Below are 112,069 nucleotides of genomic sequence, written 5' to 3'. Positions count from 1 at the left end.
CGAGCGCAAACAGCTGGCCTGGCAGGCGCTGCTTCGCCATCTTCCCGCCGAAGTCAAAATCCACCACAGCGATAGCGGCTATTTTCTCTGGCTCGAACTGCCCGCCGGGGCCGATGCCGGGGAACTCAGCGCGCGTGCGCTGGCGTATAACATCAGCATCGCCCCGGGAAAAATGTTTTCCACCACCGCCAGCTGGACCTCGTTTTTCCGTTTTAATACCGCATGGGGCTGGGGTGAAAGAGAGGAGCAGGGTGTGAAGCGGCTGGGTGAACTGATCCGCGAGATGCTGAAGTAGCTTGAGGCGGATAACAAACCTGTTTTAACCATGGTTCTCGTATTTCTGCCGAGTGGCGGCTAGCGCCTTACACGGCCTACAAAACCTTTATATTTCGGTAGGCCCGTGCAAGCGAAGCGCCGCCGGACAATTCCAGAGGTTCGCACTTGGTTAGTCGTCTGGAGCAACTGAAGTCACTTTTGTTTATTTCCAGTCGATTATCCCGGCCCGTAAAATAAGCCGGGCATTATGCTGGTTATTATTTTACCGCGACTAACCATAGGAAATTCGCATAGTCGTATTACCCCGCTAACTCCTTGTCTATAATCCACAAAGTTATATCATGTTAATTAATTGTTGCGTAATGTGCCCTTTGTCACAACCTGAATAAATTTCCCCGGGGGGGCCTAAGCGCGCCGTCTACTGTTATTAAGGGAGATATTTTTACGGCACGGCTGCCGCTAATTTTCTTGTGACAGGAGTAAGACCCGATGAGCAAAAAAATTGCCCGTGGCAGCCTTTGTGTGCTGGGTATGGCCTTCCTGACGGCGCAGGCCGCCGAGCCGCCGACGTCTCTGGATAAAGGAGAAGGGCGTCTCGATATTATTGCCTGGCCGGGATATATCGAACGCGGCCAGACGGATAAAAGCTACGACTGGGTAACCCAGTTTGAAAAAGAGTCCGGCTGCCAGGTGAATGTGAAAACCGCCGCCACCTCCGATGAAATGGTCAGCCTGATGGCTAAAGGCGGATACGATCTGGTGACCGCTTCCGGCGATGCGTCCCTGCGCTTGATTATGGGCAAGCGCGTGCAACCGATTAACACCGCGCTGATTGCCAACTGGAAAACCCTCGACCCGCGCGTTGAAAAAGGCGCGTGGTTTAACGTCGGCGGGAAGGTATACGGTACCCCGTATCAGTGGGGGCCCAATCTGCTGATGTACAACAGCAAAACCTTCCCGACGCCGCCGGATAGCTGGGACGTGGTATTTGTAAAACAAAACCTGCCGGACGGCAAAACCAATCAGGGGCGCGTGCAGGCCTATGACGGGCCGATTTATATTGCCGATGCCGCGTTGTTCGTCAAAGCGACCCAGCCGCAATTAGGGATTGATGACCCCTATCAGCTTACCGAAGCGCAGTATCAGGCGGTGCTGAAGGTCCTTCGCGATCAGCATGGGCTGATTCACCGTTACTGGCACGACACTACCGTACAAATGAGCGATTTTAAAAACGAAGGCGTCGTCGCTTCCAGCGCCTGGCCCTATCAGGCCAACGGTCTGAAGGCGGAAGGCCAGCCGATCGCCACCGTCTTCCCGAAAGAGGGCGTCACCGGCTGGGCGGATACCACCATGCTGCATAGCGACGCCAAACATCCGGTTTGTGCCTATAAGTGGATGAACTGGTCGCTGACGCCGAAAGTTCAGGGCGACGTCGCTGCGTGGTTTGGTTCGCTGCCGGTCGTCCCGCAGGGCTGTAAAGCCAGTCCGTTGCTCGGGGAAAAAGGCTGCGAGACCAATGGCTACAATGAGTTTGCCAAAATTGCGTTCTGGAAAACACCGGTCGCTGAAGGCGGAAAATTCGTTCCTTACAGCCGCTGGACCCAGGATTACATCGCGATTATGGGCGGTCGTTAAGTCGCCGGAGGCGAAGAACATGTACGCGGTTGAGTTTGATAATGTCTCGCGCCTGTATGGCGACGTGCGGGCGGTGGATGGCGTCAGTATCGCCATTCGCGACGGTGAGTTTTTCTCGATGCTGGGGCCGTCCGGCTCCGGCAAAACCACCTGCCTGCGGTTAATCGCCGGGTTTGAACAGCTTTCCGGCGGGGCGATCCGTATTTTTGGCAAACCGGCCAGCGAACTACCGCCGTGGCAGCGCGATGTGAATACCGTTTTTCAGGATTATGCGCTGTTTCCCCATATGTCGGTGCTCGACAACGTTGCCTACGGGCTGATGGTCAAAGGGATCGGCAAAAAGGAGCGGCATGTTCGCGCGCAGGAGGCGTTGGAAAAGGTTGCACTCGGTTTTGTCCAGGCACGCAGACCTTCTCAGCTTTCTGGCGGTCAGCGCCAGCGGGTGGCGATTGCCCGGGCGCTGGTCAATCAGCCGCGCGTCCTGCTGCTGGATGAACCGCTCGGCGCGCTGGATTTAAAACTGCGCGAACAGATGCAGGTTGAGCTGAAAAAACTGCAACAGGCGCTGGGCATCACCTTTATTTTTGTCACCCACGATCAGGGCGAGGCGCTGTCGATGTCCGATCGCGTTGCGGTGTTTAATAACGGGCGAATTGAACAGGTTGATGCGCCGCAGGACCTCTATTTGCGGCCCAAAACAGCGTTTGTTGCCGGATTTGTCGGGACCGCCAACGTCTTTAGCAGCGAACGTGCACAAAAACTGTGTGCGATGGCCGGGGCATGGTCGCTGCGCCCGGAACACATTCACCTGAACGCGGCGGGGGAAATTCAGACGCAGGGCGTGGTGCAGGCGGTGCAGTATCAGGGGGCGGCGACGCGCGTCGAACTGAAGCTGACCGATGGCGAAAAGCTGCTGGTGAGCCAGGCAAATATTGATGGTCACGCCGCGTTAAACGCACCGCCGGTGGGGCAAACGGTAATGGCTTCGTGGTCGCGAGCAGCGATGGTGCCTCTGGAAAGCGGAGGCTGACATGACCATGGTGATTCCGCCTGCTTCAACCGGTCGCTTGTCGGCATTATTTTGGCGTAAACCCTCTTTGGGCCTGTTTCTGTTGCTACTTGGCCCGCTGATGTGGTTTGGCATTGTCTATTTGGGTTCGCTGCTGACCCTGTTATGGCAAAGCTTTTACACCTTTGATGACTTTACTATGTCGGTGACCAGCGACCTGACGCTGGCCAATCTGCGGGCGCTGTTTAACCCGGCGAATTACGACATTATTGTGCGTACGCTGGTGATGGCGCTATCGGTGACGGTTGCCAGCGCGATTCTGGCGCTGCCAATGGCGTGGTACATGGCGCGCTATACCCGCGGCAAAATGAAAGCCTTCTTTTACATCGCCGTGATGCTGCCGATGTGGGCGAGCTATATCGTCAAGGCCTATGCGTGGACGCTGCTGTTGGCGAAAGATGGCGTAGCGCAGTGGTTTTTGCGCCATCTCGGGCTGGAAAGCGTGCTGAGCCTTGTACTGACCATTCCGGCCGTGGGAGGCAATACGCTTTCAACCTCGGGGCTGGGCCGTTTTCTGGTGTTCGTCTATATCTGGCTGCCGTTTATGATCCTGCCGGTGCAGGCTGCGCTGGAGCGACTGCCGCCGTCGCTGCTTCAGGCTTCCGCCGATCTTGGCGCGCGTCCGCGTCAGACTTTCCGCTACGTGGTGCTGCCGCTGGCGATCCCTGGCATTGCGGCAGGGTCGATATTTACCTTCTCGCTGACGCTGGGCGATTTTATCGTGCCGCAGTTGGTGGGGCCTCCGGGGTTCTTTATCGGCAATATGGTCTATTCCCAGCAGGGGGCGATTGGCAATATGCCGATGGCGGCTGCTTTTACCCTGGTGCCTATCGTGTTGATTGCCCTTTATCTGGCGTTCGTGAAACGTCTGGGAGCGTTTGATGCACTCTGAACGCGCACCGCTGTTCCTGAAAGTAGCAACCTGGGGAGGGGTGATATTCCTGCATTTCCCGCTACTGATCATCGCCCTCTATGCGTTTAATACCGAAGATGCCGCCTTTAGCTTTCCGCCGCAGGGCCTGACCCTGCGCTGGTTTAGCGAAGCGGCAGGGCGTGCCGATATTATTGAATCCGTGACGTTGTCACTAAAAATAGCTGCGCTGTCCACGGCTATCGCGTTGGTACTTGGCACGCTGGCTGCAGGAGCATTATGGCGCAGCACTTTCTTTGGCAAAAACGCGGTGTCGTTGCTGCTACTGTTGCCGATTGCGCTGCCCGGTATTATTACCGGGCTTGCGCTGCTCACCGCGTTTAAGGCGGTCAACCTTGAGCCGGGTTTGCTGACCATCGTCGTGGGTCATGCGACTTTCTGCGTGGTGGTGGTGTTTAACAACGTGATTGCCCGCTTTCGCCGGACCTCGTGGAGCCTGGTGGAAGCATCAATGGATTTAGGCGCGACGGGCTGGCAAACCTTTCGTTACGTCGTGTTGCCCAATCTGGGATCGGCGCTACTGGCGGGCGGGATGCTGGCGTTCGCCCTGTCGTTTGATGAAATTATCGTCACCACCTTTACTGCGGGACATGAACGCACGTTGCCGCTCTGGCTACTCAATCAGCTTGGTCGCCCGCGCGATGTTCCTGTGACCAATGTGGTGGCGCTGTTGGTGATGCTGGTGACGACGATACCGATTTTGGGGGCCTGGTGGCTCACCCGTGACGGCGATATGAGTGCTGAAAACGGAAAATAAAACACCGATACAGGATACGACTATGCAACATAACCTTTTAATTAACGGTAAGTTAGTGGCTGGGGAAGGCGAAATGGTGCCGGTGTTTAATCCTGCCACCGGTGAAGAGATTTTGTCGATTGCCGAAGCCACGGCGGCGCAGGTTGATGCCGCGGTTGAAGCCGCCGATGAGGCGTTTGTCAACTGGAGCCAGACCACACCGAAAACCCGTGCTGAGTATCTGCTCAAGCTGGCAGATACCATCACGGAACATGCGCAGGCGCTGGCTGAGCTGGAGTCGTTAAACTGCGGTAAGCCGTTACACTGCGTGGTGAACGATGAACTCCCGGCGGTCGCCGACGTGTTCCGCTTCTTTGCCGGGGCGGCCCGCTGCCTGCCGGGGATGGCGGCGGGTGAATATCTTGAAGGACATACCTCCATGATCCGCCGGGACCCGGTGGGCGTGGTTGCCTCTATTGCACCGTGGAACTATCCGTTGATGATGGCGGCATGGAAGCTGGCGCCCGCGCTGGCGGCAGGCAACTGCGTGGTGATCAAACCTTCAGAAATTACCCCGTTAACTGCGCTGAAGTTGGGCGAACTGGTAAAAGATATTTTTCCCGCCGGGGTACTTAACGTGCTTTTTGGTCGCGGGGCAACCGTCGGCGATCCGCTGACGGCCCACGCTAAAGTACGAATGGTGTCATTAACTGGTTCAATTGCCACCGGGGCGCATATCATCGGCCATACTGCCTCGTCGATTAAACGTACCCACATGGAGCTGGGCGGCAAAGCGCCGGTTATCGTGTTTGATGATGCGGATATTGAGGCGGTGGTGGAGGGCGTGCGGACCTTTGGTTTCTACAACGCCGGGCAGGATTGTACCGCCGCCTGTCGTCTCTACGCGCAGGCCGGGATTTACGATCAACTGGTGGAAAGACTGGGCGCTGCGGTCGCCAGCCTGAAGATGGGGCCCCCGGATGATGAAACAACCGAACTGGGGCCGCTAAGCTCACAGGCGCATCTTGAAAGAGTCAGCGCCGCCGTCGATGCTGCTCGCGCGCTGCCGCATATTCAGGTGGTGACCGGCGGCAGCAAAGCATCGGGTCATGGCTACTACTATCAGCCCACGCTATTGGTGGGCGCTAAGCAGGAGGATGCGATCGTGCAGCGCGAGGTCTTTGGCCCGGTGGTGAGCGTCACGTCGTTTGAGGATGAAGAACAGGTGCTTAACTGGGCTAACGATTCGCAGTATGGCCTGGCGTCGTCGGTGTGGACTAAAGATGTTGGCAGGGCGCATCGCCTCAGCGCGCGTTTACAGTATGGCTGCACCTGGGTTAATACTCATTTTATGCTGGTCAGCGAGATGCCGCACGGCGGACAGAAACTCTCCGGCTATGGCAAAGATATGTCGATGTATGGCCTGGAAGATTACACAGTAGTCAGACACGTGATGATTAAACACGGATAGAACGAACATGCGATATAGTTACGCGGCTTCTAAATTAGCTTGCTAATAGTTGCGATAGCAGCAAATGTTAAAACAGAGCGGTTTTTTTATGAGAATATTCTCAAACCCCTTCAAGAGCTAAGCCATCATGAGTGCCGGAGATAAGCGCCGGATGGGGTCTGTTAACCACCCTGGGTGCAGGATGTACCCCGGGCGGGTAGTGCGATATAACACCCGTCGGGAATGGCAACGACTATCAAGCCCCTGCATTGTTTGCAGGGGCTTTTTGTATGGGTTATTGCGAATGATTGAGAGCAGCGTGCAGGTGTGATTTTGGCAAATGTTGCTGCCAGGTTAAAGCGATCTTACCCAGAAGAATAAATGACGGAGTATCATCAATAATCAATAACACGAAGGCATAATTTATTTTTATAAAATAATTATCATGCTAACGTTTTGTTTTTTTGCTCGGTAAACTCGACTGCCTACGATCGCGAAAGTAAGACACGAGATTATAAATCGCAGCGACCAGTAAAATTAACGCCACAATAAGAACGGCGATTCCCGACATGTACCACCTCAAAAAATTGAATGAGTGAAAAACAAGCATTGCATAACTTTCGTTTATGAATGTATGGTTTTATGCCAGATAACGCAAATGATATTTCCTATCATTTAAATGACAAAATCATGCAAAATACTCACGTGGATGATGGTAATTGTATGTTTATTAATTGATTTTTTGAAATTTTCATCTTGGTTCAATTCGCGAACAATCAGGAGTAATCGCATTTCGTGCTAATAGTGAGATTGTCTCATCAATGCTTTAATCTTGAATACTGATGGATGTGAAGCGCTCATCTGGCTGAGAGACATGATAACCGTATTGCGTTCTCAGGTAGCAATTTCAATGTTGTGTTTAATGTGCATTTATATTTATCAATAACTCTATAGATTAAACCACATTAATATTGGTGTTATTAATTATCGGGTGCGATCGTTGTTTTTGGGGGTTATAGAAATAACGTGAGCGGTGCTTGTTATTTATCTCTGGTATTTTGAATACGCATAAATGTAACTTGTTTGTTAATTTCATGTGGAGCGACGACTTCAGGAAGGACTGGGGGGCTGGGTTTGACTTTCCATAGCCGCTCATGCGAACATTCCGCGCAATTTGTTACTTCGAAGTTGATATTGTTTTGAAAAAAATAGCATGTTTTCTATTTGTGGTCTGCGCCACGGCAACTCTTTACGGCAATTTCCCGGCTAAACATATTATTGGATGTGAAAAGCAGGGGGTACCGGAAGCTATCTGCATCGCTGCCGAGTGGGATAGTGAAAAAGTCGATCTGTTACCGGCATACAATCCTGAAAGTCTGAAGGTGCTTGCCTTACAAAATAGCGGATCTGCTGCCGATGCGGGCGCTTTCAAATCGTAAAAAAGCAGCCCTTGAAGGCTGCTTTTTTAGGTTTCATCGCTGAGTAAAATCAGTAAAACCAACCAAAACGAACGGACAACAGGCTGATGAGCGCAAGTGCTGCGCCGACATTAATCAGAATGACGGTTTTGCTGGAAACATCCATAACGCCACCTTTTTGAGTAAGCCTCTACAGGTATAGTACGAGGTCAAAGATTGCGCTATCGGACAAAGCCGAATCGATCGACTTTCTGAAAATTATGCTTGCCTTTGTTTTAAGATTTCATCATCTCTGATGCACGCTGGGGTGCGAAAGAGCATTGTCTTTAGTGAAAATGCTTATCAGGGAAGGAAGAAGAAAAAATGACCGTATACCAGAAAATGCTGGTTTTTTATGCCGTTATGGGATGTATCTGTGCCGTGATAAGCTGGTTCTTAACCAAAGAGAGCCGTTGGATACGTCTGCTTGCCGCGTTGTTGATCGGCGCGACCTGGCCGTTCAGCTTCCCGATGGCGCTGCTGGTCTCGTTGTTCTGATTTAAAAATCGATAACCCGCGTTATATGATGGCTGTTTAAAAAAACAGTGATAACTAACGGATGGTCATCGATGAACAGTTTCTTTTCCTCTCAGGCTGGCGCCACCGTGCGCTGGCTCGATCTGCCCGGTCGCGGCGAACCTATTGTTTTTATTCACGGCCTGGGCTGCGCCTCTACGTATGATTATCCTCGCGTTGCCGCCGATCCCGCGCTGGCAGGTCGGCGGATGCTCCTTGTTGATTTACCCGGTTATGGCTATAGCGATAAACCGGCCTCTTTTGGCTATCGCACCGGCGATCAGGCAAAGGTGGTGGTCGAACTACTGGAACACTTAGCGCTTACACGCTGCTATTTATATGGACACAGCATGGGGGGCAGCATTGCGATTGAAGCGGCAGAACTGCTTGCTGAGCGAGTAATGGCGCTGCTGGTGGCCGAGCCGAATCTGTATCCCGGCGGAGGGATGTACAGCAGACGCATTGCTGAACAAACTGAGGAGCGCTTTATTGCTCAGGGCTACGGCGACATGCTATCGGCTGAAACATCACCCTGGGCAGGTTGCCTGCAAAACAGCGCTCCCCGGGCCGTCTGGCGCGGGGCAAGCAGCCTGGTGAAAGGTGTTACGCCTTCCTGGTTTACCCGCTTTAGCGCTTTAGCCTGCCGTAAGGCCCTGGTCTACGGCGAACTTTCTCTCCCCGCGCAGGAAGCCATTGACGTTAAAGCCGTCGGAATCCCGCTGTTTATTGTGCCCCAGGCAGGGCACTCAATGGCATGGGAAAATCCATCAGCGCTGGCCCAAACGCTGGCCGATTTTTACTTTAGCGCTGAGGCAGAACGTCAGCTTAACGATGCGGTCTCCAATAAGTCGTGACGCTTAAAATGGCAGTTCGCGCGGGCGGGTTTGCAGCGTTATCCAGCGCAGTTCGGTAAATTCGGCTATCCCCGCGCGTCCGCCAAAGCGGCCATACCCGGAAGATTTGCAGCCGCCGAACGGCATTTGCGCTTCATCATGCACGGTAGGGCCGTTGATGTGGCAAATGCCGGTTTGCAGGTTTTGCGCCAGGTTCCATGCCCGGGCGCTGTCCCGGCTGTAAACCGCCGACGAGAGGCCATATTCGCTTTCGTTGGCAACGGCCAGCGCTTGCGTTTCATCTTCAACCCGGATAATCGCTTTCACCGGGCCGAAAGACTCTTCACGCCAGATGCGCATTTCCCGGGTGACCCCATCAAGCAGTGTGGGGCGCATTTGCGTCGAACTGGCTTTGCCGCCGGTTAGCAGACGTGCGCCTTTCGCCAGCGCATCGTCTATCAGCGTATTGCAGCGGGTGATGGTTTTCATATCCACTACCGGCCCGAGAAGGCTGGCGGGGAGAGCTGCCGCTCGTTTGGCCAGCAGCAAAACAAACTCATCTGCGACGGCATTATCAATGATGATTCGCTCGGTCGACATGCAAATTTGCCCGGCATTGGCGAACGCGCCAAAAATCGCGCCTGCCGCCGCTTGTTCGAGGTCGGCGTCATCCAGCACCAGCAGCGGGGCTTTGCCACCAAGCTCAAGCACCGCCGGTTTCAGATGTTCGCCGCAGGTGCGGGCGATGATTCTCCCCACCGGCGTGGAACCGGTGAAGTTAACGCGGCGCACGGCGGGATGCGCGATCAGCGACTCCACCAGTTCAGGTGCGTCGGCGGGCGCACAGGTCAGATAGTTGATGACCCCAGCGGGAAAACCTGCTGCTGCCAGCGCATCAATAATCAGCCCTTGCGTGGCAGGCGACAGTTCTGCGCCTTTGAGGATAACCGTATTGCCGCAGGCCAACGGTGTAGCGATAGCGCGGGTCGCGAGGATTAACGGCGCGTTCCACGGTGCCATGCCGAGCACAACCCCCGCGCCCTGGCGGATCCCCATCGCCAGATTTCCCGGTACGTTAGATGGGATAACCTGCCCCTCGATCTGCGTCGTCAACGCGGCGGCTTCGCGTAGAATGTCGGCGGCGAGATGGACGTTAAACCCGGCCCAGTGCGCGGTAGCACCGGTTTCCGCCGCCATAGCGGCAATAAATTTAGCCTCACGGCGCAGCATTTCCTCGGCGGCTTCCAGAAGAAGACGACGCCTCTCTACGGGGGGCGTTTCTCGCCATTGTGGAAAAGCGGCGGCAGCGGCCTCCACGCAGCGACGAGCGTCGGTCAACGTTGCAGCACTGGCGACAGAAACGATCTCTTCCGTCACCGGGCTATGGCGGCTAAACGTGGCATGACCTTCGGCATCGTGCCATTGGCCGTTGGTGTACAGATTGCAGGTTATTGTCATTGTTAGCGTCTCCTGGTATAGCGATTTTGCCGAGTGTATCGGTTTGCACCGCGTCCTGGGGCGAGCGGGGCGGTAATCGCCCCCTTTTTTCCCAACCTTTCGGAGACTTCACAATTTATTGATGATGCCAATGGTGAAAAAACAGGCTTGTGTTGAATTAATCGGCGAAAACGACGTTTTCAGCATAACCTGATACCGATTGATTATTTGCCGGGGGAATATTCCTGTGCTGTTATTGGAGGACTTATAACAAATTCATAAGGCTTATAACCATGTCTACAGGGAAAACACTGCTTGCGCTGGCGCTAAGCGCGTTACTGCCAGCCGGTACTGCATTGGCGGCGGGGAGCGATACGCTGGTCTACTGTTCCGAAGCCTCGCCGGAATCTTTCAACCCGCAGATTGCCAGCTCAGGGCCGTCTTTTGTCGCCAGTTCGCAGGTGCTCTATAACCGCCTGATCAACTTTGACCCGGTAAAAAATACGCCAATCCCTTCGCTGGCGACCGAGTGGACCGTCTCCCCGGACGGCAAAACCTGGACCTTCACCCTGCGCAAGGGCGTGCAGTTCAACAGCAACAAATACTTCAAACCGACCCGCGATTTTAACGCCGATGATGTGTTGTTCTCGGTGCTGCGTCAAAAAGACGATAAACACCCGTACCATAATGTTTCACAGGGAAATTATGAATATTTCCACGACGTCGGGCTGGATAAGCTGATCAAAGAGGTTAAAAAGATTGATGACTATCACGTTCAGTTCGTTCTGAACGAGCCGAATGCGGCGTTCCTCGCCGATTGGGGGATGGATTTTGCGTCGATTCTTTCCGCCGAATACGGCGATGCAATGCTGAAAAAAGGCACGCTGGAGTACGTCGATACCTGGCCTATCGGCACGGGACCTTACGCGCTGCAACAATATAAAGTGGACTCGCTGATTCGCTATATCGCTAACCCGCATTACTGGGATGGTGAAGTGCCGACCAAACATCTGATCTTCTCGATCACCCCGAACGTCGAGACGCGTCTGGCGAAGCTGCAAACCAACGAATGCCAGATTATTCCTGCGCCGTCGCCGGTACAGTTCCCGGTGATTAAAGGTAATAAAGACCTGGCCCTGCATTCGGTTGAAGCGCTTAACGTCGGCTATCTGGCGTTCAATACCGAGAAAAAACCGTTTGATAACGTGCTGGTGCGTCAGGCTTTAAACTACGCGACGGATAAACAAGCGATTGTTAAAGCGGTCTTCCTGGACTCCGGTAGCGTTGCGAAATCACCGATTCCGGCCAATATGCTCGGCTACAAGAGAGATCTACCGGATTATGGCTATGACCCTGAGAAGGCGAAAGAACTGCTCAAGCAGGCTGGCCTGGAAAAGGGCGCGGAAGTGACCCTGTGGTCGATGCCGGTACAGCGCCCGTATAACCCTAATTCGCGGCGTATCGCGGAAATGATCCAGAACGACTGGAGCAAGGTTGGGATCAAAGCCAAAATTGTCACCTATGAATGGGGTGAATATCTCGCCGGAATGCGTAAAGGCGAGCACGACAGCGCGCTGTTTGGCTGGATGTCTGATAACGGCGATCCGGATAACTTCGCCGGAACCTTGCTAAGCTGCGACAACATTAAAACCGGCTCTAACGTCGCCCGCTGGTGCGATAAATCCTACGATGCGCTGGTGAAAAAGGCTATCCTGGTGAGTGACCCGCAGGAGCGCGCGAAGCTGTATGGTCAGGCGCAGGAGATTTTTTATCAGCAGGCCCCGTGGATAACCCTGGCGACCGGGAAAACCTTCTACGCGACGCGCAGCAACGTCAGCGGCTATAGCGTGAGCCTGATGGGCAGCGATTTTTCCAAAGTAAAACTGAATTAAGCCGCAAGGAGAAAAGAATGCGACATCTGGATGAAGTGATCGCCCGCGTGGATGCCACGATTGCGGAAGGCGTCATTACCCATATGAATGAACTGCTGATCGCGCTGAGCGATGACGCTGAACTGGGACGCGAAGAGCGCTATGCCCAGCAGCAGCGCTTGCGTAACGCCATCGCTCATCATGGTCGTCAGCAGCATGAAGAGCAGGAAGCGCGCCGCGAGCAGTTGACCCGCGGCGGCGAAATTCATTAAATCGCTGTTAAAACTGGTGCCTGGCCACCAGTTATGTAGGCCGGGTAAGGCGCTAGCCGCCACCCGGCGAAAATGCGAGCACGGTGCTATCTATCAGCGCTTAAAACTGGCGTCTGGCTACCAGCCAAGCACCTATCACCAGCATCACCGCCCCGCACAGCGGGCCAATCAGGGCGCGAACCGGCACGTCGTGCGCACGGATCAGATCAATCACCAGCCCGCCGACCAGTTGACTGGCAATCAGCACCGCAATCGTGGTCGCCGCTCCGACGTTCTGGTAGCCGCTAATGCTGGCAAAAACAAAGAACGACCCCAGCAGGCCGGGAATTAACGTCCACCATTTCACGCTAACCGCCAGCTCCTGAAACCCCGCCGCGCCGTGGCGTAGCATCAGTATCGTCACGAAAATCACAATACCCACCAGCGAGTTAAGCAGCATCGCGATAAGAATAGTGGACGAGGACTGGGTAATGCGCACCATCAGCGTGTTTTGCAGCACCAGCCCAACCCCTGCGGCAATTAAACAGGCCAGGGTCAGCGTCTGGTTCATGCGCTGCCGTCCGGATCGCGACGATCGTCGAGCTGTAATTGCATAAACGTCAGATCCAGCCAACGACCAAATTTCGTGCCCACCTGCGGCATGTGTCCGGTGGTGACAAACCCCAGTGTTTCATGCAGATGCAAAGAAGCCTCATTTTGCGCTTCGATACCGGCAACCATCACGTGTTTATTCAACCGCCTGGCCTCGGCGATTAACGCAACTAGCAGGCGGCGACCCAACCCTTTGCCCTGGTGATCCGGGTGAACATAGACGGAATGCTCGACGGTATGGCGAAAGCCGTCGAAGGCGCGCCAGTCGCCAAAGGAAGAGTAGCCGGTAATAACGCCGTTTTCTTCACTGACCAGCACCGGATATCCGGCAAACTGCCGGGCTTCAAACCAGGCAATGCGGTTGTCGGTATCGACGGTTTTGTCGTTCCAGATAGCGGCGGTATGAACGACCGCATGGTTGTAGATTTCAGCGATTGCGGCGCAATCGTCTTTGCTGGCATAGCGGATGGTCATGGCAAACCTCAACGGTTGTACACTATAGTAGTACGATATTATTACAATAATGTACGAAAAGCTGCATCTGCTTTGGTCATAATATTTTATTATGTCGCGTCATACCGCTCGCTGCGACCGCTTGTTGCTGCCAGACGCATACACTATAGTGTCACGTTATGAATACTTTAGAAGACAACCTTAATCAGCGCATCAGCGCGCGCATCCGTATCGAACGGGAATCCCGTGGCTGGTCGCTGAGTGAACTGGCAGAGCGGGCGGGGGCGTCACGGGCGATGATCCACAAGATCGAACGCGGTGAAAGCAGCCCCACGGCGTCAATGCTTGGGCGACTCTCCGGTGCATTTGGCATCAGCATGTCAACGCTGATCGCCCGTGCGGAGATGAAGGAAGGAAAGCTGTTGCGTTTGGCGAACCAGCCAGTGTGGCGCGACCCACAGAGCCACTATCTGCGCCGCCACGTATCCCCGCGCAGTGACCTGCCCATCGATCTGGTGCAGATAGAACTCCCGGCAGGCAGCGATGTGCCGATGCCTGCGGCCTCTTATGCGCTGGCTCGCCAGCTTATCTGGCTGCAGCAGGGCGAACTGGTGTTTGTCGAAGGCAACACGCGTCACGAGATGCAGGCGGGAGACTGCCTTGAGCTTGGGCCGCCTAACGATTGCCGCTTTATTAATGAATCTGCGCAACCTTGCGTTTATCTGGTCATTCGACTCAATCAATCTGCCTCTTAATGTCAATGCGTATTGCCGGGAAAGCAGCTAGCCTCAGTACAGACTTGTCAAAAGAGGAGTTTGTTATGGTTTTTAATCCACAACGTCATCGCCGCTGGCTACTGGCGTCTCGTCCACATGGCGAGCCGACCGGGGAAAACTTCCGCCTGGAAGAGGGCGACGCCGCGTCTCCTGGGCCGGGGCAGCTACTTCTGCGAACCGTTTATTTATCATTAGACCCTTATATGCGCGGGCGTATGAGCGATGCCCCGTCCTATTCGCCGCCGGTAGCAATTGGCGCGGTGATGGTGGGCGGTACCGTGAGTCGCGTCGTGACATCGAATCATGGCGATTTCCAGCCCGGAGACTGGGTGCTCAGCTACGGCGGCTGGCAGGATTATGAACTGTCAGACGGTAGCGGGCTGGTGAAGTTAGGCGATAATCCTGAGCATCCCTCCTGGGCGCTGGGGATTCTGGGGATGCCGGGCTTTACCGCCTATATGGGGCTGCTGGATATTGGTCAGCCGAAAGCGGGCGAAACGCTGGTGGTCGCCGCCGCAACCGGGCCCGTTGGCGCAACGGTCGGGCAAATCGCGAAGCTAAAAGGTTGCCGTACGGTGGGGATAGCTGGCGGTAGCGAGAAATGCCGCTATGCGGTCGAAACCTTAGGGTTCGACGTGTGTATCGACCACCGGGCGCCTGATTTTGCCGTCAAGCTGCTCGAAGCCTGCCCGCAGGGAATCGATATCTATTATGAGAACGTCGGTGGCAAAGTGTTCGATGAAGTTCTGCCGCTGTTAAACACCTCGGCCCGCGTCCCGGTTTGCGGTCTGGTCAGCGGCTACAACGCCACCGCTCTGCCGGACGGCCCGGATCGTCTGCCGCTGCTGATGGCAACAATCCTGAAAAAGCGCATTCGGATGCAGGGCTTTATTATCGGCCAGGATTACGGCCACCGCATTGCGGAGTTCCAGCAGGAGATGGGGCGCTGGGTGCAGGAAGGAAAAATCAAATACCGCGAACATGTGGTAGAAGGCCTGGAGAACGCGCCGCAGGCGCTAATCGGTCTGCTGAAGGGCGAGAACTTCGGTAAAGTGGTGGTTCGCGTCTCTCCAGATGAGTGACGTATTTCCCGGCAGGCAGTAGCGCCTGCCGGGGTTTATGACGTGAGTTACGCGTAAAACGCCAGCCGCTCGGCCAGCAGGTCAACAAACGCCTGACGGTCGACGTCGAGCATCACCGTGGCGTTCGGCTCTTTCCCGGTCAGGTTGTAGAAATCAACCACCGTCATCCCTTGAGTGTATTTCCCCTGGGTTTCCACGCCGACCCAGCGTTCAATGGTGGTGAACATCTCCGGTTTCAGCAGCCAGGCAATGGTGCAAGGATCGTGCAGCGGCGCGCCGACGAAGCCCCATTTTTCATCCTTATGGTACTCAAGGAAGAAATCGAGTAGTTCGGCGACAATCGTCGAAATCGGGTTGCCAATACGGCGGAAGCGTTCGATATCTTCGGCGTGAATTTGCGCTTTATGGGTGACGTCCAGACCGGCCATCACCACCGGGATACCGGACTGAAAAACGATCTCCGCCGCTTCCGGGTCGACGTAGATGTTAAATTCGACCGCCGGTTGCCAGTTACCCAACACCATTGCGCCGCCCATAATAACAATGCGGGCGATTTTGCTATGCAGTTCAGGATGGCTGTTGAGCAACAGCGCGACGTTGGTTTGCGGCCCGGTTGCCACGATTGTCACCGGCTCGGCGCTTTCACGCAGTGTTTTTGCCATCAGTTCAACGGCAGTACAGCTTTGCGCGGCAAAATCGGGTTCCGGCAGCGCCGGACCATCCAGCCCGCTTTCGCCGTGTACGTTGTCGGCGATAATCAGCTCGCGCATCAGCGGCTTGAGCGCGCCGCCGGCCACCGGGATATCCTGGCGTTTCAGCAGGGTGAGCATCCGCAGCACGTTGCGCAGAGTTTTGTCCGGCGTTTGGTTTCCAGCGGACGAGGTGACGGCTTTAACATCAAGCTCCGGCGAGGCGAGGGCAAGAACGAGAGCAATCGCGTCATCATGACCCGGATCGCAATCGATAATTACTGGCAGTGCCATGGTGGCTCCTTATTGGCGTTGTTTTGTGACAAGGGTAACGCTGTAAAACGGGATAGACGAGGCACAACGCAGGATAGTGTGATGGCGTGCACGATTGATCGCAGTTGAGTGCGGGTTGATACGATGCATGAGCTGTGGTGTTTTATCGATGTGCAATCACAATACCGCCATGCGATGGCGCAAGAAGTTGACTCTTCCAGTGACATATACTGATCAAAGACTAATCCATACGAATTTTAATGGTTTGCTTTTCTGCTGACGGATTCTTATCCTGATCAAAACTCAAGAGGTTACCACGATGAAAGATGTTGTAGATAAATGCAGTACTAAAGGTTGCGCCATCGATGTTGGGTCGATTATTGATAATGAGGATTGCGTCTGGCAGGTTGCGAAAACTTTCCCATCACGCGAGGAGGCGGAATCTACACTGGCAGCCGTTCGTGAACGTGCTGTAGCCGCAGCGCCCGCCAGCGAGCCGCCGCAGGTTGACTATACCATTGTGGCCGCAGGTGATGAGGTGAAGCTCGACGTTTCTATCGCTTTCTCCTGCCAGGCGGAAAAGATTATTTTTGAATTGTCCTTAAGAAACATTATTTAAGGCAAAGCGCAGGTTTTGGAAATTGCCCGGTGGCGGCTAGCGCCTTACCGGGCCTACGAAAAGTACGCAACCTGATGAGAGAAGCGACCGTTATTCAAACCGCCATGCCAGATTCAGCCCGACACCATAATTGCGACCCGGTGCCGGTTCGTAGTAGCGACCGTTGGATTCGTTAACGATAACCGATCCCGCGTAGCTGCGGTCGAACAGGTTATCGACGCGGCCAAACAAATCCATATCCACCTTGCCGTAGCTCCATTTATAGCCGGTCGTCAGGCCGACCACCGTCCAGGACGGCGCTTTGGCGGTGTTTTCATCATTAGCCATAATATCGCTCATATAGCGAATATCGCTGCCCGCGTACCAGCCTTTTTCGGGCTGATAGCCGAAGGACGCATAGCCCATATTGCGGGCGATCCCCGGAATACGATTGCCTTTACAGCTCGAGTCGTCGCAGACGTTGGTGCGATAGGTCGCATCCAGCCAGGTCCACGCTGCTTTCAAACGCCAGCTGTCGCCGAACTGCTGATCCAGCCCCAGCTCCATCCCCTGACGACGGGTCTTACCGGCATTTTTATAGCTGGTACGCCCGCCGCTGCTGGCGTCGACAACAATCTCATTATCGGTATCAGTCTGGAATAGCGCAGCGGTTAACAAGCCATTGCCGATACGCGCCTTGCTGCCAATTTCGACGGTTTCGTTGGTTGACGGCTGGAGACCAAAGTTCAGGCCGCCCTGGTTGCCGGAACGATACGAAAGCTCGTTAATCGTTGGCGTTTCGAAGCCGCGACCGGCGGAAACGTACAGATTCCACGCGTCGGTTACTGCATATTTTAGCGAGCCCGCTGGCAGCCACTTGTGATAGCTGGCATCGCCGCTATCATCGCCGTTGCCTGGGGTAATGTAGTAGTCATTAGAATCGAACCACACCGAGCTGTAGCGCACCCCGGCGTCCAGCGAAAGTTTCTCGGTAAGCTGCCACTGAGTTTGCAGATACGGGTCGATATTCCACATCAGATTACGTTCATTGCGGCGCAGGTCGCCCTTTTCGCCGTACTGCGGCGCGCCGTTGCTCATGACAAAGTTTTCGAAGCCTTTGCGGCGCTCGCTCATGGTTTCGTAATCGAGACCGGTGGTAAAGGTGACCGGTACCAGCAGCTCGCCGCGGTGGGTCCAGCGGGTATCAATCCCCTGATAGTGTCGGGTCAGGTCGATAACGCCGCCCGCATGGGTCGGGTTAAGCTGCGGCGCGCGCGGAATCGACTGATATTGCGTGGTTTCGCGCTCACCGGCGTACATCATTACGCTCAGATCGTCCTGCTCGCTCAGCTGGCGCTCATAGCGCAAACCGGCCTGGGTCTGCTTAATGGTTTTGCGCGTATTGTACTGATCGCCGCGGGGAGACTGGCGCGGGTTACTCTGCCATTCGTCATAACTCAGGCCGCCCGCATCGTTAGCTTTGATATCGACGCTGTTGAACAACAGGGTCAGCTTGCTGACGTCGTCGATACGCACGCCCAGTTTGGCGTTAGCGAGATTCTTGCGCGCGCCGCTATGGTCGCGGGAGCCGTGGGTGGTGAAGCGGTTGGTGGAAACCACATAGTCGACGTCGCCCGCGTGCGTACCGTCACCAACAGCGCCGGTTGCTTTCATGCCGTAGTGCCAGGTACCGAAGCTACCGTAGTAGCTGCTGGCTTCGATGGTTGGCGGCTGGCTGCCGGTCTGGCTAGTGGCATTAATTACTCCGCCGGAAGAGTTGCCGTACAGCGAGGAAAAGGGGCCGCGCAGCACCTCAAGCGAGTCGAGGCTGCCAATGTCAATATTCGAGGTTTGCCCCTGACCATCGGGCATGGTGGCCGGAATACCGTCGACGTATATGCGCAGCCCGCGCACGCCGTAGGTCGAGCGGGAGCCGAAGCCGCGAATAGAAAGCTGCAGATCCTGGGCGTAGTTTTGTCGGTTTTGTACCTGGAGGCCGGGAACCGCGCCCAGCGACTCGGAGAGGTTAACGCGCGGCGCGGCCTGGCGCATTTCATCGCCGTTAACCACGCTCACGGCGGCTGGGGTATCGAGTTCAGAAACCGTAGATGGCGCAGCGGTGACGACCATGGTTTGTTCAGCGGCGCTGGCGGTTGGCGCGCTGGCAACCAGCGGCAGAAGCAGGGCGGGGAGCGCGGCGGCGCGCACGGAAAGGATTTTCATCAGAGTTACTCGCAAAACGAACCAAATGGAACATATGTATATATGTTAACTCTATTGTAAATTATTTGAAAAGACTTAACGATATTTGAGTTAACAAATAGCAGGAATTGCGTGATCTCAAGGCCACTATACGTAATTAATGCTCCACATTGAGATAAATAATGATTACTATTCGCATTCCGTAAATGGCGTAAAACAATGATTTTGCGCCCGGAAGCACTGTCGAGCAGGCACATATTTGTTTTATCAAAGGGAGTCGTTATGTCATTACGTCATCTGTCCGCGCCGCGTCTGCGCCGTTCACTGTTATTAACATCATTGCTGCTGGCGGGGAGCTTCAGCGCTCACGCGGCGGAAGAAATGCTGCGCAAGGCCGTCGGCAAGGGCGCATACGAAATGGCTTATAGCCAGCAAGAAAATGCGCTGTGGGTGGCCACGTCTCAGAGCCGTTCGCTGGATAAAGGCGGTATCGTTTATCGTCTTGACCCGACGACCCTTGAGGTGACTCAGGTTATTCATAACGACCTGAAACCGTTCGGCGCGACCATCAACAACGCCACCCAAACCCTGTGGTTTGGCAACACCACCGACAGCACCGTGACGGCGATTGATGCCAAAACCGGCAAGGTGAAAGGGCGTCTGGTACTCGACTCCCGCGAACGTAGCGAAACCGTACGCCCGCTGGCCCCGCGTGAACTGGCGGTCAACGAGAAAACCAATACTGTCTACATCACGGGTCTCGGTAAAGAGAGCGTGATCTGGGTGGTTGATGGTGACAAGCTGACGCTGAAAGATACCATTGCTAATACTGGCGCAATGGCAACGGGCCTGGCGGTGGATGCCCAGGCCAATCGTATCTACACCACCAACGCTGATGGCGAGCTGGTGACTATCGACAGCACCAGCAACAAGATCCTGTCGCGCAAAAAGCTGCAGGATGACGGCAAAGAGCACTTCTACCTGAACCTGAGCCTCGATACTGCTGGTCACCGCGCCTTTATTACCGACGGCAAACAGCCGGAAGTGCTGGTGGTTGATATTCGCGATGGCAAAGTGCTGGAGAAAATCGCCGCGCCGGAGTCTCTGGCCGTGCTGTTTAACCCGATCCGCAATGAAGCCTACGTGACGCATCGTAAAGCTGGTGAAGTGAGCGTGATTGATGGCAAGAGCTATAAAGTGGTCAAGACCTTCAAAACCCCGACTCACCCGAACAGCCTGACGCTCTCCGCCGATGGTAAAACGCTGTACGTCAGCGTGAAGCAGGAATCAACTCGTCAGAAAGAAGCGACCCAGCCGGATGACGTTATCCGCATCGCGCTGTAATCTTCTCAGGAGGGGGCAACCCCTCCTGTCCCCCCCATATCACCCTCTGTTACAAACCCTTGTTAGCCTGATAAATTTAATGGTTATACACTTACCTCTTCCCTGCGAAAGCGGGACGGTGGCATTAATCCTGGAGAAAAGATGAAAAAATCATTAATGGTTGTGTGCGCTGGCGCGATGCTGGCTCTTCTGGCGGGCTGTAGCTCAAACTACGTGATGACAACAAAAAGCGGGCAGACGATTGTGACTCAGGGTAAGCCGAAGCTGGATAAAGATACCGGCATGACCAGCTATACCGATGAGTCCGGCAACCAACGCCAGATCAACAGCAGTGATGTCGCTCAACTGGTGGAAGACAACTAAGGGTTGTCATCGCGGTTTGCCCCTGCGGGCAAACCGCAAAAGTGATTTACTGCTGTTTTTCGATCCCCGGCGCGGTGCTATGAATGGCCTGCACGCGTTTACGCACGCCAAACCATCCCGCAACCAGCAACACGGCAATCAGCGGAATCGAGCCGATAGTATAAGTACCGTTCGGATAGTCGAAAGCCATTAATACCAGCACGCTCAGCAGGAACAGCAGAGTCAGCCAGGAAGTGAAGGGCGCGCCCGGCATTTTGAAGCTGACGTCCGCCGCTTTGCCTTCCTTAATCGCTTTACGCAGGCGCATCTGACACACCACGATAAAGCCCCACGAAGCGATTATCCCCAGCGAAGCGACGTTAAGGACAATCTCGAATACCTGCGAAGGCACCAGATAGTTGAGGAATACCCCGACCACGTAGACCGCCAGCGTCGCCAGAATCCCGGCGTAAGGCACATGATGGCGGCTCATTTTCGACATAAACTGCGGCGCGGAACCGCCCATCGACATGGAACGCAGAATGCGCCCGGTGCAGTAGAGACCGGAGTTCAGGCTGGAGAGCGCAGCGGTTAACACCACGATATTCATCACGCTGCCGATATACGGCACGCCCAGCTTCGAGAAAAAGGTGACGAACGGACTTTGCCCGGCCTGATAAGCATTCCACGGCAGCAGCAAAACCAGCAACAGCACCGAACCCACGTAGAACAGGCCGATACGCCAGATAACGCTGTTAATCGCACGTGGCACCATGGTTTGCGGGTCTTTACACTCGCCAGCAGCGGTGCCTACTAGCTCGATAGAGGCGAAGGCGAAAACCACGCCCTGCACCAGCACCAGCGCGGGTAGCAGACCGTGTGGGAACAGGCCGCCGTTATCGGTAATCAGATGGAAGCCGGTGGCGTTGCCGTCCAGCGGCTTGCCGCTGCCGAGGAAAATAGTCCCAACCACCAGAAACGCCACGATCGCCAGCACTTTTATCAACGCGAACCAGAACTCCATCTCGGCGAACCATTTCACCCCGATCATGTTCATGGTGCCGACAATCGCCAGCGCGCCAAGGGCGAAAACCCACTGCGGAACATCACCAAATGCGCCCCAGTAGTGCATATACAGCGCAACGGCGGTGATATCGACAATGCCGGTCATCGCCCAGTTGATAAAGTACATCCAGCCCGCAACGTAAGCGGCTTTTTCGCCAAGGAACTCACGGGCGTAGGAGACGAAGCTGCCGCTGGAAGGGCGGTGAAGCACCAGTTCGCCCAGCGCGCGTAAAATAAAGAACGAGAACAGGCCGCAGACCAGATAAACCAGCGCCAGCGCGGGACCTGCCATCTGTAAGCGCGCGCCCGCGCCGAGGAATAAACCGGTACCGATGGCACCGCCGATGGCGATCATCTGCACCTGACGGTTGCCCATTGCCTTGTGATAACCGGACTCTTGCGAGTTCAGCCAGTGGCGTTTTGCAGCATGCTGCTCCGCCACAGTAGTGTGTTTCGTATTCATTGATATTGCTATTTTCCTGTCAATGTCCATGAGCGGTTCGTGATGCTGGCCCCCCCATCATTCTGGTGAATGAGATAAGCCAACATGGCGGAGAATCCTACACGCATCACAAAATGGACGCACGCAAAACATTAGCGGGCAGCACTTGCTTAAATATCAAGGAGATCGGTTATTTTCTGCCGGCAGGAGAATGGTCAGAGAATTTTGCTCATCGCTTGCGACGTTATTGCGCTATTATTCTCAGCCCGCATTTTGCCCGAGAGACAACGATGAAAATCAACGTAGTAGGGACCAGCGGCGTCGGCAAATCTACCCTCGCGCGTCGGCTGGCTCAGGAACTGTCACTACCTTATATCGAAATGGATGTGCTTTACTGGCGGCCGGAGTGGCAAGGGACGCCGGATGATGAGTTTTACGCCAAACTTGCCGCTGCTCTCGACGCGCCAGGCTGGGTGTTGGACGGCAACTACAACCGCAGCCGTTCGGTGAAATGGCGTGAGGTTGATTTGGTGGTATGGGTGGATTACAGCTTCTGGCGCACCTTCCGCCAGGCGGTATGGCGGGCGGCCTCCCGTGCAAGCCGCCGACAGGAGCTGTGGCCCGGCACCGGCAATTGCGAAACCTTCCGCCGCTCCTTCTTTAGTCGGGAATCCATTATTCTCTGGACGCTAAAAACCTGGCGTAATAATCGCCAGCGCTATCTGGCGGATATGCAGGACCCACAATATCAACATATTCGCTTTGTGCGTTTGCGCAACCAGCAGCAGACCGAGGCGTTGGTCCGCGAGCTTCAACAGCAATGCCGAACGTGAACCAGGAGGCGCGCCGCGCCGCCTCCGGGATTGTCTTATCACTCAATAAACTTCGCGGGCACCGCCGCCGTTAACCAAACGCCATTCTCCGCCTGATAAAACTCAATGTTCTGCTTATACATCGATAAGGCATTAATTTTCAGCACCACGGGCTTACCGTAACGTTTTCCCACCTCAGCCGCGGTTGTTTCGTTGTCGGACAGATGCACATATTGTCTGGCACCGGGAATCAACCCCTGCTCACGGATCGCATCAACAAATCGCGTTGCGGTCCCATGAAATAAAAACTCAGGCGGCGTTGTTGCAATAAACGTGATATCAACCTGTCGGGAAGAGTGCCCCTGAACCGCGCGGATGCGTTGGCCATCGGCTGAAATGGCAAAACGCTTTTTATCGTTGTTTTCAACAACTGATTGAATGAGTTGCCTGTCGAGCTGCACGCGTTCTCTGGCCGCGCAGGCAATCAATGTGTCGATATCCGCCCAGCCTTCGTTATCCAGTATCAGTCCGATGGCTTCGGGCTGATGGCGTAAGACATAACTTAAAAATTTACTCACTTCTGTATGTGATTTGCTCATTAAATTTAACCCTTGCTTCCTTGTTGAGGGGGAATGATTAGCGTGTTTTTATATTACTCATAACATTGACCAATGGTTTTTTTATCCGCGATGAGCCATAACGTACGGCCGGAAGAGGCAGAAAGAGGCTGTTTCTTCGCTCCCTGTGCGCCTATAATTGCAGCCCGAATTTTGATGTTGGCAAGGAGCCGCGTGTGGCGACAATAATCAATAACGCAATGCTCGATGCCATTTTGGCTGAAGTCAGGCCGCTGATTGGGCGCGGCAAGGTGGCGGATTATATTCCGGCGCTGGCCAGCGTCAGCGGCGATAAGCTTGGCGTTGCTATCTGTACGGTGGATGGTCAACACTACAGCGCTGGTGATGCTCACGAGCGTTTCTCTATCCAATCTATCTCGAAAGTGCTGAGCCTGGTAGTAGCAATGAACCACTATCAGGAAGAGGAGATCTGGCAGCGAGTGGGCAAAGACCCTTCCGGGCAGCCATTTAACTCGCTGTTGCAGCTGGAAATCGAACAGGGTAAACCGCGCAATCCGTTTATTAATGCCGGGGCGCTGGTGGTCTGCGATATGCTGCAAAGCCGTCTTAGCGCACCGCGTCAGAGAATGCTGGAAATCGTCCGTCGCCTGAGCGGCGTGAGCGATATTGCCTATGATCCGGTGGTGGCCCGTTCCGAATTTGACCACTCGGCGCGTAACGCCGCCATCGCGTGGCTGATGAAATCGTTCGGCAACTTTCATAACGATGTTGCGACGGTGTTGCAAAATTACTTCCATTACTGCTCGCTGGAGATGAGCTGTGTCGAACTGGCGCGCACGTTCTTGTTTCTTGCCGATAGCGGCATTGCTCCGCACCTTACGTCGCCGGTTATTGCACCGATTCAATCACGCCAGGTTAATGCGCTGATGATGACCAGCGGCATGTACCAGAACGCCGGTGAATTCGCCTGGCGGGTTGGTTTACCGGCGAAATCCGGCGTTGGCGGGGGGATTGTGGCTATCGTCCCGCAGGAGATGGCGATTGCGGTGTGGAGCCCGGAGCTTGACGAAGCCGGGAACTCGCTGGCCGGTATCGCTTTACTGGAAAAACTCACCCAAAAACTGGGGAGGTCGGTGTTCTGATGGTGCCAATCGACACTCTATTTTCTCGCCTTCAGCGTTCCACTTTTCGCTCCCGATTTCGCCTTGGCGTTAAGGAGCGGCAGTATTGCTATGATAAAGGGGCGGACGTTATTGACCAGCACGCCGCCGATTTTATCGGCAAGCGGTTGGCTCCTGCTGAAATACCTAACGATGGTAAACAAACCCCAATGCGCGGGCATCCGGTGTTTATTGCGCAACACGCCACCGCTACCTGCTGTCGCGGGTGTCTGGAAAAGTGGCATGCCATCCCGCAAGGACGGAGACTTAGCGAGCAAGAGCAGCGCTATGTGGTGCAGGTTATTCACCACTGGCTGGTCATCCAGATGAATTCTCCCGACCAACGCTCGCTTTAATTCATCAGGCGTCGGTGTATGCCTGATAATTATTCTCATGATATGATGCCGTGCTAACTAATTATTAACATAATAATTGCCTGAAACAATTAGACGGATAATCATGAATGTCTCCACTGTCGATTCGGTCATTCACGCTGTTTCGTGAGGAACAACCCGTGCGCGATGCGCTGGTCTTGTTCACGTTAACGCTACTGCTGCATTTCTTTGGCGCGATGCTGCGTCTGGTTCAGGAACTGTCATTCTTTTGGCCGCTGAATGCGGTAATGGCGGGTATTTTCGCACGTTATATTTGGCTAAATCGCAGTTATTTTTACGCCGTCTGTTTTGCCGCCATGCTGGTTTATGACGGTTTAACTTCGCGCTGGGGAATGGGCTTTGCTTCCTTCCTGATTAATTTCTCCAATATTGTTTTTATTGTCACCCTTGCTCAGTTGATCCTGTGGGATAAACGGCGAACGGATTCAATGCCTGGCCCGATTAACGCGCTGAGTCTGTTTTGCTATTGTTTGCTGGCGGCGTTGTTGTGTGCCGCCGTGGGTGCGCTGGGGTCGGTGGATGTTGAACGCGCCACCTTTATTCCCCAACTGGCGGACTGGTTTAGCGAACAGTTTTCAACAGCTGTGCTGATTCTGCCGTTTATTTTGACACTGACGCTGCCCTCGGCATTTGGCCGTTTTCGCTTGCGTCAGCTGCTGCCGGCTATTGCCCTGGTGTTGTCGATTATTCTCGGCGTCGCCGTTGGCGGGGCGGGAAGCATTACTTTTCCGCTACCGGCGCTGATTTGGTGTGCCATTCGGTATCCCTTGCCGCTAACCTGCCTGCTGACATTTATTACCGGAATTAGCGAAATTTTGCTGGTGGCCAACTCGCTTATCCATCTCTCGCACGATGCGCGGATGCAGCCGTGGCAGCTCTTCTCGACCCGGCTTGGCATAGCGGCAATGCTGATTAGCCCGATTATTGTTGCCTCCAGCGTCGAAGCGATTAATAACTTGATGAAACAGCTGGCGCTGCGTGCTGATTTTGATTTCCAGACGCGCGTTTATTCCCGTTCCGGTTTAAGCGAGGCGCTGAAGCGTCGGCCATTATCATCCGAAAATCTATTAACGGTCATGGTGCTGGATATCGACGGCTTTAAACAGGTCAACGATCGTTGGGGGCATGAGTGCGGTGATTGCGTGCTGGCCCAGTTTGCACAACAGGTGCGGCTGCTGGCGGGTGAACAGGGCATGGTGGCGCGTATTGGTGGCGAAGAGTTCGTGGTCGCGGCGTTAACGGCCTCAGAGCAGGAAGGACAACTACTGGCGGAGAAAATTCGCCAGGGCATCGAATCGCAAACCTTTACCTGGGGTCAAAGCCAGATCAAACTGACTATCAGTATGGGAATGGAGAGCCGACAGCTCGGCGCTGCGCGGGTGAACGATCTATTTAATCAGCTATTAATGGATGCTGATGATTATATGATTCGGGCGAAAAAAGCTGGGCGTAACCGGATCTGTACGGAAAAGCTGGCTGAAAGCACGCTATAAGAAAACGCGATGATAAATATTGTTGTGTTAAATATACGTTAAAAACATAGTGGTGTGGTCGATTTCAAGGAGTTACTTATGACCACATCCTTTTCTCTGCGCACGCTGTCGCGTGACGATATTCACGAACACCTTTCTCAATTAACCGACATCCTCGTCAGTTGCGTCAACGGCGGGGCGTCGGTGAGCTTTATGCAGCCCTTTAATCCGCAAACCGCGACGGCATTCTGGCAGAGAATGGCGCAGAGCGTTGCCGCCGGGGAGCGTACCATCCTCGCGGCGGTAGATGCGCAGCAGCGGTTGGTCGGTACAGTACAGCTAATCACCGACCAACCGGAAAACCAACCGCACCGTGCCGACGTCGCCAAACTTCTGGTTCACCAAAATGCACGTCGACAGGGGCTGGCTAACGCACTGATGAACCGGCTGGAAGAGATTGCGCGTGAGCAGGGTAAGAGCGTTCTGGTGCTGGATACGGCGACGGGCAGTGGCGCAGAAAACTTTTATCTTCAATGCGGTTGGGAAAAAGCTGGGGAAATTCCGCGGTATGCGCTGATGCCGGACGGAGAGCTGACCGCGACGTCTCTGTTCTATAAATTTCTATAATAAATTTGATATTGCATACAGCTTTGATCAAAACAGGGTTTCACTCATGTAAAAACCTGATAACTTATTGGACCAATTACTCAGGTTGTATGACTACTCTATGAGGGAACCCTTGTGAAAACATTAAACCGTCGCGATTTCCCGGGCGCGCAGTACCCTGAACGTATCATCCAGTTTGGCGAAGGCAACTTTCTGCGCGCGTTTATCGACTGGCAGATCGATCTGCTGAACGAGCATACCGACCTGAATTCTGGGGTGGTGATCGTGCGTCCGATTGAGAGTTCATTCCCACCGTCGCTCAGTACTCAGGATGGTCTCTATACCACGATCATTCGTGGCCTGAATGAGAAGGGCGAAGCGGTCAGCGATGCAAGGCTGATTCGTTCTGTAAACCGGGAAATCAGCGCCTATGCGGATTACGATGAGTTGCTGCGCCTGGCGCATAACCCTGATATGCGGTTTGTGTTTTCCAATACCACTGAAGCGGGCATCAGCTACCACGCAGGCGACCGTTTCGATGATGCGCCTGCGGTCAGCTATCCGGCGAAGTTGACCCGCCTGCTGTTTGAGCGCTACAGCTATTTCTCCGGTGCGGCGGATAAGGGCTGGGTCATCATCCCTTGCGAACTGATTGATTATAACGGCGAAGCGCTGCGTGAACTGGTGCTGCGCTACGCGCAGGAGTGGGCGTTGCCGCAAGCGTTCCTGACCTGGCTGGATGAGGCTAACGCCTTCTGTTCCACGCTGGTGGACCGCATTGTTACCGGCTATCCGCGTGATGAAGCGGCGCAGATTGAAGAGCAACTGGGCTATAAAGATGGTTTCCTTGACACCGCAGAGCACTTCTACCTGTTTGTGATTCAGGGACCAAAATCCCTGGCCGCGGAGCTACGCCTCGACAAGTTGGCGCTTAACGTACTGATCGTTGACGATATTAAGCCGTATAAAGAGCGCAAAGTCGCCATTCTTAACGGTGCGCACACTGCGCTGGTGCCGGTCGCTTTCCAGGCTGGCCTGGATACCGTTGGTGAGGCGATGAATGACACTGAAATCTGTTCTTTCGTCGAGAAGGCGATTTATGAAGAGATCATTCCGGTTCTCGACCTGCCGCGTGATGAGCTGGAATCTTTCGCCAGCGCGGTAACCGGGCGCTTCCGTAACCCGTACATCAAGCACCAGCTCCTGTCTATCGCCCTTAACGGGATGACTAAATATCGCACCCGTATTTTGCCACAGCTGTTGGCGGGGCAGACGAAGGGCGGCAAGCTCCCGGCACGTCTGACTTTTGCACTGGCGGCGCTGATCGCGTTTTACCGCGGTGAGCGTAACGGCGAGAGCTATCCGGTGCAGGATGACGCTGAATGGATGGAAAGCTATCAGGCGCTGTGGGCCCAGCATCGTGATGCGCAAATCAGCACCGGTGAACTGGTGAAAGCGGTGCTGTCCGTTGAATCCCACTGGGAGCAGGATCTGACTAAAGTTTCTGGCCTGGTAGAGCAGGTTACGCAGGATCTGGATGCTATTCTGCGCGATGGCATGCGTGCGGCGGTTAAACCGCTGTGCTGATGTTCTTAAAGACCGCACGCTGGATTTTGCAGGCCGGGTAAGGTGGCAGCCGCCACCCGGCGATTATCCAGGCACAATGCCTGAAGCTGATTTGTTATCGATCTCAACCCGGCTATCGCCGGGTTAGTTTTGTGCTTAAATTAGTTACAACATACTGAATGCTTTATTTAATATCACCGGTCTGAAAGACCCTGCTCGTAAAGCTTGGCAGAGCACTGAAGGAAAACAGGGAGATGAATCCTGACGTCAGGAGAGACAACGCTCTTCAATATATGTAAAAATCCGCATTACTTTCTGTTCTGGAATGACTCGTATGGTTTCTGTACCGTTTCCCGTGGTGACCTTGCTCGCACTGTTTATCCTACTTGCCATGGCTCTTTTCTCAGGCAAACCTCATCACCGCGGTACGGTACAATTTCTTAGCGCATGCATATTGCTTCTTTCTGTCAGCATGTTGCGCTGGGAGTATGATTCAGTCGCGCTGAGAAATCTTCAGGCTATGATGGCAGTCTTGTTACCACCTATCGCCTGGCACAGTTTTATGTCGTTGACAGAAATGAAACGACCGCGCTATTTATCATGGCTGGTCGGCCCGGTCATCATCACCTTACTTATCGAGGGAATTTGGCCCACAGCGACCGATATGGTGCTGTTCCTGTTGTTTTTCAGCTACGGATGCGGCCTGATGTGGGTCGCATGGCGAGGGGACGATATCTTTATCTTCAGCCGACTCAGTGAATCCTTGCAGACAACGCGGATGGCTTTTTTTGCCGGTTGCTTTCTGTGTATATCCGCATTGACCGATCTCACTATCGCTTTTGACTTCAGTATGACCGGCGGCAGACAAGCTCCCGCTATTGTGGCGTTGTTTCAGGCCATGCTACTGCCGTTAATTGGTTTTGCCATTATCAGTGCGGGAAGAACCACCGCCGTATCCAATGCACCTCTCAACAAAGAAGTCACTCCCGAACCGCCCACACAACCCGCGGGCGAGCAGAATGAGATTTATGTGATACTTGAGGAAAAGGTTCGCGCAACGCAAATCTATCTTAATCCCGACCTCACATTAAATTTGTTGGCCAGAAAAACGGGAATTCCTGCACGTCAGCTTTCAGCTGCGGTCAACGCATTATGTCAGTGCAACGTATCGCAGTGGATTAACTGTTTCAGGATTGAACGGGCGCAGGCGTTGCTACTCAGCAGCCCGCAGCCCGTGACTGAAATCATGCTGGATTCGGGATTTACCACCAAATCCAATTTTAACCGCGAGTTTCAGCGTATTTGCGGTATGTCGCCTACCGCTTTTCGTCAACAGGCGCGCGATAATCAAGCGACGAGTTCAGAAATACCATGACCTTTTGGGCCACTATTTGATGGATGGAGGCCCGATTTGCCCCTTCACCGTCCTGGCAGACGATACCGTCGCCGGGAGAATCCTCTTCAATAAGCGCCACGGCTCCTGGCTTACACAATTGCATAAAACTGAAATGTGTCGCGCCATTAACCAACTCAAACTTTGCCCATCGATCGGGGATTTCGCTAGCAAGATACCCTGACTCCTGTTTGGCAGGGAGTGCGGCCAGTGCATCACTCTGGGCTGCCAGGAGCAGGACCGGAATGTTGATAGTGTGCAGGCTCTGTGGGGTAAATCCAGGCACCATTCCGAGATCGAGAGAAACGATCGCTTTAATTCGCTTATCTTGCAAGTTCGCAGCAAGTTTCTCCGGAGACTGTGGTTCATTTATGCCGAGTTTTTGCGCGATTTTGCAATCACCGCGCAACGGATGCTGTTGGCAGTCTTGCTTAAAACGAGCTGTGTCGAAGCGAGCACCGGCCAGTTCCATGACCGTCCAGCCCCCCAGCGAGTGACCAGCGGCGGCAATGCGTCTCTTATCTGTTTCACCAACCAAATTGGGCGAGCTCATCACGAAGTTAATCACCCGCGTGATGTCCTGTGGACGCCGCCACAACTTTTTTGCCTCAATGGGGTTTTGGTTAAAGGTGGTGGTCCCTGGATGATCCGGTGCCGCAACGATATATCCTTGGGCGGCCATAGCGGTAGCGAGCCAGGACAGATTTCGCCAATTTCCGTTATAGCCGTGCGACAGCACTAACAGAGGATGTGCACCAGGTACTGGCTGCGCGTTGCGAATAACGGAAATGCCAACAAAAGCAGGATTGTCTGCCACATGCTCCATTTTTCCAGGCATCACAGTGGGATACCACAGCGTCACTTTCACGGTGTCAGGCCCTGAACCGGGGAGCGTTATCTGACGAAAGCCGGTGCTGGCATGCGCCTGGAGACAAAAGAATAAGGTCGATAATAAAAAAATCCACGTTCTGAACATGATGTAACCCCGATTGCGATGAATGTGTCACCTTGATACCTGAAGCGTCTTGTTTCGGCGTCCTGGAACACGATCGAGGTCGTCAAAAGCGTGATTTCATCATTCTGAGCGTATTCCTCGTTGAGCGAAAAGGATGAATTGTGTCCCAGGCGCTTGAAGAAATTATCTGTCCGGAAAATAATGGCTTATCCGTTTAAGGGGAAATGCGATGGTCATTGAGATTCGCGAAGCAGGTCCGCAGGACAAAGCGCAGTGGTTACAGCTGTGGGAAGGTTACACAAAATTTTACGGCAGCCCGCAGCCGCAGGACGTCACTGAATACACCTGGCAACGCCTGCTTGATACCGCTTCGCCGCTGTTGGGCCGCGTTGCCGTGGTGGACGGGAAAGTGGTTGGGTTTGCGATTTGCGTGCTCCACGAAGGAACATGGGTAAAAACCCCCATCTGTTATCTGGAAGATCTGTATGTTGACCCGCAGGTGCGCGGGCGCGGTATCGCCAGGACGCTAATGCAATCGCTGCAAGTGGAAGGCATAGAGAAAGGATGGTCGCGTCTTTACTGGCACACCCGCACTGACAATCCGGCCCGGCGTCTTTATGATGAATTTACGCCAGCTGATGACTATGTTCGCTACCGTATAACGCTCTAAAAGTCTGAGATTAAGAAGTTGTTAAGATTTTATCTGTAAAACAGGTGAAAACGGCTCAGGAGAAGCAAAAATGGAAAAACGCATAGAGACAGTCGTCAATTTAATCATGTTTCTTTCGCTGTTGGCCACCGCATGGGACCTCTCCCTGGTACATCACCTTTCCTGGTAAATCAGATGATACGGCGCTCGTTCCGGCGCCGTAGCCCCATTCTTATCGTTCAAGACGAGCGTCGCGCCACTATAAACAGCCGAGGAAATAACAATAAAACCTTTCCGTTACACTGTAACGGATAATGCTCTCTGAGCAGTTCCAGATAGCGCTCAAGAAACACCTCGCGCTGCTGTTCATCCAGCGGTTGCAGAAACGGTCTAAGCCCTGTGGACTGCAACCAGTCAATAATGGCCTGATGTGACTCCAGAGGGTGGTAATAGGTCGTGCGCCAGATATCTACCTCGCAGCCGCTAGCGGTCAGAATATCGTAATACTCCTGCACGCTCGGCAGCGGATGACGTCCGCTAGCCGGATGCCCCAACTCGTTTGCTACCTGGCGCATCAGGGTATGCGACGGCTCCTGCCAGTTATCAGGCATCTGCACCGCCAGCACGCCATTCGCCGCAAGATTCCCCACCAGATGAGGAAACAGCAGCTGATGATCGGTTAGCCACTGCAGAGAAGCATTGGCGTAGATCACGTCCGCTGGGCGCTCGGGGCGAAACTCACCGATATCTGCGGCGACAAACCGGCAATCGGCCAGCGTCCGGGCGGCTTCTTCCAGCATCGCTGGTGAATTATCGACGCCAATAATCGTTGCCTCCGGCCAGGCGTCGCGCAACAGGGCGGTACTGTTGCCCGGTCCACAGCCTAAATCGATGGCCAGCGCTGCGGGGTGATGGGCGATACGAGCGAGAAGTTCAGCGGCGGGGCGCGTACGTTCCGCGCCAAATTTCAAATACAGTGAAGGGTTCCAGTCTGCCATAGTGCGCTCCGGTTGTGAGAAACTTGCCATCAGCATAGACGGCAATGACGCTCTGGCAACAAAATCGTTGACGCTTTTCAGTGACACCGTCACTTTTTTATGCACCGTGCTGAGCGATGCATCACGGTACTTTCAGTGGTTGCCAGGTAGACTACGCGCCGTGAAATAGTGGCTATCGGAAGGACAATGGCTCTAATAATTAAGGTGTTACTTGAAAATCGACTCGGTGAGGGAAAGGACAAAACGCTGCGGGCGAAACCGGGTTTGAGCCTGCTTTTGCAAGATGAAACCAGCCGCGTCCTGTTTGATACCGGGCCTGACGGCAGTTTTTTACACAATGCCCAGCGTATGGGCGTTTCTTTAAAAGATTTAACTGCGACGGTGCTGTCGCATGGGCACTACGATCACTGCGGCGGCGTGCCGTGGCTACCGGATAACAGTCGTATTATCTGCCATCCGCAGATTGCGAAGCGGCGTTACTCGGCGCTATCGCTGGTCGGGCACCGCTGGAAAATTAAGAAACTATCGCGGGAAATCGACTATTCCCGCCACCGGATGGAGTATAGCCGCGAGCCGTTGCGGATTAGTGAGCGGTTAACGTGGTCCGGTGAAATTGCCGTCGCCAGGCCAAAAGCTTACGGCGTACTTGATGGTCAGACACAGGATTATATTGCCGATGAAGGCGTGCTGATCTACCGCTCGACCCGAGGGCTGGTCATTATCTGCGGCTGCGGACATCGCGGATTAATCAATACCATCAGGCACTGCCAGAAGATAATGGGCGAACAGAAAATCCACGCTGTCATCGGCGGTCTTCATCTGCGCAGCGCTTCCCCCTGGCTCATACGCCAGCTGAAACTGTTTTTGCAGCAGCAAAAGGTGGAAAAAATTATGGCGTGCCACTGCACCGGCTCATGGGGGCGATGGTGGCTTTCAGCGGACGCGGCCCCGGCAACGGGCGATACGCTAGTGCTGGAGTAGCGGCTTAATTTATTATTGAATCACATATAAATAACATTTTTGTCATTTATTAAGTACATTATTTCCAGGCCCATACACCTTCCCCCTGGGGGAAGGTCAAATCGTTATTTCACTATTTTGTGTAAAGGTACATAGAGAAACTTCATTCTGTTTAATGCCTGTTTTTCCTTCTGAAATATTATTTAATTCTGCCGGTGAGTGTGATTTAATTCAGCGGTCATCTCATTGTGAATATCAATATGATCCCGTTACTTCAGGCATTATTTAAACAAGCAACCCGGCGCAGGCTACGTATCCGCGCTGGGCTTGTTATTGCCTGTTGGTTACTGCTCAATCTTCAGCTCGCGGTCGCGGCGCATCATGGCGGCGGCCAACCACCGGTCACGCCGGAAGTGCAGGTTCACCATATTGTTGATGGCATGATGAGTATGCCCGGTATGGAAAGCGCTGGTCAGAAGGTTATTTGCGAGAAACACTGTGACCCGGACACGGCTCAGCCTAATTCTTCAACTGCGCTACAGCTGAATGCTCTTCCCTCAGAGACCGCGCTGTTAGTGGTTTCCCCGCAGCAGGAAAGTTGCGCTGAACGTATGGACTGGCATACGCCGCCGGTCACTGGCCCTCCGGCTGAAATACGCTTCTGCCGCTTCAGAGAATAAATCTCCGTTAAAAACATCCACCAGATCTGCCCGGTCTGCGGGCGACTTTATGTTTTTTTTGGAGATATTATGATGCGTTCTACTTCTATTTTTCTGCTTATTACCAGCGTTCTGACCTTTACCGCCGTCTCATTTACTGCCAGCGCCGAAGACAGCGCTATGCATCACCACAATATGTCCACAATGACGGACATGTCGGATATGAATAAGCAGGATGATTCCGTTACGACTTATTCGGCAAATGGGCTGATTAAAGCCTGGCGCGATAATTCGGTATCCATTGCCCATTCTCCCGTTGCGCAACTGAACTGGCCCGCGATGACCATGAGCTTTGCGCTCGGCGAGTATCAGGGTGAAAAGTTAGCAGTGGGGCAGCGGGTTAATTTTACCTTCCGTCAGACTGACTCCGGCTACGCGCTCGTTTCCATTACCGCGCAATAACTCCGGAGTCACTATGCACATCTTAAATAAGGCGGCCTTTGGGCTGCCGCTTCTGCTGTCGCTGATTTCAACCAACGGCTGGGCGACGACGCTGGCGGAGGCCCTATCGGCTGCGCAGAGCTACTCCGCCGAGCTTTCCGCTAACGATCATCAGGTTAACGCATTAGAAAACATGGCGGACTCCGCCATGCAGCTCCCCGACCCAAAGCTGAAATTTGGCATTGAGAACGTCCCGTTGGGCGGCAATAACGGCAGCCGTCTGACCCGTGAGGGTATGACCATGCAAAAGGTCGGCGTGATGCAGGACTACGTCAGCAGTACCAAGCGCGAGCGCAAAGCCGACTCGATAACTGCCGAGGCGCGACGAACCGCCGCCAACGCGGATGTGATTCGCGCCCGGCTCCAACGGGAAACCGCTCAGGCATGGCTGGCGCTGGCGGTGGCGCAGAAATCGCTACGCTCAGTACAGACATTGATCAGCGAAACTTCCCGGCAAATTGGCGTCCAGAAAGCGGGCGTCAGTAGCGATAGCGCCAGTCCCAGCAGCGTGCTGGACGTTCAACTGGCATTGAATGCGATGAAAAATGAGCAGGATAACGCGCGTCGCGATGTACAGGTCGCTCAGGCGCGCTTGATGCAGCTCACCGGCAAGGATGTGCGCGATATCTCCGGCCCGCTGCCGCGCATCGAACGACTTCCGGCGGATGAAACTACCTTAATCGAGGGGGTTAAACTCCATCCGGAGCTGATTCAGGCCGCGCGCGAAGCCGATCTGGCAAAAGCGAAATCAGGGCAATCGGAGGTGGCGGCGATCCCCGACGTCGGCGTTGAAGTCTATTACGCCAGACGTGGGGATGATTACGACGACATGGTTGGAGTGATGTTCACTGTCGATATGCCTATTTTTCAGGGCAAACGTCAGGACAAAGACCACGCCGCCGATGTTTCGCGCGCCTTTGAGGCCAACGACCAGCTAACGCTACTCCTGCGCGAACACCAGGCGCAGCAGTATCAGCTGATCTCGCAATATAACGCGGCGAAAGCAATATACGACCGCCAGCAAAGCGAGGTGCTGCCGCTGCTGCGCAAAAAAGTCAGCCTCGTAAATGCCCAATATCGGGCGGGCAGCTCTGCGCTTAGCGAGCTGTTATCCGTGCGTCGCGATCTGCTGAGCGGCGAAATCGCCAGCAACAATGCCGAGAAAGCGCTCGCTGACGCGTGGGCTGCCATTCGCTACCTGATTCCGCAGGATGTTAAAAAATGAAGCTTAAATCTGTTATTACCCTGGCGGCGCTGGCCGTCGCCCTTGCCGCTGCGGGCGGATACTGGCTGGGCGCACGAAAAGCCCCGACAATGGTCAACGGTGGGGAGGAAGCGGCAGCAGGCCGCACAGTGCTGTACTGGTACGATCCGATGACCCCCGGCACGCGTTTTGATAAGCCGGGCAAATCGCCATTTATGGATATGGACCTGGTTCCGCGCTATGCCGATGAAGGCGAGGGCGATAATGCGGGCGGCGTGCTGATTAGCGCTCGCCAGCAGCAAAATCTCGGCGTGCGTACGGCAAAGGTTTCCCGTCAGGCGCTGGCGCTCAAACTCAACGCGTTTGGTACCGTTGCTATTGACGAACGCAGCGTTGAAACGGTTCCAGCGCTGGCTAATGGCCTGATTGAGAAGCTTTACGTCAACGCCTCGCAGCAATTTGTGAAAAAGAATCAAGCGCTGGCCGAACTGTGGATCCCGCAGTGGGCGGCAGCGCAGCAGGAGTATCTGGCGGTGAGGCAGCTTGGCGATAGCGGGCTCACCGCCGCCGCGCGCGGGCGCTTGCAGTTGCAGTTTATGCCGGAAGCGATTATTCGCAGCGTTGAGCGCAGCGGCAAACCGCAAACCCGCATGACCGTTCGCGCGCCAAACGCGGGTTACGTCAATAAACTCGATGTGCGAACCGGTGCGCAGGTGACGGCCACTCAGGCGCTGTTCGAACTGGCGAGCCTCGACCCGGTATGGATAGTGATTGATTACCCGGAAAACCAGGCCAGCCTGCTGCGTCTCGGTAGCCAGGTGACGGCGACCACCAGCAGCTGGCCCGGGCTGACCTTCCAGGGCAAAGTCAGTGAATTGCTGCCCGACCTCGAAGCCACCACCCGCACCCTGAAAGCGCGCGTGGTGCTGGAGAATCCGCAGCATCAACTGAAGCCGGGAATGTACTTAAACGTCCAGTTGGCTGAGGCGAATCAGAGCCGCGCCGTTCTGATCATCCCGGAAGAGGCGCTGATCGCCACCGGCACCAGCAACCGCGTGCTGATCGCTGATGGCGAAGGGCATTTCCGTCCGGTTGAGGTCACCGCCGGACGCGCGCAGAACGGGCTGGTCGAGATCAAATCCGGCCTCGAAGAGGGCCAGCAGGTGGTCACCTCCGGCCAGTTCCTGATCGACTCCGAAGCCAGCCTGCGCAGCGCGCTGCCGCAAATCGCCGGGCAGGAGGGCGAGGAGGCTAAAACGTACTCGACGCACGGCGTTATCAAAGTGCTGAACGATGAATCGGTCACCATTGAGCATCAGCCGGTCCCGGAACTGAAGTGGCCAGCGATGACCATGGATTTTGCCATTACGCTGCAGCAGCGTCAGCAAATCCGCCCCGGCGAGTCGGTGATGTTTAGCTTTTCCCTGACCGACGACGGGGCGCAAGTCACCTCAATCATGCCGATGACCGGCGCTAAGGAGCAGCCATGATTGCCGCCGTTATCCGCTGGTCATTGCGCAACCGGCTGCTGGTGCTGCTGGCGACGCTCATTATGGCGGCCTGGGGCGTCTGGTCGGTACAGCAGGCACCGCTGGATGCGTTACCGGATCTCTCCGATACTCAAGTGATCATCCGCGTCAGCTATCCCGGCAAAGCGCCGCAAATTGTTGAAGACCAGGTCACTTATCCGCTGACCACCACCATGCTATCGGTACCGGGTGCGAAAACCGTACGTGGCTTTTCGATGTTCGGCGATTCCTACGTTTACGTGCTGTTTGATGACGGCACCGACCCGTACTGGGCGCGCTCCCGCGTGCTGGAGTATCTGAGCCAAATCCAGAGCAGCCTGCCGCCGGAAGCGAAAGCCTCGTTAGGGCCGGACGCCACCGGCGTCGGCTGGGTGTTTGAATATGTGCTCACCGATAAAAGCGGTAAGCACAGCCTCGGCGATTTGCGGGCGATTCAGGACTGGATCCTCAAATATGAGCTGAAAACCGTGCCGGATGTCTCAGAGGTCGCCAGCGTCGGCGGGATGGTGAAAGAGTACCAGGTGATCCTCAACCCTGACCGGCTGCGGGCACTGAACGTGACTCACGAGCAGGTGATTAGCGCCGTTCAGAGCGCCAACCAGGAGGGAGGCGGCTCGGTGCTGGAGCTGGGCGAAGCCGAATATATGGTACGCACTACCGGCTACCTGAAATCCATCGACGACTTTAATCAGGTGGTGATTGCCTCGCGCAACGGCGTGCCGGTGCTGCTTTCCGACGTTGCCAGCGTGCGCCGCGGCCCGGCGATTCGTCGCGGTGTCGCCGAACTCAACGGTGAAGGGGAAGTGGCGGGCGGGATTATCATTATGCGTTCGGGCAAAAATGCGCTGACCACCATTAACGCGGTGAAGGCCAAACTGGCGGAAGTCAAAAAAAGCCTGCCCGCTGGCGTGGAGATTGTCCCGGTGTACGACCGCTCGCAGCTGATTAAAAACTCGGTTGAGACTCTGACCCATAAGCTTATCGAAGAGTTTATCGTCGTGGCGGTGGTCTGCTCGCTGTTCCTGTTCCACTTTCGCAGCGCCCTGGTGGCGATGATCACGCTGCCACTGGGGATCCTCGGCGCGTTTATCGTCATGCACTATCAGGGCGTCAGCGCTAATATGATGTCGCTCGGCGGGATTGCGATTGCCATCGGGGCGATGGTGGATGCGGCAATCGTGATGATTGAAAATATGCATAAGGTGCTGGAGCAGTGGCGGCACGATCATCCCGAGCGCCAGCCATCTTCAGATGATTACTGGAAAATTGCCCAGCAGGCGGCGTCGGAAGTGGGGCCTGCGCTGTTTTGCAGCCTGCTGATCATCACCCTGTCGTTTATTCCGGTATTCACCCTCGAGGCGCAGGAAGGCAAGATGTTCTCGCCGCTGGCCTTCACTAAAACATACTCGATGGCGGTAGCCGCCGGACTGGGGATCACCCTGGTTCCGGTGCTGATGGGTTATTTTATTCGCGGCAAAATCCCCGATGAGACCGCTAATCCGCTCAACCGCTGGCTGATTCGCGCCTATGAACCGCTGCTGGATAAAGTGTTGCAGTGGCCAAAAGCGACGCTGGCCGCCGCCGGTGTGCTGCTGGTTGCCACGCTATGGCCGCTGGCTCAGCTTGGCAGCGAATTCCTGCCGCAGATTGATGAGGGCGATCTGCTGTATATGCCGTCCACGTTGCCGGGGATCTCCAGCCGCGAAGCCGGACGCCTGCTACAACAAACCGATCGCCTGATTAAAACCATTCCTGAGGTGCAAAGCGTGTTTGGCAAAGCCGGTCGTGCCGATAGCGCCACCGACCCGGCGCCGCTGACGATGCTGGAAACCACCATTCAGTTCAAGCCAAAAAGCGAATGGCGGCCCGGTATGACCATGGATAAGCTGATTAGCGAGCTGGATAACACGGTGAAAGTGCCGGGGATTGCCAACGTCTGGGTGCCACCGATCCGTAACCGCCTTGATATGCTGGCAACCGGCATTAAAAGCCCGGTCGGCATCAAAGTGAACGGCAACAATCTGGTGGAAATTGAAAAAACCGCCGAGGAGATCGAGCGCATCGTGCGCAACGTACCGGGAGTGACGTCGGCGCTGGCTGAGCGTCTCGACGGTGGACGCTATATTGATATCAAGATCGACCGGGTAAAAGCGGCCCGCTATGGCGTGTCGGTGAAAGAGCTGCAATCGGTGGTCGCCAGCGTAGTGGGCGGCGATAACATTGGCGAGACCATCGAAGGGCGTGAACGTTACCCGATAAGCGTGCGCTATCCGCGTGAAATGCGCGACTCGCTGCAAAAGCTGCGCGATCTGCCGGTGGTCACCAGCGGCGGGGCGCAGGTGGCACTGTCCGAGCTGGCGGATATCGCCATCACCGACGGCCCACCGATGCTAAAAAGCGAAAACGCCCGCCTGTCGGACTGGATCTACGTCGATATTCGCGGCCGCGATCTGAAATCCGCTGTTGACGAAATGCAGAGTGAGGTCAGCAAACAGGTTAAATTGCCGGAAGGGATCTCGCTGACCTGGTCCGGGCAGTATGAATATCTGGAGCGGGCCACTGAAAAGCTGAAAATCGTGCTGCCGTTTACCCTGATGATCATCTTCGTGCTGCTTTACGTTACCTTCAGCAAGGTTAAAGACGCGCTGTTGATAATGGGTACCTTGCCGTTTTCGCTGATTGGCGGCGTCTGGTTGCTGTGGCTGCTGGGCTATAACCTGTCGGTGGCGGCCGCCGTTGGCTTTATTGCGCTAGCGGGCGTCGCGGCGGAGTTTGGGGTGATTATGGTGCTCTATTTAAATCAGGCGATCGCCAAAAGGCGTGAGCAACTGGATGATCGGACCCTCAATGAAGCGATTCATGAAGGGGCGGTGCTGCGCGTGCGCCCGAAAGTGATGACCGTCGCGACGATTATGGCCGGGTTGCTGCCGATTATGTGGGGGGGAGGGACCGGCTCAGAGGTGATGCAGCGTATTGCCGCACCGATGATCGGTGGGATGATCACCGCGCCGCTGCTGTCGATGCTGGTGATCCCAGCGGTGTATCTGCTCACGCACCGCAAAAAGCGCTAACGTTATCAATTCCCCCGGGCCAGGCGGTCCGGGGAAGCATTAGATACTGTGCTCGTATTTCTGCCGGGCGGCGGCTGGCGCCTTGCACGGCCTACAAAACCCGCCATATCATCAGGTGACTCATTTTCCGCAGGCCCGGGCCCGAGAGGCGCACTTTATCAGTAATCTCAGTCAGCGTTTTTAAGGTCTTCCGCACGTTTGGCGGTGGCGTAGACAAAATCCAGCATCGGTTCGAGGTCAGTGTCATAGCCAGCCTGAATGATTTTGCCGCGAAGCCATTCGATCTCGCTGGCAATATCCGAGTGGAATATATTGTTGTCCTGGGCTTTGCGTAGCCATTTCAGCAGGAAGTTATTCTTCCCGCGAACGCCGCCCGATTTCTTTGAATTTGCGTGTATTTTCAGCGCAACCAGAATGCAGTAATAGAAATGAACGCGCTGATTAAAACTTTGGTGCATGTCTTTTATTTCCCGCCAGAATCAGGTTGAGGACGGGCATGGACCTTAATCATGCGGTCTCTGATATCCACCCGTGCCACCATTGCGCCGCCAGCCGGACGCTGAGGCGATGGTGGCACGGAAGCCGAATAGCAGTCAAATATTGATTAGTTTTTTACCAGACAATGCGAGAAACGCCGTCCGAAGAGTATTCCTCAGGCCCGCTGCAAATCAGCGCGTTGTCGTAGATAAATTCGCAAAATCAATATAAATGCCAGCGCGACCACCACCGCGGCGAGCAAATAAATAGTGTCCAGACCGTAATAACCCGCCACCCATCCGGCAACCGGGCCGGTTAACCCCAGCGCCAGATCGAGAAATGCCGAATAGGTACCCAGGGCAGTTCCCTGATTTTGCTCTTCGACCTGCTTCACCGCTTCAACCCCAAGCGCCGGGAAGACCAGCGAAAAACCTGAACCAGTGAGGAATGCGCCGATTCCGGCAATCCACGCAGAAGAGGCATACCAGATGATCAGCAGGCCCAGACACTCCACCATAAAACAGGCTAACGATACCGGCACGCCGCCGTAGCGGGTAATCATGTTGCCCAACACCAGGCGGATGCAGATAAAGCCGACGCTGAACAGGGAAAGTGTAAACGCCGCGCCTTGCCAGCTATGGGCGGAAAAGTAGAGCGTAATAAAGGTGGCGATAACCCCGAAACCCACGGTGCTCAGCGCCAGCCCCATCCCGTAAGGCCAAATTTTGCGCACCACCACATGAAACGGTGCCCGGATACCCGCCGTCACGCTGACGTCCTGACGGGTACGGGCAAACAGTAGCCCCACGATGGCCACCAGCACCACGACAATGGCAAATCCGCTAATGCCAAAATAGCTATTGAGCAGCACCCCCAGCGGGGCGCCGACCGCCATCGCCACATAGGTCGCCACGCCGTTCCATGAAATAACTCGCGAAGTGTGGATCGCGCCAACGGTTTTAATCCCCCACAAGGTTGCGCCGGTGGCGGTAAAACTTTCCCCGACGCCGAGGAAAATACGGCCGACCAGTAAAGCGGTCACCGCCAGCGGCGGCACGGCCTGCAAAAGGACGGCGAGCAGGGTAAACAGCCCGCTCAACATGCAGCAAATAATCCCCAGACTGACAACTTTTTTTGGCCCCCAGATATCGGTATAGCGGCCTGCATGGGGGCGGCTGACCAGCGTGGCGATGTACTGAAGGCTGATGACCACCCCGGCGATAAAGGTGCTGTATCCCAGTTGGTAATGGATATAGCCGGGCAACACGGCGAGCGGCAGGCCAATCGAGAGATAACAAATACAGGTAAAGACAACGATCGAAATAATGCGCAGATTAAGCTGAGTGGTGCTGACGGAAGTGGTCATAACGCTAAGTATTTAAAACAAAAGGGAAGCTAAGCATAGCGCAGTGCTGCCGGGCGCGACGAGCAGACCATGCGCTTTCTCAATGATTCAGCCAAACCTACTAAAAATTCTAATGTGTGAAGAGGAATCTGGGCAAGCGGCACGCAACAGAGTATAAAATTTGTTAAATCATCACGGACAATGACCAGGAGAAAGAGTATGGAAGACGATTTAGCGGGTATGGATGTGTTGTTTGTTGCGGGCTTTGGGCCGATAACGCAATCAACCTCAGACAGTAGCGCATTTTATACCGATGCGCTGGGCCTGCCGTTAAAACCGATGCCCAATAATGAAGATTACGTGCTCACCGATCATGACGCGTTGGGTGGGGTAAAACATTTTGCCCTTTGGCCGCTGGCACAGGCCGCTCGCTCCTGTTTTGGCGCCGACTGTTGGCCTGACGATCTCCCCATTCCCCAGGCGTGGATCGAGTTTGAAGTGCGCGATATTGACTCCGCGACCGACGTGTTGAAAGCCAGAGGCTATCGTCTGCTGGTCGATAACCGCATGGAACCCTGGGGCCAGACCGTGACGCGACTGCTTAGCCCGGAAGGACTGCTGGCCGGGGTTACCGTCACCCCGTGGCTGCGCGAGGACATCTCCAGATAAAATGTCGGGATGGTTTTCTCCCTCTCCCTGTGGGAGAGGGCCGGGGTGAGGGCATCTGTGCGAATATCCTCCTCACTCTAATCTCTAACCGAAGGGGAGAAGGAACCGCTTCTCAGATCTTCGGGGGAAGGAGAAGTCATTACGGCCAGCTTCTGTTTTGCAGCACGACCCGATAGCCGTCGTGGTCGACAAAGGTTTTGCCGTTTACATTCCAGTACGGATTAAACGCGCTGGCCTGCACAAAACCGGCGGCCAGCATTTTCTCGCATTGCGCATGCCACTGTGCAATTTGCGGATAATACAGCACCTGCAAATCTTCCTCGCTGGGTGAGGGCGTTACCGGATGGTGGTGGCAGAGAGTGAATTCAAGGTGCCAGCCGAGATCCCGACGTCCGACCATAATCCCACTAAAACCATCATGAGCGTTGAACTCACCGATTTTCTCCAGCCCCAGCCCTTCGCAGTACATTTTGCTACTGGTGGCAAGATTGGTGACTGGCCTGGCGATACGCATTTGAATAAGTGTCATAAGTACCTGTCTTGATGAGCGTTTGGTCGAATGACTGTACCTGCTTTTGCGTCCGGCATTTGTCGCGAAGAGCTTTTGTACCGTGCAAGTTGTCAGCACTCGATTGCGATAATATGAAATTTATTTGATTGCTTCAGTAGGGGCGTTTGCCTAAAATCCTCGCTTTCGGAGAGACAAAATGTCCGTCGCAGATTCCCTTCTTGCTTACTCTTTTGCAGCACTCCTGCTGACTCTTACCCCAGGCCTCGATACGGCCCTGATCTTACGAACGTCCACCGTTGAAGGCGGTAAAAAAGCCTTCCAGGCAGCGTTAGGTATTGATGTGGGATGTTTTATCTGGGGCGCGGTGGTCGCTTTTGGTCTTGGGGCGTTACTGGCGGCATCGGCGCTGGCGTATGACCTGCTAAAGTGGTGTGGTGCCGTTTATTTGTGTTGGTTGGGCGTTCAGTTAATTCTCCGACCGCGCCGTTATTTTAATTGCCAGGAAATGGCGAAGACTCCCGCCAGCAACTGGTTTTTAAAAGGGATGCTGGGCAATGTGCTTAATCCCAAGATGGGCATATTTTATGTGTCTTTCCTGCCGCAGTTTATTCCCGCTGGCCACTCCCCGGTGGGCTGGACTTTTCTGCTGGTCGCCATTCATGTCCTGATCGGTACACTGTGGTCGCTAACTCTCATAATAGCCAGCCGTTTTGCCGCTAATCTGTTGAAAACGCCGCTGTTTATTCAGTGGATGGATCGCGTTACCGGCGGCGTTTTTATGCTGTTTGCCGCCAAACTGGCGCTAAGCCATCGCTAAATGATCCCGGACACGGATGTTCGGGGCTCACACCCGTTTACGCCATATTTCGCCCCCCGACGAAGCATCTCCATACCTTTTACGTAAAGTCTCTCACCATGCAGGGCGACAAGCCTCTGCATGGAGTCACTTGCGCGTCGGGTTAACCGATATCATAATGAAAAGAGAATAATTATTAACAATAATTCTCTTTTTGAGATTAAATTAAAGGGGTAACAGGTGAACGTTGGCGAAATCAGACCTGAGTTAAAGGCTTTTCTACTGGCGCTGTCCGGTTCAGTCGTACTGATCATTGGTATGGGCTACGGGCGTTTTGCCTATACCGGCATCCTGCCGCTGATGCTGAACGAGCAGGTGCTCTCGCTGCGCGAAGGCAATCTTGCCGCCTCGGCAAACTACGCCGGTTATCTGGCGGGTGCATTGCTGCTGGCGAAAACCAGGCCTGCGGACGCCAGATTGTTAAGTCTACTTTCCGCGCTGCTAACGTTGCTGTGCATGGCTGTACTGGCATTTTTAGTTTCGCCACTGGCGATTATCGTGGTACGCGGTATTGCTGGATTGTTGAGCGCGGTCACGTTGATTGCCGCTTCGCTGTGGCTGCTACAGCATATGAAGCATCATAACGGCGCGCCGGTGCTCTATTCCGGCGTCGGGATGGGAATATTTCTGTCGGCGGAAGTTATCTACCTGGGCAAGTCGCTGGCGCTCTCCAGCCAGCAAATCTGGTTGATATGTGCAATAAGCGCTGGCGTCCTGTTTGTGTTGGCTCTGCGCTTATTGCTGAGTCCGGCCGATTATCTTATCGCTTACAAACCTGCCGATACCGCACAGCATGAGCAGGCAGAGGGTGGGGCGCGCGAGGCGTGGAAGCTGCTGCTGATCTATGGCCTGGCCGGTTTCGGCTACATTATTACCGCCACCTATCTGCCGCTGTTTCTCAGCGGTTCGCTGAACGCCATCGATCCGGTGCAAATCTGGGCTATCTTCGGACTTGCGGCGGTTCCGTCATGTTTTGTCTGGCATCGGCTGGTGATTAAGTTTGGCTATCGCCGCACGTTTACTGCAAATCTGCTGATTCAGGCGTTCGGCGTGATCCTTCCAGCGTGGAGCCATTCGTTACCCTTTTGCATACTGAGCGCGCTGCTGGTTGGTTTCACCTTTTTGGGGACGGTGACCATCGCGCTATCGCAGGGAAGGCGGCTGAACCATCTGGTGTCATTCAATATGGTTGCGGCGATGACCGCGACCTATGGCGTAGGGCAAATTATCGGCCCGCTGGTCGCCGAGGCGCTGTATAACCGCAGCGGATCGTTCAATCCTTCGCTAAGCGCGGCGGCATTTGCGCTTCTGGTCGCCGCTGCGCTGGTCGCGATGGGAGTCCGGCGGCAGTCAAATGTCGGACGCTGATTCAAGGAGCTGGCGCATATGTTCAAGGGCCGGTGAGGTATAGCCTTTGCGCCAGATAAGTTGCGTGTTCGCTTGTCCGACCGGCCGCACCTGGCACCCCAAGGGCAACGCCAGGGTATCAAGCACGCTTTGTGGCAACAGGCAGGCGTAGCCGCCGGAGGCCACACAGGCGATCATCGCGTGGTATGAGCTGACGTCCTGAATGTCGACCTGCGTGTCTACCCACTGAGCCAGGAAAATTTCGCCCTGTGCCCGATAGGAACAGCCTTCCGGGAAGGCGGCAAAGCGAAAATTTTGCTGATTAACCGGGATGACCAGTACCAGTTGTTCATTAAATATCGGCACGGATTCAATGTCGGCAGGTGCGGCTGCGCCCTGCGGCAGGCAGACCAGTGCGCAATCGAGAGAAGCGTCAAGCACCTGCTGAATAAGCGGGCGGGTCGGCTGCGTTTTTAGCGTCAGCGTCACCTCCGGGCATTGGGTGTGGAAGAGAGGGAGAAGCTGCGGCAGACGGCTGGCGGCGGTGGCATCCATCGCCCCCATGCGTAAATTCCCCCCCGGCATGGCTGGATGCAGCGCCTGTTTGGCCTCTTCGGCGAGGCTGAGGATCTTCACGGCATAGCCCAAAAAGTTCTCCCCGGCGGGCGACAGCAGCATCTTCTTATTGCCGCGGGCAAAAAGTTCAACTTCCAGCTCTTCTTCCAGTTGATGAATGCGGGTGGTGATATTGGATTGCGCCCGCCCGAGAAGCTTTGCCGCACGGGTGACGCTCTGCTCCTGCGCCACCGTTTTGAAAATCTGTAATGTGGTGTGGTTCATATTTTTATTCTTAATTTGAAAATAATATTGATATTAGCATCTCTAAAAGAGATTTTAATCAGCCAATCGCGCAAATTTTAACAGGACAGCCCATGAGCAACCGGCTTACGCAGCAGCTTGATATCGATTATCCCATTATTCAGGCACCGATGGCGGGGGTCTCGACGCCGGAACTGGCGGCGGCGGTGAGCCATGCCGGGGCGCTTGGCTCGCTGGGGCTGGGATCGTCTACGGTGGCTCAGGCTGAAGCGTTAATTAACCGGACCCGGCAGTTAACGACGCGACCGTTTAACGTCAATCTGTTTTGCCACGACCCTGCGATCCGCGACCCGCAGCGTGAGGCGCAGTGGATTGAGCAATTGCGCCCCGAGTTTTCCCGTTTTAATCGTCATCCCCCCGAAACGCTGGCGGAAATTTATCTCAGTTTTCAACAGAATCCACAGATGGCAGAGCTGCTGCTCGACCTCGCTCCGGCGGTGATCAGCTTTCATTTTGGCATCCCGGATCGGGAGGTTATCCGCCGGATGCGCGAAAAAGGTATCGTCACCCTGGCGAGCGCCACCTGCGTTAAGGAAGCGCTATGGATCGCAGCGCACGGGATCGATATGGTTGTTGCGCAGGGCTACGAAGCCGGTGGTCATCGTGGGATGTTTGACCCGCTCGCGCCCGACGGGCAGATGAGCACCTTTACCCTGGTTCAGGCGCTGAAACAGCAGATGGAATTACCGATCATTGCTGCAGGCGGGATTATGGACGGCGCGGGAATTAACAGCGTGATGAACCTTGGCGCTGAGGGCGTACAGCTTGGCACGGCCTTCTTGCTGTGCCCGGAATCCGCCGCCGATGCTGGTTATCGGCAGGCTATTAAAGACCGTTCCGATGGGCAGACTTTTTTAACCTCGGCGATTTCCGGGCGTCCGGCAAGATGTATTGCGAATGGCTGGCGTGAGATGAAAGAATTGCACGCGGTACCGGCGTATCCCGTGGCTTACGATGTCGGGAAAGCGCTGGCGACTGCGGCAAAGGCCCAGGGCGATCATCAGTACGGCGCGCACTGGGCGGGACAGGGCGTTAATCTTATTCGTGAGCTTTCGGCGGCTGAACTGATTCAAACCCTGATTAGCGAAAGCGGTTTTCAATAGCGAAAACCGCATGTCCCGCTAACGTCGGTGCGCTAAACCGCGCACCAGACGGTCGCCGACCATCTGTACGCCCTGCACAAGCGCGACCAGAATCAGTACCGTCCCGACCATCACCTCATTATTAAAACGCTGATAGCCGTAACGAATCGCCAGGTCGCCCAGCCCGCCGCCGCCAATCACGCCCGCCATCGAGGAAAAACCGATCAGCATCACGATGGTTAGCGTGATGCCCGCCAGCAGCGTCGGCAGCGCTTCCGGCAACAGCGATTTAAAGATGACGTGCCAGATATTGCCGCCCATCGACAAAATCGCCTCGATACGCCCGTAATCCACCTCATCCAGCGCATTCTCAGTGAGCCGAGCGAAGAACGGAAAAGCGCCAATCGTGATCGGAACCACTGCGGCAGTACTACCCAGGGTGGTGCCGATAATCAGTCGGGTGAAAGGGATCAACGCAATCAGCAGGACGATAAACGGCAGCGAACGCCCAAAGTTGATAATTGCTCCCAGTATTGTGTTTAGCTTTGGCATCGGCGACAGACCATTGCGACGTGAGACAAACAGTAGCACGCCGGTAGGTAGCCCGATCAGCACCGTAAACAGTGCCGCCAGACCGACCATATAAATGGTATCTACCGTGCCCTGAAGCAACAGCGGCCAGAGATCTTGCCAACTCATGCTACCCCGCATAATGGCCTCCCGTGAAATCCGTGGCGGGCGAGAAAATCCCGTTCCGCCTGAGGGTCGTGCAGTAGCGATTGTCGCAGCCGTGACCACGGGGCCACCAGCAGATCGGCAATTCTCCCGCTTTCAATAATCTCCCCGTGCTCCAGCAGTGCCGCGTGATCGCAGAGGGTTTTTACCACCTCCAGCTCGTGGGTGATTAGCACGATAGTCAGGTTCAGTTGTTGATTAATATCTGCCAGCAGGCTAAGCACCGAGGCGGTGGTCTCGGGGTCGAGGGCGCTGGTGGCCTCATCGCACAGCAGAACATCCGGCCTTGCCGCCAGCGCGCGGGCGATACCGACGCGCTGCTTTTGCCCACCGGAAAGCTGAGACGGGAAGGCGGCGGCTTTGTCCGCCAGCCCCACCAGCTCAAGCAGCTCCGCGACGCGCGCCCGGCGGGCGGTTTTCGGCACCCTCGCGATCTCCAGCGGTACCGCGATATTGTCGGCCACGCTGCGGGCGTGCAGTAAATTAAAGTGCTGGAAGATCATCCCGGTGCGCAGCCGATACTCGCGCAGCGCGGTTTCATCCATCCTGGTAATATCATTCCCGTTCACAATTATGCGGCCCGAAGTGGGCCGCTCCAGCAAATTCAGGCAGCGTATCAGCGTACTTTTGCCTGCACCGCTGCGCCCGAGGATGCCGTAAACGGCACCTTTTGGTACTTGCAGAGAGACATCGTTTAACGCCGGTCGGCCTGTTCCGGCATAGGTTTTACTCAGCCCGACAACCTCAATCATGACTGAGGGGCTACCGGGATCACCGATCCGTTATATTTTTTACGGATAAATTCAGCAACCTGCGGTGAAGTGAGGTCTTTTGCCAGCGCCTTGATGCGCGGATCGTTAGCCAGCTCCGGCGTGGTCACCAGGATATTGGCATAAGGGTTATTGGTGGCGCTTTCCAGACCCAGCGCGTCTTTTGCCGGAACCAGTCCGGCTTCCAACGCATAGTTACCGTTGATCACCGCCAGGTCGACGTCGTCCAACGACCGAGGAATTTGTGGCGATTCAATTTCAAGAATCTTCAGATGCTTCGGGTTTTCGACGATATCTTTCGGTGTCGCCAGCGTGGTCGCCGGGTCGGTGAATTTTGCCGCCAGCTTAATCAGCCCCTGGCTTTGCAGTAGAAACAGCGCGCGGCTCAGGTTAGTGGTGTTGTTTGGCACTGCCACGGTGGCATTCTCAGGCAACGATTTAAAATCTTTATGTTTGCGCGAATAAATGCCCAGCGGCTCAATATGCACGGTCGCCGCAACGGCAAACGTTTTGCCAAGCGCCTTTTCCTGATCTTTCAGATAGGGCACGTGCTGGAAATAGTTGGCATCGACGTCGCCGTTGGCCAGCAGTTCGTTGGCATTCACGCCGCTGGTTAATTCGACAATTTTCAAATCGAGGCTGGGATCGATTTTTTTAATGTAGTTCAGGATTTCAGCGTGCGGCACCGGGTCAGCGGCAACGCGCAGCGCGGCGGCCTGGGCGGAAGTCCACGCCAGAGAGAGAGACAGTGCGACCCCTGCCAGTTTAAATGCGGCATATTTCATTATCTTATTCCTTTTGCTTGTTGTTATGTTTAAACGATCAATTGCTCGGCGCGTTCGCGAAAGACATCCTGGTAGTAACGTTCAGCGACATCAGGATGCGAGCGCAGACGTCCTTTCAAATAATTCCAGCCCACTTCACGCAGCAGCGGGTTTTGCGGGTCACTATCCGGTCCGAGGGCTTCACGGGCCAGTTCGGGAGGAAGCGTATAAACGGGGACCACGGCATCCAGTTGCGCGCCGAGGAAGAAAGCAATCGACAAACGCTGCCGTGTGGCGGGCGGAGAGACCACCCGGTGCACCGTCGCGCGCAGATAGCCGTTGGTTGCCAGTTCCAGCAGCTCGCCAATATTCACGACAAAGCTTCCCGCCAGCGGCGTAGCGTCAATCCAGTGGTCGGGTGAAACTTCGACCTGCAATCCTTTTTGCTCATCCTGCAACAGAAAGCTAAGAAAACCGGAATCCTTGTGCGCGCCGACGCCCTGGGCACTTTGCGTTTCCTGTTGGCCCGGGTAGCGGATCAGCTTGATATGCTCGTTGGGTTTATCGCCATACAGGCCATCAAAGGCATCCTGCGGCAGGTGCAGTGCTTCGGCAAACGCGCGCAGCAGCGTGATCCCAACCTGGGTCATCTCCTGCTGCCAGGTTAGCAATGTCGGTTTGAGTGAGGGCAAGGCTTCGGGCCATAAATTTGGCCCCTGCAGGCGCTGCCAGCGCGGGGCGCGTTCGTTGAGCGTGAGCGCCGGGCGCTCGGCACCGATATCGAACTGCTCGCGCCAGTCTGGCTGACCACGGGTTAATTCCGATGCGGCGCGGTTGTAACCACGAAAGTGTGGGGAGTGGATCATCGCCACCTGCTGCTTTTGCTCATCAGCAAGGGCAAAGAAATCGCGGGACTGCTGCTGGACGGCCTGTTGCAGCGAGGCATCAACGCCGTGGTTAATCAGATAAAAGAAGCCAATATCGCGCGCTGCGTGGCGCAGGTCGGCGAGGAACGCCGTTTTCTCAGCGGGGTTCGCGTAGCGGGCAAGATCCAGTATCGGTAGGGTTGTCGCGTTCATTGTGTTCTCCGAAGGCGGTTTTCAGGCATTTTCGTTTAGTCAGATTCAGGGTTCGGGGACAACAACAGCGCATGATCGATTCCTCAGTCGGGTGGTTGAAGCCAGCTTGCCTTAAGCGAAAATAATCAACCAATAACGTTCTTTTCTAATTTATGTCTGCGCAGGGTTCTGTGCTTTTGCGAATTTTGGCTAAGAGGAGGGTGAGTCGGGTTGCGCACGGCGTCGTGAGCCAGTATGGTGGGCGAAATTTTTCTATTCAGGTAAAAACACGGTCATGCAGCACGCAAAAGATCCTCTGCACGGTATCACGCTGGAAGCCCTGCTCAACGCGCTGGTCGCTAAATACGGTTGGGCTGAACTGGCGAAGCGCATCAATATTAATTGCTTTAAAAGCGATCCGAGTATTAAGTCGAGCCTGAAGTTTTTACGCCGCACGCCGTGGGCGCGCAAAGAGGTGGAGGAGCTGTATATCGACTCGCTGACGGATGTGGCGTCAGACGTTGCGGATGCCCCGACAGAGAGTCCGTGGGCGAACTGGCAGAAAAAGTAAGGAGCGCAGCGGATATTTCCGCGCGCTCCTTTTGTTATGTCTTACTTACTGAAGATTACCCGCCGTCAGGCTCTCTTTATCGAAAGCATGGCTGACATCAATATGGTTCTGATGCACCGAGGTATCTATATTTGAACCTGCTTCTGGTCGCGCAAAGCTATTCTCTGCGGCCATCACGGTAGATGACAGTGTAGCGGCCAAAAGCAGTGCGGTGACCACGCTGATTTTTTTCATATTTAATTCCTTATTTCATCGTGTTGTCGCTGTCGCCTGTTCTTTTGGCGGCCCGGCAATGTTGTCGATCTTATTTAGTCAGTTCAGCAGTCATATGCACGCGGTTATTAAACTGAGCGCTGGTAATTTTGTATGACGCGCCTTGTTCTGCTGCCTGAGCGGCGATTTTGGCTTCTGCGCGGTCCAGAGTTGAGGCACTGGCGCTAACGCTTTGTGCAAAAGAACCGAAAGAGATCATAGAGAGAGCAGCAACTGCAACGAAAGTTTTGATGGATTTCATGGTCGTATTCCTTATGTTTTTTGTCAGTGTTGGAGCGTTGTTGCCCCGATGTGATAAATAATAGACCGAGCATGCGGTGATTAAAATCGAAACAATTTGCGCATCTTTTTCAGAAAAATTGAATGATTTTGGCGTTTCAGTGTTAACCCCACTGAATGGTGATGCATTGGTTACAATCCGGACTTAATACCATAACAAATATATAAAAAGTTATTTTTCGACTTTAGATATGTTTTTTTCTTGTTTGCTATCCCCTGAACCGCAGCAATATAGTTTTTACACAGCAACAAACGTCGATAAGCGGCGGATTGGAAAATATATTCACGAATATCTCATTATGATAACTCTCGATAAAATCAGTAAAAATTTTTCCGGTGAGCGGGTACTCAAAGATGTTTCACTGAGCGTAAATCCCGGCGAAATTATTTGCATTATTGGCCCTAGCGGCTCAGGAAAAACAACGCTGTTGCGGACGCTTAATTTTTTAGAACCCGCTGATAGCGGACAAATTAAAATAGATGATGTGGCGCTGGACTGTGCAGATGCGGGTAAAAAGGAAATTGAAAAGCTACGCGCCAAAACCGCAATGGTTTTTCAATCGTGGAATCTTTTTCATAATCTTACCGCACTGCAAAATATCACCGAAGGCTTGATTTATGCCAAAAAACGCTCGCGCCAGGAGGCTGAAAACATTGCCGAACGGTTATTAAAACAGGTAGGGCTACTGCATAAGAAAGATCACTATCCTCATAGCCTTTCCGGTGGACAAAAGCAGCGCATCGGTATTGCCCGCGCGCTGGCAATCAACCCCGCTGTGCTTCTGCTGGATGAGCCGACTTCGGCGCTGGATCCGGAGAAAGTCGGCGAAGTGCTGGAACTGATACAGACGATTGCCGCCGAGGGGCAGACGATGATTATCGTCACTCACGAAATGGAGTTTGCCCGCCAGGTGGCTTCTCGGGTGGTGTTTATGGAAAACGGCGAGATTGTTGAACAGGGGCCCGCGGAGCAGATATTTGGTGCCGCGCAGCAGGGGCGAACCCGGGCGTTTCTGGCTCGTTTGCACTACCACGGCTGAGGCTAAAGATGGACAATAACGCGTTGTTTAGCTGGCAGGATATCATCCAGATAATCCCCAAACTGCTGGAGAATTTACCGATCACCCTCGGGATGACCTTCGCATCATTGCTGTTGGGGCTGATGCTGGCGCTGATTATTGTGGTGCTACAATTTAGTCGATTTACGCCGCTCAGGATTGTTGCAAAAGGGTATACCGATATTCTGCGCGGGGCACCGCTGGCGCTGCTGATCCTGCTGTTTTTCTTCGGTGGCAAACTGATTCTGACGGCGCTGGCGCTTCCACCGCTGTTGGTTGGCGATACCACCTTTGCCATTTTATCTATCTCGGTCAGCATCAGTCCTTATTTCGCCGAAATGATCCGCTCGGCATGGAATGCAATAGATATTGGCCAAAAGGAGGCGATTCGAAGCCTGAATATTCCCTGGCACATTGGCATTCGGCGAATTATTTTCCCCCAGGGATTAATTATTGCTATTCCCAACTTTGGTAATCTTTTAATCAATCTGGTGAAGATGACCTCTCTGGTGAATATTATTGGTATTGTCGATATTTTTGGTCGGGCACAGAAGATCTCACAAAATAGCTATGGTGCTAAACAGGTTGCGGCCTTTATTAGTGTGATAATCGTCTACTGGTTGCTGAATAGTATTATTCTCTATTTTACCACCCGTATTGAAAAGAAATATCAGTTCCTGCTGGAGTGACAGATTAACATGTTTAGCTTTGCATTCATTCGGGATAATTTTACCTTTATTTTGAGCGCACTACCGGTGACTCTGGCGATAACGCTCTTATCACTACTTTTTTCTACCCTGCTGGGGGCAGTGCTGGCATATGTCATTATTCGCCAGACACCCGGCGTTAAATATGTGGCGAAGATATTCATCTCCTTTGGCCGTTCGGTACCGGTACTGGTGATGCTCTATTTCTTTTTTTATGTCTGGCCGTGGATTGCCGCCGGACTGTTTGGCGGCCCGCAGGAGAATATGTTCAGCTATAAGCTCTCACCGCTAGTGGCGGCGGTAACCGCGCTGTCGCTGATCTTCAGTGCTTATTTTGCCGAGACCTTTCGCGCCGGATGGAACGCGGTTGATAAAGGGCAGCGGGAGGCCGCCTGGTCGATTGGCGTCAGCGGGTTTACCCAGTTTCGGCGGATTATCTTTCCGCAGGCAGCGGTATCCGCGTTGCCTAACTTCACCAGCGTGCTGATCGATCTGATTAAGGATACCTCGCTGGTTTATACCATCACCGTTATTGACCTTATGGCGAAAGCCAACATCGCCGCCGCACGCGGCTTCCACTTTGTCGAAGCATATTGCGTGGTGCTGGTGATTTACATCGTGTTGTGTCTGGCGATCGCCCGGGCATTGCGCAGCGTAGAAATATCTCTGAGCGCACGCTGGCGAGGAGATGCACAAAAAAGAGTGGCAACTTCATCATTTTGGGGAAAGTATTTTGAAAAATAAAACGTTACTGGTGAGTTCTTTGTTCCTGACAATGGGAATTAGCGCTGCGCAGGCTGCTGAAAAAAGCCCGACGGCGAAAACGGTAGAAGTGGTGGTGAATGCCAACGGTTTTCCTTTTAGTTTTGTTGACGATAACAATACTATTACCGGCTATGATGGCGATCTGTTAAAGGTGCTGGATCAGCGGCTGGCCAATTATAAATTTCATTTTAATGCTGTCTCGCGCGATGCGATGATAGTCGGCTTATCTACCGGGGCCTATACCCTCGCGGCGGATCACTTTTATCTCACTAAAGAGCGGGCAGAAAAATACGAACACTCCGGTGAACCGACCGGGATCAGCGATTTACGCCTGATCGTGCGTAATAACGAGAACGATATTCATAATCTTGGCGATCTTGCCAGCGGTAAGAAAAAGCTGGTGCCGATTCATACCACCGATGCGCGCTATACGGTGATTGAAAACTACAATAAAAAGCACCCGACGCAGCAAATTAATCTGCAACCGAATGGTGAGCAGTCTGCCGCTGATATTTTTAAAGCGGTGGCTTCAGGTGAATACGATGCGGCAATTTATCCTATTGGCGCGCTGCTGGCGTTAAATAAGGCGCTAAATCTTAACCTTAAAGCTTCGGATTCTGTCGGCTTATTCCCTAACGTCTATTTATATAAAAAGAATACCGATCCACAGTTGATCAAAGAGATTGATAGCCAACTGGCGGCCCTGAAAAAGGACGGCACGCTCGCCGAGCTTTCACGTAAGTGGTACGCCGAAGATGTGTACGCCTTACCGGGCGCCAATGACGTCAAAGTCAATACCGACTGGGAATAAGCGCATGAGCGAAATCACCGCAAAACCGGTGCATAACGAGGCAACCTTAACTGATGAAGTCACTCTGGCACTGCGCGCGATCACCGAAAAGCGGGCGGCAACCCTCGGTTATCTGCTTGATGAAAGCCGCCAGCGTAACATCACTGATGATTTTGCCCGTGAGGCGATTCGTCATTATGGCCGGGATATTGGGCATAAGATTCGCGCGCAGATGCACGATGGACGAGATCTGGAAGCGTTCGCCACGATGTTTACTCGCGGTCTTGAATCTCAGGTTTATGAGATGGAGCCCGTCAGTGCCAGCCGCACGGAATTTATCGTCCTGTTTCACTATTGCCCTTACGTCAACTGCTGGCAGCAGCAGGGGCGCGATGCCCGTGAAGTTGAGACGCTGTGCGATATCTGTATGGAAGGCGACCATGCGTTAACCGACGCATTCCCGGGACTGAAGTTAGACGTACAGACCGCGCTGGCTCGCGGTGACGCAGTCTGTCGGCTGCGTTTTTATCAGTCAGAAGAGCAGGAGGCATAATGGCAAATGTTCATTTTATCGGGGCCGGGCAGATGGCGGAGGCGATTATTCGCGCGTCTTTAAGCAACGGCACGCTGCGAGCGGAAGAGATCTCGCTGGAGGATATTGATGATACGCGTGTTGATTATCTGCAAAACCTCTATTCGCTGCCGAAGGGGGGCGGGTTAACGGACGCTTCTCTGGTGGTATTGGGGATCCGTCCGCAGGACGATCTGACGGCGGTGGCTGACCGTGCTCGTTCGCAATTGACGCGGGGAACGACGGTTGTTTCATTAATTGCTGGAGTGACGCTGGAAAAACTGTCCTCCTTGTTTGGCGCTGAAACGCCGATTGTCAGGGTGATCCCCAATACTCTGACCGATACCGGATTTGGCTATAGCGGCGTGACCCTAAACGCCCTGGCCAGCACGGAGCGGGTCGAGCCGTTTCTGCGCGGTTTCGGCAAAGTACTGTATCTGCCGGAACGATTGATCGATATCTTCACCGGCTTTGGCGTCGCAGGTCCCAACTATATCTACTACTTTATCGAGTCCTTTACCGATGCCGGGGTGTTGGCTGGGTTGTCGCGGACTCAGGCCACGGAAATGGTGCTGGAAAATCTGCTCGGCGCGGTAGAGATGCTACGCCGCAGCCAGAAGCATCCGCGCCAGCTTCTGGATATCAACAATTCACCGGCGGGAGTGGGGATTCACGGTCTGTACGAGCTGAATAGTAGTGATTTCGCCGCCGGGCTTCAGCGTAGCGTGCTGGCGGCGGTCAGGCGCACTCGCGAATTAGGGCAGAGCTAAAACTCTTCTCCCCGCGACAGGTCACGCAGTGCGCCCGGCGCTTTGCCGGTGATGCGCTTAAAGGCGCGGCTAAAGGCGGCATGCGAACTGTAGCCCAGTTTGAAGGCCACTTTTTCCAGCGCCTGTCCCTCATGGGAAATGTATTGCACCGCCAGCCGCATCCGCAGCTCGGTCAGGTAGCGGGCTGGTGTGGTACCGGTGGCGGAGAGAAAACGTTCGGCAAATACCGAGCGGGAGGTTCCCGCCTCGCGGGCCAGATCTTCGACTTTCCAGTTGATGCCGGGTTGTTGGTGCATGACGTAAATGGCTTTGGCCAGCTTCGGGTCGCGCAGCACCTGCACCCAACCGGTGGCATTGCCGCAACCGCACTCCACCCAACCCCGCACAATCAGCGCGGCGACCACATCCGCCAGCCGCGCCAGAATGCCAGCATAGCCCGCCTGACGCGTCAGGGTTTCACGCTCCATGGCGGCGAGCATCGGCTGGATCTCCGGGCGAGTGGTCAACAGGCTGCTGACCAGCATCACTTCCGGCATCGCTTTGACCAGCGGCTGCATGCCGCCCAGTTCGAAGTCCATGCAGCCGCTAAAGATAATGGCGCTGCCATTTTTCGCGTCGTCGCCCTCATTTTTAACACAACACACGGTGCTGCAAACCGGTTCGCTGGGAAGCTTCAGGACGTTCATCACCGGGGCCTGTTCGTCGGAAAGCAACGCGTGGCTATCGCCGTTGGGAATAAATAACGCATCGCCGCTTTCCAGCGTCAGACGTTGACCGCTGGCCATGCGCAGCAGCACCGGGCCCCGGCTAATAAAGTGGAACTGCGCTTTGCCGGGCACATGGCTGAACTCGACGCCGAACGGGCGGCTGGTCTCGATGCGGCGATAGTTAACGCCGGAAAGACGCATGCCGCGCAGCAGTTCACTGGTGAGATCGAGGGCTTGCTGAGTCATTACATCACTCCCGGACGAATTATCAATAATTGCAGAGTATGCATCATAGATCGTCCGGACAGAACCGCCTAATCTTAACGAAATGTTAATTGTTCTGGAGAGATGTATATGAGTTCTTGCATTGCCGCTGAAGAGAGTCTGGCAAGCGCTAAGCCCGCGTGGCGCGCCGTTTATGCGCTGGCGCTGGGGGTGTTCGGCCTGATTGTCGCTGAGTTTCTTCCTGCCAGCTTGTTAACGCCGATGGCGGCAAGCCTCGGGGTCAGCGAAGGCATGGCGGGGCAGGCGGTAACCGCAACGGCGCTGGTGGCGTTGTTCACCGGCCTGTTGATCACTACTGCGACCAGAAACATTGACCGCCGCTGGGTGCTGATGTTTTTTTCCGTTTTGCAAATCATCTCCAGCATGATGGTGGCCTTCGCCGGAACGCTTGAGTTTTTACTACTTGGACGATTGTTGTTAGGGATTGCGATTGGCGGCTTCTGGTCGATGTCGACCGCCACCGCTATGCGCCTGGTTCCGGCGGCGATGGTACCGAAAGCGCTGGCGATCATCTTTTCTGCTGTGTCGATTGCCACCGTGGTTGCCGCGCCGCTGGGGAGCTATTTCGGCGCGCTGATAGGCTGGCGCAACGTGTTTATTATTTGCGCATTGCCGAGCGTAGTTGCGCTGTTGTGGCAGCTGTGGGTATTGCCTTCGATGCGCCCGGAAAGCGCGGGCAGCTTCGCGACGCTGTTTAAGGTGTTGCGCCGTCCGGGCATGATTGGCGGAATGTTGGCGACGATCCTCATTTTCAGCGGTCACTTTGCCTTCTTCACCTATCTGCGACCGTTTCTGGAGACCGTGGCGCAGGCCAGCGTTGAAGGGGTTTCCCTGATCTTGTTGGGTTTTGGGGTAGCGAACTTCATCGGTACGTCGATTGCCGGTCATCTGCTGGCCAGAAGTCTGCGCATGACGCTGGCGTTGGTGCCGCTGGCGATGAGCGTGCTGGCGCTGATGATGGTGACGTTCGGGCACTTCGCGCTGTTGGATGGTTTGTTAGTGGCGATGTGGGGTTTTGCCTTTGGCCTGGTGCCGGTGGGTTGGTCAACGTGGCTTGCCACCACGGTACCGGATGAAGCGGAAAGCGCGGGCGGGCTGTTGGTGGCATCTATTCAATTGGCGATTGGCGCAGGCGCGGCAGGCGGCGGAGCGGTGTTCGATCTTAACGGTGCCAGCGGGGTTTTCGCCGGTAGCGGTTTGTTGCTGGTCAGCGCGATGGTGATTGTGTTGTTTGCGGTAAGAGTCAAACCGGTGGTGAGCGAGAAGTAGGGCATTCCCCGGAGGCGGTGCTGGCGCACCTGTCCGGGCTACTTTATGGCAGGTACATCGTGCGGGTAGCCCGGGCAAGGCGCAACGCGCCGCCCCCGGGAAGGTTTTAAACATGGCTGATATCGTTGAGCAGATGCTGGATCAGCAGCGGTATTGGCCTGCCGGAGGCCACGCTCTTGCCGCCTTCGCGCCACAGCGCCGTGCCGCTGACGTCGAGGTGGGCCCACGGGATTTCCGGCGGACAGAAATGCTGCAACAGCCAGGCGGCGGAGGCACTGATTGCCGCGTTGTTGCCCGGCGTATTGCAAAGATCGGCAATCGCGCTTTCGGTCTGTTTCTTCAGCCGACTGTCCAGCGGCAGCGACCAGACTTCATCTCCGCTCTCTATTCCCGCCTGAGTCAACGCCGAGCGCAGGGTTTTGTTTTGAGTCATTAAACCACTGAGGTCATAACCCAGCGCTTTCACCACCGCGCCGGTCAGCGTTGCCATATCGATAATATAGCGCGCCTGCGGATGTCGCTGGCTGGCCCAGGCAATGGCGTCGGACAGCACCAGGCGGCCTTCGGCGTCGGTGTTGTTGATTTCTACCGTTAAGCCATTGCAGGCGCGAGCGACGCTGCCCGGCTGCATAGCGTTCGGGCCAATGGCGTTTTCCGCCAGCGCCAGCACGCCCATCACCCGCACCGGCAGCGCAAGCTTCGCGATGCTCAGCATCAGGCCGAGCACGTTGGCCGCGCCGCACATGTCATACTTCATGGTATACATCCCGGCGCCTTCCTTCAGCCACAGTCCGCCGGTGTCAAAGGTCACCCCTTTACCGACGTAGCAGCGAACCGGACCATCGGTGATGCCATCATAATGAATCGCCAGCAGGCGCGGCGGGCGCTCAGAACCTTTTCCTACCGCATGAAGCAGCCCGAGCTCCTGGTCAATAATCGCCTTCTCATCCAGTACTTCGCAGCGCAGGGAAGGGATATTGGCGCACAGTCGCTGGGCTTCTTCTACGACATACTGCGGCGTGCACTGCTCGGAAGGGAGGTCCGCCAACCGTCGTGCGGCGAGCATACCGTGCGCGGTGGCCTGCTGCTGATAAGCCAGCGTTTCCAGCGCCGCTTGTTGTGCTGGCAAAGCGTAAAGCGCGAGCTGGCGCAGGCGGGGTCTGACAGCCTTCACCTGATGCAGACCTAAATCATCAAGCTGCCAGTCAAGATTGAATAAATAGCGCAGCGCTTTGCCTATCGCACCATGTGCCTCTCCCAGCGAGCAATCGAAAACCAGCACATCGCTTACCGGCGCTTTGAACAACGGGCGCAGCGCCTCGATCAGGCTGTCGTTAAGCGAGTCCTGCCACAGCGACTGCGGGATAAGCGTAATGCGGGCGAAAGGCGAGCAGCCAAAGCGGGCATCCGCCACTTCGCCGCGCGCGGCCTGCTCAACCATTTCGGCGAGCAGGGGGCTGGCGTTGTGGGGGGATTGCGCTAACAGCGTACTGCCGGGCCAGGTCACCAGATGTGCGCCATTGCAGGTGCTATCCAGATGGTTAATGAAACGATAATCCAACATAACTTACTCCTCGATGGGGGCGCGAATGCGTGCGGCGTAGGCCTGCATCCATTCGTCGTCCACCGGACGATAATGGGTTTTTTCCTGCACGCGCTCGGCACAAAACACGGTGAGCGGCTGCGTCGCGCTGGCGATCACAAAAGAGAAGGTTTTGATATTGGTCGCCGCGCCGAATTCGCCGTGGCGGTTCATGCAGACCACCGAAAGATCCCCCGCGCGACCAAAGCGCGACATCAGCTTGTCTTCCAGTTCGCACACCACTGAATCTGCTGCCTGCTGCGGGGTCATCCCCTGAGCCATTCGCCGCACGATCTCGTAGCTGGTACAGCCTTTCATCAGATCTTCACCGACGCCGGTCGCCGTGGCGGCTCCGGTTTCGCTATCGCAATAGAAGCCGGAACCGATAATCGGTGAGTCGCCCAGCCGCCCGCGTTTTTTCATAAACAGGCCGCTGGTTGACGTTGCGACGCTCATGGAACCTTGTTTATCGAGGCCGATAATGCCGACGGTGTCGTGGCCATCGTAGGGACTGAGGCCTTTATCCAGCGTTTCGCGGCAGCGCTTGTGGTAGTGCTGCATCGCCCGCTCGGTCAGCATCTCTTTGGCGGCGAATCCCTGACTCAGCGCCCACTCACGGGCGCCCTGACCGACCAGCAGGCTGTTGTATCGCTGGCGGCTCAGGGCGTGAGCCACCTTGACCGGATTGGCGATGTCCACCAGATTGCCAACCGCGCCGAACGCCAGGGTGTCGCCGTTCATATAGGCGGCGTCCAGCTCGACCTCGCCGTTCTCCGTTGGTAAACCGCCATAGCCCACTGATTTGTAAAGCGGAAAATCTTCGACTGCGGCTACCGCATTCACTACGGCGGTAGAGGTGTCAGCCCCGGCGGCCAGCGCCGCAGCGGATTCCGTTACCCCTTCCAGCGCCATTCGCCAGGTGGCAATAATTCCCCACATTGGTTTACTCCTGTTTAGCAAGCGTGTTGTCCGTTTCGGCACGGGCGGTGATTTCCGCCGCACGATACTGCTTATCGACGATGCGCATGAAAGGCAGGTACAGCATCGCGCCAATCAACAGATTAAGCAGTTGCATGATGCTACCGCTGAGATGCCCGGTGACGATAAAACCGCTGATCACCGGCGGCAGGGTCCACGGAATAAAGACCCCGGTAGTGACCGCCACCGCACCGATTTTCATCGCCGCGTACTGCACCGTCACCAGCACCAAAGGCACCAGGTTAAACGGGATCAGCATGATCGGATTCATGATCACCGGCAGACCGAAGAGAATCGGTTCGTTGATATTAAAGATGGAAGCGCCAGCGCCCAGGCGGGCGACTTCGCGCATATTTTTGCTGCGGGCGAAAATTAGCATCGCAATCACCAGCGATAGCGTCGCGCCCGCGCCGCCCATCCAGATCATATCGAAGAACTGTTCGGTAATGATGTGCGGAGGCGTAACGCCAGCCTGAATGGCGGCGATGTTATCGGTCTGGTTTTCCATCCACAGCGGACGAATGATGCCGTTAATCATTGAACCGGAGTTGATGCCGACCGACCACAGAATGGTGATGCTGAAGACGGTCATCAGCGCGCCAAAATAGGAGGTGCCGTAGTGACGCACCGGCGAGGCGACGACCTCATAAATAAACTGATGGATGGTCACGTAGTGGGTGTGCTCAAACCCGATACGAATCGCCAGGATCAGAATCATCACCAGCAGCGCCGGGATCAGCGCGGCGAAAGATTCCTGTACCGCAGGCGGAACGCCTTCCGGCATCTTAATCACCAGTTTCTTACGCTTGAGCCAACAGAAGAGCTCGGTCCACAGTAGCGAACCGATCATGGCGACGAATAATCCTTTGGTACCAATCCACTCCACCGGGATCACCGTGATGCCGCCGTTTTCTGCCACCTTGATAAACGGCGTCAGAATAAGAAAACCTACCAGCGAGAGGATACCGCAGGAGATACGGTCATCGCCGTAGTGTTCCGCCAGGCGGTAGGCTACCAGGAAGCTGATAAACAGTGACATGGTTGAGAAGACCGCGTTAAACGGGATCTCGATAATCGCGCTCCAACTGGTACCGAAGGTGCTGGTCATAAATTGCTGATACGCCTGATTGGGGAATGACGAAATCACCAGCAAAATTGAACCGACAATAATAAAAGGCATGAATGAAACGTAGGCGCCGCGGATAGCACCAAGGTGACGCTGCTGGGCGGTTTTCGCCGCCAGAGGCATCAATTTAGCTTCAAGAAATCCCAGAACATTGTTCATTGTGAACTCCGTACAAGATCGACAGGGGTTGTGTGTGTTATCTATGACGGATTATGAGAGAAAGCGGTGGCCTGAAAGGTGAAGCGGTTCACATTGTATTCTCTGCAATAATATATATCTCATATGATTAGTTATGTTTTCTTGTAGGGGAATGAATGGAAATCAAGCTGCACGCCAACGCGACTACCACGCCAAGAACGCGCAAATATCTCCAGGAATCGGATAAAAGTGACCGGGAACTGGCGCAGGAACTGGGGATTTCCATTACCACCGTTCGCCGCTGGCGTAACCGCAGCCATATTTCTGATAATCACACTACGCCGCATTTAATACACAAAGTGTTGAGACAAGAACAGGAAGCATTGATTAACACGCTGCGTGACGTCCTGCGTGCGCCGCTGGACGAGTTGCTGTTTATGGTTAATGAAGGACTGGGGATCGCCATCTCCCGCGCAACGCTGAGCCGTTATCTGCATCCGGCGCATAAAGGGCGAAAGAATGCCGCCCCGCAGGGAAAGAAGGCATTAAAAGCCGGGTTGCGCGCGGATACGCTGATGCTCCATTACCGCCTGCTGGCGCTCTCAATGGACGACGGCGGCGAGCATCATCTGCTGTGGGCGCAGGAGCCGATTAGCGGCTGGTGCTTTGGCCGCATCTATTGCGGGATTTCGCCCGCGCTGGTTGATAGCTGGCTGGAGCAAGTGCTGGAAGCCTGTCCGGCTCAGATACAATGTCTTGAGACTTACGTGCAAAAAGGCTTTCATCCTTCCAGCGCGGAGCTATTGTGTAGAGCGGTAGTGGCACAAGAGGTTGGGGCGGTACAGCTGAGTGAACGATTAGCCGACGTTATCCCGGCGCTGGATGAACCCGATGCGACTCTCCAGCGTCTCTGCGCGCTGTGGAACCAGGGGCGGACACAAAAAAAACTGGGCGATATGACGCCGCAGGCGTTTCTCGAGTCGCAGGGGCAAGAGTGAGGGTAAATCTGCTTTAGCGCTTGTGTGCGCATTATTGTCGGGTGGCGGCTGGCGCCTTACCCGACCTACGCAAACTGCATACGACTTCGAACCAGTAGCCCGGCTAAGCGCAGCGCGAGCCGGGGGATGTCCACATACTGCTCTATGCCTTAACTCGACAATACCGCTTTTTTTACTCAAAACAGCAGCGTTGAATTTCCTGAACGCTTTGTTGTGAGATAGCTCAAAAATCCATAATGCAACCGACCTGAATGACCACATACCGTGTCACGATAGATATCCATAGACTTGATGAATATTGATTATTTGGGGAGTGGTATATGACTTCACTCGTGCAGCGAACGCAGGTCATCGAAAACTGGTATCGTGAGTCCGATGATTTTTCGACGCTGGTGAATTATCGGGTTCTCAGGGCGGGCCATATCCGGACAAACGGCAATTTCCATATTCAACGTCAGTCGGTTGTCGGGCATGAACTTATATTTTGCCTTAAAGGGCGTGGGGTTATTCGACTGGAAAATAATCTGCATCATGTACAGGAAGGAAATCTGGCCTGGCTACCGGTACGTTGGCCGCATGAACATTATCCTGATAGCGCTGAACCGTGGGAAATATTATGGCTGAGAATTGATAGCTCAAAATTAAATAATATCATGCAGATTCTCAATGTTCTTCAGGAACCTGTATTTGCCTTCCAGCAGCCGGAGAAAGTGACTGAAATTTATTATCAACTGTTCAGTTTAATGAAAAGCCATACTCTGGTTTCAGACGCGCACTGCGATGCGCTGTGCGCAAAACTTATTTCTACCTTGCTGGAGAACCGCAGCCAGGAAACGGAGAAATCCCCGGTGATTACCCATCGTGGCCTGGGGCGGCTTATATATCAGATCCACAGCCACTATAATGACGAGTGGGATATTGAAAAATTTATGCAGTACTGCCAGGTGAGTAAATCGCAGCTATTTCGCCTGTTCCAGGAGACCTTTAATCAAAGCCCGTTAAAATGGCTGAAAAATTATCGTCTGTCTCAGGCCCGGCGATTATTAGTCGAAACCGATGACACAATTAGTAAAATCGCCGGGCAGGTGGGTTATAACGATCCGCTGCATTTCTCGCGCGACTTTCATCGCGCGGTAGGCGTTTCGCCAAGCGAATTTCGCCGTCAGGAAAAACAACTCTCGGATGGCGCGTGAATACGAACGGCTTCGTCAGGGAAGCCGTTCGCTGCGATCAGAAGAAGGTTTCCATCTGAATACCAAACGACCACTCTCCACCAGAGGTAAAGCCTTTCTGGCCCAGCGTATCGTTGGGACTGTAGTTATCCAGCGCTTTATCCCAGTTCATCCAGGTGGCAAAAACGCGCAGTTCCGGGCGGGTGAAGAACGGCGAGACATCGTCCGGGCGGAAAGTCGGGGCAAAGGTGAGCTTATAGAAGTTGCCGTGGACCTTCTGGTACTGCTGATAGCCGTTAGGATCGAGATCCATATACTGCCAGGTGGCTTCATAGCCTAATGCGAAGTTCTGCGTGATATTTTGCATGACGCGACCGTTCAACGTTACCCAGCGATAGTCATCGCCTTTGACGTAGCGATCGCTGCTGTATTGCGCAAGAATTGAAGGTGCGAAATCCCAGTTGCGGGCCAGGTTCACCATGCCATAGCTGGCAAAACGCAGGGTGCTGGCGTCAGAAAGCAGCGCCGGGTCGGTACCGATATTTTTCACCTCCGCGCCCAGCCCTTGCCCCCATGACAGCACGCTGCGTGATTCACCTTGTGCCATCCCATAGAAGCTATCGCCCTGATAACCGAGCAGTACGGTGTAGCCTTTATTGGCGGCGTTGAAGACTTTATAGCCGCTGAGCGTTTCACGTTCCTCGTTGTCTTTGGCCTGCATGCCGCTGACGAAAAGCTGCACCGGCCCGAAATAGTTGTTGGCGGTGAGAATGTAGTTCTGCACATCGTTATTCACCACGTCGACATCGCCAAAGCTGCGCCCGATAAAGGAGAAGTTGCTGCGCGTGTTCTCTGACCAGCGAACGTCATAAATACCACCGCCGGTGCCGTTGAGCGCCACGAACTTGGAGTCCAACCACGGAATTTCAAAGTTGTCGCGGTCGACGCGCTTCCCGGCCCACAAGGTGGTGTCTTTGAGCGGCCCGGTAAAGCTGGGCAGGGAGGCGATTTCGGCAAACGCCTGGCTGACGTTTAGGGTGCTGGAGTCGGCGGTCCAGTCGTTGTAGCTCTTTTGCTGGTCGGCGATCATGGTCATAAAACGGGTTGTCGCGCCATTATCCAGACGTTGTTTTTTCTCCAGATAGACTTCGACGTAGGTGTCAGGTTCGTTACCCAAACGGCCAATCGCGCCGCCGGTTTGCCCGGCTGGGGTCATAAATGGGCCACCCTGGGTATGGCGGGCGTTGTGGTTGGTCATCATCCCGGCGCGCGCGTAGCCGTGAAGTTCAAAATAACCATTATCGTCCGGGGTGATTTTTTCAATTTTTTGCGTGCGGGTTTCAAGGTCTTCGACTTTTTTCTTCGCCTGGTGCGATCCCTCTTCAGTTTGTTTTAACTGGGTCGCCAATTGCGCGTTTTTTTGTTCAGCGATAGCCGCGCGGTTTTCCGCCTGCTGGAGCCGTAATTCCAGTTGATTTAGTCGTTGTTCAACGCTGATATTGGACGCAGATAAAGCATAAGGGATCGTCAGTATATTTATCAGACAGAAACCGGGTAGGGTTATAGAGGTAATTTTCATATTATTCTCATAAGTCACTATCATAAATAAAAAAGACAGGAAACCCTGCGCTTATTAATAAGCGCAGAGAGATTGTTATTTATCTTTCAACTAATCTAAGTGGTAAACTTCTTCCATTTCAGCCCATAGCGTACCTTCCGGTTCGCCGTCGAGTGGCATCTGGCATGGGCCGGTCTCCTGCCACCACTGCTGAGTTTTTAAATGCCCAGCCATTTTCTTTTGATCGGCTTCATAATCGTCACCGTCATATTCGAGATAGCTGAACAATAATCCATTTTTATAATAAATTGAGAAGTTGCGTAGGTTGCACTCTTTAATCATTGCGTTCACTTCCGGCCAGGGGTTAGCGTGCAGCTCTTTATAATAATCCAGTTTTTCCGGGCGGACTTTAACCACACAGCCAAAGCGGCGAATTTTACTCATCGTCGTCATCCTTATTAATAACGTGGGCACGTTGCAGAATCTGTTTAATTTCGGCTTTCATCTCTTGTGTTAATGGTGATGCGGGAGGTAGGGAATAAACGGGAATATCCAGACCGGTCAGCTGTAGCGCATATTTCACGGCGTTATAAAACGGCACGTCAATGCTGTAGAGCGGTGGGATCCAGGAAAGAGACTGCTGTAGAGCGACCGCCGCGGCAAAATCCTGACGCTGCCAGGCGGCGAGTATTCCGCAGGTGAGTTGTGGCGCAAAGTTGGCGCTAGCCGGGATACAGCCGTCACCGCCGAGGATCAGAGTGCCCAGTAGATATTCGTCATAACCTGCGAATACCGCGAAATCCGGGCGCAACGGTTTGACCGCATGCAGGGTTTCCCGGATATGTGAGAGTGTATCAACGGTATCTTTCAGTCCCACGATATTCGGGCAGTTCAGCGCCAGCGTTTTGATAACCGATGGTGGAATCGACTGACCGGTCAGCACCGGGAAATTATAGAGAATAATCGGCAGCGGCAGAGCGTTAGCAATGGTGGTGAAGTGGTGCAGTAGGTTGCTTTCGCTCAGAGGATTGTACCAGGGATTGACCACCACGACGCCGTCGGCTCCCGCGAGTCGCGCATGTTCGCCAGCCGCAATCGTCTGCTGAGTCCCACAGCTGGCGATACCGATCAGCACCGGTTTTCTCCCGGCGACCGTGGTAATGCAAAATTCCGTGACTTGCCGCCGCTGGGCATCGGACATATGAGCAAATTCCCCCGCGCTGCCGAGGAAAAACAAGCCGTCGACCGGGGAGGCCAGCAGGTGTTCAATTAAGCGCGCCTGGGCAGATTGATCAAATTCTCCCTGCGCATTAAATAACGTCGGGACCGGGGGGATCACCCCGCGAAAAATAGGCTGAGTCATTATGTTCTCCTGTCGCGTATTCCTGAGTCAGTACCAGGCGCAGGCGAGGGCCTTCACACTCATCGCTGAGTGTGTTCTCGCCTGCAAACTACGCGTTATTTATTTAACGGATTTAATCGGTAATACAAAAAATGATGATGCGAATACAAACACAATGGCGGCAATAAACAGCGACGAATAATCATTATTAAAGGTCGCCAGCAGCCAGGCGGATAATATTGGGCTGAAGGATTGCGGTAATACGGTCGCAATCGTCAGAATGCCCATATCTTTACCCGCTTGCTTTCCGCCGCCGGGTAATACCTGTGTCATCAGCGCCATATCAATAGAGGTATAAGCGCCATAGCCCAGCCCCATGATGGCGGCATAAATATACATCCCGGTAAGCGTTGGCATAAACAGAGGCACACACAAACCGGCAGCCATTAACAGGGTTGAGAGGAAAACAAAGATTTTTCGCCGCTGCAGTTTGTCCGAGAGCACGCCGGAAACCAGGCCGGAGAACAGTAACGTCACCAGGGTGATCACCGAGATAGTGCCGATGGCGTAGTTAGACTCCTCGACGCTTAAGCCAATGAAATCCTGCAAAATATACAGCTGATAGGTTACGACCCCCTGGTAGCCCAGATACATGGCGAAGCGACCAAAGAACGCCCAGCCAAAATCCGGGTACTTACGCGGACTGACCCAGAAGTTTTTGAAGAACGAGCCCCAGCGGAAGGGTTCAACTTCCATGTTTCGGGTAGAGGGTTCACGGTTGATAAGGACAAAAGCCACGCAGCAGGCGGCAATCGCCAGCGCAAATACCAGGTAGCCTAGTTGCAGGTTCCACGCCAGATAGCCTGCGAGGATAATCCCCACCGTACCGCCGGCAGTCGAGCCCGCGCCGACGAAACCGGAGGCGATACCGCGGTTTTCAGGTAAGAACCGGTCGGCGATCACGGTGGCTAATGGACCGTTCATGCAATTAAGCGAGACGGCAGCCATCAACCAGAACACCGCAATACCGGCAATCGTGGTGGTCATTGAAATGCCGAAGATAGCCAGCCCACCGATTAACGCGCCGCCAACGATAAACGGTGAACGACGCCCCCAGGTTGAGCGGCAGCGGTCGGATAACGCCCCGGCAATCGGCTGGGCAAAAATGGTAAACAGCAGCGCTGAGGTCATCACGATCGCCAGGTTATTAGCCTTATTGGCAGGATCGATTTGCGCCACGTGGTTGGGGAGAAGAACCGAGATAACCCCACAATACAGCGCCAACAGTACAAAGAAATTGGTAAACAGCGAGGCCAGCAGGATATTTTTCTTACGCCCCGTGACTCTGTTGCTATTTTCTGACGATACGCTATCAGGTTTATCGTCAACCTTGCCGGCAGGCAGTGAGTTGATATTATCGGACATGCTTATTTCCTCATTATTATTCAGTAGGGTGAATTGAAAATAAACGTTATAAACTCCGGTTTTATTTATTTCCCCCTTCTGATTGCGTCAGATATATACGGCACGCGTTTTCGCCCATGACTGCGTTAATATCCTCCAGCGATAAATGGGCAATCGCCGCCATCACGCACGTTCTCCAGCGCGGGTAGCCACCGGCCAGCTCGACCACCGGCCAGTCGCCGCCGAATAAACAGCGCTGCGGGCCAAATGCCGTTATCGCCTGCTGGATCCACGGCTGAAGCTGCTCGGGTTCCCAGCGCTGCCAGTCGGCTTGTGTCGGTAAACCGGATATTTTGCACGCCAGCAGAGGAAAGGCGGCCAGCGCGATAAATGTCTCCTGCCAGGTCTGCCACTGGTTATCAGCGATAGCAGGTTTCCCCATATGATCCAGCACCACGCGAGCATCAGGTGCGTGTTGATACAGCCACGTCAGTAAATCGTGAAGCGCAGTCAACTGAGAGGCCCTGACGCACATATCCAGCACAAAGCCCTCACGAGCGGCAGCCAGTAAACCGTCGCGATAATCGGTGTTGTAAAACAGCTCCAGGGGCTCGTTTTGCAAGGAGCGCCGGATCCCCACCACGCGCGGCAGTTCATGTAAATGACGCAGGTAAGGCACCACGGCATTGCCCGTTTCCAGCGGAGCCCAGGCGACAATACCGACAAGCTCAATGGGGCTGGTTTCCGCCTGCTGGTTTATCCACTCCACCTCCAAAAGCGCCTGCTGCGCAGCACAGTCGGCCTGAACCACAATCGCGGCATCCGGCGATTGAGCGGCTTTAGCCAGCTGCGCAGGCAAAAAAGACCGGTTAAGCGCCGGGAGATCGCGCAGCCAGTCGTAGTGCAGCACGCCCGGATCCCAGAGATGCAAATGGCTGTCGAGGATCTTCATTTTTGCGCCTTCCCACCGTTGCCCGGCAGCAGGTCCCAGCCAATATTCAGCACCGGGGCCATTAACTCATCGATTTTTGCGAGCAGCTCCGGATCCAGCGGCTGCGTACACCAGCGGATATTATCCAGCATATTGTCGGCGCTGGCGGTGCCGATCACCGTGGAGGCAATGCCGTTATCCGCCGCGGTGGTGAGTGCAAACTGCAGGGCGACCTGGGCAATATTTACGCCGTGGCTGTCGCACAATGTAGAAACTTTACGGCAGATAGCCTGCACATCCTGATGCGCCGGATGCCAGTCGGGCGCGCCGCCTCGGGTCAGCAGCCCCATCGAAAGCGGTGAGGCGTTGAGGACGCCGATACCTGCCTGATTCAAACGTTGTGCTACCGCCCCAAGCCGCCTGTCCTGTAAAGTCCAGGTGCAGTAGGCCATTACGCTATCCACTTTTTGCTCGCAGGCGACGCGTTCCAGCAGCGCCAGGTCGTAGCCGGTAACGCCAACGTGGCGCACGACGCCGCTCTCGCGCAGTTCGCGCAGTGTCGGCAGCCCTTCATCGAGCAATTGCTGCATGTCGCCATATTCAATGTCGTGACACTGAATCACGTCGATGTAATCACAGCCTAACCGGGTCAGGCTTTCGTCTACGCTGCGCAGGGTAGCCTCGCGGGAGAAATCCCACAGGCTGTCGCCATAGCGCCCGACCTTCGTCGCCAGGGTATAGCTGTCGCGCGGTACGCCTTTCAGCGCGACGCCCAGCGCGGTTTCCGCTTTGGTTAGCCCGTAATAGGGAGCGACATCGAAATAGTTCACGCCGTGGGCGAGAGCCGTCGCCACGGTTTCGTTGGCTTGCTGTTGCGACACCGGGTGATAGATGCTGCCCAGTGATGCCGCGCCCATCGCCAGCACCGGGACCTGAATCCCCGTGCGTCCAAAAGGTACTGTTTTCATTGTTTGTTCCTTATGATTAATCGTTGGCAGACGTCCGTAGGCTCAGGCGCAGCCCGGCGCGTTCGGGCCTGACGTGCGGGCCTTGTGCTATCGTCCAACTGCCATCGTTCTGCTGCTGTTGCAGCGCGTTTTCATCGATGGCGATCCCCAATCCCGGTTCATTGCCCAGCACGATACCGCCGTCTTCGATGCGCTGATCCACGCGTAGTCCGGTAGGGAAGCTGAGGTCCTGAATTTCGCAGCTCAGATGATTGCTTACCGCCGCTGCCGCGTGGGCCACCGGGTTGGCGTTGTAGCCCACCGGACTGACCGGCAGACTAAAGGCCTGCGCCAGGTTGGCCACGCGCAGAAAGTGGGTTATGCCCCAGCACATGCCCGCCTGAAGAACATCCACCGCGTTCTCTTTCAGCAGCGGCAGAAACTGTTCGAGGCCGGTAAGGTTCTCCCCGGTGGCGACCGCGCAGCGCACCTGTTGGCGGATCGCGGCGTGTCCGGCTGCATCCCAGCGGCGCACGGGTTCTTCGATCCAGCTCAGATCCAGTGCTTCCTGTAAACGGCTGACGTAGCGCACCGCCTGTTTGGCGCTCATCGACTCGTTAACATCAATCATTACCGCCGGAGAGGGGCTGTTGGTGAGATACACCTCGCGCACCGCCAGCAGGCGCTGTAAGTCCTCTTCAACGTCGAGACCGCCTTTGAGCTTGAAGGCGCTGAATCCACGCTCGGCAAAACGCTGATGCAGTGCGGTTAACGCCTCCAGCGGCAGTGGAAAATCCAGCCCCGACGCGTACCCGGGAACAAAAGGGCTTCTCGCGCCGAGCAGCCGCCAGAGCGGTTCCCCGGCACATTTGGCTTTCAAATCCCACAACGCCATATCAACCACGCCAATCGCGCCGAAAACGCTGCCCGCATGGCCGCTTTTGAAGACCCAGGCCTGCATCCGGTCGTAGAGCGCGGTGACCGCACGTGGGTCTTCGCCTTCGATAGCCGGAAAAATACGCTCAATATCCGCGTGTCCGCCAACGCCGATACCGCTAATGCCTTCATCGGTTTCGAGGATCAGCAGCGGAACTTCCGTTACGCCAGAGGTGAGGGTGCCGTTGACATCGCCAATCGGACGTCCCCAGCGATGCCAGGTTTTAATCGTGCGCCAGCCGGTGATTTTCATGCGCCTGACTCCTCTTTCTGCCGCGAGGTGCGTAAATCAATCACCATGCGTCCCTGGATGGCGCCGTTGTCCATCTCGTTGAAAATAGCGTTGATCTCTTCTAGCTTGCGAGTCTGTACTATCGGGCGAACGCGTCCGGCCAGCGCGTGCTGGAAAGCTTCCGCCAGATCCTGACGGGTACCAACCAGGCTGCCGACAATCTGAATACCATCGAGCACGGTTTTGACGATGTTCAGGTCAAGATCGCCCGGGGGGACTGCGACGCACACCACTTTGCCCCCGGCCCTGACGCTATTGACGGCCTGGTGAAAGGCGGCGCGCGCGACGGCGACCACCACGGCGGTATGCGCACCACCAGCGGTCAGCTCCTGAATGCGCGAGGGAACGTCGTCCCGGCTCGGGTTGAGGGTGATTTCTGCGCCGCACTCGCGGGCAAGCTCCAGCTTGTCGTCCTGTAAATCAATAGCGATAACGCGGGCGTTAAAGACGTTGCGGGCAAACTGGATCGCCATATTGCCAAGCCCTCCCGCTCCCCATATCGCCAGCCACTGCCCGGGGCGAACGCCGGAAACGCGAATGGCTTTATAGGTGGTGACGCCAGCGCAGGTGATGCTGCTGGCAACCAGCGGATCGAGGCCGTCCGGGACTTTAACCGCGTAGTCGGCTTTCACGATGCACTGTTCAGCCATTGCGCCATCGACGCTGTATCCGGCGTTTTTCACGCTGCGACAGAAGGTTTCCCGGCCGCTGACGCAGTATTCGCACACGCCGCAGCCTTCATAAAACCAGGCGATGCTCACCCGGTCGCCGGGCTTCAGACAGGTCACGTCATCGGCGACGGCGCGAACGATGCCGATCCCTTCATGGCCGGGAATGCGTCCCGGTACCGGGCCAAAATCGCCTTGCACGACGTGGAGATCGGTATGGCAGACGCCACAGCACTCAACGTCGACCAGCGCTTCACCGGAGACTAACGGGCGCACCGGCATCTGGCGAATCTCGACTTGACCGGGATGACTTTGACTCACTACAGCTGCTTTCATCATGACCTCCCGTCAGTTCAGTTGCGGCGTGACGTTATCGTTAATCCGCTGACGTCGGGCGACATAGGCGGGCAGGGGCTGTACGCCTGAAGCGTCGGTAAACCAGGCAAAAGGATCGGTGCTGGCGACGAGGGCGAAATTTGCCCATGGCTCGAACGATCCGGAACGGATAATCAGCTTGGCTTTGTGCGCGATGTCGTGGCATAGCGTTTCGTGGCTGGCGGCGAGAAACTCCGCGCCAGAGCCGGTATAGATAGTTTGTACTTCGCGATACAACTGCGGATGGCAGTCGCGCACTTCGCTGGCAAAATGCACCTCTTCAACGAAAATCTCTTTGCGCAAAACGCGCAGGATGTCACGGACATCAACCGTGCCGGGCCACAGACCAAGATCGATGCGATTCGCGCTGGCGGGAATTGGAAAACCGGCGTCGGTTACCAACACAATATCGGTATGGCCGAGGGTCGCCAGGGCAGCGGCAAGTTCAGGGTGTAAGATTCTATCGGGTCTCATTATTGTTATTCCTCGGTCACGGCATGCGATTGCAAGAAGGCATCGACGTCGGTGCGGTATTTGTAAGAGGGCACGGTTTCCCAGTCAGAGCAGCACAGCGCTGCGGTGGCGTTGGCAAACAGGGCCGCTTCGCTTATCGGCTGACCTTCGTCCAGCGCCACCGCAAGGGCAGCGTTGAAGCTGTCGCCCGCGCCGTTGCTGTCAACCACCTCAACCAGACAAGGGGGAATTTCCTGCGTGGTTTGCGGGCCGAATACTGCGGATCCCGCATCGCCCAGCGTCATCACCACATAACGGCAACCCGTTTCCAGCAGCATGCTGGCGATTTCCCGGTTGCTACGAGCGTCGTCCGGCGCCAGGCCCAGCGCCACGCGCGCTTCGGTTTCATTGGGGGTGAGGTAGTCGATCGCGCTCAGATCGAGACCGCGGAGATCTCTGGCCGGCGCGGGGTTAAGAATGGTGATTTTATCCAGCGACTTTGCGCGTCTCAGCCCGTAGAGCGCGGTTTCCAGCGGAATTTCCAGCTGGGCTAGCGCCACGCCGCAGCTTTTGATTTGATGCAGGGCGTTATCTACCAGCGCCGGGGTAAAGAGTTTGTTCGCTCCCATATCCACGACGATGACGTTACGGGCTTCTTTATCTTTAATAATCAAGCCAGCTCCGGTCGGCAATTCGGTGGTCAGAGTGAGACCATCGATATTGATCCCTTCCTCCAGCATCAATTCAACGAATTCGGTGCCAAAAGTATCTTTACCCACCACGCCGCTATAGACCACGTCAGCTCCCAGGCGGGCAGCCTGAACCGCCATATCGGAGCCTTTTCCTCCCCAGGTCTGGCGGAAGTCATGCCCGATTAGCGTCTCACCAGCCAGCGGAATGCGCTCGGCGGTCATCACCAGGGCTTTTGCATAACTGCCGAGAATAAATACACTCATCACATACTCCTTAAATTGTGCGGGTGTGGTACCGCCATTTCCGGCGGTACCGTTCGGTTAATAGGCGTTGATGTCGCCGACCAGACCTTTCACCAGCTCGGGTCCTGAGCTGGTGCCAACCAGCTCTGCGCCTGCGACGAACATCTCTTTCATCTTCTCCAGAGTGTTCACTTTACCGGATACTTTGACCCGGCAAGGGGCCTGGATATTGGCTTTGAGAAGTTGAACATCTTCTACCGTTGCCGCGCAGCCGCCTTTGCCCCAGCCGCTGGATTGTTTCACCCAATCAATACCTGCTTCATAGGCGTAGCGAGTGGCTTTGATTTTCATCGCCTCTTCGGTGATAAAACCGAACTCCAGCATTGCCTTCACTTTCATTCCCAGGTCGTGGGCGATGTGGGTGACTTCCTTCAGTTCATTGAAATAGAGGTCATCCATTCCGCCGAGTAAAAAGCCTGGGTTCGGTGGGAAATCAAATTCATCTGCGCCTTCTTTGGCCAGTTCTCTCACCACGGCGACTTTCATGGCCGTTGTGTCGTTGGCCTGAGGGAAGTTCACGGTGGTGGCGACGCGAATACCGGTTCCTTTCAATACATCTTTGGCGACGGAGACCCAGCACGGTGCGATCATCGCCGCATCGAACTGATACTCCATGCAGACATTCAGATGCTGAATCAGTCCTTCACGGGTTAAGTCCGGGTTGACGTTGGTGAACTGAATGGCCTTCGCGACCTGACGGGGATCATTAAAATCGATCATGTACCACTACTCCTGTTGGCTGAAAAAACATACGTTACGATGTGAATGACATGGGCTTACTGTAAGGAGGTGGCAGAAAAGGCGTGATAGGCAAGAATCCCGACCATATGGACAGAATTTTCAGACGCAGAATTTTGTGAAGTAGTTGGCAAAATTGAGTGGGTGGTGGGTGGGTTGTTAATCGCCACCATTTAATGTTATGTTATAACATATATTAAAAGGCATTATAAAAAATGTGACTATTTAGCTTTCCTTTTAAATGATAATGATTATCATCTTTTCTGAGTGGTGAAAGATAAAAAAATTGAGTGTTTCAGCAATCCACTCTGCTGCTAATGGAGGAGACTTTGACAACCTGCTGTACGGCTATTGACCCGGTGCTCAGCGTCAATATTGCATCATTACCGCGTCCCGGAGGCGGGGAACTCCTCTCCAGTGTCCATTTTGAAGCCAAAAAGGGTGAGTGTCTGGCGGTCATTGGGCCAAACGGCAGCGGTAAAACCTCGCTGCTGCGGGCGATCGATCGAGAACTGACCACGCTGAATGGCGACATCCTGCTGTTCGGACGCCCCATAAGCGAACTGTCGCGACAGCAGCGCGCTAAGCAGATTGCGGTGCTCGCGCAGAATGATACCCCCGATATGAGGCTGGCTCTTGAGGATTACGTCGCTCTCGGGCGCATTCCCCACGCCCGTGATATGTCCCATCGTGAACACGAAGCCATCGTGACCAGCGCCATTAACGATACCGGGTTGCAGAGGTTCCGAAAGCGTTCGCTGTCTGCGCTTTCCGGCGGAGAAAGGCAACGAGCGGCGCTGGCTCGGGTGTTGGCTCAGTCACCCGCGTTGGTGTTGCTGGATGAGCCAACTAACCATCTGGATCCTCCTGGCCGGGTGGAACTGCTTTCGCTGGTAAAAAGTAAAGGAATCACAGTGGTGGCGGTGCTGCATGATTTATCGCTGGTTGAGTCTTTTGCCGATCGCGTTTTGCTTTTGTCGCAAGGGCGTGCGGTGGCCTGGGATATACCGGAGCGGGTACTTGTCTCTGAACAGCTTTATCCCGTTTTCGGCTTGACCTGTTTTACTGTACCGCACCCTGATACGGGTAAGGCTCTGCGTATTTTTGAAGTTCCAGGCTATGCCTGATGAATATATGAGGATCGTAATGAATAAGTGGCTTGTTGGTATTATTGCTATTATGTCGGTTACTGCGGTGCACGCTGCTGATTATCCGGTAACCATTGAGAGTTGCGGAATGCCAGTGACATTCACGCAAGCGCCAAAGAGGGCGGTGATCCATGATCTTAATATGTCTGAAATGGCTTTCGCACTCGGTTTACAGGACCGCATTGTTGGGCTAACCGGTATTAGCGGTTGGTATAAAATGACGCCGGAATTTAAAAAGGCGATGGGATCAATTCCCGAACTGGCCCCTAAATACCCTTCACTGGAAACGTTGCTGGCGGTGAATCCCGATTTCTTTTTCGCGGGCTGGAATTACGGTATGAAAGTGGGCGGCGAAGTGACGCCAACCGTCCTTGATAAATATGGCATTAAGACTTTCGTATTAAGTGAAAGCTGCGTTTTTACTTCTGGCGATAAACGCAAAGCGAGCATGGATTTGCTGTATAACGATGAGCTGACGCTGGGTAAGATTTTCGGCAAGCAGAAAGAAGCGCTGGTGTTAGTCGACGGCTGGAAAAAAACGCTGAGTACGTTGCCAAAATCGCCGCAGGGCGCTCAACCGTTGAAAGTGTTTGTTTATGATTCGGGCGAGGATAAACCCTTTACCAGCGGTCGCTACGCTATGCCAACGGCGATTATTGAAGCGGCCGGAGGTAAAAACGTGATGGACGGGCTGGATATTAGCTGGGGGACGACCTCGTGGGAGAGCGTTGCGACGGCGGAACCGGACTTTATTATTCTCCTGGATTATCAGACCGGCAGCGGGGCGGATATGCTTCGTCATTTCCTGGAAAATCACCCGTTAATGAAGATGACACCTGCGGTGAAGCATCAGCGTTATCTGAAGTTGCAATACGCTGAGTTGACCCCGGGGCCGGCCAATATTAAAGCGGTAGAGAAGCTGGCGCACGCGATGTACCCGACGGCGAACCAATGACCTTTTCTGCATACCGTTACCATTGGGCAATATGGGGTGCGCTGGTTGTTTTAGCTGGGTTAATGCTGCTTAGCGTTGCCAAAGGCAGCGTACCGTTATCGCTGATTCAGGTTCTGGGCGCATTAGGGCTCATGGACGTTCCAGTCTCTGAGATGGTCAGGCGCATTGTGATTGATCTACGCGTCCCGAGAACGCTGCTCGCCGTACTCACGGGAGCTGTTCTGGCGATGGTGGGGGGACTGCTGCAAACCACCACCCGCAACGATCTGGCCGATCCCTTTTTATTCGGTCTTTCCTCCGGCGCATCGGCGGGGGCGGTACTGGTGATCACCCGATTTGGCGAGCGGCTTGGCGCACTCACGCTACCGGTATCGGCGTTTGTCGGCGGGATCTGTTCCGCCGTGGCGGTGATGCTGCTGTTTCATTTTAAAAAACAGCGCGGTGCTGAACATCTGGTTATCTGCGGGCTGGCTATTTCCTTTTTATTTGGTGCGCTGACCAGCTATCTGATCTTCTCCGGCGATCAGCGGGCCGCCAGTTCGGTGCTGTTCTGGTCGCTGGGAGGGCTGGGGCTAGCGCGTTGGGATAATCTGCCTTATGCCATATTTAGTCTGCTGTTTCTCGGCGCTTTTGTCCTGCTACGTTGGCGTTCGCTGGATGGTTTGCTGGCCGGTGAACAGACCGCGCAATCATTAGGCATTAACGTCAGCCGCCTGCGGATGGAGGTTTTCTTCTGCTGCGCGCTGGCTACCTCTTTGCTGGTGGCGTTAACTGGAGTAATTGGTTTTATCGGGTTGATGGTGCCGCATATGTGCCGCTATTTTTCCGGCGTTAAGCATCTGCTGCTGCTTCCTTTATGCGGCCTGTGGGGAGCGGTGCTTTTATGCGGTGGCGATATTGTCAGCAGGACGTTGCTGGCCCCGCAGGAGCTGCCAATTGGCATTATCACTGCGGGAATCGGCGGCCTGTTTATTATTATGTTGTTGGCCAGAAACCGCTCGTGAACTCATCAACGCCAGGTCATCCCCTGGCGTTTTCAACAGCCCTCGGCAAAAGAACGCACCTTATCCCGTCTAAACGAATCGCAAACAACTATTCAGAAGACGGATGGTAAATTCACATTCCTCCAGAGTAAGATGTCGAGAACTGGGTTTATGTTTTGATAAATCATTTTTTTTAATTCTATTTATTAGATATCATCTCTTTTACAGAGTGTTGTGCTGATTTTATCTATCACACTGATTGTTAATGAGAAAAATCTTAAAAGGATTGGGCGGTTTGTCAGCCTGCACAGGACCATGGTGACATTATATGGTTTGAGTTATTGAGGGATTTTTCTGAAAACTGGTTGTCTGGACATTAAATATTAAACAAACTTATAATTCACCCACTTCACTCATGGGTATATCCCCATGGCGCGTATTATACGCATTTCTATAAAGGATTATTTAGCTTTCGTGAGGAAAAGGGATGTTAACTATTTTCAGCCACAATCATTTTTTCAAAAAAGCCATGCGGCTGAAAATAAATGATATAAAGGCGGTCAGACAGGTGAATCTGGTTGACCTGTGCTTGACAACCTACACATCTGGTCACAACGCGCAGTTTCATTTTCTTATCAATAGCTTTGAAATGAAGAAGAATTTTGTCTGTTTTAAAGTTGAAGATAATATTATTTGCTTGATAAACAAAAGACGCACGGCTCATATTGCTAACATAATATCCAGAGTCACTGATGGCATTCCCGTGGGTGAGGATATTTGCTTAACGGAGAGAGAGTTTCAGTATATTTTTATTATGAAATTTAATTTACTGGCAAAAGATTACCCCGATCTACTTGGCGTTTCGCCAAAAGTTTATAGTAACTATAAAAGAAAATTAATCGAAAAGTTTGGCTTTAACTCATTTCATTCGCTCTTGGCATTATCTCATTATTTACATGCATCCTCGATGATCGATAAATTTATGCCGTGAAGACGATTTCCGCACCAGTGTGGCCCATTGATTCTGCGATGCTGCTGGAATAGTGAACATCAAAGTGTTGCACAACGGACCTGGCTTCCGTAAATTCATGGATATGAACCTTGTCCGCATATGGAAAATATCATGGATGTGACCGCACTGAAGAAAACCACCCTGACCGAACAGATTATGGAGCAGATAGCCTCGCAGATCACCTCCGGAAAGCTGAAGCCTGGGCAGCGTTTGCCGAATGAACGGGCGATGGGTGAGATGTTCAATGTCACGCGCAGCCGGGTTCGCGAAGCGCTGCGCGCACTGTCGCTGATTGGGCTTATCGAGATAAAACCAGGCGATGGCAGCTATGTTTCTGAGAACAAACCACAACTGCCTGAAGAGACGATGACCTGGATCTTCCATAAGGAGATTCACAACCTCGATGAAATTTATGCGGCGAGGAAGCTTATAGAAGAAGAGGTTTACCTCACCGCGATTACTGCAGTGACTCACGATGACCATATCCGTTTTCAGGCGATAATTGACCAGATGGCGGAGCTGATTTCGCAGGATGGTCAGCCGGAGGCCTATCACCAGTTGCTTGATGAGTACGATCTGCTGATGGGACGCCTGTGCGGCAACCAGATTTATGACAAGTTAATGCAGACTATCGTGATGCTGCGTAAGGATTTTTCGCGCAAATTACTGAATGCCGACGGTGCCATGGCGCACAGCTTTAAGCTGCGACTGAATATTCATGAAGCCTTTGTTCTGCGGGATAAGGTTCAGTTGCGTAAAAATCTGAAGTCGTTCTATCAGTCTTCGCGCAAATTCTACGATCGCATCGCGGATAATAAAGACAATTAATATGGCCAAAGTTAAATCTGCTGAAAGATCGTTTCGTCTTCTGGAGTTGATTGCCAGCCACCGCGAGGGGCTGAGTTTCACTGACCTGCAAACCAGTCTCGACATCCCCAGAAGCTCCGCCCACAGCCTGATTCAGGAATTTCTTGATAACGACTACCTGTTGTATATGCCGGATACACGGCTATATCACGCGGGTCTGGCGCTGATAAAAATCGCCGCTAACTGCATTGAGAGCACTGACCTGGTTCGCGATCTGCGGCTGCTAACCGCCTTTTTGAGTAAGCGTCTAGGCAAAACCAGCCACGCGGCGATTCTCGATGGTAAGCAGGTGGTCTATCTGGCAAAAGCGCTGGCTCAGGACGACCTCTCACTGATGCGGCATATTGGCAACCATCTCCCGGCGCACTGTACCGCCGTTGGCAAAGTGCTCCTTAGCCAATATCGTGATGAAGACCTTGTGCAGTTGTATGGCGACGCGCCGCTGGAAAAAATGACGGTGGACTCAATAAGTTCGTTACCGGTGTTGCTGGCCGAACTGCGCCAGGTACGCGAGCAGGGTTACGCGATTGAGCAACGGGAGGCCAATGAACGCGCGGCCTGCGTTGCGCTACCTATTTATTCCTCAAATGGCAAAATGGTGGCGGCTTTTAGCGTGACGTTTCTTGCTTACGAATGGGAATCACTGGTGCTGGAGGACATTCTGCCAGTGATGAAAGAGTGCCGGATACTGGCGCAGTAGTCGCTGTATCCCCCCGGGTCGCGGCCGTATTCAGCCGTCTGCGATCCCGTAGCTCGGGCAAGGCGCTTGCGCCGCCCCCGGGAGAAAGGCCGCAGGGGAGCAGAATTTCCCGGAGGCGATGCTGCGCATCTGTCCGGGCTACCAGCCTTCAGCCGTCTGCGATCTTGTAGCCCGGGCAAGGCGCTTGTGCCGCCCCCGGGAGAAAGGCCGCAGAGTGTTGCAGAATTGCCCCGGAGGCGATGCTACGCATCTGTCCGGGCTACCCGTCTTCAGCCGTCTGCGATCTTGTAGCCCGGGCAAGGCGCATGCGCCGCCCCCGGGAGAAAGTCCGCAGGGGAGCAAAATTTCCCGGAGGCGATGCTGCGCATCTGTCCGGGCAACCTGCCTTCAGCCGTCTGCGAGCCCGTAGCCCGGGCAAGGCGCTTGCGCCGCCCCCGGGAGGAAGGCCGCAGGGGAGTAGAATTTCCTGGAGGCGATGCTGTTTGTGGCATGATCATCCCGGATTATGTGCGCCAAGCGGTGGTGCGCCCACTGTGCTGGTGAAGATCTCGCCGTCGATTTTTATCGGACAGCGGGTGGTTTGCAGGGTTTTCCCGCTCTGCAAACGCACTTCTTGTAGCATCTTCAGCGACTGAAAACCTTCGCTGGCAATGAGCTGCTCCCAGTCCATCACTCGCGCGCACCAGATATCCTCCGCTTCCAGAATACTCAACCACTCCTCGCTCTTTTTGTGCCGCAAATGTTCGAGCAAAATTTGCTTGATCTCATCTCGCCGGGTAAACCACTGCTGCGGCTCGTTAAATTCCAGCAGCGCGGTGCAGCCCAGCAAATTTCCCAGCCGGGGGATGGGGGCCATCGCCAGCGCAATAAAACCATCGACGGTGGGATAAATACCGTAAGGCGCCGAAATATAGGCATTGGCGTTATTGACCGCGCTTCTCACTGGCGGCTGTCGTCCATCGTTCAGCCAGGTGGTGAGAACCTCAAACTGCAAATCGAGGATAGCGTCCAGTAAACTCACCTGAACCAGGCATCCTGTGCCGGTTCTTGCCCGCTGTACCAGAGCGGTCATCAGGCCCTGAACCAGATATTCCCCGGCGAAAATATCGCAGACGGACAGCCCAAAAGGGAGCGGCGGCTGATCCCGGTTGCCGTTGAGCCAGCACAGACCTGAGAGCGCCTGCACCAGCAAATCCTGACCGGGACGCGAAACCCAAGGGCCGCTGTCGCCGTAGCCGGAAATTTCACCGTATATCAGACCGGGATTGATCTCCCGTAGCGACGCATAGTCCAGGCCAAGCCGCGTTGATACGCCCGGACGGTAATTAAAGATGACCACATCTGCCTGCTCGAGAAGCGGGCGCAGCCTGCTTTTCTGCGCGGCGTCTTTTAGATTCACGGTGACGCTTTTTTTATTGCGGTTAATCGCGTGGAATAACGAACTATCGCCATCAATTTGTAGTTCGGAAATGTAGAGCTTGCGGCAGATGTCGCCGCCATCGGGGTTCTCGATTTTGATTACGTTGGCCCCAAGGTCGGCAAGCCGAAGCGCAGCCGACGGGCCGGAAAGAAACTGGCTGAAATCCAGTACATTAATACCTGACAGTGGTTTCATTTCTCTGCCTCCCGTAGATGAAAATCGGCCTGAATTTGTGCGCTACTTGCGCCTAACGCTGGAGCCGGGCGGGAAGAAGAGGCGCGTGCGCCATTAAAGCGCAGCGGGGATTTCAGCATCGCGATCGTGTTGCCGTCCTCAAGTTTGACATGCTGGATCATATCCAGCGCCTGGAATCCCTCGCTTGCCGTCAGCGTTTGCCAGTCGCAAACTTCAGCGCACCAGTAACCCGCTTCCTCAAGTTGGGTGACCCAAAACGCGGCGCTATCTGTCGCCAGAATCCCGGCAATCACCTGCTTGATCTCATCCCGACGGCTGAACCATTCGTCCGGTTTGCGATATTCGGCGAGCGCTGGAGAACCCAAGATTTCTCCCAATTCAACCACTGAGCCCATAGCGAGCGCGATATAGCCCTGTTGCGTAGGATAAATACCGTAAGGCGCGGCGAGATAAGCATGGGCGTTATTTTCCGCGCTACGACAAGGCGGTTGATGTCCGTCGTTGAGCCAGGTGGTCAGTACTTCGAACTGCATGCTGAGCAGCGACTCCATCAGGCTGACCTCAACACGTCCACCAAGCTGAGTTTTCCCCCGACGAATCAGGCAGGCGAGGATCCCCTCGACCAGATGTGCACCGGCAAGTGAATCGGCAACCGAGAGCGCGAACGGCGTCGGCGGCTGGTCCTGATTGCCGTTGAGCCAGGTGAGCCCCGACATGGCCTGCACCAGCAGATCCTGACCGGGTTTTTTAACCCACGGCCCCTCGGTCCCGTATCCGGTCACGGATGCATAGACCAGACGAGGATTGAGCGCCTTTACCTGTTCATAGCCAAGACCGATTTTGTCCATCACGCCGGGCCGAAAATTTTCGATAAGAACATCGGCCTGCGCGATCAACTGCTTAACCGCAGCCAGCTCCTGGGGCTCTTTCAGATTTGCCGTGTAGCTCTCTTTACCGCGATTAATAGTATGAAAAAGCAGGCTGTCATTATTAATCCACTGATTATTAAGGCTCAGGTTTCTGCTGGCATCCCCACCCTGAGGACGTTCCACTTTGATGACCCTGGCCCCCATATCCGCCAGGCGCAGCGCAGCGGAAGGCCCGGCCAGAAACTGGCTGAAATCCAGTACCACTAAACCTGTTAAAGGAAGCATAGTTACCCCATTAAGCCGCGTGATTTTTGATAAAGCGCGTTCAGGTGGGCAAAGACAGCAGCACTGTTGCCACCGTGCATCACATACTCCTGAACCACATCACCAGCGTGATCCTGAAAGTTCAAAAAGCCGCTGTAGCGCGGACGCTTTGCTGAGCGATCAAGAGTGGGAAGGGTGTCGATGAAGAAATCCAGACTGCGGCGATTTACCTCTTTATCAAGCCAGGCCCCGCGATGGCCCGGCTGACCGCCGTTATCAAAGAAGAGGGTTTTCTGTACCTCTGCCGAGGCGGTATAGCTGGCATAGGCGAGGGCAGCCTCTTGATGCGGACATTTCGCGGAAATGGCCAGTCCCGTCCCGCCAAGCACGGTTTTCAGCGGCTCGCCGTGCCAGGAGACCACATCGGTCGCCTTCAGCAGGTGGCGAGCATATCCGGCGCGGGAGTAATTTGAATAGCCATAGGCGAAGGGGCAGTAGCTCCACTCATCACGGGTCGAAAGCTGTTCGTGAACGGCGATAGGGTCGTAGTCAAAAATCTCTTTTGAACAGTGGCTGGCCAGTTCGCGCAGCGCTTCAAGCGCTTCGATGCCGGTATCGCGGTGGGTAATATTTTCCTCGTCAAACCAGGTGCCGCCGCGGGTGGCGCAGAGCATCAGAAAATCCATCAACAAGTTGATCGGGATCCCGGCGTAAATCACTTTGCCGCTGCGGGCAAGGCTGAGTAAGTCTTGCCAGGTTGCTGGCAGGGCGAACTGCCCTTGTTGCAGATGATCGGGCCGATAGACCGCGACAGGCGTGGCCGCATCAATGGCGAGGGCGCTTTGAAAACCGTTAAATAGATAGCTTTCGTGGGAGCCGCCTACCGAATTAGCCGCCTGATCGTCAAGATACGCTTTTGGTAAATGGTTTTGCAGAGGCAAAAGGATCGCTTTCTCCGCGACAAAGCCCGCCCACGGATGGTCAATAACCAGCAGGTCGTAATGCCGCGCCAGTTCATCCAAATCGCCATCGGCGAAGGCCTGCAATGAACGTTTTTCCCATAAAATTTCGATGTCGGGATGCAGTTCGCTAAACCGCTGTGCGGTTGCGACAACGGATGTGAATCCGCGGCTATGACCCCAGGTAATGCCCCTCAACGTCACCATAACAACTCCTTTTTGCAATGAACTTCACATAAAATTGGTACTACCGCACTACCATTGAGTCACAGCTACTGATACTTTTGTAGTCAGATTAGGTGAATTTGTGATCAGCATTGAAAAATAATAATTGAAGTTTTATTTCGATTGACCATTAAAAAAACGAGAGTTAGTTTTCGATTAGTTTTTATTTGTGGCCATTAATTCACATATATGAACAAAACAATGAGGATAATCCTTGAGTAAATAATCTAATTAACAGGAGATGCTCTATGCTAGCGGGATTTTTTGTATTGATGATCGCTTGTATGTTCCAGGGAAGCTTTGGGCTGGGGATGAAAAATTACCGGCCATTTTCCTGGGAAGCCTTTTGGGTGATATTTTCTATTATCGGCATACTGATCATTCCTATTGTCTGGACGTGGATTGAAGTTCCAGGATTTTTAAAATACATCCTGATGACGCCCGGTTGGATTTTAGCTATCGCCGCCGCCTGCGGTTTTCTTTGGGGTATTAGTGCCATCTGGTATGGTAAAGGCATTGATAATATTGGCATGTCGTTAACCGTCGGGATTAATACCGGGGTAGGGTGCTCACTCGGTTCGCTAATTCCGTTATTTATCCTTAACAAAATACCACCTGCTAACTCAATGAGCTGGCTGCTGGCCGGAATGGCGGTGATGCTAATTGGCGTAGGGGTTATCACCAAAGCCGGTATTCTCAAAGATAAAGAGTCAAAGCAGGATGCTTCGCGGGTCAAAAACGATAAATTTGTCAGCGGGCTATTGATGGCGCTGGCCTCGGGATTTGGTACCGCGGCGATGAACGTCGGCTATACCTACGCCAGTCGGGCCAGCGCGCTGGCAGTGGAAGATGGTATCAATCCGGTGAGTGCTAGCCTGATTGCTTACGTCATCGTTTTTGCCTCCGGCGGCTTCATATCCAATATCGGCTATGCGCTGTGGGTATTGAGAAAAAACAACACGTTCAGCGACTTCGCCCGCCCAGGTTCTTCCTTTGCATGGTTTAAAGCATTACTGACCGGGGGGATCTGGTTTGCCGCATTAGGGTTATATGCCAAGTCCACGGCGCTGCTGGGCGAGCTGGGGCCGGTCATTGGTTGGATAGCGTTCCTCTCCGGGGCGCTGATTATTTCCAACGCCTGGGGACTCAAAACAGGTGAGTGGCAAGGTTATGAAAAACCAAAAAAAGTTATGCTGCTGGGTAACGTTATTCTGGTTCTATCCGTCGTTATCGTTGGATATGCCAACGGATTAGCATAAAGAAGAGGATAAAGAGATGACAACACAACTGAACATGCCGCAAAACAGTAAACCTATCGTCATTATTGGTGCTGGCGGTATTGTCACTGACTCACATTTACCCGCGTATCGCAAAGCCGGATTCCGGGTTCTTGGTCTGTATGACCGGGATTATCAGAAAGCACAAAGCGTGGCTTCGCAGTGGGATATTCCTCATACCTGCCAGACGATTGAGGAGCTGGTATCGCTGGCGAGATCCGAAGACTGCGTATTTGATATCGCCGTACCGGCCTCAGAAATTTTGCCGATTTTACAGAAACTCCCTTCGCAGGTTGGCGTATTGATTCAAAAGCCGATGGGCGAATCCATTGAACAGGCGAAAGCCATTCTTGATTGTTGTCATGAGAAAAATATTACCGCTGGCATTAATTTCCAGCTACGTCGCGCCCCCTTTATGATCGCCGCGAAGAAAATGATTGATGAAGGTCTGCTTGGCGATATTCATGACGTTGAAATGCGAGTTATTTGTCAAACGCCGTGGAATCTTTGGAAGTTTCTTTTTGAGAAAGAACGGATGGAGGTTAACTACCACAGCATACATTATATCGACGCGATTCGTTTCTTCCTTGGCGACCCCCAGTCCGTTTATTGTAAAACCATGAAGCATCCTAAAATGATGGAGCTGGCGCAAACTCGTTCATCGATTATCATGGACTATGGCGATGTTATTCGTGCCAATATTCATACTAACCATGGTCATGATTACTCCCCGGATAAACAGGAGTGTTTCTTCAAAATAGAAGGCACTAAAGGGGCTATTAAAATCCAGATTGGGGTTATTTTAAATTATCCGCAGGGCGCTGACGATAAATTTGAATTCATTCTTGATGATGGTAAAGGGTGGCGAACGTTAGCAATTGAAGGGACCTGGTTCCCGGATGCCTTTATTGGTCCGATGGCGGGGCTACAGTGCAAACTTGAAGATCCAAATTATATCTGGCTTAACGACATCAATGACGCCTGGAAAACCATGTGCGTGGTGGAAGCCTGCTACCAGTCAACCGCTAGCGGTGCGACAGCGGTGAAATACTGATTACTACGGGAGGTCTGGCATGTTGCACATTACCGATACGCATCTTCATCTATGGGATCTGTCGCGCTTTCGTCTGCCTTGGCTTAGTGCGGTTCCGGCGTTGAATCATGATGTTAGCTGGCAGGATTATCGCGCGCGGGTTGACCAGGAAAAGTGGTGTATCGACCGGGCGCTGTACGTCGAGGTTGACGTCGCGCCCGAGCAGCGAGATGAGGAGAGCCTATTTCTGCACGAACTCTGTGAAGATCAGGCGAATTTTGTCGAGGGCGGCATTATCTCCCTCGACCTGCAACAGCCAGATGCGGTCTCACGCTGGCTTGACGCCGGTAAGTACCATACGGCGATCAAAGGCGTGCGTCATGTTTTGCATGTTGCCAGCCAGCTGCCTGGCGCCTGCCTGACCTCTGATTTTCTCAATAATGTTAATGCGCTGGGTAAAGCAGGGCTCTGCTTTGAGGTCTGCCTACGTAATGAAGATCTGGCGGATGCGGTGGCGCTGACGGAACGGACGTCAACGACCCTAGTGCTAAATCATATGGGCAATGTTGATAGTGCCCGGCTGATGGAGGAGGCGACCTACGCGGCGAACTGGCGGCAACGTTTGCAGGCGCTGGCGCAGCAGCCACACGTCTGGTGCAAAGTCTCTGGGGTCAATATTCCCGCTGATGGTGATATCAGTCTGGTACGTCCGGCCGTTGAGCAGTGTCTGGAGATCTTTTCCGCCGACAGGATCGTCTTTGCCAGCAATTTCCCGGTCTGCTTACTGAATACCGGACTGATCCCGTGGGTCGATACGCTAATGCACATTACCGAAGGGCAGGGCCGCGCCTGGCAAGAGAACTTTTTTAGCCACAATGCACACGAACTCTATCGGTTGAGGGAAGCATGACGCGCAGGCGTCTTTGACCGATATCTTTTAGAACATCAGGAGTGACACATGAGTACGAAATTTAGCGGCATTATTCCCCCGGTCCCTACGTTGTTTGATGAGCACGAGCAGTTGGATCGTCCGGCGATGTCGCGACTGATTGACCATCTGCTTGCCAGCGATGTGGATGGACTCTTTTTTCTCGGCAGCGCGGGCGAATTCGCCCATATGTCAGATAGCCTGCGCCTGGAGGTGATGCAGTTTTGCATTGAGTACGTTGCGGGACGTAAGCCGGTACTGATTGGCATCTCACACTCGGGAACTCAGGCAACCCTCGAATTTGGCCGTAAAGCGCTGGAGGCTGGTACCGACGGCGTGGTAGTGATCAACCCATGGTACAACCCGTTGGGCGATGAATATCTGTTCGAGCATTTCCGCTATATCGCCGAACAGTTGCCGGTACCAATCGTGTTGTATAACTTCCCGGCGCTGACCGGCCAGTCGATCCCTGTTTCCTGTATCCAGCGTCTGGCGCTGGAATGCCCGAATATCGTGGGTCTGAAGGATACCGTTGATACCTTAAATCATATTCGCGAAGTGATTCATGCGGTGAAACCGCTGCGCCCGGATTTTGCTGTGTTCTCCGGATATGATGAATATCTGTTTGGCACCCTGATTTTAGGCGGCGACGGCGCGATCCCCGCCAGCGCGAACTTTGCCCCGGAGCTGACCTGCGGCATTTTTCAGCACTGGCGTAACGGGGAGCTGAGCGAAGCGGTCGCGTTGCAGCAGCGGTTGTCCTGGATCCCACCGCTCTACGGCCTGGATGTGCCTTTTTATAACGTCATTAAATACGCATTACAGCTTATCGGCCTTGATGTGCCGGTGAATTCGTTGCGCCCGACCGGACCATTAAGCGAAGAGCGGAAAATTAAAGTTCGTGAGGTGCTGAAGCAAAGCGCCATTATCTAATCAATTTACGAGGGATAATATGAAAACTATTCAACGTTTCGGTGGTGTTATTCAGGTTAAACCTGAAAAGTATGCTTATTATGCGCAACTGCATGCTAATCCCTGGCCTGAAGTGAATGCCATGATTAAAGCCTGTAACATTTCAAACTACTCTATTTATTTTAAAGATGGCTGGCTGTTCAGCTATTACGAATATCACGGCGATGATTATCAAAAAGATATGGCGAAGATGGCCGCAGACCCGGTAACACAGCGTTGGTGGGACGAGTGCATTCCGTGCCTGACGCCCCTGGAAACCAGGAAGGAAGGGGAACTATGGGCATCAATGGAAGAGGTTTACCACCTGGAGTAACCGCCTGAAGAGGTATGAATTATGTTTATTGATAAATATTTCGAAGATTTTTCCCTGTCTGAATGTCGGACAACAACGGGGCGCACCATCACCGAAAGCGATATTGTTATTCACGCCGGGCAGACCGGCGACTTTTATCCCCATCATATGGATGCCGAGTGGTGTAAAACTCAGCCTTTTGGCCAGCGTATTGCCCACGGTACTTTAACCTTTGCCGTCGCCGTTGGCATGACGGCTGGCGTTATTAATTCCAAAGCGATGACCTATGGCTATGAAAAATTGCGTTTTCCGCATCCGGTTTTTATTGGCGATACCATTCGGGTCAATATTTCTATTAGCGAAATGAAAGATCACCCGCGTAATGAGAAATACGGCTTTGTAACGGAAAAGCTGGAGGCCGTGAATCAGCGCAACGAGTGCGTCATGGCGACACAGCATGTGCTGCTGGTTGAAAAACGGAATATTGGCGAATAAAAGTACGCGCCTGTCCGGACCTACGACTACCGCATAACATGTTGATATTGTGGTGTTGTAGGCCGGATAAGGCGTTAGCCGTTATCCGGCAGAAAGACCTACCCAATGCGTGTTGGTTATTTATTTAATAACATGACCGATCATTTGAATAAAACGCAACTGCTTACCCGTCTTTTCATCTCCCCTGGTCATATCGGCTGCGGCAAACACATTTTCGCACTTCTGCCACTCCAGCCACGCCTGGCGACCGGAGGTCATGTGGCGACACTGGCTGATGGTCAAATATTGGCTCTTAGACCACACAGAGCGCCAGCGGTCGGTGGTCAGGAGATTCACGCCGCTATCAATAAGAGAACGCATTTCAGGGAGTGCTTCTGCGTTTTGAGTACGCAACCCCGGGATAATGACGGCCACCATACCGCCATTTTTGATATACGGCGCGATGCATTGATCAAAAAAAGAGCTACCGGTGCCAAAGTAGTGCCAGGCGTTAATACTGACAACCGCATCAAAAGCGTCGCGAGCGAAGATCCCGAGTCCTGGGGAGGTGCTGATGTCGAGATTGATGGGCGTAATTTTGTTCTCCATGCCAGCGGAAGCGAAGCGACGGGCATTATCATCAGCGTTAACCCACAAATCCGCTGCCACAACTTCGACGCCAAATTCGGTTGCCAGATACATTGATGACAGCCCCGTACCACAGCCCAGATCGAGAATACGCATGCCTGGCCAAAGTTCCAGGGAACGGCTGAGTTCCTCTACCAGTCTCAGCACATTCGGCCCCATCATATTCTGATTAAGATAATCTCTCGGGCAATTTTCTGGACTAAATTTATTCATTACTAAAGCCATCCCTTAAAAATACTGTAGCTGACGTCCCTTTCACAGAAATACTAAACAAACCTTAAACAGTGGTGGTATAATGTTTTGAAGTTTTGTAAAAAAGTCTAAATAAAGCTAGCAATAAAAATCAGACAAAATCAAATCAGGGTAGAAAACTCCGAATATACCGTTTGAAAGCCAATGTGGCGAATTAACTCGTTTATATATAGGATTTTTCCAGGTCAAAATTTAAATCATAACTTATTGATTTAACGGTAATTTAACAAAATTAAATGTTTAATTCATCTTATCATTAGAATTTCCTTATGTGAATACCTGTATTTTAGTTGAACATTCTACTTTTGCAGGTTGAAAGGATTCTGATTCAGAATAATTGCGTGTTGGCAGTGCGATTAATTGACGTGCGTCAATTAACAACCACCACCTCTGTCACAATTACGGTTTTTGGTATAAAAACAAGGAACTTTTCATTTCAAGTCGTCTTGAGAATTATCGCATAATGGATCCGCTCAGAAGGCATCTGAGATTTGATATTCTTTTAATAAATAATAGTTAGGGACGAAATAATATGAAATTAAAATTACTAACAGTGGCCGTCTCTACACTTCTTGCTGCAGGAACTTTGCAGGCAGCTGAAGTGTATAACAAGGACGGAAACAAACTCGACCTCTACGGGAAAGTGACCGGCCTGCATTATTTCTCCGACGATAAAGGTGAAGATGGCGACCAGACCTACGCGCGTCTCGGCTTTAAGGGTGAAACTCAAATCACCGACCAGCTGACCGGTTACGGCCAGTGGGAATATGAATTCAGCGCCAAAAACGTTGAAGGCAACAATTCCGGAGACAAAACGCGTCTCGCGTTCGCGGGCCTGAAGTTTGGCGAATATGGTTCTCTGGACTATGGCCGTAACTATGGCGTCGCCTATGATATCGGTGCATGGACCGATATGCTGCCAGAGTTCGGTGGTGATACCTGGACGCAGACGGATGTCTTCGCCACCGGTCGTACCACAGGCGTTGCGACTTACCGTAACAACGGGTTCTTTGGTCTGGTCGACGGCCTGAACATTGCCGCACAGTATCAGGGCAAAGAAGAAGGTCGTGATCTGGCGAAACAACATGGTGATGGTTGGGGTCTGTCTTCAACTTATGAGTACGAAGGATTTGGCGTAGGTGCGGCCTATGCGGCTTCCGACCGTACCGATGCTCAGGTTAAAGCTGGTCGTGATTATCCAAACGCCTACGCTCGTGGTGAAAAAGCGGAAGTGTGGGCTGCTGGTCTGAAGTACGATGCCAACAACATCTACCTGGCGACCACCTATGCTGAAACCCGCAATATGACCAAGTTCGGTGACGGCTATATTGCTAACATGGCACAAAACTTTGAAGTGGTTGCCCAGTATCAGTTCGATTTTGGTCTGCGTCCATCCATCGCCTACCTGAAATCAAAAGGTAAAGATCTGGGCCGCAACGGCGACCAGGATCTGGTTGAGTACGTTGATGTAGGCGCGACTTACTACTTCAATAAAAACATGTCTACCTACGTAGACTACAAAATCAACCTACTGGATGACAATACGTTCACCAAAGCTGCCGGTATCAGCACCGACAACATTGTTGCTGTAGGTCTGACCTACCAGTTCTAAGTCACGCGTTTTACCCTATAATGCCTGCCAGCTAACCCTCCTGGCAGGCTTTTTTTTGGGGAAAGCAGGGCGATAAAAAACCCGACGCCGTTTCCAGCGCCGGGCAGGGAGAGAAGGGGAATTTAAGGTGCAGTACTGAAAAACTCACCGAATTTCACCGCCAGCCAGCCAACCGGGGTGGTTGCTCCTCCAACGATATTCGTGATTTCAGACATCCCTTCCGGCACCGGAATATTAGAGTTGACCGCTGCCTGGGTGTACTCTTTTGAAATATCCGTCCCGACGTACAAAATGCAGGTTATCACCAGCGTACCGGTAATAAACATGCGGAACATATTGCGTTTACAGAACGGCGTAACCATTGCCAGCAGGAACATCAGCGAGGCCAGGTCGACAAACGGCAGCACGCGGTTGCCCGGCAGGATAATTGACAGCACTACCGCCATTGGGATCAACAGCAGCCCGGTCGCCAGCACCGAAGGCTCGCCTATGAGCAGCGCGGTATCCATCCCGATATAGAAATCGCGGTTAGGGAACTTAGCCTTCAGCTTAGCTTCAGCGGCATCGCGAACGATCAGTAAACCCTGAACTAAAATTTCGATCATTTTTGGTAGCAGCAGCATAGCGGCGGAAACTTTAATCGCCAGCGACACCGCAGCTGAAACATCGTATCCGGCAAGGAAGGCCGGCAGCAGTCCCAGCACGAAGCCCAGGGTCAGCGGTTCACCAAAGACGCCGAATTTCTTATTAATGCTCTCCGGGTCGAAATTAATTTTATTGATCAGCGGGATCTTATCAATAATATAGTTACAGGCAATACCAAACGGGACATAGGTTATACAGGTAAGATGGGGGAAAGAAATCCCTTTAAGATTATAGTTTTTTTGTAAATATGGCGCGGTTAAATCTGCTGCCAGCAGGGTTAAGACAAATATACCGAAAGTAATACCGACTGAGAGCCAGTAGTTACCGGTTCCGGCATACACTACCGATCCCATAATCAGGAAAATCCAGTAGTTGAATATATCGATATTGACCGTTTTGGTGAGTTTGAGCAGCAGCATGGCGATATTGATAACGATAAAACCGACGACCACCGGCAGCATCAACGGCGAACCCCAGCCGATGGTCGAAGCGGTCGGCCAGCCAGTATCCACCACCGTTAGCTGCAGGCCAATGCGCTCTACCATCGCCTGTGAGGCCGGGCCGATGTTGGTTAACAGCAGACCAATCACCAGGCCAACCCCTTCAAAGCCGATCCCCACGAGCATCCCGGCTTTAAATGCGGTGCCGATTTTCACCCCAAAACAAAGTGCGATAATAAAGAATATTACTGGCATCATTACTGATGCCCCCAGACTAATAATGCTGTTGATAATATCCATAATAATTCCTTAAACAGGCGGCTGAATTGGGCGCGAGCGAACCCGTGCCCAATGGGCCGTATAAAAATCTTAACTGGTTCTTTTAATATTTAGCCGAGTTTCTTTAATAAGATCTCAGAAAATAACTTTGGCGAATTGCTGAATGCGTCAATCGTGCTACCGGCAATATGCGGTGTTATCGTGACGTTATTCAACGTATAAAACGCGCTAGCGTCCGGCAAAGGTTCATCATCAAAAGTATCCAATGCCGCGCCCATAATTTTTCCTGCCTGAAGTGCGGCAATCAGATCCTGTTCGTTGATTAACCCTGAGCGTGCCGTGTTGACAATAATGGCGCTTGGTTTCATTAGCTCAAAATGATGGGCGTTGATCAGGTTTTCGGTTTCCGGCGTCATGCGGGCGTGTAGCGACACGACATCCGCCCGCTGAACCAGTTCGTCCAGCGAGTCCACCTTTTCATAGCAATCGTGCCCGGAGACGTATTTATCATAAAAGATAATCTCGCTGCCGAAACCGCGCAGGAACCCGGCGACCAGCTGGGCGATGTGCCCCAGCCCGACCAGACCGACCACTTTACCGCCTATTTCAGGAATGGCCTGGTGGTTAGGGCTGTCTTTGCGCCAGAACTTATCGCGCAGCGCGTCGTGCGAACGGGCGATATTGCGCATTTCCGCCAGGATCATGCCGACGGTAAACTCCGCTACGCTGCGGGCGTTGCGCCCCGGCGTGTTCATGACCTCAATTCCGCGGGTTTTCGCCACTGTCTGGTTGACGTTTTCAATTCCGCCGCGCAGCACGCCCACATACTTGAGCTTTGGCAGTTTATCGAAAACTGCCGCATTAACCGGGGCGAACTGGGTTATCAGGATCTCAACGTCCTCAGCCCCCTGGAGCAGGGCGGCGGGCAATGCCACCGCTTCAGCGCCTTGTTGCTCAACTTGTAAATTGTCCTCCTGTAGCTTTTCGATTGATTCATGCGACCATTCGCGAACTTCCACCTCGATACCTTTATCTTTAAGCGCTTTCAGGCCTGCGTCCATCATCGCTGCATTGATAAAAAGATCGGCAATTGCCAGACATTTCATAATGATTCTCCATAAATTAACGCATCAACATACCGCCGGTGACATCCAGAGTTGCTCCCGTCATATAGCTGGTTTTAGGAGAAACCATGAAGACCCCAATGTCGGCAATTTCCTGCGGTTGGGCCACACGGCCCACCGGAATACGGCTGACGTAATAGTCAGGGTTTTGTTCAATGTTTTTACGGATCATCGCGGTATCCATGATGCCGACGGCGATGTTGTTGACATTGATTTTTTGTTTTGCCACTTCACGCGCCAGCGAGATAGAAAAGGCCACCAGGCCCGCTTTACTGGCCGCGTAGTGGGCATGACCTGTGGTTGAGCCGTGGAAGGCCGCCTGGGAAGTAATGTTCAGAATGCTACCCGCCTGATCTTTACTCAGACAGTGATTCACAAACAGCTGGCTTAAGTGGAAGACCGCCTTCAGGTTGACATTCATCACCTTGTCCCAGTCCTGCGGCGTGATTTCGGTGACATAGCCACTCAGCCAGATCCCGGCGTTGTTAACCAGAATATCGGCATTACCCAACTTCTCGATGCAGGTGGCGAACAGATTCTCCCGGCTTTGCTCATCGGAAAGATCGGTTTTAACCGCAATAATCTCGACGTTGGTGATGCTTTTCACCGTTTCGACCAACTGTTCCGGGCACTCTTCATCACGCATATACGTGAAGCAGATGTTGACCCCCTCTTTGGCCAGCGAGAGGACAAACTCTTTGCCGAGTCCCGTTGCGCCGCCGGTAACGATAGCTGTGCGATGGTGTAAATTCAGATCCATACTTTCCTCACTTAATGCGTGATGTAGTTACTGCAGCTTTTCCACGGAGACTGCATTTCCGATAACAGGTTTTTGTAGAGCTGATACTTATCCTGATAGACCTTGTTGTTGTCCGGATTAGGGGCGACGGTGCGCGAAACGTGAACCATCTCGTTTGAGGCGGCAAAGACATCATCAAACCAGCCAACCATCACTGCTGCGGTCATCGCGGTGCCCAGCGTGCCATGCTCTTTAACGTCAACAATCTCCAGAGTGGACTGGAAAATGTCGGCAAAGACCTGTAGCCAGACCGGGGAGTTGGTGACGCCGCCCGCAATACGAATGGTGCGGCTTAAATTTGGGTTGATATTGCGTAAACGCTCGGTGTGATAAAGATGACTGAACGCGACGCCTTCGTAGATTGCGCGCAGGAAATGCGCCTTTTTATGGAAACTATTGAGTCCGATAAAACCCGCTGAAGCATCCGGGATGGTGTTGGATCCAAATACAAACGGGAAGAACAGCAAGTGGCTTTCATCGGCGGTGGTTGTAGAGACCAGTTCATTGCATAGCTCATAGACCGATGATCCCTGCGCCGCAGCCGTTGTGCGGTCACTTTCCATAAAGTTATTGATAAACCACTCAAGATTGCTGGCGGAAGTCGGGCTGGCCTCGGTGATTAACCATTTGCCCTCAATCGGGTAGATAGAGGTCATAAACAGATCTTTATCGATAACGGGATGGTCGGTCACGTATTCGTTGATGCTCCAGGTCCCGGTGATGATCGCCAGCTTATCCAGAGTATTGATACCGGAAGCGACGGATGAAGCGGAGATATCAAAGACGCCGCCGGAGACCGGCGTTCCCGCGCATAACCCAGTTAACCGGGCTACTTCGTCAGTAATATAGCCGCAGCAATCGGTAGAACGCTTAATCGGCGGAAGTTTGTCGCGTAGTTCGCCAAGACCCCACCAGGCCAGCAGCGATGAGTCGTAGTCCCGGTCGCGGACGTTGATCAGGTTGGTGCCTGAGATATCGGTGAGTTCGAGGAAGGCGTCACCAGTCAGGTAAAAACGAATCAGATCCTTGACCATAAAAATGTAGCGCGCCTTACTCAGCGTTTCAGGCTCGTGGTCTTTTAGCCAGGCGAGAAGGGCAACGGGCTGCCCGGCCCAGATTGACTGCATGGTTTTTGGCAATATATCGGTCAAGAACGTTGGTTCGCGGTACCACTTTTCAACGTACGCTTTCGCCCGGCTGTCGGTGGAAATAATCCCGTTACGCACCGGCGTACCGGTTTCGTCCACCATATACAGTCCGTTGCCGTGGCCGGTCACCGCCACGCCTGTAATCTGGCTGGCGTCGATACCGGACTGGGCAATAGCTTTTTTAATCACTTCAACGTTTGCCGCCCACAGTTCGTTGATATCGCGCTCGGTATGAAATTCCTTTGGCGTTAGCATTTGCGTTGATTTTGAGGCGATGGTCACCACGTTACCGCTGCGGTCATAAATAGCCGCTTTGGTCACGGTGCCGCCATTATCAATACCCATGACATATTGTTGGTTCATTTTCGTGAACTCCTTATTAGTTACCATAATCCGGGTTCGCTGGTGGTGATACCCTTAAATCCGGCATGGAATATTTTATCAACGAGGTATTTCCGCTTAACAAAGCCTCCAGCGATGAATATCACATCAAAGCCTTTTAAATTCCGGCTAATCAATTCCAGACACTGGCAGGCATATTCAGCAGGTAAGATCTCAATGGCATCCGGCGGGTTATGCTTAACAATGTCGATGGATTGATCCAGCGAACGTGAGTCGATAAGCAATACCCGAAAGATAGTTAACAATCCCTCTTTTTTGGCATAGCGTAGGGCCGAGAGATTGGACGAAATAACACCATCAACCTTGTAGTAACTTTTTAGCAGGCCGATCCCGGCCTGGTCAGGTTTAAAACCACCTAATAGCTCCAGGTGAATAAGCACTTTTTTGCCGCTCTGATGACATTTGCCAATCAGCGACTGCAAATTACCAATATTGGCTTCGGATAACAGTACATATTCTGACGAACAAGATAATGCCTGTTCAAAATGTTTATATTTTCTAACTGAAGGAATGATGGTGTTATTTAAGAACATATTAATATCCGATGTTATTTAGCCATGTAGAGGCTGTAGGCATCTTCCGCTGTGGCATTTTCATGGATGATGGCATTCAGACCTGCTACTACTTTTGCGGGCTGTGGGTCCTGGGTAATATTGCGGCCCACTGCCACTCCTTTTGCACCAACCTGCATACAGTGCTGAACAAATTTAAAATAACCGTCGATGCCGGTTTTCGGCCCGCCCAGCGCAAGAACCGGCACGCCTGCCGCTTCGACGATGAGCCGGTCATCTTCAGTACCGGTAAAGCGGGTTTTGATAACGTCGGCTCCCAGCTCAACGGCGATGCGGGCCGACGCGGCGATAATGGCCGGGTTGTTGGAGTCATCACTGGTGACGGGGTAGCCGTACGGCAGAGATTCAACGATCAGCGGTACATTCCAGCGATCGGCGGCCTGTGCCAGCTGCATCGCCATGATGTGCGTTTTTTCTTCATTAAACGCGCCGGGGAAGGTCATACAAACCACGCCTTCAGCACCAACTTTCAGCGCATCTTCGATGGAAAAAACAGGGGTTGTATCGGGAACGGTATTATCAAAAATACTCACTGTGCTATCGACGCGTAATACAACAGGAACGCTATTGAAAACTTCACGGAAATTTTTCAACATGCCATAAGTCACCAGCGCGCAGTCCAGACCGCTTTCGACCAGAGTGGGGAGCTGGTTTATTGTATTATCAATACCATTTGTTTTGGTTGAAAAATAGTAGCCATCCAGCGCCAGCGTGACCGATTTACCATCTTTTGCGAAAATGCGAGAGAGACGACGTTCTTTAGACATTTTTTTACTCCTGAGATAGAAAAAACAAAAAAAGCCCTCAGAGACTTTCGTCTCTGAGGGCTTTCGATTCACTTACCCTTTTGATAATCGTTCAGAAATCCAAACCATTATCAATGCAATTTTTCAGCCTTTTGAGAAGGGGTTTAAATACTGTTTAATTTAAACCCGTTCTCCTGCTTGCTTAAATTACTAGCATGTCCGAGTTCTTTCTGTCTAGTCATTGTTGGCAAAATGAGATATGCATCACAAATTTAAATTGAGCTTAATCTTAATCAATTTTGTTAATTTTAGTCGATTCTGGTCTTGTCACGCTAACCTTATGTCAGGTTTTTTTCAGAAGTAAACATTCAAGGCGCATATTTTCTTAAGGTAATGTTTACCTGATTCACTATTCGGCTATTCCTGTGTTTTATTGTGCCAAACTGATGCTTTAATCCATCATTGCTGCCTGCATCTTGCAGGTCATGAGGTTTTTTATTCTGTCGAAATAAATCAATTCCTCAGGTTAACAAGAAAATTCCTAATGAATTTATTTTTAGAGCTTGCCGGGGCGCGGGCGTGTATTTTTCCAGGGTGATTTTAACATGATTTTTCTTAAGGATGTATGCAATGGACAGTGGCTGTGCGTAAATTTATACTCTGCCGCATTCATATTTTAATATACATTTAGCTCGGCATTTGTCATCTGCTTCATGGCCTAATGTATCTTATTGATAATCAGTAATTAATATTATTTTGCTCTCCGGGCAGAATATCTCTGTGGGCGGCAACGCCAAAGCAATACATCTGGAAATGTTTATTAAGGATATATAATGAAAAAGTCTCTTTTGGCAGCATGCGCTACTTCTATTCTCTTTTGCTCCGGCGCAATGGCAGCGGATCCTGTAACGGCTTCCGCAACGGCAAGCTGGGATGCCTCTGCAACAAAAGACACCACCAGTCTGCTGGTCGTTACGCCGCTGCGTTCAGTTTCCTTTGAATATGCCGAAGGTCTGAAGGCGTTTAATTCTCAGGACGGTGCGTTCGATATCACTATTCAGGGACAGGCTGGTGCTTCTGACTTCGTATTAACCTCTCAACTGGTGACTAATACGCTGAACCGCGCGGCTGATGGCTCGACGCTGGAAGTGGGGGTGGCATGGAACGGTGCAAAACTGTCTAAAACCACTCCGGTGACCATGGTTAATATTGGTAGCAATATTACTGCTGGTCTGGAAAATCTGGCTGCTGGCTATGCGGACAACGTGAACCGTACCAGCACCCAGAGTGCTTTTCTGTTTACCGTCGATTCAGCTACCTCTAATGGTACAACTGCGACGCCGTTCGCTTCCCTGGCTGACGGCTACTGGAATGGTGACGTTAAAGTGCAGTTTACCGCCGAGTGGACGCTGTAATTTCCCCATAGTTAAATCCTAACCTGCATAAAAGGAGGGGTATCCCTCCTTTATTTTAATAATGAAAAAATCATATACCTTTTTGTTTTTGACGCTGTTTCTCAGCGGTAGCGCGGCGGCCATTGGTGTCGGAGAAGTGACCTCGATAATGTTCGCCGATGACCTGATGCTGGCTAAAGAGATCGATAATGCCAGCGATTCGGCGCGGTTCGTCAGCGTCAGCGCGCATCGAATATCTACGCCGATGTCCGGCGGAAAAATCATCCCGATGGAGCAGAGCGGAGAGCTGCTCTCAACCCCGGCAAATATGATTTTACCCGCAGGCGCCAGAGAGCATTTCCGCTTTATTTATCATGGCCCTAAAGATGATAAGGAACGTTATTACCGGTTGTCATGGCTGGATGAGCCGGTGAGCGATCATCAGGCCAGCAGCAACTCACGTCACGGTTTGGCGACCACGTCGGCGCAAATTAACACCATTCTGGTCGTGGCGCCGCGTAAAGCAAATTTTAATTATCAGCATAACGGCGATACGGTGACCAATACTGGCAATGTAACCTTCAGGGTCATTTCGTATGGCCCGTGTAAGGATTCTGAAAAAAATAACGGTGAAGGTTGTCGCGAACGTTATTACGTGATGCCCGGGCTCAGCGCAAAAATAAAACAAACGCAAGTGGCGAATAAACAGACGCGAGTCGGCATCTGGCACGAAGGTAAATACATTCACGTCAAATAGAGAATTACAGATGTCAGGATGGTTATTCAGAAAAGGAATGCTGCTGTCGGGATTATGCCTTGTCTGCACGGTGGATGTCTCGGCAAGTGATATCGCAGAAAAAACAAAACTGCTGCGCGTGGGTGACTATATTATTCCCCCCGTTTTTGCTGATGCGCTCAAACAAGGTATGAGGGTACCTGTTTTTATCCGCTATAAAGAGACGGAGTTGCCGATGCGCAGTCGACAAAAAATAGCCGATGCGCTGATCGCCACCGAAAATGGCGCGCTGACGATCCGCGAACTCACGCTGGTTTCCACCCCGGATAATCTCTCGCTATCTGCGCCGGTCGAGGAGATTATTAACGGGTTACAGAACCAAACGTTTTCCGACGACATGATGCTGCACCTCTCCGACGCGGCGCAGATTACCTTTGACGTCAGGGCGTTTTATCTTGAAATGACCGTCGACCAGAGTGCGCTGGCGGCGACCACTCTCGCCAGGCATAGCTCGCTGGGGGATTCTACCGCCAGCGCGCCATCGAACGTACTTAACTACACCTTTGGTACTTATCATCATCGCTATAACGGTTATGACGGCACCAGCAGCTATCTGACCCTGGACAACACCTCAGCGCTGCGTGAGCACCATTTGAATCTGAACGGATCTTTCTATGGCATCGGCTCGGCCAACAGCAGCGGCAATCTTTACCGGGCAATGTATGAACGCGATATGGAAGGCAATCGCCTGGCGTTGGGGATGGTGGATACCTGGAATCTACAGTCCATCGCTAGCATGAATGCGCTTAATTCCAGCCGTATATACGGCGTCAGCTACGGCAATAAAAGCAATTCGCGACTCGAAGATACCACCTTATCCCTGACGCCGATTACCGTCTTTTTACCGGCGGCGGGCGAGGTGCATATCCTGCGAGACGGCAAATTATTGAGCATCCAGAACTTTGCAATGGGCAGCTATGAAGTGAATACCGCAACGCTGCCGTTTGGGATTTATAACGTTGAGGTGCAGGTCATTATTAACGGTAAAGTCGCCAGCAGCCGCAACGAACAGATCAATAAAACCTATGCACGTGGTTCGAGCGTCACGGAACGGTGGTCGTGGCAGGTGTTTGGCGGGCTGCTGGAATACCATAAAACCGACTATCGTCCGCAAAATGCCGTGCGCGAGGGCAAGCAGGAGACCTGGCTGAGCGGCGGCGCGGCTGCAGTAACGCTGCCGTGGCTTGCCGGGACATCGTTCAAAACGACGCTATACGGTTTCGACAGTAACGCCGTGAATGAAAGTGAAATCGACGTGATGTTTAACGAACGTCTGCGGGCCAATCAGCAGGTCTTGCTGGCTAATGACGGCAGTCGAAAAAGCATCACCACTCTCAACCTGAGCCTGCCAGCCGGTTACGGCTCGCTTTGGGGCTCCAGAGAGTTTACCCATATCGGCAACCACTTACCGCTGCGTAAAGGGGACTACTTTACTTATGGCGCGACGCTGCCATTGCAGTCGCTGACGCCTTATCTCGGCTCTCTGACCTTCAGCCGAACGGAAAACTACACCAATAAAACGCGCTACAACAACCTCGACTACTCGCAGACCCTGGCATCCGGGCGCTATGGCACAGTGACCTTGAGAACCGGGGTGCAGAACTATCACTATCAGCGCGATCAGGACACCACTCGGGATAAATACGTCAATCTTGACTTCTCGCTGCCGCTGGCGGCGTGGTTCAGCGCGGGCCTCTCCAGTGAAAACGGCAATATGCTGGCGAATGTGGCGCTCAGAAAGCGCTTTACTGACAGCACGATTACCCAGGCCGGTCTTTCAGCTTCTCAGCGGGTAAAAAGCAAAGAGAGCGAAAGCTACCGCAGTGATAAGCGGGCAGTTAACGGTTTTCTCAGCTACGACAGCAAATATAGCAGCGGTACACTATCAGCCACTCATGCCTCGGATAACAGCACCAACGTCAATTTCAGTACCCTGGGCAGCGTCGCCTGGACCGGGCGAGACGTGGTTCCGGCGAAGGGGAGCTATACCTCAGGCGTATTGATCCATACCGATTTCAGCGACAACGCCACCATGACCGCCAAAATAAACGGCCAGCATTACCCGCTCAGCGGTAAGAAAAACTTTATCCCACTGCCGGCATACGGGCGCTACAGCGTGGAGTTAATGAATGACAAACGCAGCGCCGATAGCGTGGATATCGTCAGCGGCAGAAATCATCAGTCAGTCCTGTACCCCGGCAATGTCGAAGTTATACGCCCGGAAATAAAACAGCTGGTGACGGTATTTGGTCGCATTCGCCGCGATAACGGCACCGTCGCTGCGCACCTCGATATTCACAACCACATTGGTAAAGGGCGCACCGATGGACAGGGAGAATTTGCTATGGATGTTGATAAACGTTATCCGACCATCACTCTGGTCGAGAAAAACGGCTCGCGATGCGAACTTGAGCTGAATTTGCAGGAGGCGCGCGGCGCGGTGTGGATGGGCGATTTGCAATGTGAGTCGCAAATTCGTATGGCAGCGCAAGGGGAGGGGCAACGTGGGACTCTGTAAATCATTTCTTGGCCTGGCGCTGAGCGTGGGCCTGTGCGTTGCATCACTTCAGTGCTGGGCGGTCACCGCCAGCAGCAGCGGCTCAGGCAAAAACGACTATATGTTTATTGAAAACCATGTCGATAACGAATATTTCGTGACCCCCGGAAGCCTGGACCCGCGCTTTACCGGCGCTAACGTCTGGACCCGCTACTCGACCAAACAGCGCAGTCTGGGATATATGGGCTACGTCAGCTGGAGCTATCGCTCCTATTACTATGACATGTGGCTATCGGACTCCCCGGTGAACTCACCGTTTATCGGGATTCGCTGTATGACGACCGGGGCTAGCTGTCCAACACAGGGATATATCTCCGGTGAGGTTATTGATAATGAAGGATTTTATCATACGATGGCCGGTAGCAGCCTGGCAAACGGGGGGACCGGCTACGCCACGTTCTCCCCGGCAATGTATGAATATCTGCGTAATCGTCAGCCGGGAGAAACCGACGCTTTCGTACTGAATCTTTGTTATACAAAAACGGACTACGATGCGGCATCCGGCCAGCGTTGCCGGGATCTCGCATCCGGAGCGACATGGCGTTATTACACCATCAACGCCACCAAAGTCGGGCATTTGACGCTCAACAGCACAGGCGCGCTGGCGGAGATCTGGATTGCCAGCGATGGGACGCCCAGCGTGAATGTTGGCAGCGAACACTGTGAGGTGAGCATCGTTGCGGGCGAAAGCGGAATGACCTGTAAGATGGTGTCGTATCGCTACCGGGAAACCAAGCGCGTGACATCCTCTTTGTCATTTGAAATGGTGGTTGATACTGCCACGCTGGGCTTTAGCCCAGCGGCCAGGACAATCAAATATAGCGGCAATGGCTCAACCTGGTATAACTGGAGTTCTTCGACCACCTATTCCAATGTATTTACCGCCGAAGGTCAGTATGTTTATGTTTTCCTGTCAAAAACCTTTTTTCAGAATCTGATCCAACGTGGAATTAGCATTACCAATAATGATGAGCTGTTCACCTTTTTCTTTGATAACAGCAACACCGCGCAGTCAGGTTTTTATCAGTTTACGGCATCGAGTACGATCAATATTCTGCCGAAAGAGTACGGCATCAGTATTGTGTCAACGGATGGCAATTCTGCGCCAAAAGAGTCGGGTAATATCGGCGACCCGATGCCAATTGAATTTGAATATCAGGTGACGGTATCTTCAGCTCGTATGGCCGATGCGGTGACAGCTCAGGTGACGGGTGATGGAACGACAATTGATGGGATTTCGTACTGCCTGTTCACCTCGCAAGAGGGAGGCTGGCAGGTGCCGATCCCCGCACTGCTTTCGTACACTGCTTCTACGGGGGAAACGCTCAGCGCTCGTAATAGCTGCATCGATGCTGAGATCGACATGACCGACGCGCGCTGGACGCAAACGCCATGGAATGCGGCGATCGATGACGGCTACTTCTTCTCTACCCGCCTGAAGTTACAGTTTCCAATGGACGATCCGCGCTCAAGGCGCACGCTGGACGGCAGCGACTGGATGGGAACGGTCAACGCCAGCGGCGAGGTAAAAGTCACCGCAAAATGGCTGGGCGTCGACTGATGGCTATGCGAACGCAAGCGCCTGTCATGCTGGTGGCCGTCGCGCCGCTGGCAGTATCGGGGGCGTTTTTTAACGCTGTAATTTATGAGATGCCCTCTGACCAGACGTTTATCTCACAGCCGCTGTATAACGACACGCCGCGCAATAATATGTACACGATCTCCGCATGGAAAATTGCGAAACCCGGTGCGGGGGATGAACCGGTTCTGCCCAATCAGGGCGAGCTGCTCTACGCGCCGCTGCGTTTCAATTTACCGCCGGGAAGCAGTGAATATTTCCGCCTCTATTACAAAGGTCCTGAGGATAACCAGGAACGTTATTATCGGGTGGTGTTTAAAGAGACGCCGATGACGCTATTGCCGCTCAGGGATACGCCGCAAAAGATGGATGTCTTGCCGGTGGTGGCCATGAGCACCATTCTGGTGGTCAGGCCGCGCCAGCAGCGGCTTGAATGGCAGCTTGATGAGCAAAAGGGGATACTTCACAATAGCGGAAATACGTTTTTCCGCGTGATTATTCACCAGGGATGCGCAGGTGATGACGAACGCTCCACGCAGTTTTATATGCTGCCTGGCGAACGCTATCTCGATGCTGCCTTGAGCGGGAAAAACAGAAAGTTCGTTGTGGCCAATCAACGTTACTTTACGCTAGGGAATGCCTGCGCTGAGGCTCGGTAACGCCTGATATAGCAACGTTTATTCCGATAGCAACAGCGATTCAACTGCCAGCTGTACCAGGAGTAGCAGGACGGCAAGAAACGCAAGCCATTTCGCCGGACGAAGTTTGTTTTCCGGGATGGATGTGTTGCGCAAGCGATTGAACCATTTTTTCTTTTTCATTGATGACGTCCTGTCTTTGATGTCTGTCGGCGATGTCGGCAGAAAATGAACTAATCATCTGATATTAATGGATTAGACGACAATATCCATTAATAAATTACGCTGGTTTAGGTTTCATTCAATAATTGGACTCCAATTAATATATTTAATAAATAATATTGATGGTCTGTATATAGCCGGCTATTTCAGACCATCATCCGCGTCCGATAAAAGATTAATCAGAATTCAAAGTTCATGATCCCACGGCGGATTCGCTCCAGGCCTTGAGACCGTCACTGCCGCCGCCCGCATACCGAGGTCAACGGCATGACGCACCTGTTCGCGTGACAGTGTCACTAGCTTGCTTTTCTCAAGACATTGCGCCTGAGACAGGCTGGCTAAAATCCCGGCATTGACCGTATCTCCGGCACCGACGGTGTCAGCAACGTGCACGCTAACGCCGGGAACATGCAGTTTGAAGTTAGCCGTCCACGCATCAGCACCATCCGCACCACGGGTCACAACGATAAGTTTTGGACCCAACGTCAGCCAGCGGGCAATAACCTCATCTTCGCTTGCGCGCTCGCCAAACCAGGCAAGGTCTTCATCCGACAGTTTGACAATATCCGCCAGCGCTATCATCCGCATCATACGGGCCAGATGCTTCTCCCGGTCCTGGATAAAGATTTCACGGATATTGGGGTCGAGGAACATCACCCGGCGCGGGGCTTCTCTCACCATCAATGATTCATAAACGCTGCCGCACGGTTCAGCTATCAGGCTGATGCAGCCGAATAAAACGGCGGTAACGTCGTCGCCCAAATTGGGCAGATTGCTTTCTGCCAGCATTCTGCCCGCGCTGTTTTCATCGTAAAAGGTATAGCGTGCCTGTCCGTGTACCAGCCTGACGAAGGCCAGCGTCGTCGGCAGCGGCGCTCGTGTGGAAGGTGAGAAATCAACCCCGGAAGCTTCAAGAGACTGGCGCAGCATATCGCCCATAAAGTCATTTGAGAGACCGGAAAACAGGCTCACCGGCATTCCCTGGCGACCCAATGCGATCGCGGTATTAAACGCCGCACCGCCGACGCAGGGAATAAATGCTGAGGCATTCTCGCGGGTTCGACAGGGCAGCATATCGATTAAGGCTTCTCCACAGCACAGGATCATTGGTCGTCTCCTTTGCTCACTGATATGTACGGCGGCGTCTCCAGTTGATTGGCAATATGCATCCAGTTATCGGCAAATATTCCGCAGGCAGTTTTGATATCAACCCCAACAGGCAGTTCTGGGCACTCGTTTTCGCCGTTACTTCCCCAGTTGACCCATCCTGACTGACGGCGCTGGACTATCTGAAAAGCGCCGGAGGGTTGAGAAGTCCACCAGATCATTGCTCGACCGCTTGCTGAGTCATATTCGACGGTTTTACTGGCCGGACCGGGAAAAATGGTTTCATCGGGCACGGCGGAAACATCCACAGGCGAATCGGTGAGTATCCACTCCCGTTCATTCAGATCGGCCCTGAGGTGCGCTCTGGCGCGGACTAAGCCAAGTCTTTCGCGGATTTCAGCTTCATCGAGCACGTTTTCCCAGCGGCAGAACATTCGCCAGTAAAGATCCCAGTGGGCAGATGCCATATCGCTAAGCTGTTCGCGGAATTCGGCAAATTTAGGGCTTTGATTCTCGGAGGTGGTGACGGTATGGGCGACCATCGCGACCAGCTCTTCGGCATAGGGGTCGCCTGCACGATAGCGGGTGCCGCCGTGGGCCGCGAAGCGATCGAATACCAGCTTTCCGGGGCCGCTTTCAAATTCGTCGCCAACGGTAATTTTATTGGTCACCGAGCGTCCGTTAATCACGGTTGAAAAATCATCTACGCAGTAGCGGCGCTGAAACCAGGGGGTATTCCAACTGAACTTCCAGTCAATAGAGAAGCGCTTGCCGCGTAGTTCTGGCAATAAACCATCGGGGATCGTCCCGTGCATTCGATAGTGATGATAGACCGGACCTTCTTCGATCGTTTCAATATCAACAAGGGTATGTTCCGGCGGGTTAATCAGGCCGTTTTCGGGGGTAAAGAACGGGCCGTAAAATCCGCCGATGGCATTATTTCCGGAAGGAAGAAGTTCGATATTGTCCTCCAGGCGGCGGAAGTGGCGCAGACCCCACTTGGATGAGCCCACCCCCTGAGCGGTTCCCCGGCACATTTCCAGATCAAAGCAGCCGGTATTAAGACGGGCAAAGCAATCTGCCTCTTTACCGTCCAGTTTTTGAATGCCCTTGGCCTCACGGGTTTCGGCATCAGTGCAAGGACGCTCAAGTCGTAAACGAAGCGTGCCGGTAAAGCTGACCGTAGCGATGAACGTTGTACTATTTTCCACCACCGAATGGTTAAGCCGTTGGCAAAGGATCCGCTCTCCCGTTTCGGCAGTGGCCCACCACAGCGGTTCTGGCAAAATGTCCGGGATGGTGAACGTAATGGGTTCATGATCCCGAAGGCCGTTGAGCGGGTCTTTTAGCGTAATTTGGTATGTCATGGCCATATACTCCATCAGAATTTAAGCAAGCGAAAACCCGCCGCCTGAGCGGCGGATAAACAAAGCGACATGGAAAGTTAGTGTGGTCGGGCGATCTCTTTTTTCCGCCAGAAGGTGAACAGCTCCGGATGCTGCTTCAGCCCGTCTATCGCCACGGCGAGTATGATGACGATGCCTTTGATTAAAAGTTGGGTGAAGAAGGGGACGCTCAACAGGATCAGCCCAGTGCTAAGTACGCCAAGGATCACTGAGCCTATCAGGGTGCCGATAATCCGCCCGCGTCCACCGGCAAGGCTGGTGCCCCCCAGGACAACCGCCGCAATCGCGTCCAGTTCATAGCCTGTCCCGGCGGTAGGTTGGGCGGAGATGACCCTCGCGGCAAAGATAATGCCAGCCAAACCTGCGCAGACGCCGGCAATCATATAGACGGCGGCAAGAACACGTTTCACCCGTACACCGGCCAGACGAGCAGCCTGAGCGTTGCCGCCGACGGCATAGATATGACGCCCGAATCGGGTACGCTCAAGGATGAACCACGCCAGCAGATAAACCACCAGCATGATAATCACTGGAACAGGGATACCGGCGATATAACCATTTCCCAGCTCACGGAAGCTGAGACTACTCGAAACAATGGGTTGTCCTTCGGTAATGGTGTAGGCCATACCGCGCAGAAACGTCATCGTGCCGAGAGTCACAATGAAAGGGGCGAGGGCGAGATAAGCGGACAGGACGCCATTGAGCAGCCCGCAGAGAGCGCCAACGCCGACGCCGGCCAGAATCGCCAACGGTGCCGGGATACCGGCCATCGCAGCAACGACCGAGACCACGCCGGAGACGGCGACGATGGAACCGACGGATAAATCAATGCCGCTGGTTAAAATCACGAAGGTCATGCCTGCTGCCAGGATGGCGTTAACGGAAATCGATCTGGCAATATTCAACAAGTTATCGACCCGATTGAAGTTAGGGGCAAAGGTCGACATCAGGATCAGCAGTACCAGCAGAACGATCAGGATCCCCACCCGATCCCACCATTTTGCAAAATCAAACGGCGCGTTGACCGGCAGTTCCGTCACTGGTTTATTGTGGTCCATGGCATTCTCCGGGTTGACTGGTGAAGGTTCCTGTTGCGTGCAGCATCACTTCTTCTTCCGTTGCTGAATGTGAAGGTAACTGGTGAACGATACGGCCAGCGCGCATGACCAGTAGTCGGTCGCTAATCCCAATGGCCTCGGGCAGGTCGGAAGAGATAACCAGAATGGCTTTCCCGGCGCGGGCGAGCTTATCGATCAGTTCGTATATTTCTCTTTTCGCGCCAATATCGACGCCGCGCGTGGGTTCATCGAGGATCAGCAACCGTGAGTCGCGTAGCAGCCAACGCGCCAGCGCCGCTTTTTGTTGGTTGCCGCCGGACAGGGCGCTGACCGGCAGCTCGACTGCATTTTCTCGCAACCGAAGTCTGCGCATCTGTTCGAGAACCGCCGTGCGGATGGATTGACGTTTGACGACGCCGCTGGCGACAAAGTTATCGAGAGAGCTGATATCAATGTTGTGCTCAACCGAGTGCCCCAGGAACAGTCCCTGCGTTTTTCGGTCTTCAGTCACCATCCCAATACCTTCTGAGATGGCGGCGGTAGGGTCTGAAGGATGGATCGCCTTGCCATCAATATGCACGCTACCGTGGGTTCGCGGATCGGCACCGAATAATAGCCGGGCGACTTCGGTGCGCCCGGAACCGACCAGTCCGGACATGCTGACCACTTCCCCCGCCCTGACGTCAAAAGTCACCGGGCCGGTTGCGCTACCCGCGAGTTCTCTGACATCCAGCAGCACATCTCCTGGCGTGCGGGGGTCGTGTTGATACAAGTCGACAATTTGCCTTCCCACCATCATGCGTACGATGTCAGTGGTGGAGACGCTGCCCATGGTTTCTGTGCCAATCCAGGTGCCATCGCGGAACACCGTTACCCGATTGGCCAACTGCCATACTTCTTCCATGCGGTGTGAGATATAGACCATCCCGACGCCGTCCTGACGCATCTGTTCAATCAAGCGAAATAATTGCAGCGTTTCTGTTCGCGACAGGGCCGCTGTCGGCTCATCAAGCACGAGCACTTTGGCGTTTTCACTGACGGCGCGGGCGATTTCCACCATCTGCTGGCGCCCGATACTGAGCGACCCGAGCGGTGCATGCGGGTCAATATCCGCATTGATGCGATCCAGCTTGTGCTTTGCTTCCCGGTACATCCGTTTCCGGTCGAGAATACCGGCAAAGGTCGTAGGCTCCTGACCGAGAAACAGATTTTCCGCCACCGTCATATCCGCAACCGTATTCAGTTCCTGGTGGATAATGGCGATACCTTGCTTGCGGGCATCACGAGGTGTGCGTATATCAATCTCATGCCCATCTTTAAAAATGGCACCGCTGTCGCGCTGCTCATTTCCGGAAAGAATTTTCATCAGCGTGGATTTACCCGCCCCGTTTTCACCCATCAGGGCGTGAACCTCTCCGGCAAATAAATCAAAACGTACATTGTTCAGCGCCAACGTCGCGCCGTAGCGTTTTGAGATCCCCTCAAGCCGGAGCAGGGGTTGTGATGATCTGTCGGCCATTGTCTTTACCCTCCGGGATGAACCTGAAATTCATCCCGTTTATCGCATCTTGAAGTGATGTTTTTACCAACCCGGATAGCTACTCACGTTATCGCGCGTGACTAGTACGCTGGGGATTAAAATGGTATGGGAAGGTACGGGTTTATTCGCCACGATATCCTGAGCAAGCGATATGGCCTGGCGTACCATTTCTCCGGGGTTTTGCGTTGCGGTACCGATAAACGGTGAGCCGCTGCGTTTTAGCTCATCAACTGCTTCCGGGCTGCCGTCTACGCCAGTGACTTTGATGGTGCTTGCTTTGCCCGCCTGTTCAACGGCCAGTACGGCGCCCAGAGCAGAGGGATCGTTCATACCGAAAATACCGGAGACATCCGGGTTGGCGGTGAGCATATCGGTGGTGACCATCAGGCCGGAAGCACGGTCGTTGCGCGATGCCTGCTGACCGACGATTTTGATATCCGGGTATTTTTTAGCGACGTTTTTACACCCTTTAATACGGTCGATAATCGTCTGGATCGGCGTTCCATCAACCAG

At 53.7% G+C, this 112,069-nt stretch carries 114 protein-coding genes (2 of these 114 running past the window's edge); 62 read left to right on the top strand and 52 right to left on the bottom strand.

Annotation, left to right across the window (positions count from 1 at the left end; genetic code table 11):
- From ACMYSL_RS15530 to patD, 6 genes are all read left to right on the top strand, one after another.
- Positions 1–295 carry the 3' end of a PLP-dependent aminotransferase family protein gene (locus tag ACMYSL_RS15530; RefSeq protein WP_182240748.1) on the top strand. The gene continues 1,118 nt to the left of window position 1, outside the view, so 295 of the gene's 1,413 nt are visible here — the last part of the coding sequence; its start codon lies beyond the left edge, outside the window; the stop codon is at positions 293–295.
- A 470-nt stretch (positions 296–765) separates the two neighbouring features.
- A complete protein-coding gene (ydcS, locus tag ACMYSL_RS15525; protein ID WP_434658991.1) occupies positions 766–1,911 on the top strand; it encodes a putative ABC transporter substrate-binding protein YdcS in 1,146 nt (381 codons plus the stop codon).
- A gap of 19 nt (positions 1,912–1,930) precedes the next feature.
- Positions 1,931–2,941, top strand: a complete 1,011-nt coding sequence (locus ACMYSL_RS15520) for an ABC transporter ATP-binding protein (RefSeq protein ID WP_434658990.1) — start codon at positions 1,931–1,933, stop codon at positions 2,939–2,941.
- A gap of 1 nt (position 2,942) precedes the next feature.
- A complete protein-coding gene (locus ACMYSL_RS15515) occupies positions 2,943–3,872 on the top strand; it encodes an ABC transporter permease (protein ID WP_434658989.1) in 930 nt (309 codons plus the stop codon).
- Complete coding sequence (locus ACMYSL_RS15510) at positions 3,862–4,668, top strand: ABC transporter permease (RefSeq protein WP_434658988.1); 807 nt, start codon at positions 3,862–3,864, stop codon at positions 4,666–4,668. The genes ACMYSL_RS15515 and ACMYSL_RS15510 overlap by 11 nt, the downstream gene beginning before the upstream one ends.
- Before the next feature lie 22 nt (positions 4,669–4,690).
- The gene (gene patD / locus ACMYSL_RS15505) at positions 4,691–6,118 is read left to right on the top strand and encodes an aminobutyraldehyde dehydrogenase (protein ID WP_434658987.1); all 1,428 of its coding nucleotides are present in this window, start codon (positions 4,691–4,693) and stop codon (positions 6,116–6,118) included.
- A gap of 427 nt (positions 6,119–6,545) precedes the next feature.
- Here the strand turns inward: patD and ACMYSL_RS15500 are convergent, their stop codons facing one another.
- Entirely contained in the window at positions 6,546–6,668 is a 123-nt protein-coding gene (locus ACMYSL_RS15500) for a small membrane protein (RefSeq protein ID WP_142513663.1), read from the bottom strand.
- Positions 6,669–7,251: 583 nt separating this feature from the next.
- On the opposite strand from ACMYSL_RS15500, the gene ACMYSL_RS15495 reads away from it, so the two are divergent.
- Entirely contained in the window at positions 7,252–7,536 is a 285-nt protein-coding gene (locus ACMYSL_RS15495) for a hypothetical protein (RefSeq protein WP_112216855.1), read from the top strand.
- A 49-nt stretch (positions 7,537–7,585) separates the two neighbouring features.
- Here the strand turns inward: ACMYSL_RS15495 and yncL are convergent, their stop codons facing one another.
- Positions 7,586–7,681 (bottom strand): stress response membrane protein YncL, encoded by a 96-nt coding sequence (gene yncL / locus ACMYSL_RS15490; RefSeq protein ID WP_110274760.1) that lies wholly within the window; start codon positions 7,679–7,681, stop codon positions 7,586–7,588.
- A 197-nt stretch (positions 7,682–7,878) separates the two neighbouring features.
- On the opposite strand from yncL, the gene ACMYSL_RS15485 reads away from it, so the two are divergent.
- Together ACMYSL_RS15485 and ACMYSL_RS15480 are read left to right on the top strand one after the other, a co-directional pair.
- A complete protein-coding gene (locus ACMYSL_RS15485; protein ID WP_110274759.1) occupies positions 7,879–8,052 on the top strand; it encodes a GhoT/OrtT family toxin in 174 nt (57 codons plus the stop codon).
- A 71-nt stretch (positions 8,053–8,123) separates the two neighbouring features.
- Positions 8,124–8,924: an alpha/beta fold hydrolase gene (locus ACMYSL_RS15480; RefSeq protein ID WP_434658986.1), complete on the top strand. Its 801-nt coding sequence runs from the start codon at positions 8,124–8,126 to the stop codon at positions 8,922–8,924.
- Positions 8,925–8,927: 3 nt separating this feature from the next.
- On the opposite strand, the gene ACMYSL_RS15475 is transcribed toward ACMYSL_RS15480, so the two are convergent.
- Complete coding sequence (locus ACMYSL_RS15475; RefSeq protein WP_434658985.1) at positions 8,928–10,361, bottom strand: aldehyde dehydrogenase; 1,434 nt, start codon at positions 10,359–10,361, stop codon at positions 8,928–8,930.
- A 272-nt stretch (positions 10,362–10,633) separates the two neighbouring features.
- On the opposite strand from ACMYSL_RS15475, the gene ACMYSL_RS15470 reads away from it, so the two are divergent.
- Together ACMYSL_RS15470 and ACMYSL_RS15465 are read left to right on the top strand one after the other, a co-directional pair.
- Positions 10,634–12,232, top strand: a complete 1,599-nt coding sequence (locus tag ACMYSL_RS15470; RefSeq protein WP_434658984.1) for an ABC transporter substrate-binding protein — start codon at positions 10,634–10,636, stop codon at positions 12,230–12,232.
- A 17-nt stretch (positions 12,233–12,249) separates the two neighbouring features.
- The gene (locus ACMYSL_RS15465; protein WP_182238450.1) at positions 12,250–12,483 is read left to right on the top strand and encodes a DUF2526 family protein; all 234 of its coding nucleotides are present in this window, start codon (positions 12,250–12,252) and stop codon (positions 12,481–12,483) included.
- Positions 12,484–12,583: 100 nt separating this feature from the next.
- On the opposite strand, the gene ACMYSL_RS15460 is transcribed toward ACMYSL_RS15465, so the two are convergent.
- Both ACMYSL_RS15460 and ACMYSL_RS15455 read right to left on the bottom strand, forming a co-directional pair.
- Positions 12,584–13,033, bottom strand: coding sequence for a DMT family transporter (locus tag ACMYSL_RS15460; RefSeq protein WP_181482345.1), 450 nt, complete (start codon positions 13,031–13,033; stop codon positions 12,584–12,586).
- Positions 13,030–13,548, bottom strand: a complete 519-nt coding sequence (locus tag ACMYSL_RS15455) for a GNAT family N-acetyltransferase (RefSeq protein WP_304258853.1) — start codon at positions 13,546–13,548, stop codon at positions 13,030–13,032. The genes ACMYSL_RS15460 and ACMYSL_RS15455 overlap by 4 nt, the downstream gene beginning before the upstream one ends.
- A 158-nt stretch (positions 13,549–13,706) precedes the next feature.
- Here ACMYSL_RS15455 and ACMYSL_RS15450 point away from each other — a divergent pair, with 158 nt between their 5' ends.
- Together ACMYSL_RS15450 and ACMYSL_RS15445 are read left to right on the top strand one after the other, a co-directional pair.
- Positions 13,707–14,282 (top strand): helix-turn-helix domain-containing protein, encoded by a 576-nt coding sequence (locus ACMYSL_RS15450; RefSeq protein ID WP_434658983.1) that lies wholly within the window; start codon positions 13,707–13,709, stop codon positions 14,280–14,282.
- A 65-nt stretch (positions 14,283–14,347) separates the two neighbouring features.
- Positions 14,348–15,385: an NADP-dependent oxidoreductase gene (locus tag ACMYSL_RS15445; protein WP_304258857.1), complete on the top strand. Its 1,038-nt coding sequence runs from the start codon at positions 14,348–14,350 to the stop codon at positions 15,383–15,385.
- Between the two features lie 47 nt (positions 15,386–15,432).
- Here ACMYSL_RS15445 and rihA read toward each other — a convergent pair whose 3' ends face one another.
- Positions 15,433–16,368: a pyrimidine-specific ribonucleoside hydrolase RihA gene (gene rihA / locus ACMYSL_RS15440; RefSeq protein ID WP_182238460.1), complete on the bottom strand. Its 936-nt coding sequence runs from the start codon at positions 16,366–16,368 to the stop codon at positions 15,433–15,435.
- 298 nt (positions 16,369–16,666) lie between these two features.
- Between rihA and ACMYSL_RS15435 the strand changes: the two genes are divergently transcribed.
- Positions 16,667–16,966 carry a DUF406 domain-containing protein gene (locus ACMYSL_RS15435; protein WP_110274828.1) on the top strand — a complete coding sequence of 100 codons (300 nt, stop codon included), beginning with the start codon at positions 16,667–16,669 and terminating at the stop codon, positions 16,964–16,966.
- A gap of 90 nt (positions 16,967–17,056) precedes the next feature.
- On the opposite strand, the gene pqqU is transcribed toward ACMYSL_RS15435, so the two are convergent.
- Positions 17,057–19,168, bottom strand: coding sequence for a TonB-dependent receptor PqqU (gene pqqU / locus ACMYSL_RS15430; protein ID WP_434658982.1), 2,112 nt, complete (start codon positions 19,166–19,168; stop codon positions 17,057–17,059).
- A gap of 261 nt (positions 19,169–19,429) precedes the next feature.
- Here pqqU and ACMYSL_RS15425 point away from each other — a divergent pair, with 261 nt between their 5' ends.
- A complete protein-coding gene (locus tag ACMYSL_RS15425; RefSeq protein WP_434658981.1) occupies positions 19,430–20,491 on the top strand; it encodes a YncE family protein in 1,062 nt (353 codons plus the stop codon).
- Between the two features lie 141 nt (positions 20,492–20,632).
- The gene (locus ACMYSL_RS15420; RefSeq protein ID WP_112216843.1) at positions 20,633–20,854 is read left to right on the top strand and encodes a YgdI/YgdR family lipoprotein; all 222 of its coding nucleotides are present in this window, start codon (positions 20,633–20,635) and stop codon (positions 20,852–20,854) included.
- A 46-nt stretch (positions 20,855–20,900) separates the two neighbouring features.
- On the opposite strand, the gene ansP is transcribed toward ACMYSL_RS15420, so the two are convergent.
- Positions 20,901–22,361: an L-asparagine permease gene (ansP, locus tag ACMYSL_RS15415; protein WP_304258865.1), complete on the bottom strand. Its 1,461-nt coding sequence runs from the start codon at positions 22,359–22,361 to the stop codon at positions 20,901–20,903.
- Positions 22,362–22,630: 269 nt separating this feature from the next.
- Between ansP and ACMYSL_RS15410 the strand changes: the two genes are divergently transcribed.
- The gene (locus ACMYSL_RS15410) at positions 22,631–23,173 is read left to right on the top strand and encodes an AAA family ATPase (protein ID WP_304258867.1); all 543 of its coding nucleotides are present in this window, start codon (positions 22,631–22,633) and stop codon (positions 23,171–23,173) included.
- A gap of 38 nt (positions 23,174–23,211) precedes the next feature.
- Here ACMYSL_RS15410 and ACMYSL_RS15405 read toward each other — a convergent pair whose 3' ends face one another.
- Positions 23,212–23,751, bottom strand: a complete 540-nt coding sequence (locus ACMYSL_RS15405) for an RNA 2'-phosphotransferase (protein WP_434658980.1) — start codon at positions 23,749–23,751, stop codon at positions 23,212–23,214.
- A gap of 194 nt (positions 23,752–23,945) precedes the next feature.
- Between ACMYSL_RS15405 and glsB the strand changes: the two genes are divergently transcribed.
- The 6 genes from glsB to ACMYSL_RS15375 all read left to right on the top strand — a co-directional run bounded on the left by glsB (position 23,946) and on the right by ACMYSL_RS15375 (position 30,304).
- Positions 23,946–24,872, top strand: a complete 927-nt coding sequence (gene glsB / locus ACMYSL_RS15400) for a glutaminase B (protein WP_434658979.1) — start codon at positions 23,946–23,948, stop codon at positions 24,870–24,872.
- The gene (locus tag ACMYSL_RS15395; RefSeq protein WP_182238475.1) at positions 24,872–25,246 is read left to right on the top strand and encodes a DUF4186 domain-containing protein; all 375 of its coding nucleotides are present in this window, start codon (positions 24,872–24,874) and stop codon (positions 25,244–25,246) included. The genes glsB and ACMYSL_RS15395 overlap by 1 nt, the downstream gene beginning before the upstream one ends.
- Before the next feature lie 107 nt (positions 25,247–25,353).
- A complete protein-coding gene (locus ACMYSL_RS15390) occupies positions 25,354–26,778 on the top strand; it encodes a GGDEF domain-containing protein (RefSeq protein WP_304258874.1) in 1,425 nt (474 codons plus the stop codon).
- A 78-nt stretch (positions 26,779–26,856) separates the two neighbouring features.
- Positions 26,857–27,384: a GNAT family N-acetyltransferase gene (locus ACMYSL_RS15385; protein ID WP_304258876.1), complete on the top strand. Its 528-nt coding sequence runs from the start codon at positions 26,857–26,859 to the stop codon at positions 27,382–27,384.
- A 114-nt stretch (positions 27,385–27,498) separates the two neighbouring features.
- Positions 27,499–28,950 carry a tagaturonate reductase gene (locus ACMYSL_RS15380; protein WP_434658978.1) on the top strand — a complete coding sequence of 484 codons (1,452 nt, stop codon included), beginning with the start codon at positions 27,499–27,501 and terminating at the stop codon, positions 28,948–28,950.
- A gap of 313 nt (positions 28,951–29,263) precedes the next feature.
- Positions 29,264–30,304 carry a helix-turn-helix domain-containing protein gene (locus ACMYSL_RS15375; RefSeq protein WP_434658977.1) on the top strand — a complete coding sequence of 347 codons (1,041 nt, stop codon included), beginning with the start codon at positions 29,264–29,266 and terminating at the stop codon, positions 30,302–30,304.
- Here the strand turns inward: ACMYSL_RS15375 and ACMYSL_RS15370 are convergent.
- Complete coding sequence (locus ACMYSL_RS15370) at positions 30,246–31,298, bottom strand: alpha/beta hydrolase family protein (protein WP_434658976.1); 1,053 nt, start codon at positions 31,296–31,298, stop codon at positions 30,246–30,248. The genes ACMYSL_RS15375 and ACMYSL_RS15370 overlap by 59 nt on opposite strands.
- Positions 31,299–31,506: 208 nt before the next feature.
- Here ACMYSL_RS15370 and ACMYSL_RS15365 point away from each other — a divergent pair, with 208 nt between their 5' ends.
- Positions 31,507–31,947: a GNAT family N-acetyltransferase gene (locus tag ACMYSL_RS15365; RefSeq protein WP_434658975.1), complete on the top strand. Its 441-nt coding sequence runs from the start codon at positions 31,507–31,509 to the stop codon at positions 31,945–31,947.
- Between the two features lie 218 nt (positions 31,948–32,165).
- On the opposite strand, the gene tam is transcribed toward ACMYSL_RS15365, so the two are convergent.
- On the bottom strand, positions 32,166–32,924 hold the full coding sequence (gene tam / locus ACMYSL_RS15360; RefSeq protein WP_434658974.1) for a trans-aconitate 2-methyltransferase: 759 nt from the start codon (positions 32,922–32,924) through the stop codon (positions 32,166–32,168).
- 186 nt (positions 32,925–33,110) lie between these two features.
- Between tam and ACMYSL_RS15355 the strand changes: the two genes are divergently transcribed.
- The 6 genes from ACMYSL_RS15355 (at position 33,111) to ACMYSL_RS15330 (ending at position 40,848) form a co-directional block, all read left to right on the top strand.
- Positions 33,111–33,905, top strand: a complete 795-nt coding sequence (locus ACMYSL_RS15355; RefSeq protein WP_434658973.1) for an MBL fold metallo-hydrolase — start codon at positions 33,111–33,113, stop codon at positions 33,903–33,905.
- Positions 33,906–34,144: 239 nt separating this feature from the next.
- Positions 34,145–34,564: a hypothetical protein gene (locus ACMYSL_RS15350; protein ID WP_434658972.1), complete on the top strand. Its 420-nt coding sequence runs from the start codon at positions 34,145–34,147 to the stop codon at positions 34,562–34,564.
- A 69-nt stretch (positions 34,565–34,633) separates the two neighbouring features.
- Positions 34,634–35,005, top strand: coding sequence for a copper-binding protein (locus tag ACMYSL_RS15345; RefSeq protein WP_434658971.1), 372 nt, complete (start codon positions 34,634–34,636; stop codon positions 35,003–35,005).
- Positions 35,006–35,018: 13 nt separating this feature from the next.
- Positions 35,019–36,269 (top strand): TolC family protein, encoded by a 1,251-nt coding sequence (locus ACMYSL_RS15340; RefSeq protein ID WP_434658970.1) that lies wholly within the window; start codon positions 35,019–35,021, stop codon positions 36,267–36,269.
- The gene (locus ACMYSL_RS15335; protein WP_434658969.1) at positions 36,266–37,738 is read left to right on the top strand and encodes an efflux RND transporter periplasmic adaptor subunit; all 1,473 of its coding nucleotides are present in this window, start codon (positions 36,266–36,268) and stop codon (positions 37,736–37,738) included. Before ACMYSL_RS15340 ends, ACMYSL_RS15335 begins: the two co-directional genes overlap by 4 nt.
- Positions 37,735–40,848 carry an efflux RND transporter permease subunit gene (locus tag ACMYSL_RS15330; protein WP_434658968.1) on the top strand — a complete coding sequence of 1,038 codons (3,114 nt, stop codon included), beginning with the start codon at positions 37,735–37,737 and terminating at the stop codon, positions 40,846–40,848. Before ACMYSL_RS15335 ends, ACMYSL_RS15330 begins: the two co-directional genes overlap by 4 nt.
- Before the next feature lie 167 nt (positions 40,849–41,015).
- Here ACMYSL_RS15330 and ACMYSL_RS15325 read toward each other — a convergent pair whose 3' ends face one another.
- A complete protein-coding gene (locus ACMYSL_RS15325; RefSeq protein WP_110274731.1) occupies positions 41,016–41,306 on the bottom strand; it encodes a hypothetical protein in 291 nt (96 codons plus the stop codon).
- 194 nt (positions 41,307–41,500) lie between these two features.
- The gene (locus tag ACMYSL_RS15320; RefSeq protein ID WP_434658967.1) at positions 41,501–42,691 is read right to left on the bottom strand and encodes an MFS transporter; all 1,191 of its coding nucleotides are present in this window, start codon (positions 42,689–42,691) and stop codon (positions 41,501–41,503) included.
- Between the two features lie 198 nt (positions 42,692–42,889).
- Between ACMYSL_RS15320 and ACMYSL_RS15315 the strand changes: the two genes are divergently transcribed.
- Positions 42,890–43,339 (top strand): VOC family protein, encoded by a 450-nt coding sequence (locus ACMYSL_RS15315; protein ID WP_434658966.1) that lies wholly within the window; start codon positions 42,890–42,892, stop codon positions 43,337–43,339.
- Between the two features lie 139 nt (positions 43,340–43,478).
- Here the strand turns inward: ACMYSL_RS15315 and ACMYSL_RS15310 are convergent, their stop codons facing one another.
- A complete protein-coding gene (locus ACMYSL_RS15310) occupies positions 43,479–43,868 on the bottom strand; it encodes a VOC family protein (protein ID WP_434658965.1) in 390 nt (129 codons plus the stop codon).
- A gap of 178 nt (positions 43,869–44,046) precedes the next feature.
- Between ACMYSL_RS15310 and ACMYSL_RS15305 the strand changes: the two genes are divergently transcribed.
- Positions 44,047–44,667: a LysE family translocator gene (locus ACMYSL_RS15305; RefSeq protein WP_434658964.1), complete on the top strand. Its 621-nt coding sequence runs from the start codon at positions 44,047–44,049 to the stop codon at positions 44,665–44,667.
- Positions 44,668–44,886: 219 nt separating this feature from the next.
- Entirely contained in the window at positions 44,887–46,074 is a 1,188-nt protein-coding gene (locus ACMYSL_RS15300) for a YbfB/YjiJ family MFS transporter (RefSeq protein WP_434658963.1), read from the top strand.
- Here ACMYSL_RS15300 and ACMYSL_RS15295 read toward each other — a convergent pair.
- Positions 46,057–46,893: a LysR substrate-binding domain-containing protein gene (locus ACMYSL_RS15295; protein WP_434658962.1), complete on the bottom strand. Its 837-nt coding sequence runs from the start codon at positions 46,891–46,893 to the stop codon at positions 46,057–46,059. The two genes, ACMYSL_RS15300 and ACMYSL_RS15295, sit on opposite strands and share 18 nt — an antisense overlap.
- Before the next feature lie 92 nt (positions 46,894–46,985).
- Between ACMYSL_RS15295 and ACMYSL_RS15290 the strand changes: the two genes are divergently transcribed.
- Positions 46,986–48,035, top strand: a complete 1,050-nt coding sequence (locus ACMYSL_RS15290; RefSeq protein ID WP_434658961.1) for an NAD(P)H-dependent flavin oxidoreductase — start codon at positions 46,986–46,988, stop codon at positions 48,033–48,035.
- A gap of 18 nt (positions 48,036–48,053) precedes the next feature.
- Here the strand turns inward: ACMYSL_RS15290 and ACMYSL_RS15285 are convergent, their stop codons facing one another.
- Genes ACMYSL_RS15285 through ACMYSL_RS15270 form a run of 4 tightly spaced genes read right to left on the bottom strand, consistent with a single transcriptional unit; the run spans position 48,054 to position 51,362 of the window.
- Positions 48,054–48,713, bottom strand: a complete 660-nt coding sequence (locus ACMYSL_RS15285) for a methionine ABC transporter permease (protein WP_304258917.1) — start codon at positions 48,711–48,713, stop codon at positions 48,054–48,056.
- Entirely contained in the window at positions 48,710–49,501 is a 792-nt protein-coding gene (locus tag ACMYSL_RS15280; RefSeq protein WP_434658960.1) for a methionine ABC transporter ATP-binding protein, read from the bottom strand. Before ACMYSL_RS15280 ends, ACMYSL_RS15285 begins: the two co-directional genes overlap by 4 nt.
- The gene (locus ACMYSL_RS15275) at positions 49,498–50,304 is read right to left on the bottom strand and encodes a MetQ/NlpA family ABC transporter substrate-binding protein (RefSeq protein WP_434658959.1); all 807 of its coding nucleotides are present in this window, start codon (positions 50,302–50,304) and stop codon (positions 49,498–49,500) included. The genes ACMYSL_RS15280 and ACMYSL_RS15275 overlap by 4 nt, the downstream gene beginning before the upstream one ends.
- 29 nt (positions 50,305–50,333) lie before the next feature.
- A complete protein-coding gene (locus tag ACMYSL_RS15270; protein ID WP_434658958.1) occupies positions 50,334–51,362 on the bottom strand; it encodes an isopenicillin N synthase family dioxygenase in 1,029 nt (342 codons plus the stop codon).
- Between the two features lie 274 nt (positions 51,363–51,636).
- Between ACMYSL_RS15270 and ACMYSL_RS15265 the strand changes: the two genes are divergently transcribed.
- Positions 51,637–51,912, top strand: a complete 276-nt coding sequence (locus tag ACMYSL_RS15265) for a VF530 family DNA-binding protein (RefSeq protein WP_142462423.1) — start codon at positions 51,637–51,639, stop codon at positions 51,910–51,912.
- Between the two features lie 45 nt (positions 51,913–51,957).
- On the opposite strand, the gene ACMYSL_RS15260 is transcribed toward ACMYSL_RS15265, so the two are convergent.
- Both ACMYSL_RS15260 and ACMYSL_RS15255 read right to left on the bottom strand, forming a co-directional pair.
- Positions 51,958–52,146 (bottom strand): hypothetical protein, encoded by a 189-nt coding sequence (locus ACMYSL_RS15260; protein WP_110274718.1) that lies wholly within the window; start codon positions 52,144–52,146, stop codon positions 51,958–51,960.
- Between the two features lie 70 nt (positions 52,147–52,216).
- Positions 52,217–52,426 carry a YdgH/BhsA/McbA-like domain containing protein gene (locus ACMYSL_RS15255; RefSeq protein ID WP_110274717.1) on the bottom strand — a complete coding sequence of 70 codons (210 nt, stop codon included), beginning with the start codon at positions 52,424–52,426 and terminating at the stop codon, positions 52,217–52,219.
- Between the two features lie 337 nt (positions 52,427–52,763).
- Here ACMYSL_RS15255 and ACMYSL_RS15250 point away from each other — a divergent pair, with 337 nt between their 5' ends.
- From ACMYSL_RS15250 to ACMYSL_RS15225, 6 genes are read left to right on the top strand one after another with little or no spacing between them, the layout of a single operon-like run.
- Positions 52,764–53,504 (top strand): amino acid ABC transporter ATP-binding protein, encoded by a 741-nt coding sequence (locus ACMYSL_RS15250; RefSeq protein ID WP_434658957.1) that lies wholly within the window; start codon positions 52,764–52,766, stop codon positions 53,502–53,504.
- 8 nt (positions 53,505–53,512) lie between these two features.
- Positions 53,513–54,211, top strand: coding sequence for an ABC transporter permease subunit (locus ACMYSL_RS15245; protein WP_142513704.1), 699 nt, complete (start codon positions 53,513–53,515; stop codon positions 54,209–54,211).
- Positions 54,212–54,220: 9 nt separating this feature from the next.
- On the top strand, positions 54,221–54,973 hold the full coding sequence (locus ACMYSL_RS15240) for an amino acid ABC transporter permease (RefSeq protein ID WP_434658956.1): 753 nt from the start codon (positions 54,221–54,223) through the stop codon (positions 54,971–54,973).
- The gene (locus ACMYSL_RS15235) at positions 54,963–55,805 is read left to right on the top strand and encodes a transporter substrate-binding domain-containing protein (RefSeq protein ID WP_434658955.1); all 843 of its coding nucleotides are present in this window, start codon (positions 54,963–54,965) and stop codon (positions 55,803–55,805) included. Before ACMYSL_RS15240 ends, ACMYSL_RS15235 begins: the two co-directional genes overlap by 11 nt.
- Before the next feature lie 4 nt (positions 55,806–55,809).
- Positions 55,810–56,337: an L-2-amino-thiazoline-4-carboxylic acid hydrolase gene (locus tag ACMYSL_RS15230; RefSeq protein ID WP_434658954.1), complete on the top strand. Its 528-nt coding sequence runs from the start codon at positions 55,810–55,812 to the stop codon at positions 56,335–56,337.
- Positions 56,337–57,125 carry a pyrroline-5-carboxylate reductase family protein gene (locus ACMYSL_RS15225; RefSeq protein WP_434658953.1) on the top strand — a complete coding sequence of 263 codons (789 nt, stop codon included), beginning with the start codon at positions 56,337–56,339 and terminating at the stop codon, positions 57,123–57,125. Before ACMYSL_RS15230 ends, ACMYSL_RS15225 begins: the two co-directional genes overlap by 1 nt.
- Here ACMYSL_RS15225 and ACMYSL_RS15220 read toward each other — a convergent pair.
- On the bottom strand, positions 57,122–58,078 hold the full coding sequence (locus ACMYSL_RS15220) for an AraC family transcriptional regulator (RefSeq protein ID WP_182238526.1): 957 nt from the start codon (positions 58,076–58,078) through the stop codon (positions 57,122–57,124). The two genes, ACMYSL_RS15225 and ACMYSL_RS15220, sit on opposite strands and share 4 nt — an antisense overlap.
- 108 nt (positions 58,079–58,186) lie before the next feature.
- Between ACMYSL_RS15220 and ACMYSL_RS15215 the strand changes: the two genes are divergently transcribed.
- The gene (locus ACMYSL_RS15215; RefSeq protein ID WP_434658952.1) at positions 58,187–59,386 is read left to right on the top strand and encodes an MFS transporter; all 1,200 of its coding nucleotides are present in this window, start codon (positions 58,187–58,189) and stop codon (positions 59,384–59,386) included.
- Positions 59,387–59,492: 106 nt separating this feature from the next.
- Here ACMYSL_RS15215 and ACMYSL_RS15210 read toward each other — a convergent pair whose 3' ends face one another.
- The 3 genes from ACMYSL_RS15210 to celB are packed head-to-tail and all read right to left on the bottom strand — an operon-like array spanning position 59,493 to position 63,231.
- Positions 59,493–60,950, bottom strand: coding sequence for a leucyl aminopeptidase family protein (locus ACMYSL_RS15210; protein ID WP_434658951.1), 1,458 nt, complete (start codon positions 60,948–60,950; stop codon positions 59,493–59,495).
- Positions 60,951–60,953: 3 nt separating this feature from the next.
- A complete protein-coding gene (locus ACMYSL_RS15205) occupies positions 60,954–61,907 on the bottom strand; it encodes a N(4)-(beta-N-acetylglucosaminyl)-L-asparaginase (protein ID WP_304258945.1) in 954 nt (317 codons plus the stop codon).
- 4 nt (positions 61,908–61,911) lie between these two features.
- A complete protein-coding gene (gene celB, locus ACMYSL_RS15200; RefSeq protein WP_434658950.1) occupies positions 61,912–63,231 on the bottom strand; it encodes a PTS cellobiose transporter subunit IIC in 1,320 nt (439 codons plus the stop codon).
- Between the two features lie 155 nt (positions 63,232–63,386).
- On the opposite strand from celB, the gene ACMYSL_RS15195 reads away from it, so the two are divergent.
- Both ACMYSL_RS15195 and ACMYSL_RS15190 read left to right on the top strand, forming a co-directional pair.
- Positions 63,387–64,208 carry an XRE family transcriptional regulator gene (locus ACMYSL_RS15195; protein ID WP_434658949.1) on the top strand — a complete coding sequence of 274 codons (822 nt, stop codon included), beginning with the start codon at positions 63,387–63,389 and terminating at the stop codon, positions 64,206–64,208.
- A 332-nt stretch (positions 64,209–64,540) separates the two neighbouring features.
- The gene (locus ACMYSL_RS15190; protein WP_434664105.1) at positions 64,541–65,401 is read left to right on the top strand and encodes an AraC family transcriptional regulator; all 861 of its coding nucleotides are present in this window, start codon (positions 64,541–64,543) and stop codon (positions 65,399–65,401) included.
- 37 nt (positions 65,402–65,438) lie between these two features.
- Here the strand turns inward: ACMYSL_RS15190 and ACMYSL_RS15185 are convergent, their stop codons facing one another.
- The 11 genes from ACMYSL_RS15185 to deoC form a co-directional block, all read right to left on the bottom strand.
- The gene (locus tag ACMYSL_RS15185) at positions 65,439–66,959 is read right to left on the bottom strand and encodes a carbohydrate porin (RefSeq protein WP_182238537.1); all 1,521 of its coding nucleotides are present in this window, start codon (positions 66,957–66,959) and stop codon (positions 65,439–65,441) included.
- Positions 66,960–67,049: 90 nt separating this feature from the next.
- The gene (locus ACMYSL_RS15180) at positions 67,050–67,382 is read right to left on the bottom strand and encodes an L-rhamnose mutarotase (protein WP_434658948.1); all 333 of its coding nucleotides are present in this window, start codon (positions 67,380–67,382) and stop codon (positions 67,050–67,052) included.
- Positions 67,375–68,301 (bottom strand): dihydrodipicolinate synthase family protein, encoded by a 927-nt coding sequence (locus ACMYSL_RS15175; RefSeq protein WP_434658947.1) that lies wholly within the window; start codon positions 68,299–68,301, stop codon positions 67,375–67,377. Before ACMYSL_RS15175 ends, ACMYSL_RS15180 begins: the two co-directional genes overlap by 8 nt.
- Before the next feature lie 99 nt (positions 68,302–68,400).
- Positions 68,401–69,705 (bottom strand): MFS transporter, encoded by a 1,305-nt coding sequence (locus tag ACMYSL_RS15170; RefSeq protein ID WP_182238541.1) that lies wholly within the window; start codon positions 69,703–69,705, stop codon positions 68,401–68,403.
- 61 nt (positions 69,706–69,766) lie between these two features.
- Positions 69,767–70,636, bottom strand: coding sequence for an amidohydrolase family protein (locus tag ACMYSL_RS15165; protein WP_434658946.1), 870 nt, complete (start codon positions 70,634–70,636; stop codon positions 69,767–69,769).
- Positions 70,633–71,583, bottom strand: a complete 951-nt coding sequence (locus tag ACMYSL_RS15160; RefSeq protein WP_220471426.1) for an aldo/keto reductase — start codon at positions 71,581–71,583, stop codon at positions 70,633–70,635. The genes ACMYSL_RS15165 and ACMYSL_RS15160 overlap by 4 nt, the downstream gene beginning before the upstream one ends.
- A 16-nt stretch (positions 71,584–71,599) precedes the next feature.
- On the bottom strand, positions 71,600–72,751 hold the full coding sequence (locus ACMYSL_RS15155) for a mandelate racemase/muconate lactonizing enzyme family protein (RefSeq protein ID WP_434658945.1): 1,152 nt from the start codon (positions 72,749–72,751) through the stop codon (positions 71,600–71,602).
- Positions 72,748–73,794: an alcohol dehydrogenase AdhP gene (gene adhP, locus ACMYSL_RS15150; protein ID WP_434664103.1), complete on the bottom strand. Its 1,047-nt coding sequence runs from the start codon at positions 73,792–73,794 to the stop codon at positions 72,748–72,750. Before adhP ends, ACMYSL_RS15155 begins: the two co-directional genes overlap by 4 nt.
- 12 nt (positions 73,795–73,806) lie before the next feature.
- Positions 73,807–74,307 (bottom strand): D-ribose pyranase, encoded by a 501-nt coding sequence (gene rbsD, locus ACMYSL_RS15145; RefSeq protein ID WP_142513723.1) that lies wholly within the window; start codon positions 74,305–74,307, stop codon positions 73,807–73,809.
- A 5-nt stretch (positions 74,308–74,312) separates the two neighbouring features.
- Positions 74,313–75,242: a ribokinase gene (locus ACMYSL_RS15140; RefSeq protein ID WP_182238547.1), complete on the bottom strand. Its 930-nt coding sequence runs from the start codon at positions 75,240–75,242 to the stop codon at positions 74,313–74,315.
- Between the two features lie 57 nt (positions 75,243–75,299).
- Entirely contained in the window at positions 75,300–76,001 is a 702-nt protein-coding gene (deoC, locus tag ACMYSL_RS15135) for a deoxyribose-phosphate aldolase (protein ID WP_110274695.1), read from the bottom strand.
- A gap of 335 nt (positions 76,002–76,336) precedes the next feature.
- On the opposite strand from deoC, the gene ACMYSL_RS15130 reads away from it, so the two are divergent.
- From ACMYSL_RS15130 to ACMYSL_RS15105, 6 genes are all read left to right on the top strand, one after another.
- Positions 76,337–77,146: an ABC transporter ATP-binding protein gene (locus ACMYSL_RS15130; RefSeq protein ID WP_434664101.1), complete on the top strand. Its 810-nt coding sequence runs from the start codon at positions 76,337–76,339 to the stop codon at positions 77,144–77,146.
- A 19-nt stretch (positions 77,147–77,165) separates the two neighbouring features.
- On the top strand, positions 77,166–78,122 hold the full coding sequence (locus tag ACMYSL_RS15125) for an ABC transporter substrate-binding protein (protein ID WP_434658944.1): 957 nt from the start codon (positions 77,166–77,168) through the stop codon (positions 78,120–78,122).
- Positions 78,119–79,126, top strand: a complete 1,008-nt coding sequence (locus ACMYSL_RS15120; protein ID WP_434658943.1) for a FecCD family ABC transporter permease — start codon at positions 78,119–78,121, stop codon at positions 79,124–79,126. Before ACMYSL_RS15125 ends, ACMYSL_RS15120 begins: the two co-directional genes overlap by 4 nt.
- A 466-nt stretch (positions 79,127–79,592) precedes the next feature.
- The gene (locus ACMYSL_RS15115; RefSeq protein WP_434658942.1) at positions 79,593–80,096 is read left to right on the top strand and encodes a hypothetical protein; all 504 of its coding nucleotides are present in this window, start codon (positions 79,593–79,595) and stop codon (positions 80,094–80,096) included.
- A 132-nt stretch (positions 80,097–80,228) separates the two neighbouring features.
- Positions 80,229–80,945: a FadR/GntR family transcriptional regulator gene (locus ACMYSL_RS15110; protein ID WP_434658941.1), complete on the top strand. Its 717-nt coding sequence runs from the start codon at positions 80,229–80,231 to the stop codon at positions 80,943–80,945.
- Position 80,946: 1 nt separating this feature from the next.
- Complete coding sequence (locus tag ACMYSL_RS15105) at positions 80,947–81,684, top strand: IclR family transcriptional regulator (protein WP_434658940.1); 738 nt, start codon at positions 80,947–80,949, stop codon at positions 81,682–81,684.
- 493 nt (positions 81,685–82,177) lie between these two features.
- Here ACMYSL_RS15105 and ACMYSL_RS15100 read toward each other — a convergent pair whose 3' ends face one another.
- Genes ACMYSL_RS15100 through ACMYSL_RS15090 form a run of 3 tightly spaced genes read right to left on the bottom strand, consistent with a single transcriptional unit; the run spans position 82,178 to position 85,598 of the window.
- Positions 82,178–83,299 carry a CaiB/BaiF CoA transferase family protein gene (locus tag ACMYSL_RS15100; protein WP_434658939.1) on the bottom strand — a complete coding sequence of 374 codons (1,122 nt, stop codon included), beginning with the start codon at positions 83,297–83,299 and terminating at the stop codon, positions 82,178–82,180.
- The gene (locus ACMYSL_RS15095) at positions 83,296–84,453 is read right to left on the bottom strand and encodes a CaiB/BaiF CoA transferase family protein (protein WP_434658938.1); all 1,158 of its coding nucleotides are present in this window, start codon (positions 84,451–84,453) and stop codon (positions 83,296–83,298) included. The genes ACMYSL_RS15100 and ACMYSL_RS15095 overlap by 4 nt, the downstream gene beginning before the upstream one ends.
- A gap of 2 nt (positions 84,454–84,455) precedes the next feature.
- Positions 84,456–85,598, bottom strand: coding sequence for an extracellular solute-binding protein (locus tag ACMYSL_RS15090; protein WP_181486273.1), 1,143 nt, complete (start codon positions 85,596–85,598; stop codon positions 84,456–84,458).
- Positions 85,599–85,864: 266 nt separating this feature from the next.
- On the opposite strand from ACMYSL_RS15090, the gene ACMYSL_RS15085 reads away from it, so the two are divergent.
- Genes ACMYSL_RS15085 through ACMYSL_RS15060 form a run of 6 tightly spaced genes read left to right on the top strand, consistent with a single transcriptional unit; the run spans position 85,865 to position 90,613 of the window.
- The gene (locus ACMYSL_RS15085) at positions 85,865–86,875 is read left to right on the top strand and encodes an L-rhamnose/proton symporter RhaT (RefSeq protein ID WP_110274674.1); all 1,011 of its coding nucleotides are present in this window, start codon (positions 85,865–85,867) and stop codon (positions 86,873–86,875) included.
- A gap of 16 nt (positions 86,876–86,891) precedes the next feature.
- Complete coding sequence (locus tag ACMYSL_RS15080) at positions 86,892–87,947, top strand: Gfo/Idh/MocA family protein (RefSeq protein WP_182238565.1); 1,056 nt, start codon at positions 86,892–86,894, stop codon at positions 87,945–87,947.
- A 19-nt stretch (positions 87,948–87,966) separates the two neighbouring features.
- Positions 87,967–88,836 carry an amidohydrolase family protein gene (locus ACMYSL_RS15075; protein WP_434658937.1) on the top strand — a complete coding sequence of 290 codons (870 nt, stop codon included), beginning with the start codon at positions 87,967–87,969 and terminating at the stop codon, positions 88,834–88,836.
- A gap of 48 nt (positions 88,837–88,884) precedes the next feature.
- Positions 88,885–89,787: a dihydrodipicolinate synthase family protein gene (locus tag ACMYSL_RS15070; RefSeq protein ID WP_434658936.1), complete on the top strand. Its 903-nt coding sequence runs from the start codon at positions 88,885–88,887 to the stop codon at positions 89,785–89,787.
- 19 nt (positions 89,788–89,806) lie between these two features.
- On the top strand, positions 89,807–90,139 hold the full coding sequence (locus ACMYSL_RS15065) for an L-rhamnose mutarotase (protein WP_434658935.1): 333 nt from the start codon (positions 89,807–89,809) through the stop codon (positions 90,137–90,139).
- Positions 90,140–90,160: 21 nt separating this feature from the next.
- The gene (locus ACMYSL_RS15060; RefSeq protein WP_142513740.1) at positions 90,161–90,613 is read left to right on the top strand and encodes a MaoC/PaaZ C-terminal domain-containing protein; all 453 of its coding nucleotides are present in this window, start codon (positions 90,161–90,163) and stop codon (positions 90,611–90,613) included.
- A 120-nt stretch (positions 90,614–90,733) separates the two neighbouring features.
- Here the strand turns inward: ACMYSL_RS15060 and ACMYSL_RS15055 are convergent, their stop codons facing one another.
- Positions 90,734–91,387, bottom strand: coding sequence for an SAM-dependent methyltransferase (locus tag ACMYSL_RS15055; protein ID WP_304258994.1), 654 nt, complete (start codon positions 91,385–91,387; stop codon positions 90,734–90,736).
- Between the two features lie 637 nt (positions 91,388–92,024).
- Here ACMYSL_RS15055 and ompC point away from each other — a divergent pair.
- Positions 92,025–93,104 (top strand): porin OmpC, encoded by a 1,080-nt coding sequence (gene ompC, locus ACMYSL_RS15050; protein ID WP_434658934.1) that lies wholly within the window; start codon positions 92,025–92,027, stop codon positions 93,102–93,104.
- Between the two features lie 122 nt (positions 93,105–93,226).
- Here ompC and ACMYSL_RS15045 read toward each other — a convergent pair whose 3' ends face one another.
- The 6 genes from ACMYSL_RS15045 to ACMYSL_RS15020 all read right to left on the bottom strand — a co-directional run bounded on the left by ACMYSL_RS15045 (position 93,227) and on the right by ACMYSL_RS15020 (position 99,280).
- Positions 93,227–94,489, bottom strand: coding sequence for a PTS galactitol transporter subunit IIC (locus ACMYSL_RS15045; RefSeq protein ID WP_434658933.1), 1,263 nt, complete (start codon positions 94,487–94,489; stop codon positions 93,227–93,229).
- An 89-nt stretch (positions 94,490–94,578) separates the two neighbouring features.
- Complete coding sequence (locus tag ACMYSL_RS15040) at positions 94,579–95,574, bottom strand: 2-hydroxyacid dehydrogenase (protein WP_434658932.1); 996 nt, start codon at positions 95,572–95,574, stop codon at positions 94,579–94,581.
- Positions 95,575–95,590: 16 nt separating this feature from the next.
- A complete protein-coding gene (locus tag ACMYSL_RS15035; RefSeq protein WP_181486264.1) occupies positions 95,591–96,352 on the bottom strand; it encodes an SDR family NAD(P)-dependent oxidoreductase in 762 nt (253 codons plus the stop codon).
- Between the two features lie 11 nt (positions 96,353–96,363).
- Positions 96,364–97,902 carry an FGGY-family carbohydrate kinase gene (locus ACMYSL_RS15030; protein WP_434658931.1) on the bottom strand — a complete coding sequence of 513 codons (1,539 nt, stop codon included), beginning with the start codon at positions 97,900–97,902 and terminating at the stop codon, positions 96,364–96,366.
- A gap of 20 nt (positions 97,903–97,922) precedes the next feature.
- Positions 97,923–98,474, bottom strand: a complete 552-nt coding sequence (locus tag ACMYSL_RS15025; protein ID WP_304259006.1) for a glycerol-3-phosphate responsive antiterminator — start codon at positions 98,472–98,474, stop codon at positions 97,923–97,925.
- 14 nt (positions 98,475–98,488) lie between these two features.
- Positions 98,489–99,280: a class I fructose-bisphosphate aldolase gene (locus ACMYSL_RS15020; protein ID WP_304259009.1), complete on the bottom strand. Its 792-nt coding sequence runs from the start codon at positions 99,278–99,280 to the stop codon at positions 98,489–98,491.
- Positions 99,281–100,092: 812 nt separating this feature from the next.
- Here ACMYSL_RS15020 and ecpA point away from each other — a divergent pair.
- The 5 genes from ecpA (at position 100,093) to ACMYSL_RS14995 (ending at position 106,244) form a co-directional block, all read left to right on the top strand.
- Positions 100,093–100,674, top strand: coding sequence for a common pilus major fimbrillin subunit EcpA (gene ecpA, locus ACMYSL_RS15015; protein WP_434658930.1), 582 nt, complete (start codon positions 100,093–100,095; stop codon positions 100,672–100,674).
- A 61-nt stretch (positions 100,675–100,735) separates the two neighbouring features.
- Positions 100,736–101,410, top strand: a complete 675-nt coding sequence (locus ACMYSL_RS15010; RefSeq protein WP_434658929.1) for a hypothetical protein — start codon at positions 100,736–100,738, stop codon at positions 101,408–101,410.
- 10 nt (positions 101,411–101,420) lie between these two features.
- The gene (locus ACMYSL_RS15005) at positions 101,421–103,967 is read left to right on the top strand and encodes a TcfC E-set like domain-containing protein (protein ID WP_434658928.1); all 2,547 of its coding nucleotides are present in this window, start codon (positions 101,421–101,423) and stop codon (positions 103,965–103,967) included.
- Positions 103,954–105,567 (top strand): fimbrial protein, encoded by a 1,614-nt coding sequence (locus ACMYSL_RS15000; RefSeq protein WP_434658927.1) that lies wholly within the window; start codon positions 103,954–103,956, stop codon positions 105,565–105,567. Before ACMYSL_RS15005 ends, ACMYSL_RS15000 begins: the two co-directional genes overlap by 14 nt.
- Positions 105,568–105,572: 5 nt before the next feature.
- Positions 105,573–106,244 carry a molecular chaperone gene (locus ACMYSL_RS14995; RefSeq protein ID WP_434664099.1) on the top strand — a complete coding sequence of 224 codons (672 nt, stop codon included), beginning with the start codon at positions 105,573–105,575 and terminating at the stop codon, positions 106,242–106,244.
- Positions 106,245–106,262: 18 nt separating this feature from the next.
- Here ACMYSL_RS14995 and ACMYSL_RS14990 read toward each other — a convergent pair whose 3' ends face one another.
- The 6 genes from ACMYSL_RS14990 to ACMYSL_RS14965 form a co-directional block, all read right to left on the bottom strand.
- Positions 106,263–106,406 carry a hypothetical protein gene (locus ACMYSL_RS14990; protein WP_434658926.1) on the bottom strand — a complete coding sequence of 48 codons (144 nt, stop codon included), beginning with the start codon at positions 106,404–106,406 and terminating at the stop codon, positions 106,263–106,265.
- A 225-nt stretch (positions 106,407–106,631) separates the two neighbouring features.
- On the bottom strand, positions 106,632–107,552 hold the full coding sequence (locus ACMYSL_RS14985; protein WP_434658925.1) for a carbohydrate kinase family protein: 921 nt from the start codon (positions 107,550–107,552) through the stop codon (positions 106,632–106,634).
- Positions 107,549–108,919 (bottom strand): hypothetical protein, encoded by a 1,371-nt coding sequence (locus ACMYSL_RS14980; RefSeq protein ID WP_434658924.1) that lies wholly within the window; start codon positions 108,917–108,919, stop codon positions 107,549–107,551. The genes ACMYSL_RS14985 and ACMYSL_RS14980 overlap by 4 nt, the downstream gene beginning before the upstream one ends.
- A 77-nt stretch (positions 108,920–108,996) precedes the next feature.
- The gene (locus ACMYSL_RS14975) at positions 108,997–110,016 is read right to left on the bottom strand and encodes an ABC transporter permease subunit (protein WP_434658923.1); all 1,020 of its coding nucleotides are present in this window, start codon (positions 110,014–110,016) and stop codon (positions 108,997–108,999) included.
- Entirely contained in the window at positions 110,003–111,535 is a 1,533-nt protein-coding gene (locus ACMYSL_RS14970) for a sugar ABC transporter ATP-binding protein (protein ID WP_434658922.1), read from the bottom strand. Before ACMYSL_RS14970 ends, ACMYSL_RS14975 begins: the two co-directional genes overlap by 14 nt.
- Positions 111,536–111,598: 63 nt before the next feature.
- Positions 111,599–112,069, bottom strand: the 3' end of a protein-coding gene (locus ACMYSL_RS14965) for an ABC transporter substrate-binding protein (protein WP_434658921.1). It continues 483 nt past the right edge of the window; the window shows 471 of its 954 coding nt (coding positions 484–954); the start codon falls outside the window, past its right edge; its stop codon occupies positions 111,599–111,601.

It is taken from the genome of Klebsiella sp. MISC125 (genome assembly GCF_051131775.1).
Taxonomy (GTDB): domain Bacteria; phylum Pseudomonadota; class Gammaproteobacteria; order Enterobacterales; family Enterobacteriaceae; genus Klebsiella.
The sequence above is the reverse complement of the archived record's forward strand: the minus strand, read 5'-3'. Positions and strand labels throughout refer to the sequence as shown.

Excerpts from the sequence above, each read along its gene's own strand:
- pqqU (WP_434658982.1), bottom strand. The coding sequence starts at position 19,168 with ATGAAAATCCTTTCCGTGCGCGCCGCCGCGCTCCCCGCCCTGCTTCTG.
- ACMYSL_RS15125 (WP_434658944.1), top strand. The coding sequence starts at position 77,166 with ATGAATAAGTGGCTTGTTGGTATTATTGCTATTATGTCGGTTACTGCG.
- ACMYSL_RS15510 (WP_434658988.1), top strand. The coding sequence starts at position 3,862 with ATGCACTCTGAACGCGCACCGCTGTTCCTGAAAGTAGCAACCTGGGGA.
- ACMYSL_RS15260 (WP_110274718.1), bottom strand. The coding sequence starts at position 52,146 with ATGAAAAAAATCAGCGTGGTCACCGCACTGCTTTTGGCCGCTACACTG.
- ACMYSL_RS15170 (WP_182238541.1), bottom strand. The coding sequence starts at position 69,705 with ATGTCCGATAATATCAACTCACTGCCTGCCGGCAAGGTTGACGATAAA.
- ACMYSL_RS15285 (WP_304258917.1), bottom strand. The coding sequence starts at position 48,713 with ATGAGTTGGCAAGATCTCTGGCCGCTGTTGCTTCAGGGCACGGTAGAT.
- ACMYSL_RS15025 (WP_304259006.1), bottom strand. The coding sequence starts at position 98,474 with ATGTTCTTAAATAACACCATCATTCCTTCAGTTAGAAAATATAAACAT.
- ydcS (WP_434658991.1), top strand. The coding sequence starts at position 766 with ATGAGCAAAAAAATTGCCCGTGGCAGCCTTTGTGTGCTGGGTATGGCC.
- ACMYSL_RS15385 (WP_304258876.1), top strand. The coding sequence starts at position 26,857 with ATGACCACATCCTTTTCTCTGCGCACGCTGTCGCGTGACGATATTCAC.
- ACMYSL_RS15305 (WP_434658964.1), top strand. The coding sequence starts at position 44,047 with ATGTCCGTCGCAGATTCCCTTCTTGCTTACTCTTTTGCAGCACTCCTG.
- ACMYSL_RS14990 (WP_434658926.1), bottom strand. The coding sequence starts at position 106,406 with ATGAAAAAGAAAAAATGGTTCAATCGCTTGCGCAACACATCCATCCCG.
- celB (WP_434658950.1), bottom strand. The coding sequence starts at position 63,231 with ATGAACAATGTTCTGGGATTTCTTGAAGCTAAATTGATGCCTCTGGCG.
- ACMYSL_RS15375 (WP_434658977.1), top strand. The coding sequence starts at position 29,264 with ATGGTTTCTGTACCGTTTCCCGTGGTGACCTTGCTCGCACTGTTTATC.
- ACMYSL_RS15215 (WP_434658952.1), top strand. The coding sequence starts at position 58,187 with ATGAGTTCTTGCATTGCCGCTGAAGAGAGTCTGGCAAGCGCTAAGCCC.
- ACMYSL_RS15405 (WP_434658980.1), bottom strand. The coding sequence starts at position 23,751 with ATGAGCAAATCACATACAGAAGTGAGTAAATTTTTAAGTTATGTCTTA.
- ACMYSL_RS15030 (WP_434658931.1), bottom strand. The coding sequence starts at position 97,902 with ATGAACCAACAATATGTCATGGGTATTGATAATGGCGGCACCGTGACC.
- rihA (WP_182238460.1), bottom strand. The coding sequence starts at position 16,368 with ATGGCACTGCCAGTAATTATCGATTGCGATCCGGGTCATGATGACGCG.
- ecpA (WP_434658930.1), top strand. The coding sequence starts at position 100,093 with ATGAAAAAGTCTCTTTTGGCAGCATGCGCTACTTCTATTCTCTTTTGC.
- ACMYSL_RS15160 (WP_220471426.1), bottom strand. The coding sequence starts at position 71,583 with ATGAAAACAGTACCTTTTGGACGCACGGGGATTCAGGTCCCGGTGCTG.
- ACMYSL_RS15220 (WP_182238526.1), bottom strand. The coding sequence starts at position 58,078 with ATGACTCAGCAAGCCCTCGATCTCACCAGTGAACTGCTGCGCGGCATG.
- ansP (WP_304258865.1), bottom strand. The coding sequence starts at position 22,361 with ATGAATACGAAACACACTACTGTGGCGGAGCAGCATGCTGCAAAACGC.
- ACMYSL_RS15090 (WP_181486273.1), bottom strand. The coding sequence starts at position 85,598 with ATGGTGACGTTGAGGGGCATTACCTGGGGTCATAGCCGCGGATTCACA.
- ACMYSL_RS15420 (WP_112216843.1), top strand. The coding sequence starts at position 20,633 with ATGAAAAAATCATTAATGGTTGTGTGCGCTGGCGCGATGCTGGCTCTT.
- ACMYSL_RS15270 (WP_434658958.1), bottom strand. The coding sequence starts at position 51,362 with ATGAACGCGACAACCCTACCGATACTGGATCTTGCCCGCTACGCGAAC.
- ACMYSL_RS15410 (WP_304258867.1), top strand. The coding sequence starts at position 22,631 with ATGAAAATCAACGTAGTAGGGACCAGCGGCGTCGGCAAATCTACCCTC.
- ACMYSL_RS15310 (WP_434658965.1), bottom strand. The coding sequence starts at position 43,868 with ATGACACTTATTCAAATGCGTATCGCCAGGCCAGTCACCAATCTTGCC.
- ACMYSL_RS15095 (WP_434658938.1), bottom strand. The coding sequence starts at position 84,453 with ATGCTTCCTTTAACAGGTTTAGTGGTACTGGATTTCAGCCAGTTTCTG.
- ACMYSL_RS15175 (WP_434658947.1), bottom strand. The coding sequence starts at position 68,301 with ATGACTCAGCCTATTTTTCGCGGGGTGATCCCCCCGGTCCCGACGTTA.
- ACMYSL_RS15105 (WP_434658940.1), top strand. The coding sequence starts at position 80,947 with ATGGCCAAAGTTAAATCTGCTGAAAGATCGTTTCGTCTTCTGGAGTTG.
- ACMYSL_RS15155 (WP_434658945.1), bottom strand. The coding sequence starts at position 72,751 with ATGAAAATCACCGGCTGGCGCACGATTAAAACCTGGCATCGCTGGGGA.
- ACMYSL_RS15110 (WP_434658941.1), top strand. The coding sequence starts at position 80,229 with ATGGATGTGACCGCACTGAAGAAAACCACCCTGACCGAACAGATTATG.
- ACMYSL_RS15350 (WP_434658972.1), top strand. The coding sequence starts at position 34,145 with ATGATCCCGTTACTTCAGGCATTATTTAAACAAGCAACCCGGCGCAGG.
- ACMYSL_RS15205 (WP_304258945.1), bottom strand. The coding sequence starts at position 61,907 with ATGTGGGGAATTATTGCCACCTGGCGAATGGCGCTGGAAGGGGTAACG.
- ACMYSL_RS15250 (WP_434658957.1), top strand. The coding sequence starts at position 52,764 with ATGATAACTCTCGATAAAATCAGTAAAAATTTTTCCGGTGAGCGGGTA.
- deoC (WP_110274695.1), bottom strand. The coding sequence starts at position 76,001 with ATGATCGATTTTAATGATCCCCGTCAGGTCGCGAAGGCCATTCAGTTC.
- ACMYSL_RS15365 (WP_434658975.1), top strand. The coding sequence starts at position 31,507 with ATGGTCATTGAGATTCGCGAAGCAGGTCCGCAGGACAAAGCGCAGTGG.
- ACMYSL_RS15120 (WP_434658943.1), top strand. The coding sequence starts at position 78,119 with ATGACCTTTTCTGCATACCGTTACCATTGGGCAATATGGGGTGCGCTG.
- ACMYSL_RS15480 (WP_434658986.1), top strand. The coding sequence starts at position 8,124 with ATGAACAGTTTCTTTTCCTCTCAGGCTGGCGCCACCGTGCGCTGGCTC.
- ACMYSL_RS15355 (WP_434658973.1), top strand. The coding sequence starts at position 33,111 with ATGGCTCTAATAATTAAGGTGTTACTTGAAAATCGACTCGGTGAGGGA.
- ACMYSL_RS14985 (WP_434658925.1), bottom strand. The coding sequence starts at position 107,552 with ATGATCCTGTGCTGTGGAGAAGCCTTAATCGATATGCTGCCCTGTCGA.
- ACMYSL_RS15185 (WP_182238537.1), bottom strand. The coding sequence starts at position 66,959 with ATGAAAATTACCTCTATAACCCTACCCGGTTTCTGTCTGATAAATATA.
- ACMYSL_RS15010 (WP_434658929.1), top strand. The coding sequence starts at position 100,736 with ATGAAAAAATCATATACCTTTTTGTTTTTGACGCTGTTTCTCAGCGGT.
- adhP (WP_434664103.1), bottom strand. The coding sequence starts at position 73,794 with ATGAAAGCAGCTGTAGTGAGTCAAAGTCATCCCGGTCAAGTCGAGATT.
- ACMYSL_RS15100 (WP_434658939.1), bottom strand. The coding sequence starts at position 83,299 with ATGAAACCACTGTCAGGTATTAATGTACTGGATTTCAGCCAGTTTCTT.
- ACMYSL_RS15435 (WP_110274828.1), top strand. The coding sequence starts at position 16,667 with ATGAAAGATGTTGTAGATAAATGCAGTACTAAAGGTTGCGCCATCGAT.
- ACMYSL_RS15315 (WP_434658966.1), top strand. The coding sequence starts at position 42,890 with ATGGAAGACGATTTAGCGGGTATGGATGTGTTGTTTGTTGCGGGCTTT.
- yncL (WP_110274760.1), bottom strand. The coding sequence starts at position 7,681 with ATGGATGTTTCCAGCAAAACCGTCATTCTGATTAATGTCGGCGCAGCA.
- ACMYSL_RS15330 (WP_434658968.1), top strand. The coding sequence starts at position 37,735 with ATGATTGCCGCCGTTATCCGCTGGTCATTGCGCAACCGGCTGCTGGTG.
- ACMYSL_RS15470 (WP_434658984.1), top strand. The coding sequence starts at position 10,634 with ATGTCTACAGGGAAAACACTGCTTGCGCTGGCGCTAAGCGCGTTACTG.
- ACMYSL_RS15475 (WP_434658985.1), bottom strand. The coding sequence starts at position 10,361 with ATGACAATAACCTGCAATCTGTACACCAACGGCCAATGGCACGATGCC.
- ACMYSL_RS15085 (WP_110274674.1), top strand. The coding sequence starts at position 85,865 with ATGCTAGCGGGATTTTTTGTATTGATGATCGCTTGTATGTTCCAGGGA.
- ACMYSL_RS15295 (WP_434658962.1), bottom strand. The coding sequence starts at position 46,893 with ATGAACCACACCACATTACAGATTTTCAAAACGGTGGCGCAGGAGCAG.
- ACMYSL_RS15070 (WP_434658936.1), top strand. The coding sequence starts at position 88,885 with ATGAGTACGAAATTTAGCGGCATTATTCCCCCGGTCCCTACGTTGTTT.
- ACMYSL_RS15020 (WP_304259009.1), bottom strand. The coding sequence starts at position 99,280 with ATGTCTAAAGAACGTCGTCTCTCTCGCATTTTCGCAAAAGATGGTAAA.
- ACMYSL_RS15335 (WP_434658969.1), top strand. The coding sequence starts at position 36,266 with ATGAAGCTTAAATCTGTTATTACCCTGGCGGCGCTGGCCGTCGCCCTT.
- ACMYSL_RS15195 (WP_434658949.1), top strand. The coding sequence starts at position 63,387 with ATGGAAATCAAGCTGCACGCCAACGCGACTACCACGCCAAGAACGCGC.
- ACMYSL_RS15425 (WP_434658981.1), top strand. The coding sequence starts at position 19,430 with ATGTCATTACGTCATCTGTCCGCGCCGCGTCTGCGCCGTTCACTGTTA.
- ACMYSL_RS15290 (WP_434658961.1), top strand. The coding sequence starts at position 46,986 with ATGAGCAACCGGCTTACGCAGCAGCTTGATATCGATTATCCCATTATT.
- ACMYSL_RS15240 (WP_434658956.1), top strand. The coding sequence starts at position 54,221 with ATGTTTAGCTTTGCATTCATTCGGGATAATTTTACCTTTATTTTGAGC.
- ACMYSL_RS15115 (WP_434658942.1), top strand. The coding sequence starts at position 79,593 with ATGTTAACTATTTTCAGCCACAATCATTTTTTCAAAAAAGCCATGCGG.
- ACMYSL_RS15345 (WP_434658971.1), top strand. The coding sequence starts at position 34,634 with ATGATGCGTTCTACTTCTATTTTTCTGCTTATTACCAGCGTTCTGACC.
- tam (WP_434658974.1), bottom strand. The coding sequence starts at position 32,924 with ATGGCAGACTGGAACCCTTCACTGTATTTGAAATTTGGCGCGGAACGT.
- ACMYSL_RS15040 (WP_434658932.1), bottom strand. The coding sequence starts at position 95,574 with ATGAAATGTCTGGCAATTGCCGATCTTTTTATCAATGCAGCGATGATG.
- ACMYSL_RS15465 (WP_182238450.1), top strand. The coding sequence starts at position 12,250 with ATGCGACATCTGGATGAAGTGATCGCCCGCGTGGATGCCACGATTGCG.
- ACMYSL_RS15140 (WP_182238547.1), bottom strand. The coding sequence starts at position 75,242 with ATGAGTGTATTTATTCTCGGCAGTTATGCAAAAGCCCTGGTGATGACC.
- ACMYSL_RS15455 (WP_304258853.1), bottom strand. The coding sequence starts at position 13,548 with ATGACCATCCGCTATGCCAGCAAAGACGATTGCGCCGCAATCGCTGAA.
- ACMYSL_RS15165 (WP_434658946.1), bottom strand. The coding sequence starts at position 70,636 with ATGAAGATCCTCGACAGCCATTTGCATCTCTGGGATCCGGGCGTGCTG.
- ACMYSL_RS15460 (WP_181482345.1), bottom strand. The coding sequence starts at position 13,033 with ATGAACCAGACGCTGACCCTGGCCTGTTTAATTGCCGCAGGGGTTGGG.
- ACMYSL_RS15500 (WP_142513663.1), bottom strand. The coding sequence starts at position 6,668 with ATGTCGGGAATCGCCGTTCTTATTGTGGCGTTAATTTTACTGGTCGCT.
- ACMYSL_RS15515 (WP_434658989.1), top strand. The coding sequence starts at position 2,943 with ATGACCATGGTGATTCCGCCTGCTTCAACCGGTCGCTTGTCGGCATTA.
- ACMYSL_RS15005 (WP_434658928.1), top strand. The coding sequence starts at position 101,421 with ATGTCAGGATGGTTATTCAGAAAAGGAATGCTGCTGTCGGGATTATGC.
- ACMYSL_RS15255 (WP_110274717.1), bottom strand. The coding sequence starts at position 52,426 with ATGAAATCCATCAAAACTTTCGTTGCAGTTGCTGCTCTCTCTATGATC.
- ACMYSL_RS15045 (WP_434658933.1), bottom strand. The coding sequence starts at position 94,489 with ATGGATATTATCAACAGCATTATTAGTCTGGGGGCATCAGTAATGATG.
- ACMYSL_RS15180 (WP_434658948.1), bottom strand. The coding sequence starts at position 67,382 with ATGAGTAAAATTCGCCGCTTTGGCTGTGTGGTTAAAGTCCGCCCGGAA.
- ACMYSL_RS15280 (WP_434658960.1), bottom strand. The coding sequence starts at position 49,501 with ATGATTGAGGTTGTCGGGCTGAGTAAAACCTATGCCGGAACAGGCCGA.
- ACMYSL_RS15035 (WP_181486264.1), bottom strand. The coding sequence starts at position 96,352 with ATGGATCTGAATTTACACCATCGCACAGCTATCGTTACCGGCGGCGCA.
- ACMYSL_RS15495 (WP_112216855.1), top strand. The coding sequence starts at position 7,252 with ATGCGAACATTCCGCGCAATTTGTTACTTCGAAGTTGATATTGTTTTG.
- ACMYSL_RS15130 (WP_434664101.1), top strand. The coding sequence starts at position 76,337 with ATGGAGGAGACTTTGACAACCTGCTGTACGGCTATTGACCCGGTGCTC.
- ACMYSL_RS15390 (WP_304258874.1), top strand. The coding sequence starts at position 25,354 with ATGTCTCCACTGTCGATTCGGTCATTCACGCTGTTTCGTGAGGAACAA.
- ACMYSL_RS15265 (WP_142462423.1), top strand. The coding sequence starts at position 51,637 with ATGCAGCACGCAAAAGATCCTCTGCACGGTATCACGCTGGAAGCCCTG.
- ACMYSL_RS15275 (WP_434658959.1), bottom strand. The coding sequence starts at position 50,304 with ATGAAATATGCCGCATTTAAACTGGCAGGGGTCGCACTGTCTCTCTCT.
- patD (WP_434658987.1), top strand. The coding sequence starts at position 4,691 with ATGCAACATAACCTTTTAATTAACGGTAAGTTAGTGGCTGGGGAAGGC.
- ACMYSL_RS15245 (WP_142513704.1), top strand. The coding sequence starts at position 53,513 with ATGGACAATAACGCGTTGTTTAGCTGGCAGGATATCATCCAGATAATC.
- ACMYSL_RS15080 (WP_182238565.1), top strand. The coding sequence starts at position 86,892 with ATGACAACACAACTGAACATGCCGCAAAACAGTAAACCTATCGTCATT.
- ACMYSL_RS14970 (WP_434658922.1), bottom strand. The coding sequence starts at position 111,535 with ATGGCCGACAGATCATCACAACCCCTGCTCCGGCTTGAGGGGATCTCA.
- ACMYSL_RS15225 (WP_434658953.1), top strand. The coding sequence starts at position 56,337 with ATGGCAAATGTTCATTTTATCGGGGCCGGGCAGATGGCGGAGGCGATT.
- ACMYSL_RS15450 (WP_434658983.1), top strand. The coding sequence starts at position 13,707 with ATGAATACTTTAGAAGACAACCTTAATCAGCGCATCAGCGCGCGCATC.
- ACMYSL_RS15060 (WP_142513740.1), top strand. The coding sequence starts at position 90,161 with ATGTTTATTGATAAATATTTCGAAGATTTTTCCCTGTCTGAATGTCGG.
- ACMYSL_RS15325 (WP_110274731.1), bottom strand. The coding sequence starts at position 41,306 with ATGCACCAAAGTTTTAATCAGCGCGTTCATTTCTATTACTGCATTCTG.
- ompC (WP_434658934.1), top strand. The coding sequence starts at position 92,025 with ATGAAATTAAAATTACTAACAGTGGCCGTCTCTACACTTCTTGCTGCA.
- ACMYSL_RS15520 (WP_434658990.1), top strand. The coding sequence starts at position 1,931 with ATGTACGCGGTTGAGTTTGATAATGTCTCGCGCCTGTATGGCGACGTG.
- ACMYSL_RS15485 (WP_110274759.1), top strand. The coding sequence starts at position 7,879 with ATGACCGTATACCAGAAAATGCTGGTTTTTTATGCCGTTATGGGATGT.
- ACMYSL_RS15065 (WP_434658935.1), top strand. The coding sequence starts at position 89,807 with ATGAAAACTATTCAACGTTTCGGTGGTGTTATTCAGGTTAAACCTGAA.
- ACMYSL_RS15445 (WP_304258857.1), top strand. The coding sequence starts at position 14,348 with ATGGTTTTTAATCCACAACGTCATCGCCGCTGGCTACTGGCGTCTCGT.
- ACMYSL_RS15210 (WP_434658951.1), bottom strand. The coding sequence starts at position 60,950 with ATGTTGGATTATCGTTTCATTAACCATCTGGATAGCACCTGCAATGGC.
- ACMYSL_RS15340 (WP_434658970.1), top strand. The coding sequence starts at position 35,019 with ATGCACATCTTAAATAAGGCGGCCTTTGGGCTGCCGCTTCTGCTGTCG.
- ACMYSL_RS14995 (WP_434664099.1), top strand. The coding sequence starts at position 105,573 with ATGCGAACGCAAGCGCCTGTCATGCTGGTGGCCGTCGCGCCGCTGGCA.
- ACMYSL_RS14980 (WP_434658924.1), bottom strand. The coding sequence starts at position 108,919 with ATGACATACCAAATTACGCTAAAAGACCCGCTCAACGGCCTTCGGGAT.
- ACMYSL_RS15320 (WP_434658967.1), bottom strand. The coding sequence starts at position 42,691 with ATGACCACTTCCGTCAGCACCACTCAGCTTAATCTGCGCATTATTTCG.
- ACMYSL_RS15370 (WP_434658976.1), bottom strand. The coding sequence starts at position 31,298 with ATGTTCAGAACGTGGATTTTTTTATTATCGACCTTATTCTTTTGTCTC.
- rbsD (WP_142513723.1), bottom strand. The coding sequence starts at position 74,307 with ATGAGACCCGATAGAATCTTACACCCTGAACTTGCCGCTGCCCTGGCG.
- ACMYSL_RS15395 (WP_182238475.1), top strand. The coding sequence starts at position 24,872 with ATGGTGCCAATCGACACTCTATTTTCTCGCCTTCAGCGTTCCACTTTT.
- ACMYSL_RS15230 (WP_434658954.1), top strand. The coding sequence starts at position 55,810 with ATGAGCGAAATCACCGCAAAACCGGTGCATAACGAGGCAACCTTAACT.
- ACMYSL_RS14975 (WP_434658923.1), bottom strand. The coding sequence starts at position 110,016 with ATGGACCACAATAAACCAGTGACGGAACTGCCGGTCAACGCGCCGTTT.
- ACMYSL_RS15075 (WP_434658937.1), top strand. The coding sequence starts at position 87,967 with ATGTTGCACATTACCGATACGCATCTTCATCTATGGGATCTGTCGCGC.